At 72.4% G+C, this 105,126-nt stretch carries 85 protein-coding genes and 3 pseudogenes (1 of these 88 only partly in view); 45 read left to right on the top strand and 43 right to left on the bottom strand.

Annotated features, from left to right (window positions below; all coding sequences use genetic code 11):
* Nucleotides 1-254: 254 nt before the first annotated feature.
* The 5 genes from ACH4FX_RS31725 (at nt 255) to fes (ending at nt 4,561) form a co-directional block, all read left to right on the top strand.
* A complete protein-coding gene (locus ACH4FX_RS31725) occupies nt 255-440 on the top strand; it encodes a hypothetical protein (RefSeq protein WP_398484776.1) in 186 nt (61 codons plus the stop codon).
* Nucleotides 441-655: 215 nt separating this feature from the next.
* Complete coding sequence (locus ACH4FX_RS31720) at nt 656-1,849, top strand: TolB family protein (RefSeq protein ID WP_398484774.1); 1,194 nt, start codon at nt 656-658, stop codon at nt 1,847-1,849.
* Nucleotides 1,850-1,921: 72 nt separating this feature from the next.
* Nucleotides 1,922-2,338 carry a VOC family protein gene (locus ACH4FX_RS31715; RefSeq protein ID WP_398484772.1) on the top strand — a complete coding sequence of 139 codons (417 nt, stop codon included), beginning with the start codon at nt 1,922-1,924 and terminating at the stop codon, nt 2,336-2,338.
* A 136-nt stretch (nt 2,339-2,474) separates the two neighbouring features.
* Complete coding sequence (locus ACH4FX_RS31710) at nt 2,475-3,083, top strand: GNAT family N-acetyltransferase (RefSeq protein ID WP_398484770.1); 609 nt, start codon at nt 2,475-2,477, stop codon at nt 3,081-3,083.
* 179 nt (nt 3,084-3,262) lie between these two features.
* On the top strand, nt 3,263-4,561 hold the full coding sequence (fes, locus tag ACH4FX_RS31705; RefSeq protein WP_398484768.1) for an enterochelin esterase: 1,299 nt from the start codon (nt 3,263-3,265) through the stop codon (nt 4,559-4,561).
* 120 nt (nt 4,562-4,681) lie between these two features.
* On the opposite strand, the gene ACH4FX_RS31700 is transcribed toward fes, so the two are convergent.
* From ACH4FX_RS31700 to ACH4FX_RS31685, 4 genes are all read right to left on the bottom strand, one after another.
* Nucleotides 4,682-5,767, bottom strand: coding sequence for a YncE family protein (locus ACH4FX_RS31700; RefSeq protein ID WP_398484766.1), 1,086 nt, complete (start codon nt 5,765-5,767; stop codon nt 4,682-4,684).
* A 154-nt stretch (nt 5,768-5,921) separates the two neighbouring features.
* The gene (locus tag ACH4FX_RS31695) at nt 5,922-9,866 is read right to left on the bottom strand and encodes an amino acid adenylation domain-containing protein (protein ID WP_398484764.1); all 3,945 of its coding nucleotides are present in this window, start codon (nt 9,864-9,866) and stop codon (nt 5,922-5,924) included.
* The gene (locus ACH4FX_RS31690) at nt 9,863-10,093 is read right to left on the bottom strand and encodes a phosphopantetheine-binding protein (protein ID WP_398484762.1); all 231 of its coding nucleotides are present in this window, start codon (nt 10,091-10,093) and stop codon (nt 9,863-9,865) included. The genes ACH4FX_RS31695 and ACH4FX_RS31690 overlap by 4 nt, the downstream gene beginning before the upstream one ends.
* Before the next feature lie 139 nt (nt 10,094-10,232).
* On the bottom strand, nt 10,233-11,210 hold the full coding sequence (locus ACH4FX_RS31685; protein ID WP_398484761.1) for an ABC transporter substrate-binding protein: 978 nt from the start codon (nt 11,208-11,210) through the stop codon (nt 10,233-10,235).
* Nucleotides 11,211-11,352: 142 nt separating this feature from the next.
* On the opposite strand from ACH4FX_RS31685, the gene ACH4FX_RS31680 reads away from it, so the two are divergent.
* Entirely contained in the window at nt 11,353-12,441 is a 1,089-nt protein-coding gene (locus ACH4FX_RS31680; protein ID WP_398484759.1) for a FecCD family ABC transporter permease, read from the top strand.
* Nucleotides 12,438-13,595, top strand: a complete 1,158-nt coding sequence (locus ACH4FX_RS31675) for a FecCD family ABC transporter permease (protein WP_398484757.1) — start codon at nt 12,438-12,440, stop codon at nt 13,593-13,595. Before ACH4FX_RS31680 ends, ACH4FX_RS31675 begins: the two co-directional genes overlap by 4 nt.
* A gap of 201 nt (nt 13,596-13,796) precedes the next feature.
* On the opposite strand, the gene ACH4FX_RS31670 is transcribed toward ACH4FX_RS31675, so the two are convergent.
* From ACH4FX_RS31670 to ACH4FX_RS31650, 5 genes are all read right to left on the bottom strand, one after another.
* Nucleotides 13,797-14,222, bottom strand: coding sequence for a DUF6010 family protein (locus tag ACH4FX_RS31670; protein WP_398484755.1), 426 nt, complete (start codon nt 14,220-14,222; stop codon nt 13,797-13,799).
* 382 nt (nt 14,223-14,604) lie between these two features.
* Complete coding sequence (locus ACH4FX_RS31665; RefSeq protein ID WP_398484753.1) at nt 14,605-14,877, bottom strand: hypothetical protein; 273 nt, start codon at nt 14,875-14,877, stop codon at nt 14,605-14,607.
* A gap of 121 nt (nt 14,878-14,998) precedes the next feature.
* The gene (locus tag ACH4FX_RS31660; protein WP_398484791.1) at nt 14,999-15,808 is read right to left on the bottom strand and encodes an SAM-dependent methyltransferase; all 810 of its coding nucleotides are present in this window, start codon (nt 15,806-15,808) and stop codon (nt 14,999-15,001) included.
* 102 nt (nt 15,809-15,910) lie between these two features.
* Nucleotides 15,911-18,550, bottom strand: a complete 2,640-nt coding sequence (locus tag ACH4FX_RS31655) for a SpoIIE family protein phosphatase (RefSeq protein ID WP_398484751.1) — start codon at nt 18,548-18,550, stop codon at nt 15,911-15,913.
* A 168-nt stretch (nt 18,551-18,718) separates the two neighbouring features.
* On the bottom strand, nt 18,719-19,318 hold the full coding sequence (locus ACH4FX_RS31650; protein WP_398484749.1) for a TetR/AcrR family transcriptional regulator: 600 nt from the start codon (nt 19,316-19,318) through the stop codon (nt 18,719-18,721).
* A gap of 73 nt (nt 19,319-19,391) precedes the next feature.
* On the opposite strand from ACH4FX_RS31650, the gene ACH4FX_RS31645 reads away from it, so the two are divergent.
* On the top strand, nt 19,392-20,225 hold the full coding sequence (locus ACH4FX_RS31645) for a class I SAM-dependent methyltransferase (protein WP_398484748.1): 834 nt from the start codon (nt 19,392-19,394) through the stop codon (nt 20,223-20,225).
* 36 nt (nt 20,226-20,261) lie between these two features.
* Here the strand turns inward: ACH4FX_RS31645 and ACH4FX_RS31640 are convergent, their stop codons facing one another.
* The gene (locus tag ACH4FX_RS31640; protein ID WP_398484746.1) at nt 20,262-21,212 is read right to left on the bottom strand and encodes a GlxA family transcriptional regulator; all 951 of its coding nucleotides are present in this window, start codon (nt 21,210-21,212) and stop codon (nt 20,262-20,264) included.
* 228 nt (nt 21,213-21,440) lie between these two features.
* Here ACH4FX_RS31640 and ACH4FX_RS31635 point away from each other — a divergent pair, with 228 nt between their 5' ends.
* From ACH4FX_RS31635 to ACH4FX_RS31625, 3 genes are read left to right on the top strand one after another with little or no spacing between them, the layout of a single operon-like run.
* Nucleotides 21,441-21,593, top strand: a complete 153-nt coding sequence (locus ACH4FX_RS31635) for a hypothetical protein (RefSeq protein ID WP_398484744.1) — start codon at nt 21,441-21,443, stop codon at nt 21,591-21,593.
* On the top strand, nt 21,590-22,057 hold the full coding sequence (locus ACH4FX_RS31630) for a DUF2269 family protein (RefSeq protein ID WP_398484742.1): 468 nt from the start codon (nt 21,590-21,592) through the stop codon (nt 22,055-22,057). Before ACH4FX_RS31635 ends, ACH4FX_RS31630 begins: the two co-directional genes overlap by 4 nt.
* On the top strand, nt 22,054-22,347 hold the full coding sequence (locus ACH4FX_RS31625; protein WP_398484740.1) for a DUF3817 domain-containing protein: 294 nt from the start codon (nt 22,054-22,056) through the stop codon (nt 22,345-22,347). The genes ACH4FX_RS31630 and ACH4FX_RS31625 overlap by 4 nt, the downstream gene beginning before the upstream one ends.
* Nucleotides 22,348-22,431: 84 nt before the next feature.
* Here the strand turns inward: ACH4FX_RS31625 and ACH4FX_RS31620 are convergent, their stop codons facing one another.
* From ACH4FX_RS31620 to ACH4FX_RS31590, 7 genes are all read right to left on the bottom strand, one after another.
* On the bottom strand, nt 22,432-23,142 hold the full coding sequence (locus ACH4FX_RS31620; RefSeq protein WP_398484738.1) for a phosphoribosyltransferase: 711 nt from the start codon (nt 23,140-23,142) through the stop codon (nt 22,432-22,434).
* Nucleotides 23,143-23,202: 60 nt separating this feature from the next.
* Nucleotides 23,203-24,552 (bottom strand): erythromycin esterase family protein, encoded by a 1,350-nt coding sequence (locus ACH4FX_RS31615; RefSeq protein ID WP_398484737.1) that lies wholly within the window; start codon nt 24,550-24,552, stop codon nt 23,203-23,205.
* Complete coding sequence (locus tag ACH4FX_RS31610) at nt 24,542-25,216, bottom strand: dienelactone hydrolase family protein (RefSeq protein WP_398484735.1); 675 nt, start codon at nt 25,214-25,216, stop codon at nt 24,542-24,544. The genes ACH4FX_RS31615 and ACH4FX_RS31610 overlap by 11 nt, the downstream gene beginning before the upstream one ends.
* Before the next feature lie 283 nt (nt 25,217-25,499).
* Nucleotides 25,500-25,838, bottom strand: coding sequence for a nuclear transport factor 2 family protein (locus tag ACH4FX_RS31605; protein ID WP_398484733.1), 339 nt, complete (start codon nt 25,836-25,838; stop codon nt 25,500-25,502).
* A 15-nt stretch (nt 25,839-25,853) separates the two neighbouring features.
* Complete coding sequence (locus tag ACH4FX_RS31600; RefSeq protein ID WP_398484731.1) at nt 25,854-27,044, bottom strand: hypothetical protein; 1,191 nt, start codon at nt 27,042-27,044, stop codon at nt 25,854-25,856.
* 1 nt (nt 27,045) lies between these two features.
* Nucleotides 27,046-34,404, bottom strand: a complete 7,359-nt coding sequence (locus tag ACH4FX_RS31595; RefSeq protein WP_398484729.1) for an amino acid adenylation domain-containing protein — start codon at nt 34,402-34,404, stop codon at nt 27,046-27,048.
* Between the two features lie 9 nt (nt 34,405-34,413).
* A complete protein-coding gene (locus ACH4FX_RS31590; protein WP_398484727.1) occupies nt 34,414-37,569 on the bottom strand; it encodes an amino acid adenylation domain-containing protein in 3,156 nt (1,051 codons plus the stop codon).
* 582 nt (nt 37,570-38,151) lie between these two features.
* Here ACH4FX_RS31590 and ACH4FX_RS31585 point away from each other — a divergent pair.
* Nucleotides 38,152-38,994, top strand: a pseudogene (locus ACH4FX_RS31585) (AraC family transcriptional regulator); the annotation flags it as partial.
* Nucleotides 38,995-39,368: 374 nt separating this feature from the next.
* On the opposite strand, the gene ACH4FX_RS31580 reads toward ACH4FX_RS31585, so the two are convergent.
* The 4 genes from ACH4FX_RS31580 to ACH4FX_RS31565 form a co-directional block, all read right to left on the bottom strand.
* Nucleotides 39,369-39,608 (bottom strand): hypothetical protein, encoded by a 240-nt coding sequence (locus tag ACH4FX_RS31580; RefSeq protein WP_398484725.1) that lies wholly within the window; start codon nt 39,606-39,608, stop codon nt 39,369-39,371.
* 247 nt (nt 39,609-39,855) lie between these two features.
* Entirely contained in the window at nt 39,856-40,353 is a 498-nt protein-coding gene (locus ACH4FX_RS31575) for an SRPBCC family protein (protein WP_398484724.1), read from the bottom strand.
* Complete coding sequence (locus tag ACH4FX_RS31570) at nt 40,341-41,240, bottom strand: RNA polymerase sigma-70 factor (protein WP_398484722.1); 900 nt, start codon at nt 41,238-41,240, stop codon at nt 40,341-40,343. The genes ACH4FX_RS31575 and ACH4FX_RS31570 overlap by 13 nt, the downstream gene beginning before the upstream one ends.
* A gap of 134 nt (nt 41,241-41,374) precedes the next feature.
* Nucleotides 41,375-42,286, bottom strand: coding sequence for an ANTAR domain-containing protein (locus ACH4FX_RS31565; RefSeq protein WP_398484720.1), 912 nt, complete (start codon nt 42,284-42,286; stop codon nt 41,375-41,377).
* Between the two features lie 133 nt (nt 42,287-42,419).
* On the opposite strand from ACH4FX_RS31565, the gene ACH4FX_RS31560 reads away from it, so the two are divergent.
* Nucleotides 42,420-42,788, top strand: coding sequence for a helix-turn-helix transcriptional regulator (locus tag ACH4FX_RS31560; RefSeq protein WP_398484718.1), 369 nt, complete (start codon nt 42,420-42,422; stop codon nt 42,786-42,788).
* Between the two features lie 44 nt (nt 42,789-42,832).
* Here the strand turns inward: ACH4FX_RS31560 and ACH4FX_RS31555 are convergent, their stop codons facing one another.
* From ACH4FX_RS31555 to ACH4FX_RS31545, 3 genes are all read right to left on the bottom strand, one after another.
* Nucleotides 42,833-45,865, bottom strand: a complete 3,033-nt coding sequence (locus tag ACH4FX_RS31555; protein ID WP_398484789.1) for an FAD-binding and (Fe-S)-binding domain-containing protein — start codon at nt 45,863-45,865, stop codon at nt 42,833-42,835.
* A gap of 135 nt (nt 45,866-46,000) precedes the next feature.
* Nucleotides 46,001-46,420, bottom strand: a complete 420-nt coding sequence (locus ACH4FX_RS31550) for a CBS domain-containing protein (RefSeq protein WP_398484716.1) — start codon at nt 46,418-46,420, stop codon at nt 46,001-46,003.
* 173 nt (nt 46,421-46,593) lie between these two features.
* A complete protein-coding gene (locus ACH4FX_RS31545) occupies nt 46,594-48,348 on the bottom strand; it encodes a glycoside hydrolase family 15 protein (RefSeq protein ID WP_398484787.1) in 1,755 nt (584 codons plus the stop codon).
* 642 nt (nt 48,349-48,990) lie between these two features.
* Here ACH4FX_RS31545 and ACH4FX_RS31540 point away from each other — a divergent pair.
* Nucleotides 48,991-50,610, top strand: coding sequence for a fibronectin type III domain-containing protein (locus ACH4FX_RS31540; protein ID WP_398484714.1), 1,620 nt, complete (start codon nt 48,991-48,993; stop codon nt 50,608-50,610).
* A gap of 116 nt (nt 50,611-50,726) precedes the next feature.
* On the opposite strand, the gene ACH4FX_RS31535 is transcribed toward ACH4FX_RS31540, so the two are convergent.
* Nucleotides 50,727-51,482 carry a BTAD domain-containing putative transcriptional regulator gene (locus tag ACH4FX_RS31535; protein ID WP_398484712.1) on the bottom strand — a complete coding sequence of 252 codons (756 nt, stop codon included), beginning with the start codon at nt 51,480-51,482 and terminating at the stop codon, nt 50,727-50,729.
* Nucleotides 51,483-51,750: 268 nt separating this feature from the next.
* Entirely contained in the window at nt 51,751-53,430 is a 1,680-nt protein-coding gene (gene otr(B) / locus ACH4FX_RS31530) for an oxytetracycline resistance efflux MFS transporter OtrB (RefSeq protein WP_398484710.1), read from the bottom strand.
* Between the two features lie 144 nt (nt 53,431-53,574).
* Between otr(B) and ACH4FX_RS31525 the strand changes: the two genes are divergently transcribed.
* The 6 genes from ACH4FX_RS31525 (at nt 53,575) to ACH4FX_RS31500 (ending at nt 60,225) form a co-directional block, all read left to right on the top strand.
* A complete protein-coding gene (locus tag ACH4FX_RS31525; protein WP_398484708.1) occupies nt 53,575-54,054 on the top strand; it encodes a MarR family winged helix-turn-helix transcriptional regulator in 480 nt (159 codons plus the stop codon).
* Between the two features lie 144 nt (nt 54,055-54,198).
* Nucleotides 54,199-55,467, top strand: coding sequence for a tetracycline polyketide synthase beta-ketoacyl synthase subunit OxyA (oxyA, locus tag ACH4FX_RS31520; RefSeq protein WP_398484785.1), 1,269 nt, complete (start codon nt 54,199-54,201; stop codon nt 55,465-55,467).
* Nucleotides 55,464-56,732 carry a ketosynthase chain-length factor gene (locus ACH4FX_RS31515; RefSeq protein ID WP_398484706.1) on the top strand — a complete coding sequence of 423 codons (1,269 nt, stop codon included), beginning with the start codon at nt 55,464-55,466 and terminating at the stop codon, nt 56,730-56,732. Before oxyA ends, ACH4FX_RS31515 begins: the two co-directional genes overlap by 4 nt.
* Nucleotides 56,733-56,836: 104 nt before the next feature.
* Nucleotides 56,837-57,124, top strand: a complete 288-nt coding sequence (locus tag ACH4FX_RS31510; RefSeq protein WP_398484705.1) for an acyl carrier protein — start codon at nt 56,837-56,839, stop codon at nt 57,122-57,124.
* A 12-nt stretch (nt 57,125-57,136) separates the two neighbouring features.
* On the top strand, nt 57,137-58,975 hold the full coding sequence (asnB, locus tag ACH4FX_RS31505; RefSeq protein ID WP_398484703.1) for an asparagine synthase (glutamine-hydrolyzing): 1,839 nt from the start codon (nt 57,137-57,139) through the stop codon (nt 58,973-58,975).
* Nucleotides 58,972-60,225 (top strand): FAD-dependent monooxygenase, encoded by a 1,254-nt coding sequence (locus ACH4FX_RS31500; protein ID WP_398484701.1) that lies wholly within the window; start codon nt 58,972-58,974, stop codon nt 60,223-60,225. The genes asnB and ACH4FX_RS31500 overlap by 4 nt, the downstream gene beginning before the upstream one ends.
* A gap of 64 nt (nt 60,226-60,289) precedes the next feature.
* On the opposite strand, the gene ACH4FX_RS31495 is transcribed toward ACH4FX_RS31500, so the two are convergent.
* The 3 genes from ACH4FX_RS31495 to ACH4FX_RS31485 are packed head-to-tail and all read right to left on the bottom strand — an operon-like array spanning nt 60,290 to nt 63,838.
* Nucleotides 60,290-61,378, bottom strand: a complete 1,089-nt coding sequence (locus ACH4FX_RS31495; RefSeq protein WP_398484699.1) for a methyltransferase — start codon at nt 61,376-61,378, stop codon at nt 60,290-60,292.
* Between the two features lie 4 nt (nt 61,379-61,382).
* A complete protein-coding gene (locus tag ACH4FX_RS31490) occupies nt 61,383-63,347 on the bottom strand; it encodes an AMP-binding protein (RefSeq protein ID WP_398484697.1) in 1,965 nt (654 codons plus the stop codon).
* Nucleotides 63,348-63,385: 38 nt separating this feature from the next.
* Nucleotides 63,386-63,838: a nuclear transport factor 2 family protein gene (locus ACH4FX_RS31485; RefSeq protein ID WP_398484695.1), complete on the bottom strand. Its 453-nt coding sequence runs from the start codon at nt 63,836-63,838 to the stop codon at nt 63,386-63,388.
* A 256-nt stretch (nt 63,839-64,094) separates the two neighbouring features.
* Between ACH4FX_RS31485 and ACH4FX_RS31480 the strand changes: the two genes are divergently transcribed.
* From ACH4FX_RS31480 to ACH4FX_RS31455, 6 genes are all read left to right on the top strand, one after another.
* Nucleotides 64,095-64,886 carry an SDR family NAD(P)-dependent oxidoreductase gene (locus tag ACH4FX_RS31480; RefSeq protein WP_398484693.1) on the top strand — a complete coding sequence of 264 codons (792 nt, stop codon included), beginning with the start codon at nt 64,095-64,097 and terminating at the stop codon, nt 64,884-64,886.
* A gap of 61 nt (nt 64,887-64,947) precedes the next feature.
* Nucleotides 64,948-65,901 (top strand): aromatase/cyclase, encoded by a 954-nt coding sequence (locus tag ACH4FX_RS31475; RefSeq protein WP_398484691.1) that lies wholly within the window; start codon nt 64,948-64,950, stop codon nt 65,899-65,901.
* Nucleotides 65,891-67,561: an FAD-dependent oxidoreductase gene (locus ACH4FX_RS31470; RefSeq protein ID WP_398484689.1), complete on the top strand. Its 1,671-nt coding sequence runs from the start codon at nt 65,891-65,893 to the stop codon at nt 67,559-67,561. Before ACH4FX_RS31475 ends, ACH4FX_RS31470 begins: the two co-directional genes overlap by 11 nt.
* 17 nt (nt 67,562-67,578) lie before the next feature.
* Nucleotides 67,579-68,343 (top strand): SDR family oxidoreductase, encoded by a 765-nt coding sequence (locus tag ACH4FX_RS31465; RefSeq protein WP_398484687.1) that lies wholly within the window; start codon nt 67,579-67,581, stop codon nt 68,341-68,343.
* A gap of 20 nt (nt 68,344-68,363) precedes the next feature.
* Nucleotides 68,364-69,140: a cyclase family protein gene (locus ACH4FX_RS31460; RefSeq protein WP_398484686.1), complete on the top strand. Its 777-nt coding sequence runs from the start codon at nt 68,364-68,366 to the stop codon at nt 69,138-69,140.
* Nucleotides 69,141-69,258: 118 nt separating this feature from the next.
* Nucleotides 69,259-70,320, top strand: coding sequence for a pentapeptide repeat-containing protein (locus ACH4FX_RS31455; RefSeq protein ID WP_398484684.1), 1,062 nt, complete (start codon nt 69,259-69,261; stop codon nt 70,318-70,320).
* Nucleotides 70,321-70,348: 28 nt separating this feature from the next.
* Here ACH4FX_RS31455 and ACH4FX_RS31450 read toward each other — a convergent pair whose 3' ends face one another.
* The 3 genes from ACH4FX_RS31450 to ACH4FX_RS31440 are packed head-to-tail and all read right to left on the bottom strand — an operon-like array spanning nt 70,349 to nt 72,875.
* The gene (locus tag ACH4FX_RS31450; protein ID WP_398484682.1) at nt 70,349-71,371 is read right to left on the bottom strand and encodes an acyltransferase domain-containing protein; all 1,023 of its coding nucleotides are present in this window, start codon (nt 71,369-71,371) and stop codon (nt 70,349-70,351) included.
* Complete coding sequence (gene oxyQ, locus ACH4FX_RS31445) at nt 71,368-72,447, bottom strand: 4-dedimethylamino-4-oxo-anhydrotetracycline transaminase OxyQ (RefSeq protein WP_398484783.1); 1,080 nt, start codon at nt 72,445-72,447, stop codon at nt 71,368-71,370. Before oxyQ ends, ACH4FX_RS31450 begins: the two co-directional genes overlap by 4 nt.
* Complete coding sequence (locus tag ACH4FX_RS31440) at nt 72,447-72,875, bottom strand: PPOX class F420-dependent oxidoreductase (RefSeq protein WP_398484680.1); 429 nt, start codon at nt 72,873-72,875, stop codon at nt 72,447-72,449. Before ACH4FX_RS31440 ends, oxyQ begins: the two co-directional genes overlap by 1 nt.
* A 150-nt stretch (nt 72,876-73,025) precedes the next feature.
* Between ACH4FX_RS31440 and ACH4FX_RS31435 the strand changes: the two genes are divergently transcribed.
* The 3 genes from ACH4FX_RS31435 to otr(A) all read left to right on the top strand — a co-directional run bounded on the left by ACH4FX_RS31435 (nt 73,026) and on the right by otr(A) (nt 77,769).
* Nucleotides 73,026-74,537 (top strand): FAD-dependent monooxygenase, encoded by a 1,512-nt coding sequence (locus ACH4FX_RS31435; protein WP_398484678.1) that lies wholly within the window; start codon nt 73,026-73,028, stop codon nt 74,535-74,537.
* A gap of 53 nt (nt 74,538-74,590) precedes the next feature.
* Nucleotides 74,591-75,625, top strand: a complete 1,035-nt coding sequence (locus ACH4FX_RS31430; protein ID WP_398484676.1) for a methyltransferase — start codon at nt 74,591-74,593, stop codon at nt 75,623-75,625.
* A gap of 158 nt (nt 75,626-75,783) precedes the next feature.
* On the top strand, nt 75,784-77,769 hold the full coding sequence (gene otr(A), locus ACH4FX_RS31425) for a tetracycline resistance ribosomal protection protein Otr(A) (protein WP_398484674.1): 1,986 nt from the start codon (nt 75,784-75,786) through the stop codon (nt 77,767-77,769).
* A gap of 76 nt (nt 77,770-77,845) precedes the next feature.
* Here the strand turns inward: otr(A) and ACH4FX_RS31420 are convergent, their stop codons facing one another.
* Nucleotides 77,846-78,553 carry a LuxR C-terminal-related transcriptional regulator gene (locus tag ACH4FX_RS31420; RefSeq protein ID WP_398484672.1) on the bottom strand — a complete coding sequence of 236 codons (708 nt, stop codon included), beginning with the start codon at nt 78,551-78,553 and terminating at the stop codon, nt 77,846-77,848.
* A 654-nt stretch (nt 78,554-79,207) separates the two neighbouring features.
* Here ACH4FX_RS31420 and ACH4FX_RS31415 point away from each other — a divergent pair.
* A complete protein-coding gene (locus tag ACH4FX_RS31415; RefSeq protein WP_398484670.1) occupies nt 79,208-80,026 on the top strand; it encodes a PIG-L deacetylase family protein in 819 nt (272 codons plus the stop codon).
* An 85-nt stretch (nt 80,027-80,111) separates the two neighbouring features.
* Nucleotides 80,112-80,600, top strand: a complete 489-nt coding sequence (locus ACH4FX_RS31410; RefSeq protein ID WP_398484668.1) for a hypothetical protein — start codon at nt 80,112-80,114, stop codon at nt 80,598-80,600.
* A 32-nt stretch (nt 80,601-80,632) separates the two neighbouring features.
* Here ACH4FX_RS31410 and ACH4FX_RS31405 read toward each other — a convergent pair whose 3' ends face one another.
* Together ACH4FX_RS31405 and ACH4FX_RS31400 are read right to left on the bottom strand one after the other, a co-directional pair.
* Nucleotides 80,633-81,673, bottom strand: coding sequence for an Lrp/AsnC family transcriptional regulator (locus ACH4FX_RS31405; RefSeq protein ID WP_398484666.1), 1,041 nt, complete (start codon nt 81,671-81,673; stop codon nt 80,633-80,635).
* 141 nt (nt 81,674-81,814) lie between these two features.
* Nucleotides 81,815-81,961, bottom strand: coding sequence for a hypothetical protein (locus tag ACH4FX_RS31400; protein ID WP_398484664.1), 147 nt, complete (start codon nt 81,959-81,961; stop codon nt 81,815-81,817).
* Here ACH4FX_RS31400 and ACH4FX_RS31395 point away from each other — a divergent pair.
* Complete coding sequence (locus tag ACH4FX_RS31395; protein ID WP_398484662.1) at nt 81,960-82,910, top strand: isopenicillin N synthase family dioxygenase; 951 nt, start codon at nt 81,960-81,962, stop codon at nt 82,908-82,910. The genes ACH4FX_RS31400 and ACH4FX_RS31395 overlap by 2 nt on opposite strands.
* A 468-nt stretch (nt 82,911-83,378) precedes the next feature.
* Nucleotides 83,379-84,116: a VOC family protein gene (locus tag ACH4FX_RS31390; RefSeq protein WP_398484660.1), complete on the top strand. Its 738-nt coding sequence runs from the start codon at nt 83,379-83,381 to the stop codon at nt 84,114-84,116.
* 51 nt (nt 84,117-84,167) lie between these two features.
* On the opposite strand, the gene ACH4FX_RS31385 is transcribed toward ACH4FX_RS31390, so the two are convergent.
* Nucleotides 84,168-84,467 carry an STAS domain-containing protein gene (locus ACH4FX_RS31385; protein WP_398484658.1) on the bottom strand — a complete coding sequence of 100 codons (300 nt, stop codon included), beginning with the start codon at nt 84,465-84,467 and terminating at the stop codon, nt 84,168-84,170.
* A 348-nt stretch (nt 84,468-84,815) separates the two neighbouring features.
* Between ACH4FX_RS31385 and ACH4FX_RS31380 the strand changes: the two genes are divergently transcribed.
* The 3 genes from ACH4FX_RS31380 (at nt 84,816) to ACH4FX_RS31370 (ending at nt 87,234) form a co-directional block, all read left to right on the top strand.
* Nucleotides 84,816-85,016 (top strand): hypothetical protein, encoded by a 201-nt coding sequence (locus ACH4FX_RS31380; RefSeq protein ID WP_398484657.1) that lies wholly within the window; start codon nt 84,816-84,818, stop codon nt 85,014-85,016.
* A gap of 428 nt (nt 85,017-85,444) precedes the next feature.
* A complete protein-coding gene (locus ACH4FX_RS31375) occupies nt 85,445-85,867 on the top strand; it encodes an RHS repeat-associated core domain-containing protein (protein WP_398484655.1) in 423 nt (140 codons plus the stop codon).
* Nucleotides 85,868-86,883: 1,016 nt separating this feature from the next.
* A complete protein-coding gene (locus ACH4FX_RS31370) occupies nt 86,884-87,234 on the top strand; it encodes an STAS domain-containing protein (protein ID WP_398484653.1) in 351 nt (116 codons plus the stop codon).
* A 198-nt stretch (nt 87,235-87,432) separates the two neighbouring features.
* Here ACH4FX_RS31370 and ACH4FX_RS31365 read toward each other — a convergent pair.
* Nucleotides 87,433-87,924, bottom strand: a pseudogene (locus ACH4FX_RS31365) (transposase); the annotation flags it as partial.
* Nucleotides 87,925-88,204: 280 nt separating this feature from the next.
* Between ACH4FX_RS31365 and ACH4FX_RS31360 the strand changes: the two are divergent.
* Nucleotides 88,205-88,513: pseudogene (locus ACH4FX_RS31360) on the top strand (LysR substrate-binding domain-containing protein); the annotation flags it as partial.
* A gap of 468 nt (nt 88,514-88,981) precedes the next feature.
* Here ACH4FX_RS31360 and ACH4FX_RS31355 read toward each other — a convergent pair.
* The 5 genes from ACH4FX_RS31355 to ACH4FX_RS31335 form a co-directional block, all read right to left on the bottom strand.
* Nucleotides 88,982-89,884, bottom strand: a complete 903-nt coding sequence (locus ACH4FX_RS31355) for a ribosome-inactivating family protein (RefSeq protein WP_398484651.1) — start codon at nt 89,882-89,884, stop codon at nt 88,982-88,984.
* 126 nt (nt 89,885-90,010) lie between these two features.
* Nucleotides 90,011-90,949 (bottom strand): Crystal protein ET79, encoded by a 939-nt coding sequence (locus ACH4FX_RS31350; RefSeq protein WP_398484650.1) that lies wholly within the window; start codon nt 90,947-90,949, stop codon nt 90,011-90,013.
* A 111-nt stretch (nt 90,950-91,060) separates the two neighbouring features.
* Nucleotides 91,061-91,333 (bottom strand): hypothetical protein, encoded by a 273-nt coding sequence (locus ACH4FX_RS31345; protein ID WP_398484648.1) that lies wholly within the window; start codon nt 91,331-91,333, stop codon nt 91,061-91,063.
* 496 nt (nt 91,334-91,829) lie between these two features.
* Entirely contained in the window at nt 91,830-93,203 is a 1,374-nt protein-coding gene (locus ACH4FX_RS31340; protein WP_398484646.1) for a glycosyltransferase, read from the bottom strand.
* A complete protein-coding gene (locus tag ACH4FX_RS31335; protein WP_398484644.1) occupies nt 93,200-93,493 on the bottom strand; it encodes a hypothetical protein in 294 nt (97 codons plus the stop codon). The genes ACH4FX_RS31340 and ACH4FX_RS31335 overlap by 4 nt, the downstream gene beginning before the upstream one ends.
* 451 nt (nt 93,494-93,944) lie before the next feature.
* Between ACH4FX_RS31335 and wecB the strand changes: the two genes are divergently transcribed.
* From wecB to ACH4FX_RS31320, 3 genes are read left to right on the top strand one after another with little or no spacing between them, the layout of a single operon-like run.
* Nucleotides 93,945-95,129 (top strand): non-hydrolyzing UDP-N-acetylglucosamine 2-epimerase, encoded by a 1,185-nt coding sequence (gene wecB / locus ACH4FX_RS31330; protein ID WP_398484642.1) that lies wholly within the window; start codon nt 93,945-93,947, stop codon nt 95,127-95,129.
* Between the two features lie 2 nt (nt 95,130-95,131).
* Nucleotides 95,132-97,420 carry a hypothetical protein gene (locus ACH4FX_RS31325; protein WP_398484641.1) on the top strand — a complete coding sequence of 763 codons (2,289 nt, stop codon included), beginning with the start codon at nt 95,132-95,134 and terminating at the stop codon, nt 97,418-97,420.
* Nucleotides 97,421-97,441: 21 nt separating this feature from the next.
* A complete protein-coding gene (locus ACH4FX_RS31320) occupies nt 97,442-99,748 on the top strand; it encodes an NHL repeat-containing protein (RefSeq protein ID WP_398484639.1) in 2,307 nt (768 codons plus the stop codon).
* Nucleotides 99,749-99,943: 195 nt separating this feature from the next.
* Here the strand turns inward: ACH4FX_RS31320 and ACH4FX_RS31315 are convergent, their stop codons facing one another.
* A complete protein-coding gene (locus ACH4FX_RS31315) occupies nt 99,944-100,780 on the bottom strand; it encodes a DUF1206 domain-containing protein (RefSeq protein WP_398484637.1) in 837 nt (278 codons plus the stop codon).
* A gap of 503 nt (nt 100,781-101,283) precedes the next feature.
* On the opposite strand from ACH4FX_RS31315, the gene ACH4FX_RS31310 reads away from it, so the two are divergent.
* From ACH4FX_RS31310 to ACH4FX_RS31290, 5 genes are all read left to right on the top strand, one after another.
* Nucleotides 101,284-102,435 carry a ferredoxin reductase gene (locus ACH4FX_RS31310; protein WP_398484635.1) on the top strand — a complete coding sequence of 384 codons (1,152 nt, stop codon included), beginning with the start codon at nt 101,284-101,286 and terminating at the stop codon, nt 102,433-102,435.
* 18 nt (nt 102,436-102,453) lie between these two features.
* Nucleotides 102,454-103,596, top strand: coding sequence for a fatty acid desaturase family protein (locus ACH4FX_RS31305; protein ID WP_398484633.1), 1,143 nt, complete (start codon nt 102,454-102,456; stop codon nt 103,594-103,596).
* Nucleotides 103,597-103,715: 119 nt separating this feature from the next.
* Nucleotides 103,716-104,276 (top strand): DUF5994 family protein, encoded by a 561-nt coding sequence (locus ACH4FX_RS31300; RefSeq protein ID WP_398484631.1) that lies wholly within the window; start codon nt 103,716-103,718, stop codon nt 104,274-104,276.
* 176 nt (nt 104,277-104,452) lie between these two features.
* Nucleotides 104,453-104,836 carry a hypothetical protein gene (locus ACH4FX_RS31295; protein ID WP_398484629.1) on the top strand — a complete coding sequence of 128 codons (384 nt, stop codon included), beginning with the start codon at nt 104,453-104,455 and terminating at the stop codon, nt 104,834-104,836.
* Nucleotides 104,833-105,126, top strand: the 5' portion of a protein-coding gene (locus ACH4FX_RS31290; RefSeq protein WP_398484627.1) for a DUF5994 family protein. The gene runs 165 nt beyond the window's last position; 294 of the gene's 459 nt are visible here — the first part of the coding sequence; its start codon is at nt 104,833-104,835; its stop codon lies off the right edge, out of view. Before ACH4FX_RS31295 ends, ACH4FX_RS31290 begins: the two co-directional genes overlap by 4 nt.

Genomic DNA, 105,126 nt, shown 5'->3' with positions numbered 1-105,126 from the left:
CGCCCTGCAGGACCTCCTGCGGTGCTGGACCGGAACCTGCACCACCTGCGGCCGCCCACTGACCAAGACCAGAACCTAACGAAGCACTACTAGGCAGGGAACGGACCGCCCGGCCAGGCGTACGCCGGGGGCGCCAGGTACGAGGCGTGCGCCAAGTGGCGGTACACCGCGCCTGCTTGTGCCGTTTGCGGCCCGTCGCCGCACGGTAATCGCCGGGTACCAGGAGCGGTCCGCGGGGACCAGGAGGAGGGATCGTGTTCGATCTCAGGGCGGAAGCGGAAATGCGCCTCTACTCGGAAAAGCTGGCCAGGGAACTCGCCGGCAAGCGACTGCGCGCCGCGGGCGGCGCGGACGACGACACCCCAGGGCAGCCTTCGGCGGCCGACCGGGAGCATCCGGAATCAGCGGCCCCGGACGCCGAATTCCCCGCAGTGCAGTAACCCCCTGCCGGGGCACACCTCCGCGGGGCCATAGCGTCCGGCGGGATGGCCGGAAAAGGGAGCGGTGTCCCGGCGCCGGTGCTGCGAGGGTGGCCCGGTGGGCTCCGGTGCGGGGTCGGAGGCCGTTCGCTCTGGGGGCGCCGATGGGTGGTAACGGACGCGGCAGAGCCGCAGCCGCACTGGTTGCGGGGCTGATCGCAGGGCTGTCGGCGGTCATGGCGCCGACCACGGCGGAAGCGGCCGGTCCGCGGTCCGGCGACGGGCCGCCGCGTATCGAGCGGATCAGCGTCACCGAGGACGGCACCCAGGGAGACGGCGATTCCTCCGCCCCCTCCCTCAGCGCCGACGGCACCATCGCCGCCTTCACCTCACAGGCCGTCAACTTCGCCCCGGACAGCAGGAGATACCGGCCCCAGGCCTTCTGGAAGGACCTGCGCACCGGGGCGCTGACCCGGGTCGACGCCCGGGACGCGGGCGCGCCCGCGGACGCCTGGACGGACGATCCCGCACTGAGCGCCGACGGCCGTCACCTGGCGTTCGCGTCCCTCTCCCCCACCGACGACGGGCGCCCCGGCCCGCCGGGCGAGATCGCCGACGTGTACGTACGGGACCTGCGCACCGGCCGCACCGTCAAGGCGGACGTCGGTCTCGACGAGGGCTACGGCGTCGTCTCCCGGAGCCCGTCCCTCAGCGCCGACGGCCGCTACGTCGCCTTCGTGGCGGACGACACGCCGTGGTACCCGCTCGGCGTGCTGGGCGAAGTGCGCATCTACGTCCGGGACCTGGTCAAAGGGGTCACGCAGCGGGTGAGCGCCCCGCCGGCCGACTGGGCCCGCGCCGCCACCGCCCCGAAGATCAGCGCGGACGGCCGTTTCGTGGCCTACGGGCTGTACGTGTCGAAGGTGTCCGGGCCGCCGGTGCAGGACGTGTACGTCACCGACCGGAAGACCGGGCGGACCCGGCAGGTGGACGTACCGTACGACGGGGCGGGCCCCTCGGACCGGAAGTCCTTCCCGACCGGCATCGCCCCCGACGGCCGCCACGTCCTCTTCCAGACCTCGTCCGACAAGATCACCCCCGGTGACACCAACCGGGCGGCCAACGTCTTCGTCCGCGACCTGCGCCGCGCCGTCACCTGGCGGCTGGACGCCACCGATCCCGCCGACAGCACCTCGGAGGGCACCTTCAGCGCCGACGGCCGGCACCTCGTCTTCCACGACGGAAAGGGGCTGGGCGTACGGGACCTCGTAACCGGGCACACCCGACGGGTGCTGGCCCCGGGAGCCGGGCGGCTCGGTCCGGCCGCCCCCGACGCGCACGCCCGGCGGATCGCCTTCGCCTCGTGGTCCGCGGACCTGGTGCCCGGCGACACCAACAACGCCGGGGACGTCTTCCTGCTGCGCCGGTGACGGCACTCCGCCGCACCGGCACCCCGGCAGACGGATGGCGGCGGGCGCGGGGCACCGGGGAAGGAGCCGATCATGATGGGGAGCAAACAGCTCAAGGTGGGCCTGCGGGTCCGGGACCTCAGGGCGTCCGGCGACCTGTACCTCCGGCTGGGCTTCCGGGAACTGCCGAACCGGGAACAGCCCCACCTGCGGTATCTGACGTACGGGCACACGTGGTTGATCCTGTCGGACCTCCATGCGCACGGGTACCCGGACACGGAGCGGGAACGGGCGGTCAAGGCCGGCCCGCTGGGGCTGGGCTTCGTCCTGGCCGTACCGACGCGCGATCTGGACGGCGTGTACGCGCTGTGGCGGCGGGAGGGGCTGCCCGTGACGCTGGAGCCGGCGGACGCCGGGTGGGCGCGGGTGTTCATGGGGCTGGACCCGGACGGTTACGAGGTGCTGTTCGAGCAGTTCGAGGAGCCGGAACCGACGACCAGACCGAGGTGAGGAGGGCACCGCGCGGCCGGCCGGGGCGGCCGTCCGTCCGCGGCCCAACTTTCCCGGCGCGGCCGCTTCGTGGGCCCCGGAGGCGAACCGGGCCCCGCCCGAATGTCCAAGATCACCGGGATGCAGAATGACCCGTATGTCGATAACGAACACGCCGACGACGGCCACGCTCGACGACGCCCCCGAGATCGGGCGCACCCTGGCCCGCGCCTTCGACGACGACCCGATGATGCGCTGGTTCCTGCCCGGCGAAGCCGCGCGCGAGGACAGGCTGGACCGCTACTTCACCACGATCTTCACCAAGCAGTACGCCCACCACGGGGTGTGCGAGCGCACCGCCGCGGCGGCGGCCTTCTGGATACCGCCGCAGGCGCGGGAGAAGGCCGTTCCGGACGCGGAGACCCTCCAGGAGCTCCAGGACCTCCTCGGCGACCGGGGCCCCTTGTTCCGGGAGCTCGTCGAGGCGGCCGCCGCGCACGCGCCCAAGGAACCGCACTGGTACCTCGCGGTGATCGGCACCGACCCGGCCGGCCAGGGACAGGGGCACGGAGGCGCCCTGCTCCGCTCCGGCCTGGCCAAGGCCGACGCGGCGGGCCTCCCGGTCCACCTGGAGTCTTCCAAGTCGTCCAACCTGCCCGTCTACGAGCACTTCGGCTTCACCGTGCAGCAGGAGGTGCAGCTGCCGGACGGCGGTCCGACGCTGTGGGCGATGCGGCGCGAGGCACGCCGCCCGGCGGAGGCGTAGGTCCGGCACCGGACGGGCCGGGGCGGGCGGCGCGGTGACGTGCCGCCCCACGTCCGGACCGGTCGCCTGGTCCGGCCCCCGATGGCGCCGATCGGCGGCCCGGAACGCAACGATAAGGTAAGGCTAGCCTTATTGATCGACTGCCGACCGCCCGCGCCATGGACCCGGAGACCGCCCCGATGACCCCAGCCGCCCCGCCCGCCGACACGCCCCGCCGTCCGCCCCGGGTGCCCCGGCCCTCGCCCGTGCCGCGCGTCACCGACGAGCGCGTCGTCCGCCGGGCGGCCGGGATGTCCGGGGCGGAGTTCTGGCGGGCGGTGGAGCGGGAGGGGACGCCGCTGACCGGTCCGGACCCGTACGGCGCGGCGGACCACGCGCTCGTGACGTTCCTGTGGCGCGGCTCCCCCGCCACCCGCGCGGTCCTGGTGTCGCCCAACAAGCTCGCCGACCCGCGCGACCCGGCCGGCAACCTCATGGAGCGCGTCCCCGGCACGGATGTGTGGCACTGGTCGGTACGGATGCGCCGGGACTGGCACGCCACGTACACGCTGTGTGTGGACGAGGGCGACGGTCCCGCCGCCGACGACGAGGCGTACTGGCCGTGGCTCCGTACGCAGCGGCGCCTCGACCCGCTCAACACGCAGACTCTCGCGAGCCGTTGGGGCGGCCCCCCGGCTTCCTGCGTCACCCTGCCCGACGCGCCGCGCGGCGAGGACTGGCAGGAGCGGCCCGGCGTGCCCCGCGGCACCGTCTCCGTACACACCGTCCACAGCGCCCTGCTCGGCAACGCGCGCCGGGTGTGGCGGTACGCGCCCCCGAGCGGCGCGGAAGCGGGCGCGCAGGGCGCGGAGAGCACCGGGCTGCCCGTGCTCGTCCTGCTGGACGGGGAGATGTGGCAGCCGGGGCTCGGCGTGGCCACCCTGCTGGACAACCTCATCGCGGACGGCCGGATCCCGCCGCTGGCCGCGCTGCTGCCGGAGTCCCTGGGCGCGGACGCCCGCTGGGCCGAGATGACCTGCGACCCGCGCTTCACCGGCTTCCTCGCGGACGAACTGCTGCCGTGGGCCGCCGCGGACCTGCCGCTGACCGCCGACCCGGCCCGTACCGTGGTGGCGGGCCAGAGCCTGGGCGGTCTGACCGCCGCGTACGCCGCGGTGTCCGCGCCCGGCCGGTTCGGCGGTGTGCTGGCGCAGTCCGGCTCCTTCTGGTGGCCGAACGGTCCGGGCGCCCAGTGGCTGACCGAACGGATCGCGGCGTCCCCGCGGCTCCCGGTGCGGTTCCGCCTGTCGGCGGGCGAACAGGAGTGGGTCGCCCTGCCCGCGAACCGCCGGCTGCGCGACACCCTGGCGGCCAAGGGGTACACGGACGCGGTCTACCGCGAGTACAACGGCGGTCACGACTACCTGTGCTGGCGCACGGAGCTGGCCGACGGGCTGTGCGAGCTGCTGGGGCCGGGAGCGGCCGGGTCCAGCGCCTGACGCCCGGCCCGGGGCCGGGCCGCTGACGGGGGGCGCTCAGCAGCGTGCGGGGCGCGCCCCGAGGGCCGTTGCGGCCGGGGGCCGCCGCCCCACCGGGCAACGGCCCCCGACCGCCCGGGCTCAGTGCGAGCGCGTGAGGCTGATGCGGTGCACCGAGTCGATCCGGTCGGCGCCGGCCGCGGACTTGTCCACGACGTAGGCCGTGCCGCGGCGGACCGTGACGTGGTTCGGGTTGGGTCCGGTGGCCAGGTCGGCCAGGACGGTGCCCTTCTCCGGGTCCACGACGGTCGTGGTGCCGCTGCCCCGGTTGGCGACGAAGACCCGGCCGGAGCGGTGGTCGGCGGCGACGGAGATCGCGCCGGCGCCGGTGGCCACGGTCCGGGTGACGGCGCCCTTGCGCAGGTCGACGACCGACAGGGTGCCCGCGGCCTGGTTGGCCGTGTACGCGGTGCGGCCGTCGGCGGACAGCTCGATGCCGATCGGGGCGTCGCCGGTGGGGATGAAGCGCGGCTCGGCCTTGTACGGGCTGACCGCGATGATCCGGTCGTTGGTCAGGTCGGTGGCGTAGGCGGTGCCGGTACGGGTGTCGACGGCGAGTCCGGCGGTGCCCGCGCCCTCGACCTTGACCCGCTTCTTCTCCTTGAAGGTGCGGGTGTCGAAGGCGACCACGGAACCGTCGCCGTAGCCGCTGGCCCAGGCGAGGTCGTGGCGCTTGTCGACCACGACCTGCCGGGCGTGGGCGACACCCGGCAGGGTGGCGAGGTGCTTGCCGGTCCGCTGGCTGTAGACGGCCACCGAGTTGTTGCGGGTGTTGGTGGTCCACACGGTGTCGTGCTCGTCGTCCACGGCCACGCCGTAGACCGCCTCGACCGCGCCGGTCGCCGGGTCGGTGACCGGCGGCGCGTACGCGGCCTTGGTCTTGAGCGTCTTGGGGTCGACCTTCAGCAGTCTGGACTGGGTGACCGGCGGCCGGCCGACGGCGGTCGTCGTCCACAGGACGTGGTGCCGCTCGGAGTAGGCCGACTGGTAGAGCCCGGTGGCCAGTTGGGCGGTGTCCACCCGGTACGTCGGCTGCGGCGCGGGCCGGCCGTGGGCGACGGCGGTGCCGCTCACCGCGAGGACGCTGCCCGCGGCGACGGCGAGGGCCGTGGCGCGGCGGACGAGGCGGCGGGAAGCGGTACGGGACTGCGGCTTGGGGGCGCTCATGGTCTGGGACTCCTCCTGAAGAGGCAGGCAAGCGTGGGAAGTCGGGGGAACCCCCCCGACACGATCATAGGTTAGCTTAGCCTTACCTAAGTCACGCTGTGGGGGGTATCGCCCTCACGGGGCCGGACGTTTTCCCGCCCGGCCCCGCGGGAGTTCAGCGGTCCAGTGCGGCCAGCCGGGCCGCGACCACCGAGGCGATCCCGTCCATCCAGCGCGGCTGCGTCATCTGCGGGTGCAGGCAGTCCACGTCGTGGTTGGCCAGCTCCCCCTTCACGTACGGCGTCCAGGCCTCCCGCGTCAGCCAGTCCTCGGCCCGCGGGGCCGCGGCGGTGAAGAAGAGCACGTCGCCGGTGAACACCCGGTGCCGGTGTTCCCGCATGAGCCGGGCGTTGTTGACGACGATGTCCACGACGGCGGAGAGCGTCCGGTCGGACAGCCCGGCCAGCGCGCTGCCCTCGCGGCGCAGCGTCTCCAGAACGTCCTCGCGGGTCAGCTCGTCCGTCCGCTCGAAGCCCGCCATCCGCAGCAGGGCGGTCAGCGCGTCGGCCTCCTTGGGTACGGCCTGGTCGCGCCACTGGTCGGAGGGGTAGGCGTCCAGCAGGGCGAGGAACTCGACCTCCTCCCCCGCCTCCTGGAGCTGCACCGCCACGGTGTGCGCCAGGACGCCGCCCACGGACCAGCCGAGCAGCCGGTAGGGGCCGTGCGGCCGGACGGTGCGCAGCTGCCGTACGTAGTCGGCGGCCATCTCCTCCATCGTCGCCGGCAGGGGCTCCTCGCGGGCCAGGCCGCGGGCCTGCAGCCCGTACACCGGCTGCACGGGGTCGAGCCGGGACAGCAGGCCCGAGTAGCACCAGCTGATGCCGCCCGCCGGGTGCAGGACGAACAGCGGGGCGCGGTCGCCGGCCTGGCGCAGCGGCAGCAGGACGTCCAGCGCGTCCCCGCCGGTCCCGTCGCCGTCCAGGCGGGCGGCGAGGGCGGCCGGGGTGCGGTCCTGGAAGAGCGCGCCGATGGCCAGTTGGGCGCCGAGCGTGTCGCGGACCCGCGCCATCAGGCGGGCGGCCAGCAGCGAGGTGCCGCCCAGGTCGAAGAACGCGTCGTCCACGCCGACCCGGGGCAGGCCCAGCACCTCGGCGAACAGCCGGGTGAGGGTCTCCTCGCGGTGGGTGCGCGGGGCGCGGCCGGGGCCCGCCGTGAAGGCGGGGGCCGGGAGCTGCTTGCGGTCCAGCTTGCCGTTCGGGCTGAGCGGGAACGCGTCCAGCACGATGACGCTGTTGGGCACCATGTGCTCCGGCAGCGAGCGGGCGAGCGCGTCGCGCAGTTCCTCCGGGTCGGGCGGGGCCGCGCCGTCGCCGCTCTCGGGCGTGACGTAGCCGATCAGCCGCTGGTCGCCGGGCCGGTCCTCGCGCACCGCCGCGCAGGCCGCGCCGACGGCGGGCAGGGCGGCCAGCGCCTCCTCGATCTCGCCGAGTTCGACGCGCTGGCCGCGCAGTTTGACCTGGTGGTCGGTGCGGCCGAGGTAGAGCAGTTCGCCACGGCCGGTCCAGCGGGCCAGGTCCCCGGTGCGGTACATGCGGCTGCCGGCGGGCCCGTACGGGTCGGTGACGAAGCGGGTCGCGGTCAGGCCGGGCCGTCCCAGGTAGCCGTCGGCGAGCTGGGTCCCGGCGAGGTACAGCTCACCGGGAACGCCGGGCGGGCAGGGTTGCAGGGCCGCGTCCAGGACGTACAGGCGGGTGTTCCAGACGGGTGCCCCGATGGGCACGGGACCGTCGTCCTCGGGCGCGCACGCGTGGTGGGTGACGTCCACGGCCGCCTCGGTGGGGCCGTACAGGTTGTGCAGCTCCACACCGGGCAGCGCCCGCGCGAACTCCCGTGCCGTCTCGCGCGGCAGTGCCTCGCCGCTGCAGAAGACCCGGCGCAGCCCCGTGCAGGTCGCCGCGTCCGGCTCGGCGAGGAACACCTGGAGCATGGACGGCACGAAGTGGCAGGTGGTGACGGACTGTTCGCGGATGACCCGGGCCAGGTAGGCGGGGTCCCGGTGGCCGCCGGCGTCGGCGACGACCAGTGTGGCGCCCTGCCGCAGCGGCCAGAAGAACTCCCACACGGACACGTCGAAGCCGGAGGGCGTCTTCTGGAGCACCCGGTCGCCCGGTTCCAGACCGTACTGCCCCTGCATCCAGCGCAGCCGGTTGTCGATGGCCCGGTGGCCGACCACGACGCCCTTGGGCCGGCCGGTGGAGCCGGAGGTGTAGATGACGTAGGCGGGGTCGTCCGGGGTCAGCGGGCGGGGCGGGATGGTGGCCGGATAAGCGTCCAGGTCGAGGCCGTCGAGGACGACCACCGGGGTCCGCCCGTCGCCGGGCACCCGGTCGGCCCGGTCGGCGACCACGCACACGGGCCGGGCGTCGTCGAGCATGTACGCGAGCCGGTCGGCGGGGTAGTCGGGGTCCAGCGGCAGGTAGGCGCCGCCTGCCTTGAGGACGGCCAGCAGTGTGAGGACGAGGTCCGCGGAGCGCGGTACGGCGACGGCGGCCAGCGTGCCGGGACGTACGCCCAGGGACGCCAGGTGCCGGGCCAGCCGGTTGGCGCGGGCGTCGAGTTCGGCGTAGGTCCACGCGGTGTCCCCGTGGACCAGCGCGGTGGCGGCGGGGGTGCGGGCGGCCTGCGCCTCGATGGGCCCGATGAGGGTGGTGGGCGGCAGGGTGCGGGCCGTGGCGTTGAACTTCTCCAGCACCAGGGACCGTTCGGCCGCGGTGGCGATGCCGTGCGCCTCCAGGGGGCCGTGCGGGTCGGCGTGCGCCAGCCGTGCGAGCAGGTCGAGGAAACGTTCCTGGTGGCGGCCGAGGTCCGCCTCCTCGTACAGCGCGGGGTTGGCGTCGTAGTCGAGGCGCAGGCCGCGGCCGTCGGCGCGGTCGTAGACGTTGACGGTCAGCTCGTCGACGGGACCGGTGGACAGGTTGTGCGCGGTGGCCGGGACGCCCGCGAAGTCCAGGCCGTAGTCGAAGGGCATCACGTTGACCAGCGGTCCGACCAGCGCCCGGTCGGCGCCGAGCAGACCGAGGTCGCGGCGGATGTCCTCGTAGCGGTAGCGCTGGTGGCGGCGGGCCGACCGGATGCCGAGGACGACCTGGCGGGTCAGGTCGGCGAAGGTGGTGCCCGGGCCGGCGGTCAGCCGCAGCGGCAGCACGTTCATGACCATGCCGGGGACGCGCAGCGCCACCGAGCCCATCCGGCCCATCATCGGCAGCCCCAGGACGACCTCCGCCGCGCCGGTGGCCCGGGACAGGTACAGCGCCTGGGCGGCGAGCAGCACGTCGGGCCAGGTGGCGCGGACCGAGGAGGCCAGCTCCTTGAGCCGTTCGGTGGCCTCGGGCCCCAGGTGGGCCGTACGGCGCAGATGGGTGCGGGAGGGCAGCGCGGTGCGCCCGGCGAGGTTGACGGCCTCGGGCCGGTCCGCAAACGCCTCGTTCCAGTGCCGCCGGTCGGCTTCGTACGTCTCCCCGGCCCGGTACGCGGCGTCCTCGGCGACCAGGTCGGTCAGCCGCCCGAAGGGGCTGGGCCCGACGGGTTCGCCGGCCGCGAGCGCCGAGTAGACCTCGGCGGTGCGGCGGGCCAGCAGCGAGTAGCCGAAGCCGTCCATGACGACGTGGTGGACGCGCTGGTACCACAGCCAGCGGGTGTCGCCGACCCGGAACAGCGCGTGCGCGAACAGCGGTCCGGCGGCCAGGTCGAACGGCTCGGCCAGGTCGGCCCGCATCCAGGCGCGTGCCGCGCCGTCGGGGTCGGCCTCCGCGCGCAGGTCCGCCAGGTGGAGCGGCAGCGGTGCCGGGGAGGTGGTCAGCGGGAGCTGGCGGGGGCCGTCGGCGGTCTCGACGATGCGCACCCGCAGCGCGTCGGCCTCGGCGACCACCCGGTGCAGCGCGTCGGAGAACAGCGCCGGGTCCACCGGCCCGTGGATCTCCAGGTACTCCGCGGTGTTCTGCGCGGGGCTATCCGGGTCCAGGGCCTGCGCGTACCACAGGCCGGTCTGCGCGGCCGTCAGCGGCAGGCCCTCGGCGGTGAGGTCGCGGCCGTCCGCGCCGGTGTCGAGCAGCGCCGTCACGCGACGACGCCCAGGACGCGGGCCCACGCCTCGATGGCGGGCTGTTCGGCGAGGTCCACGAAGCCGGCCCGGATGTCGTGGTCGCGCCGCCACCGTTCCAGCAGCGCCATGATGCGGACCGAGTCCATGCCGTAGTCGACGAGGTTCTCGTCGACGGGGATGTCGGCCGGGTCCTCGCCGAGCACGTCGGCGACGTCCGCGCGCAGGTGATCGATGGTCAGTGCCATGGCAGGTCGTTCTCCTTGAACAGGTGGCCGGTGGTAGCCGGGAAAATACCGTGCGGCCGGCGCGTCGGCGGACGGCCGCGGAGCCGGGGCGGGCGCCCGGCCGGCGGGACGGGTACCCGGCCGGCCGGGGCGCCGTCCGTCACTTGGCCATGGCCTTCTGGATGTCGTCCAGGACGGACATGGCCGCCAGGCCGCCGCCGAGGCTGGTCCACTTCGAGCCGTCGATCTCGGTGGCGTGGCCCTCGCGGACGGCACCGAGCTGGTGGTAGGCGGGCTTGTTCTTCAGCTCGGCGAACAGGTCGGCGTCCTTGCCCTTGGCGGCGAGGGTGCCGATGAACAGCCAGTCGCCGTCGATCTGCTTGATGTCCTCGTCGCTGATCGGGGTGGAGTGGCCCTGGCCGCGGTCGTTCTGGATGCCGGGCCGCTTGAAGCCGAGGTCCTTCAGGACGTCGCTGATGAACACGCCCTGCTGCATCACGGCGGTGCCCTTGGCGGAGTAGCGGGCGACCGAGACGGTGGCGCCGGCCCGCGGGCCCAGCTTCTTCTTCAGCTCGGCGACCTCGGTGTCGTAGCCGGCCAGGAAGGTCTTGGCCTCGTTCTGCTTGCCGAGGGCCCGGCCGGTGAGGTCGAGCGCCTTCTTCCAGTCCTTGTCCTTGCCGACGGTGACGACGGTCGGCGCGATGGACTTCAGCTGCCGGAGCACCTTCTGGTCGGCGAGCTGCCCGGCCAGGATGACGTCCGGCTTGGCGCGCAGCACCTTCTCGATGTCGGGACCGGTGACGGCGCCGACGACCGGTATGTCCCCGGCGCGGCCGGCGAGGTACTCGGGGGCGCCCTTCTGGCCGCGGCCCGCGGTGAGACCGATCGGCTTGACGCCGAGGGCCAGCGCGGAGTCGAGGTCCATCTCGCTGAGCACGACCACCTTGGCCGGCTTGGCGGGCACCTCGACCTTGGCGCCGGTGGCGTCGGTGACGGTGACCTTGCCGGCGTCGCCGGCCTCCGCCTTCTCCGAGCCGCCGGACCCGTCCCCTCCGCAGGCGGTGAGGGCCAGCGCCAGGGCGGTGGTGACGGCGGCCGTCGCGGCCAGGCGGACGCGCGGCAAGGAGTGCGTGGTCATGTCTGTAGTCTCCGAGTGGTGAAGTCCGGCGCCGGAGCGGCGTTTGACGGAACGGTTGTTTCGGGGCGTGCCGGTGCTACCAAGGCGTCCGGGCCTGTCGGACGACAGAATCCCCGGTCAACCTTTAGGTTAGGCTAACCTTATGTTGGTTGCGCAAGAGACCGGGGCCCCCGTAGGCGGCACCGAGCCCCCTCCGTCACGGCCGCCCGGCCCCCGCCGGCGCATCCTGACCGCCGCCGTCGCGCTGACCGTGCTGCTGGCCGGCCTGATGGTGCTGTCCCTGCTCATCGGGACCGGGTCCAGCCCCGTCGCCCGCGCCTGGGACTTCCTCACCGGCGATCCGGCCGCCCGCGCCGACGCCCAACTCCGGCTCGCCGTCCTGGACGTCCGGCTGCCGCGCACCCTCGCCGCCGTCCTCGTCGGCGTCTCCCTCGGCGCCGCGGGCTGCCTCCTCCAGGCCGTCACCCGCAACCCGTTGGCCGAAACCGGGCTGCTCGGGGTCAATTCCGGCGCGGCGCTCGGCGTCGTCATCGGCCTCACCTACTTCGGGGTGCGGTCCTCGTACGCCCTGCTGGGCTGGGCGCTCGCCGGGGGGATGACCGCCAGCGCGGTCGTGCTGCTGCTGGCCGCCTCGGGCCGGGCCGCGGCCTCGCCGCTGCGGCTGGTGCTCGCCGGCTCCGCGCTCGGCGCCACCTTCCACGGCATGACCTCCTACGTCCTGCTCAGCACCCAGTCGACCTTCGACACCTTCCGCTACTGGACCATCGGCTCCCTCGCCGGCATCAAGACCTCGGACACCTACCCGCTGATCCCGCTCGTCGTGGCCGGCCTGCTGGTCGCCTTCGGCGCCGCCCGTCCGCTGGCCGCCCTGGCGCTGGGCGACGACGGCGCGCGGGCGCTGGGGCACCGCCCCGGCCTGATCCGGGTGGTGGTGGCCGGCGCGGTGACGCTGCTGGCCGGTTCGGCGGTGGCGATCGCCGGCCCCATCGCCTTCCTCGGCCTGCTGGCCCCGCACGCCGCCCGCGCCGTCGCCGGCCCGCGGATCGCCGCGCAGCTCGCCCTCTCGGCCCTGATCGCCGCCGATGTGATGATCGCGGCGGACATCTTCGCCCGCGTCGCCATCCGCCCCTGGGAGACCCCCGTGAGCGTGCTCCTCGCCTTCGTCGGCGGGCCGTTGCTGATCTGGATCGCCCGTTCCCGGCGGATGTCCACGGCGGGAGGCACGGCATGACGGACCCGACGGCCCGCGTGCCCTCCCCCGCGGACGGCGTTCCCGTACCGCGTACGGGCACGTCCCCCGCCACGGCCGCGCTCCCCGCCCAGGACCCGGCCCTGCCCCCGGACGTGACCCCGCCCGACAGCCTCGTCGTCCGCACCGGCGCCTTCTCCTGGCTCTTCCCCCGCCGCGGCTCACTGGTCGCGGTCGCGCTGGCGGCGCTGATCCTGGTCCTCGTCGCGCTGGGGACGTTCGCCAGCTCCACCGGCATGAGCTTCTCCGAGACGCTCGCCGGCCTGTTCGGTACGGGCGACTCCGCGACGGTGATGCTGGTCCAGGACTTCCGGCTGCCGCGGATCGCCGTCGGCGTCATGGTCGGAGCGGCGCTGGGCATCGCCGGCTGCCTCACCCAGACCCTGGCCGGCAACCGGCTCGCCACCCCCGACATCATCGGCGTGAACGAGGGCGCCACCGCGGCCGTCGTCGCCTCCGTCCTCGGCTCCTCCACCGGCATGATCGGTGAGTGGTGGCTCGGGCCGGTCGGCGCGGTGCTGGCCGCCGCGCTGGTCGTGCTGTGCGCGGGCGGCGCGGGCCACCGGGGCCACCGCGTCCTCGTGGTCGGCATCGGCGTCTCGACCGTCGTCGGGGCCGTCACCGACCTCGTGATGTCCCGCCAGAACGACAACACCGCCGGCGGCGTCTTCCTGTGGACGGTCGGCAGCCTCAACGGGCGTGACTGGTCGGTGGGCACGCCGCTGCTGCTGCTCCTGCTCGTCCTGCTCCCGTTCGCCCTCGCCGCCGGCAACCGGCTGCAACTGCTGCGCTTCGACGACGACACGGCCGCCGGGCTCGGCGTCCCCGTCCGCCGCGTCCGCGCCCTCGCCCTGGCCCTCGCCGTACTGCTCTCCGGAGCGGCCGCGGGCGTCGGCGGCCCGATCGCCTTCGTCGCGCTGGCCGCGCCCGTGCTCGCCGACCGCCTCGGCGGCCGGTCGCGGGTACCCGTTCTGGCCTCGGGACTGGTGGGCGGCGCGCTGATCGCCGGCGCCGACGCGCTGGGCCGGGTGATCGCCCCCGTCGAGATCCCCGTCGGTGTGGTCACCAGCGTGCTCGGCGGCCCCTTCCTCCTGTGGGTGCTCTTCCGCTCGGACCGGGGTACGGGGCGGGCCTGACACAGGGACGGACCGGCACCGGCGTGCCGGTCCGCTCAGAGCCCGAGGCCGTCCCACCACCAGGCGGCCGAGGGCAGGGGCGGGGGCTCGTCGCTGGCGGAGTGCGGCCGCATGATCGGGCGCCATGGCGTTGGGGGAATGACGGCCACCGCGCCCTTCGCCGTGTTGCAGCGACGGGCGCGGTGGCCTCCGGTCCGCCGCCTACGCCGGTGGCACTGCTTCCGCGGCGCGGCGGCGTCCCGTCCTGGCGCGCAGGAATTCGGCCACTGACGGGCCGCCCCGGAAACACCACAGGGCGATGACGGGATCGCAGATGGCGCAGCTGAGCGAGGAGTCGTGGACGAAGGGCAGGATGGGGTTGCCCTTGAGGTGGTGGAACAGGTCCCAGGCGGTGTGCAGCAGCCAGGCGATGCCGACGAAGGTCCAGGATTCCAGCCCGCGGTAGGCGACGTAGGTGATGACGGCCGTGGCGGGCAGTTCCCAGCCGCCGAAGCCCCCGCCGCTCAGATAGGCCGCGCCGGCTCCCCCGACCATCACGGCGTTGAAGCGGCGGCGGTGCGGTTCGCGGATCAGTCCCATCAACAGGGCGTAGCAGACTCCGACCAATACCGGCGAGATGAATTCCATGCGTGGTGACCTTCTGACCTTCACAGGGTGCGGATGTGCATCGCCCGTCGCCGGAATCCGCCCGGGAACCGGGGGTGTGCCTACGGGCGGCGGGCCCGGGGGATTCTCCGAGGCGCCTCGGAGAGAACGGCCCAAAAGTACGCCGCCGTGGACCCGCCTCCCAGGGGCGTTACCGCCACCTTCCAACGGGAAAGCGCCACAGGTGCACGAAGCGGGCGAAAAGGGGCTGCGGAATCCCACCCGGAGCCGCTCCGGAGGTCACCGTGAGAGAGCGCGGCCTCGGCGTTCGCCGGTCCGCCGGATGCATCGGCGGCCGTTTCGTCCCACCGACGGCCGCCGGCGCCCGGCGGGAGCGCCGGCGGCATGTGACGGGAACGGCCGCTCAGCCGAGGCCGGTCATGATCCGTCCGACCAGCTCACGGTTTCCGCCGGGAATCGCGGCGAAGCCCAGATCGGGAGCGCCGTCCTTGCTCTCGGCCTTGGTGCCGTCCTTGGCATCGGGCCTGGCATCGGCCTTGGCACCGGGCCTGGCATCGGCCTTGGCATCGGCCTTCTTCGGGACCGCGGGGCCGTCGGTCGCTCCGGCGACGGGGGCCGCGGCGATCACGGTGACCGCGGCCAGCGCCGCGCCGGCCAGGGTGAGACGTATACGCATGCAGATCGCTCCTTGGTAGGGAACCAGGTACGTCTTCAGCACACCCGTTCCCCCCGGGCCCCGCATGCCGGCCGCGGCACCCGGGTGGCCGGGGTGCCGCCGGAGCCGCGGCCGTACGGGGTCAGGCGGTCTTGCGGGCCACCGCCCCGTACATGGCGATGTCCCGGTCGTCGACCTCCTCCTGGTCGGCGTCGGGCCGCCAGTGGTGCACCTGCGTCAGCCCGGGCTCGACCAGGTCCAGCCCCGCGAAGAACGCCTCGGCCTCGGCCCGCGTCCGCAGCTTCATGGGCATGCCGCGGCGCGCGTACTCGTCGCCGACCCGGTTGACCTCGCGCGGCGCGAAGTCCGCGGTGCCGATGGTCATGGCCACGAAGCTGCCCGCGGGCAGCGGCTCCAGCAGGCGTCGCACCAGGCTGTGGTCGTCGGGCGGGAGGATGAAGTGGAGTATCCCGATGATCATCAGGCCGACCGGCTTCCGCAGGTCCAGCAGTTCCCGGAACGGTGCGGAGCCGATGATGGCCTCCGGGTCGCGCATGTCCGCGTCGATGTACGCGGTCCGGCCCTGGGCGGAGCCGGTCAGCAGGGTCCGCGCGTGGGTCAGCACGATCGGGTCGTTGTCGACGTACACCGCCCGCGCGTCCGGCCGTACCTCCTGGACCACCTCGTGCAGGTTCGGCGAGGTGGGCAGCCCGGTACCGATGTCCAGGAACTGCCCGATGCCCTCCTCCCGGGCCAGGTAACGGGCCGCGCGGTGCATGAACTCGCGGTTGGCCCGCATGTGCACGGGCAGCGCGGGCCACTCCCGGCACATCGCGTCACCGGCCTCGCGGTCCACCGCGTAATGGTCCTTGCCGCCGAGGATGTAGTCGTACACACGCGCCGAGTGCGCCGTACCGGTGTCGATACGGTCTGCCGGGTAGCCCTGGTCCAACACCCTTGCTCCTTACGGTCATACGGCACCACGACGGTCCGGTGCCAGGGGGAGTCTAGGCGGCGGCCCAACGGCGCCCGCACGGGAGGCGCCGCGGGCCCCTCAGCCCTTCGGCACCGGCCGGAGGGCGAGCAGGGCGATGTCGTCGGCGCTGTCGGCGCTCAGGCCGATGAGGAGTTCGTCGCAGAAGACGTCGAGGGGTTCGCGGGCGAGGGCGGCGGTGTGGTGGCGGAGCCGGTCCATGGCGTGGTCGAGGGATTCCTCGCGGCGTTCGATGAGGCCGTCGGTGTAGAGCAGGACGGTCGAGTGGGCCGGGAGGCTGTCGGCGGCGCTGGGGCGGGGCATGTCGGGTTCCATGCCGAGCAGCAGGCCCGAGCCCCCGTCGAGGTAGCGCGTCCCGCCGTCCTGCGTGGTCAGCAGCGGCGGCAGGTGTCCGGCGGAGGAGTGCGTCAGCTCCCAAGGGCCGCTCGCGGGGCCCTTGACGAGGGCGTAGATGCAGGTGGCGGTGGCCTCGTGGGACAGGGTGTGGTTCGCCATGTCCAGCCGGCGCAGCACCTCTTCGGGCGGCTCCTGGCGGTCGATCGCGATCCCGCGCAGCATGCTGCGCAACTGGCTCATGGCGACGGCCGCCTCCAGGTCGTGTCCGGCGACGTCACCGATGACCACGGCGGTCCGTCCGCCGGGGACGACGAAGCTGTCGTACCAGTCGCCGCCGATCTGCGCGGTCGTGGAGGAAGGCGCGTAGCGGGCGGCCATCTGGAGGTGTTCGATCTCGGGCAGTACGGGCAGCAGGGAGCGCTGGAGCCGTTCGGCGATGTGCCGGGTCTCCTGGTAGAGGCGGGCGTGCTCCACTCCCAGGGCGAGGCTGCGCACCAAGTCGTTGATCAGGGGCAGTGATTCGTCGGTGAACGGCCGGTCGCGGCCGGTGCGGATGAGGGTCAGGGCGCCGAAGACCGCGCCGCGCGTGCGGAGCGGGGCGATGACGGCACTGTCCGCCCCCACCCGCTCGAACAGCTCGGCGAGGTGGGTGTCGAACGGGCTGCGGACCTCGCTCGGCGCCGACGGCTCGGTGAGCAGCAGCGGCCCGGCGCCGCGCAGCACCCGGGCCAGCGGCCCCCGCGCGGCCCCGGTCACCGGCGGGAGCCGGCCCGCGTACGCCTCGGCCGGCAGCGGCGTGGGGCTGTGGTGCGCGACGCAGAACCGCTCCAGCTGGTCGCAGTCGTTGAGCAGGTCCACCATGCACCAGTCGGCCAGCCGCTGGGTGAGGATCTTGCAGACGCGGTGCAGTCCCTCGTCCAGGTTGGGCGTGCTGCTCAGCGACTCCCCGATGTCGGCCAGCAGCCGGCGCTCCAGGGCCGGCCCGCCGGCCGCGTCGCCGCCCGCCCTCCCCAGGTGCTCCGGGGCGTCCGGCAGGTCGGGGCCGCCGCCCGGCAGATCCGGCGTGCCGGCCCGGCTCTCCCCGGGTGCCGGTGGCGCGGGGACGGGAGGGGCGGTCCTGGGGGCGAGCTGGGCGACGAAGACCGTACGGCCGTCCGCGGTGCCCTGGGTCTGGACGAACAGCCGTACGGGCACCAGCCGGCCGTCCCGGTGCAGCGCCGGGAGCGGCGCCGAGCGGCCCAGGATGTGCGGCTGTCCGGTGAGCAGGAGCCGGGCGAACGCCGTCTTGTGGCGCTCCCGCAGGTGCTCCGGGATGAGGTCGGTGAGCCGCCGGCCGACCAGTTCGTCCGCCTGCCAGCCGAGCATGTCCGCGGCCGGCCCGTTCGCCACGATGATCCGGTTCTCGTCGTCGGCGGCGATGGTGGGCACCCGGCTGGCCCAGGCGTGGCTGGCGTCCCAGGGCACCAGCTCCGAGGGGCTGGCGCTCGGCTCCCGGGGGATCACGGTCCACGCGGTGGGCGGTCCGCCGGCGAACTGGCCGGTGATCTGGTCGAACAGCCACTGGCGGAAGACCCGGTCCTGGGGAAGCGACGGCCGGGTCAGGAGGCGTTCGTCCCGGGACAGCTCCTCCGCCACATCGAGCACATGACGGAGCGTCGTGACCCCGTGCGCGATGTCCGCCGGCAGGGCCACGTCCAGGGAGTGGATGTGGGCGACCGACGGCTGCTCCGCCAGTGCCGCCGTCATACCGTCGCTGAGCGCGTTGTTCGTGTCATGGGCGGCGGCGAGGTCCGCCGGGTGCACGCCGGTGTCCTCGCCGGCGAAGGCGGCGAGCGTCAGCTCCCGCAGCAGCGCGTGCTGGTACCGCTGCGCCGCCAGGTACAGCGCGCCCGGCAGGTCGACGAGCGTCACCGTACGGGTCGGTCCGCAGGGCGGTGCGGTGGACCGCCACTCGGACGGCGGGGGTGGCCGCTCGTCGCGCCGCAGCGCGAACCAGACCGTCTTGCGCCCTTCGCCGCTGTCGACCCCGTACCGGGAGGCCAGTTGCTCGACCACCGCCAGACCCTGCCCCGGGCCGGCGTACGGGAAGGACCGCTGCGACACCAGCCCGCGGCACGGCTGCCGGTCGCCGACCTGGACCCGGACCTCGCCGTCGAGGACGTGGACCGACACCTCGGCCTCCGTCCGCGCGTGCAGCACCGCATTGGTCACCAGCTCACTGACCAGCAGCTCGGCGGTCTCCACCGCGTCCGGGGCGGCCCTGGCGAGCGCGGTCCGCACGAAATGCCGGGCCGCGGACACACTCTCCGGCCGCGGCGGAAACCTCCGCGCCGGCGCCGTCTCCGGCTGACTGATGTGGTCCATTCCGCCAGTGTGCTGCACACGGCTGCCCGCGGCTCAGCGCTCCGGAGCGAGTCCCGCCGACGCGCTCGCGGGAATCCGCCGACCGGGTGAGGCCATCGTACGGCGCCCCACGCCGGGCCCCACGTTGTCACGTCGGCGCCCCGTGCAGGCAGGCCGACAGAGCGCGCATCACGCCGACGGTTCGCGCAGGACTCCCGCCAGCACCGCGGTCACGGCCCTGCGGACCGCCTCGGCCGTCGGCCGGTCGCCCGTGCGGTCGGCGAAGAGCAGATGGCCGCTGCCGACCAGCGTGGGGGCGAGGGTGTCGATGTCGGCGTCCGGCGCGAGACGGCCCCGTTCGCGTTCGGCGGTGAGGTAGGCGGCGACCACCGCCGCGGCCTCGGTGAGCAGCGGGATGCCGGCCGGTGTGGTCCGGCGCAGCCGTGCGCGCAGGGCGTCGCGCGAGGTGACGAGGCCGACGACGGCCACCGCGACCGGCCCGAACAGGTCCGTCAGCGCCTCGGCCAGGTGGCCGACGACGGTGCCGGTGCCGGCGGCGTCGCACAGGGCGGCGGCCCGGCCGTCCAGCCGGGCGATCCGGTCCCGTACGAGTTCGGCGAGGAAGGCGTCGAAGTCGTCGAAGTGCCGGTGCAGCACGCCTTTGGCGCAGCCTGCTTCCGCGGTGACCGCGCGGCTGGTGAGCGCGCTCGGCCCGTCCCGGAGCAGGACCCGCTCGGCGGCTTCGAAGAGCTGCTCGCGTGCGTCGCGGATGGCCACTCCGGTGGGCACCGTGGGTCTCCTTCTCCGTTCGCCGGGGCGTACCCCGTTGACGAGTGGGCGCTCGCCCACTCATAGTGGGCGCATGCCCACTATACCGTCGGAGGGATCGCGCCCTCCTGTCCGGGAACCGCACCGGCACCGTGGGGTGGCGGAGTCCTACGGCACGGACGCCGAACGCTACGACCGGGCCCGCCCCCGCTACCCCCGGGCCCTGGTGGACCGGGTCCTCGCCGCCGCGCCCGGCACCGACGTGCTCGACGCCGGCTGCGGCACGGGCATCGCGGCCCGGCAGTTCGCGGCGGCCGGGTGCCGGGTGCTGGGCGTGGACGTCGATCCGCGGATGGCCGGCCTGGCGCGGCGGCACGGTCTCGAAACCGAGGTGTCGGCGTTCGAAGCCTGGGAACCGGCCGGCCGGAAGTTCGACGCCGTCGTCTCCGGGCAGGCCTGGCACTGGGTGGACCCGGTGGCCGGGCCCGCCAAGGCGGCTCAGGCGCTGCGGCCCGGCGGCCTGCTCGCCGTGTTCTGGAACGCGGGCCGGCCCGCGCCCGGACTGGCGGCGTCCTTCGCCGAAGTCTACCGCCGTCTGATGCCCGGCTCACTCGCCGAACGCCAGTGGGCGGCCCCGGCTTCGGCCTCCGGTGCGTACGCGGCGCTGTGCGCCAAGGCGGCCGAGGGCATACGGGAGACGGGTGCGTACGGCGCTCCGGAGCGGTGGCGTTTCGACTGGGAGCACACGTACACCAGGGACGCGTGGCTGGACCAGGTCCCCACGACCGGCGACCACACCCAACTCTCCCCCGACGACCTGGAGAAGGTGCTGTCCGGCATCGGCGCCGCCATCGACGCGGTGGGCGGCAGCTTCACCATGCGGTACAGCACGCCGGTGGTCGCCGCGGCGCGCAACGACACCGTCTGACCCGGTGGCGCGCCTGCCCCCCGGGGAGCCGGGCGGTCAGGACGCCTTGGCCCGGAACGCGGAGCGGTACGACTGCGGTGTGACGCCGACGACCCGCTTGAACCGCTCCCGGAAGGCGGTGGGCGAGCCGAAACCGGCCTGGGCGGCGATGCGTTCGACGCCGTGGTCGGTGGTCTCCAGCAGGAACTGCGCCCGCCGCACCCGGGCCCGCAGCAGCCACTGCAACGGTGTGGTGCCCGTCTGCTCCCGGAACCGGCGGCTGAACGTCCGCTCGCTCAGCCCACTGCGCGCGGCCAGTTCGGCGAGGGTCATCTCCTGGGCGAGGTGGTCCTCGATCCACTTCAGCACCGGCTCCAGCAGCGAACCCCGCGGCACCGGCGGCCGGGCGTTCACGATGAACTGGGCCTGTCCGCCCTCCCGTTCCAGCGGCACCACCGACAGCCGGGCGGAGTCCGCCGCGACCGCGGAGCCGAAGTCCCGCCGGATGAGGTGCAGGCACAGGTCCAGTCCGGCGGCGGCCCCGGCCGAGGTGAGGATCTGGCCGTTGTCGACGTAGAGCACGTCCGGCTGTACGTCGACGCGCGGGAACCGTTCGGCCAGCAGGTCGGCCGCCACCCAGTGCGTGGTCGCCCGCAGCCCGTCCAGCAGCCCGGCTTCGGCGAGGGTGAAGGCGCCCGTGCAGATGGAGGCGATCCGGGTGCCCGCGGCGGCCGCCGCACGCAGCGCCTCGAAGACCTCCGGGCCGGGCGGCGCGGCGGCCTCCGAACAGCCGGGCACGACAATCGTGTCGGCGTCCCGCAGCACCTCCAGTCCGTACGGCGCGAGGACCGTGAAGGTCTCGGAAGCCACCTGGCGGCCCGGTGCGCAGACCCGGACCTGGTACGGGTTCCGCCCGTCCGCCAGCCGGGCTCGCCCGAACACGTCGATCGGACCGGCCATGTCGACCGCCACCACTTGGTCCAGCGCCAGTATCGCCACCGTATGCATGCCGCACACGGTAAGCGAGAAGCCGCCGGCCGCACACGCCCGGCCCATGGGGGTGGGCTGCGTCAACACCCCAGGCGGGGCGGTGTGGCGGGAACCCGTTGGAGATTGTCGTTTCAGCCCCTGGGACGCCGGTCCGCGAGCGGCCTAGCCTGACGCCGCAAGATCCCGGGCGGTGGCGCGGGGATACCTCGCCCACCAGCCCTCAGCGACGAGAAAGAGCACCCTTCCATGTCTGTCGACGAACACCCCCGGGCCCACAGCCGGGGTCCGGCCTCCGCCACTCCCCCGGCCGGGCCGCGCAGAGGTGCCGTACGGCTGCGCCCCGCCACCCCGGCGGACGGGCCCGTGGCCCGGGAGCAGCGGGCCGGAGCCGTCCGGTGACGAAGTTCCTCCTCGCCGTCCACGTCCTGGCCGCGATCATCGCCGTCGGGCCGGTGACCGTGGCGGCCAGCATGTTCCCGGCGGCCGCCCGCCGCGCGCAGGCGGCCGGGCCGGATGCCGCCGCCCTCTCCGGCGTCCGGCTGCTGCACCGCATCTGCCGTGTCTACGCCGCCATCGGTCTGGCCGTGCCGGTCTTCGGCTTCGCCACCGCCAGCAGCCTCGGTGTCCTCGGTGACGCCTGGCTGATCACCTCGATCGTGCTCACCGCCGCCGCGGCCGGTGTGCTGGCGCTGCTGGTCCTGCCGGGCCAGGAGCGGCTGCTCGGCCTGCTGGACGGCGCCGGGCCCCCGGTGGAGCGCAGCGCCACCGCGCGTCTCGCCATGCTGACCGGCATGTTCAACCTGATCTGGGCCGTGGTGACCGTCCTCATGATCATCCGGCCCGGCTCCACCACGGGAGCGTGACCGTGCACCGCGACCACCAGGCCCTGCGCATCGCCGCCACCGTCGAACTCGCCTCCCTCGTCGTCCTGCTGGGCAATCTCGCGACCGCCCACCTGCCCGCCATCTCCTCCCTGGCCGGTCCGCTGCACGGCTGCGCCTACCTCTTCACCGTCGTCGCCACCGCCCGCGCCCCGCAGCGCACCGCCGCGGCCGTCGTCCTGTCCCTGCTGCCGGGCATCGGCGGGCTGCTGGCCGTACGGCGCCTGACACGGGGCGCGGAGCGGGCTGCCCGGGTCCCCGTACGGGAGTGACCGCAGAGCGCCGTCGCACCCGGCCGTGGGGCGGTCCCGGCCGGGAACCGCGGCGTACCCCACGGCGCCACGGGCCCCCTCGGGTCAGCCCACGGAGGACTCCGTCCCCAGCAGGGCGATCACCTCGTCGTCACTGACCTGGCTGAAGTCGTCGTACCACTCGCCGACCGCCCGGAAGTGGTCCGGCCGGTGCAGGACGAGCACCCGGTCGGCCTCCGCGGACAGTTCGGCGACGGCGCTGCGGGAACCGACCGGGGTGGCCAGCGCCAGGTGGGCGGGCCGGCGGCGGCGCAGGTGGCGCAGTGCGGCGAGGGCGGTGAGGCCGGTGGCGAGGCCGTCGTCGACGAGGAGCACGGTCCGGTCCGTGACGCGGGGTTCGGGACGGCCCTGGCGGTAGAGGTCCTCGCGGCGGTGCAGTTCGGCACGTTCGCGGGCCACGGAAGGGGCGAGTTCGTCCTCGGCCAGGCCCAGGAACTGCAGAGCGCGCCGGTCGAAGACGGGCGGCTCCTCGGCGACGATGGCGCCGATGCCGGTCTCGGGCGAGCCGGGCACGCCGATCTTGCGGGCCACCAGTACGTCGAGGGGCGCCCGGAACTCCCGGGCGACCTCGGCGGCCACGGGAACACCGCCGCGCGGCAGGGCCAGGACGAGCGGGTCGGCCGCCCCGTACGGCCACGTCCCGGCCCCGGCGTCGTCGGTGGCGTCGTCGGTGGCGGCACCGGCCGGGACGGCTTCCGGTGAGCGCAGCCACTGGGCGAGGGACCGGCCTGCGTGCCGGCGGTCGGTGAAGCGCATGGTTGCTCCTTGCCCTCGGGCGTGAGGGGCGCTGGGAGACGGTGGCGGCGGGACGGCGGATCACTGGCCGGTCGGCCAGGTCTCGGCCTCGCCGGTGGCGGGCGGCTCGGGGTGGAGCGGGGTCAGGGCGTGGGTGCGGTCCAGGTATATGAAGGCGTCGTAGCGCTGGTCGAGCGTGGTGGACACGTAGTTGGCGTACGGCTCGCGTTCCGGCCGGTAGACGACGCCGATGGCCCGGTGGTCGCGCCGCACGCCCGCCCAGCCGGCCGGACGGGGAGCCTCCGGGTGCAGGCCGGTGGCGCTGTCCCGGGGCGGGAAGACGAACAGCGCCCGGTCCTCGGGCAGGGCCTGGTGGAGCAGTTCCTCCACACTGCCCGGGCGGGCCTCGGGCACCGGCAGGTCCTGCGGCGTCGCTCCCCAGTGGGTCCCCGCGACGACCGACCCCTGGTACGAGCCGAAGCCGACGAGCACGACGCCGTCCGCGGAGTGCCGCTCCCGTACGATCTGGCCGATGCTGACCAGTCCGGCGGCGGCCATGTCGGTGGCCCGCGCGTCACCGACGTGCGTGTTGTGGGCCCACACCACCGCCTTGGCACCCGGCCCGTGATGGGCCGTCAGCCGGTCGAGGGTGTCGGCCATGTGGTGGTCGCGGATGTTCCACGCGTCGGGCCCGCCGTGGACCACCGCCCGGTAGTACCGCTCCGCCCCGGCGAGGGTCTCGGCGTTCTGCAGCGCGGCGAGTTCCGCGACGGACGCGGTGTCCTCCGGGCTCCGGGCCCGGTCGCGCAGCGACACCAGGAGCCGGACCACCTCGGGTTCACACCCGGAGGGCAGCATCCGGGTCGCCAGGGCGTAGCTCTGCGGGTCCTGCCCGTACGGTTCGAGGCAGCGGTACGCCTCCACCGCCCGGTCCACGTGATCCGGGTGGTGCTCGCGCAGGTAGGCCAGTACGGCGTCCAGCGACTCCCACATGCTGTAGACGTCGAGGCCGTAGAAGCCGACGCGTTCTCCCGGCGGCAGGCCGGTGTTGTGCTCGCGGAGCCGGCGGGCGAAGCGGGCCACGTCGGTGTTGGCCCACATCCAGCGCGGCCAGCGGCGGAAGCCCGCCAGGGCCTCCTGCGGATCCTCGGGTGCGCCGGGCCGGGCGGTGACCGAGCAGTGCAGGTCGAGGCAGTCCGGCCAGTCGCCCTCTACGGCGACGAAGGAGAAGCCTTTCTCCGCGATCAGCCGCTGGGTGAGCCGGGCCCGCCACCAGTAGTACTCGGCGGTGCCGTGCGACGCCTCGCCCAGCAGGACGTAGCGGGCGTCGCCGATCCGGTCCAGCAGCGGGTCCAGTGCGCCGGGGTCCGGCAGCGGTACGGCGGTCCCGCGGATCAGTTCGAGGTCGGACGCCGCCGGTTCAGCGGACATCGCCGCCCCTCGCGTCCGCGGGGGCCGGCGGGTGCAGGAACCAGCCCCGGGCCGACTCGGTCACCCGCTCCAGCGTCCCGGGCTCCTCGAACAGGTGGCTCGCGCCCGGCACGACCTCCACCTCGCAGGGCGCGTGCAGCCGGTCCGCCGCCTCGCGGTTGAGCCGCAGGACGTCCGTGTCCAGCTCCCCGACCAGCAGCAGCACCGGTGCCCGTACCCGCTCCAGCGCATCCCCCGCGAGATCGGGCCGGCCGCCGCGGCTCACCACGGACCGGACCCGGGCGGGCCGCCGCTCCGCCGCCACCAGGGCCGCCGCCGCGCCCGTGCTCGCGCCGAACAGGTGCAGCGGCAGTTCCCGGGTGGCCGGGTGCTCGCTCAGCCAGTCGACCGCCGCGACCGTCCGCTCGGCCAGCAGCGGGATGTCGAAACGGTGCCGGCCGGAGGCGGTGTCCTCCTCGGCCTCCTGAGGGGTCAGCAGGTCCGGCAGCAACGAGGCCAGACCGGAATGGCGCAGCGCGAAGGCGACCGCGCGGTTGCGCGGGCTGCGCCGCGAGCTGCCGCTGCCGTGTGCGAACAGCACCACGGCACGTGGCGAGTCCGGCAGTACCAGATCGCTGTCGAGCACCACCCCGCCGGGTGCGGACACGGTTTCCTGCGTTGTCACTGCATCCTCCTTCCGGCACTCATCCGGACGGCGCCCGGCCGCACGGGAACGGCCGCCCGCGCTCGCGCGGACCGGATCACCGTTCTCCCTCGGCCCTGAGGGTTCCTCATGGCGCAGCAGGCAAACAACCGTCCGCCCGCCTTCCTCACGTACCGCGCCACGGGACTCTTATCCTGTGCGCCCCGCGTGGTTCCGCCGATCGGCCGAGCGCTCGCGGGAAAGAGACGGCCCCGTGGTTCCGGCGGTGCCGGGTCCACGGGGCCGTGTGCGACGGGCGGATGGGTCAGACCACGAACCAGACCCGCTCGATGCGCTCGGGGCCCACGTCGTAGAGGGCCACGGCGGCGCGTTCCTCGCCGCCCATGAAGCCGGTCACGCGCTCCTGGTCGATGACGATGCGGCCCTGGATGACGCGGGAGACGAGTTCGGCGTGCAGGTCGGGGCTGGAGGCGAAGAGCTTGGCGTAGCGCTCGCGGAAGGCCGGGCCCGACCGGTCGGTGAGGACCTCGCCCGACGGGAAGGCGTACACGGGTACGTCCTCGACGTAGTAGCTGAGGAACTTTTCGAGGTCACCCGCGTTGTAGGCCGCGAGCTGGCCGTCGACGATCTCTTCCGGGGACATGGAGAACTCCTTCCCTCACCCGGCCGGCACGAGCGTGCGGCGGGTGCGTGTGCGGATGACGAGCAGAGAGCCGGACAGGGCGATGCCGCCCAGGACGTGGGCCAGGCCGAGCAGCATCAGGCCGGACTTCAGGTCCAGCAGGAGGCCGACGAGCTGCTCACCGACACCGAACACCAGCCCGAGGTAGAAGATCATACTGGCTCTGATCTGGCCGATCCTGGCGGCGGGTGCCGGTTCGAGGACCCGTGCGTTGGTGAAGTGGATCCAGTAGGCGTTGACGAAGGTCAGCACCACGTAGAGGACCATGTGGACGGCGAAGGACCCGCGCCCGGCCAGCGCGCCGGCCACACCGGACACCGTGAGCACACCGGCGAAGACCAGCGCCCACCGTGCCGCCCGCTCACGGTCGCGCAGCAGCGGGGCGGTCAGCCAGAAGGCGAGTCCGTAGAAGAACCACGCCCCGGAGAAGGCCATGCCCGTCGGCATCAGGTCCTGCGCCTCGGCGATCACGCTGGCGTAGACCATCATGCCGGACAGGCTCACCAGGAAGCCGATCTGGATGAGGTTCCACGGCCACAGCTCGGGCAGCCAGTAGCTGCGGACGGCCTCGACGCCGCGGCCGATGACCTTGCGCCACTCGAAGCCGAACTCGCCCTCGCCCTCCTCCGGCCTGGCCAGCAGCAGCCCGATCACCAGCACCGCAGTGACGATGTCGAACAGCAGCGCCATCACGAGGGTGTGCGCGGTCCAGGCCGGCACCGCCGCGCAGATGACGGCGGCGAACACCATGGCGCCCTGGGGCGAGGTCACCATCTGGAGCACCGCGCCCTGGGCACTGGACCCGGAGGCGTCGGCGAGCAGCCGGTAGGCGAGCACCGAACTCGCGCCCACGAAGGTGAAGCGCAGCGCCGTCCACACCAGGACGAAGTCCGGGCCCGCCGACCCGAGCCACGTCATCGCCAGGAACGCCAGCGCCAGGACCAGTTGCGCGCCCTGCAGCAGCGCGAACTTGCGGCCGATGCGGCCGCGGTCCGCCCAGACGCCGACCAGCAGCGCGCCCACCACGCCGAGCACCTGCCGTTCCATGCCCAGCAGCCCCACCAGCCCGTCGGAGTGGGTCTGTGCCGAGAAGCTGGGCACGAGCAGCAGCCACAGGACCGTCGATCCCAGTGAGCTGAGCAGGATCGTCGAGAAGATCGCCCGCATGTCACAGCCCCAGGGTGGTCAGGCCGCCGGCGAGCAGCGCCCGCAGGGGCACGTCCACCCCGAAGCGGTCACGGACGGCGTGCGCGATCCGCAGCGTGGTCAAGGAGTCGAGGTGCACGCCGGCGGCGCCTGCGCCCAGCGGGTCCGCCCCGTCCGGGCCGGCGGTGTCCGCGAGGATGCCGGCCACCAGTTCCCGCAGGGCCGCCGTGTCGATCCGGTCGAGCCCCTCGACGTGCGCCGGGGACGGCGCGGTGCCGCGGTCGTAGCCGTCCGGTGTGCGGTCGGCCGCCGGGGGCAGCTGCGCCAGCAGGTCCGCCAGGTCGGGGCCGTCCCAGCGCTCTCCGAGGAGGTCGGCCAGCACCGCCCGGTAGACCTCGGAGACCGTGCGGACGGCGTCCTGGCCGAGCACCTGCGCGGCGGCGTTGAAGTTCACCCGCATCCGGCGCGTGAACAGGTCGGCGTTGAAGGTCACGAGCAGGGCGAAGTCGGCGTGTTCGAACCACTTCAGGTCGCCGATGACCTGGGCGCCGCCGTCCCCCAGCTGGTCGGAGTAGGCGGTGAAGTTGACGAAGTTGAACGCCGTCTCGACCAGCCGTCGCCCGCCCGTGGCCTCCTGGATCGAGGCGTAGGAGTAGCGGCGGTGCGGCAGGTGCTCGTGGCCGACCCGGTTGACCGCGCCGATCAGCTCCTCCCAGCTGCCGTCGGTGGTGGCGCGCAACGGCACGATGTTCAGGAACAGGCCCACCATGTGGTCGGCCTCCAGGTGCTCCGGGCGGCCGTGGCCGAAGACACCGGTCGTCACGTCGCGGGTGCGGGTGATGAGCGACAGGGCCCGGAAGTGCGCGGCCAGGCACAGGTCCTTGACGGACACCCGGTGGCGTGCGGCGATCTCCGCCAAGCGGTCGTAGCGGCCTTCCTCCAGCAGCAGCTCCGCCTCCGCCCAGCGGCTCCCGGGCTCGGGCAGCCGGGGCAGCTTGACGTATTCGGCACCCGCCAGCAGACCGGTCCAGTAGTCCCGGGACGCGGTGTCCTGCTGGGCCGCCAGGTCGAGCCGTACGTAGTCGCGGTAGGCGAGTGGCGCAGTGACCGGCTCGGTGCGCGGCTGCCCGGCCAGGGTCCGGCGGTAGTCCTCCAGCAGGCGGGCCATCAGGCCGGAGAAGCTCCAGCCGTCGATGATCGCGTGGTGGAAGCTGACCGACAGGTGGAAGGACGCGTCGTCCGCCCGGTGCACGAAGAAGCGCATCTGCGTGGGCGCGTCCCACACGAATCCGGTGCTCTTCTCCGCCTCGAACCACGTGTCGAGCAGCGCGGTCCGCTCCGCCTCACCGAGGTGCGACAGGTCGTGCACCGTGAGGTCGACCCGCCCCTGGGCGTGGACGAGCTGCAGCGGCCGGCTGTAGCCGCTCAGCGCGAAGGAGGTGCGCAGGATCTCGTGGCCGTCCGCGTCGACCATGGCCGTGAGCAGCCCGGCCAGGACGTCCTGGTCGAAGGGCAGGTCGATGCGGTAGCGGATCAGGTCGTGGAAGACCGCCTGGGCGGGCTCGACATCGGTGTGGAAGACCATGCCGAGCTGCAGTTGCGTGGCGGGGTAGGCGTCCACCACGTCCGCCGGCAGCAGCGCGCGGTCCGCCTCGCCCAGGAGGTCGAACGGCTCGCCCGGCAGCACGGTCCGGTCCTCGGCCGTGGTCACCAGCGCCTGGTCGGTCAGCGCGCGGATGGTCTGCACCCGGAACAGTTCGTGCAGCGGTACCTCGAAGCCGCTGCGGCGCAACGCGCCGATGAGCCGGATGCCCTGGAGCGAGTCGCCGCCCAGGTCGTAGTAGGTGTCGTCGATGCCGACCCGGTCGACGCCCAGGACCTCCTGCCAGACGGCGGCCAGCCGGGCCTCGGTGGCGTCGCGGGGCGCGGTGTACGCACGGTCGGTGCCGCCCGCGTGGTCCTCGGGGTGCGGCAGCGCCCGGCGGTCGGTCTTGCCGTTGATCGTCAGGGGCCAGCGCTCCACCTCCACCAGGAAGCTGGGCACCATGTAGCCGGGCAGCCGGTCGGCGAGGTGGGCACGCAGGGCCGTGCTGTCGATCCGCTCGCCGGCCACGGGTACGTAATAGCCGGCCAGCGCCTTGCCGCCGGTGCGGCGGGTGAACGGGACGACGAGCGCGGAGTCGATCTCCGGGTGCGCGACCAGGGCGGACTCGATGTCGCCGGTCTCGATGCGGTAGCCCTGGATCTTGACCTGGGCGTCCTGCCGGCCGAGGTACTCCACCTCGCCGCCGGGCAGGCGCCGGGCCAGATCGCCCGAGCGGTAGGCGCGCGTCGTGCCGTGGCCGAGGTCGAGCTCGACGAACCGTTTGGCGTTCTCGTCGGGCCGGTTGAGGTAACCGAGGGCGACACCGCCGCCGGTGACCGCGATCTCACCGGGGGTGCCGAGCGGCACCGGGCGGCCCAGTTCGTCGATGAGGTACAGGCCGAGGTCCGGGATCGGCTCACCGATCATGCTGCCCTTCGCCCGGACGTCGGCGGCGCGGACCGCACGGTAGGTGACGTGCACGGTGGTCTCGGTGATGCCGTACATGTTGACCAGTTGCGGGCGGGCGTCGCCGAAGTGGCCGAACCAGTCGGCGAGCGAGGCGAAGTCCAGCGCCTCGCCGCCGAAGACGACATGGCGCAGGGAGACGTCGTCCGGTCCCGTGCGGTCCATCAAAGCCTGCTTGATCTGGCCGAAGGCGGACGGCGTCTGGCTGAGCACGGTGACACGCTCGGCGACGACCAGGTCGGCGAAGTCCTCGACGGACCGGCTGACCCAGTACGGGACGACGACGAGGTGACCGCCGTACAGCAGCGCGCCCCACAGCTCCCACACGGAGAAGTCGAACGCGAAGGAGTGGAACAGGGTCCAGGTGTCCTGGTCGGAGAAGCCGTACCAGTGCTCCGTCTCGCCGAACAGCCGCAGGACGTTGCCGTGGGCCACCACGACGCCCTTGGGCTTTCCGGTGGAGCCCGAGGTGTAGATGACGTACGCCGGGGAGTCCGCCGTCAGGCCGTGGGCGGGGCCCTGGTCGGCGCCGTCGCCGACGAGGGCGTCGAGCGCCTCCCGGGTGCCGGTCAGGGTGGCCCGCTCCGGGAAGAGGGCGCACACCTCGGCGGTGGCCACGATCAGCCGGACGCCCGCGTCCTCAACGGTGGTGCGGATGCGGTCCTCGGGATAGCCCGGGTCGATCGGTACGTAGACGGCACCGGCCTTGAGGGTGGCGAGGATGCTCACGACCATCTCCACCTCGCGCTCCAGGGCGAGAGCGACGAGGTCGCCGGGGCGTACGCCGTCGGCGGCGAAGCGGTGGGCCAGGGCGTTGGCGCGGCGGTCGAGCTCGCGGTAGGTCAGGCGCCGGCCGTCGCAGGAGACGGCGATGGCGTCGCCGTGCTTCTGGGCGATGGCCTCGAAGCGGTCGACGAGGGTGTGGCTGCCGTCGAGATCCGGTGCGGTGGGACGGGCGACGGCGGGCAGCAGTGCGGCGCGTTCGCCGGCCGACAGGAGGTCGGTGTCCGCCCACGGCTGTTCACCGGCGTCGGCGAGGGCCTGGAAGCAGGCCCGGTAGTAGCCGAGGTAGCGGTCGATCTGGTCGGCGGTGAACTGGCCGGGGTCGTAGCCGATGCGGTACTCCCAGCCGCCGGCGTAGGCGTTGGAGCCCACGTAGACGACGAGCGGCGCGTTGGTCTGCTCGAAGTAGTCCACCGCGCTGACGGCGGGCTCGTCCTCCAGCGTGCCGCCCTGCTGGTGGACGTGGAAGTTCGTGAAGTTGAACAGCACGTCGAAGGCCGGGCCGCCGTGCAGCTTCTGGATGGCGGGCAGCGGATACCAGCGGTGGGGCTGGAGCCGCTGCTCCAGCTCGAAGCAGCGCTCCGCGAGCCGCCGCCAGCTCTGCTCCGGGTCCAGCTGCACCCGGAACGGCAGCGTGTTGAGGAACATGCCCAGCGCCTGGTCGGCTCCGTCCACCTCCGGCCGGCCGTTGGCGACCAGTCCGGTGACCACGTCGCGCTGGTTGGCGATCAGCGACTGTACGCGCAGGTGGGCGGCGAGGAAGACGCTCTTGAGCGGTACGGACCACTCCTGCGCCCGGCGCCGCAGCGTCTCCATCAGCTCCGGGGCCAGCTCGCGGGCGTCGACGACGACCTCGGCCGTCACCGCGTTGCCGCGGGCGCCGCCACCGAGCCGGGGGACCTCCAGGATCTGGGCCCCGTCCAGCTCGGCCGCCCAGAACTCGCGCTGCCCCGGGTCCTCCTCGGCGGCCCGCTCCAGCTCGGCGTAGAGCTGCTGGAGCGGCACGACGGGGGCGGCGGCCGGGGTACGGCCGTGCAGCAGGTCGCCGTAGGCGCGCACCCACTCCTCGACCAGGGTGGCCACGCTCCAGCCGTCGAGGATGGTGTGGTGGAAGCTCAGACCGAGGACGACGCGCCGGGGGCCGGTGACGAAGAACCGCAGGCGGTAGGCGGGTGCGACGGCCGGGTCGACGGGACGGCGCTTCTCCTGCTCGGCCCAGTCCGCGACGGCGGCGGCCGGGTCGGCCTCGGCGCGCAGGTCGACGACCTCCACGGGCAGCGCGGGGGCGCTCTCGACGACCATATGGGGCTGCTCGAAGGACTCGACGTCGAACCGTGCCCGCAGCACGGGGTGCCGCTCGGCCACCTGCCGCCAGGCGGCGACGAGGGCCTCGTGGTCGGCGCGGGGCACGTCCACGTGGTAGCGGAAGATGTCGTGGTAGACGGGTACGTCGGTGTCGACGCTGCTGTGGTAGATCATGCCCTGCTGGAGGGCCGAGGCGGGCCAGGACCGGGCGTCACCGGCCGCCGGCTGTGCGGCCGGCGGGTTCCCGGCCTCGCGCACCACCGTGGCCAGGTCGCTCAGCCGCTGGTGGGCGAAGACGTCGCCGACGGTGACCGCGTAGCCCGCCTGGCGCAGTGCGGCCACGACGCGGATGCCGATGATGGAGTCGCCGCCGAGGGCGAAGAAACTGTCGTGGGCGCCGACGCGGTCCACGCCGAGGGCGTCCTTCCACACGGCGGCGAGCAACCGCTCGACATCGGTGACGGGCTCCACGTGGGCGGGCCCGTCGTCCTGCTTCCCGGGCCGCGGCAGTGCGGACACGTCGCGCTTGCCGTTGTGGTTGGTGGGGATGGCGGGAACGGTGATGACGAACTGGGGGACCATGTACGAGGGCAGCTCGGCGGCCAGCGCGGCGCGCAGCGCCGTCTCGTCGAAGCCCGGGCCGGCCACCACGTAGGCGCACAGCGACTTCTCACCGCGGTCGCCCTCCACCGCGGCCACGGCGCACTCGGTGACACCGGTGAAGCCGCTCGCGAGGTGCTCGATCTCGCCCAGTTCGATGCGGTAGCCGCGGATCTTGACCTGGGTGTCGAGGCGGCCGAGGTATTCGATGACGCCGCCGGGCAGCCAGCGGGCCAGGTCGCCGGTGCGGTAGATGCGGCCGAAGCCCTCGGGGCCGGCCACGAACCGCTCCGCCGTGAGCTCCGGCTGGTGCAGGTAACCGCGGGCCAGGCCGACGCCGGAGATGCACAGCTCGCCCGGCACGCCGATGGGCGCGAAGCCGCCGCTGCGGGTGCGCACGATGAGCTTGATGTTGTCGATGGGACGGCCGATGGGCACGGAGCGGGTGGCGTCCACGGCGTCGCAGTCGAAGTAGCTGACGTCGACGGCGGCTTCCGTGGGGCCGTACAGGTTGACGAGCAGGGCCTGCGGCAGGGAAGCCTGGAAGAGCCCGACGTGGCTGACGGCCAGCGCCTCACCGCTGGCGAACACCCGGCGCAGCGAGCCGAGCTTGCCGGCCGTGCCGGAGGCCTCGGTGTAGGTGAGGAAGGCGTGCAGCATGCTCGGGACGAAGTGCATGGTGGTGGCCCCGCTGTCCGCCACCCGTCCGGCGATCTGCTCGGGGTCCTTCTCCGCCCCGTTGGGCAGCGTGGCGACCGACGCGCCCGCCAGGGACCACCAGAAGATCTCCCACACCGACACGTCGAAGGTGAAGGGCGTCTTGTGCAGGATGACGTCGTCCGCACCGAGGGGGTAACCGCGCTGCATCCACCACAGCCGGTTGACGATGGCGCGGTGCTCCACCACCACGCCCTTGGGGCGGCCGGTGGAACCCGAGGTGTAGATGACGTAGCAGGCGTCGTCGGGCCCGGTGACGGGGGTGAGGTCGCTGTCCTCGTCGTGCCAGTTGGCGGGGTCGTCCAGGTCGAGCACCGGGCGGTCGCCCAGGGCGGGCGCGGTCCCGGGGGTGGCGAGCACCAGCTGGGTGCCGCTGTGGTCGAGGAGGTACTCGATGCGGTTGCCGGGCAGCGTGGGGTCGATCGGCAGGTAGGCGCCGCCTGCCTTCAGCACGGCGTAGATGGCGGTGAGCATCTCCGCGGACCGGGGGACGCAGACGCCCACGATGCTGCCGGCGGTCACCCCGCGCTCGCGCAGGGTGCGGGCGAGCCGGTTGGCGTCCGCGTTGAGCCGGGCGTAGGTCGTGCCCTCGCCGTCGGCGACCGCGATGCGGTCGCCGTGCTCGCGGGCGCGTTCCTCCAGGAAGGAGTGCAGCAGCCGGCCGTCCGGGAACGCGATGTCCGTGTCGTTGAACTCGCCGGTGATCAGGGCGAGTTCGTCGGCGCCGGGAGCACGCAGGGCGTCCGTCGTCGTGGCGGGGTCCGTGGTGACGGCGTGCAGGATCGTGCGATAGGCGTCGAGGAGCCGGTCCGCGGTCGCCTCGGTGAACAGCGACGGGTCGTAACGCAGTTCGAGGCCCGGGGTGGATCCGGTGGTGAGCGAGAACAGCAGCGGGGTGCCGGCGCGGTCGGCGTCCTCGGGGCCGAGGTCACCGTCGACGGCGACCATGAAGTCCGTCGGCCGGCGGTCGGCGCGGTCGAGGAGGAACGCCACGGGCACATCGAGGTGGGCCGCCGCCCCGAGGTACGCGGCGCGGACCGCGCCGAGCAGCTGCTTGGCCTCGGTGCCGGCCGGGACGGCCACCTCGACGGGGATCGCCCGGTTGGGTGTGCCGAAGGCCTGCGGCGGGGCCGGCAGGAAGACCACGATGTCGTCCCGGTCGGTGGTCCGGGCGGCGAGCAGCGACAGCACCGTGGCGGCGACGACGCGCAGGAGCACCGGGTCGCCGGAGGTGATGCGGGCGAGTGCGGCCGTGGTGGCGTCGTCGAGGCCGGTGCGGACGGCCTGGTGGTCACCGGCGTCGGGACGCAGGTGGTCCCTGATGACCTGGACGGGCTCGGTCCAGGTCCGCTGGAGGTCGTCCCAGTACTCCTGCTGCGCCGGGTGGTCGCTGAGTGCCTGCTGGGCCTGCAGTGCGCTAGTCATCGGATCCTTCTAGAAAGAGAAATCGGCGTAAGCGGGGGTAACCGCGTTCTGGGCTGGTGAAGGGCCGGTCAAGGGGGTGTGCGGCGCCGTGTCGAGGTCGTCGATCAGCTCGGCCACACGGTGGAGCAGGTATTCCGCCGAGGATGTGGCGAAGAGGGCGGTGCTGTATTCGAGTTCGAGCACCGTTCCGTCGGGGCGCCGGTACGCCTGGAGGTTCAGGTCGAACCGGCAGGAGCCCGCGTGCAGGAGGTCCACGTCCACGCGCAGGCCGTCGCGGGTGAAGGTGTGGAAGTCGATGTTCTGGAGGGCGAAGAAGGCGTCCAGCAGGGGGAGCCGGGAGGTGTCGCGGGGCAGCCGCAGCCCGGTGACGACCCGCTCGAAGGGGCAGGCCTGGTGTTCCAGGGCCTCCTGGTGCCGCTGATGGGTGACGGCCAGCAGGTCGGCGAGCGTGGCCGGTTCCCCGACCGTCAGGCGCAGGGCCGCGGTGTTGACGAACATGCCCACGACCGACTCGAACTCGGGGTGGGTACGGCCGCTCATGGGGCTGCCGACCACGATGTCGTGCTGTCCGGAGAGCCGCATCAGGACGGCGCCGTACGCCGTGAGGAGCACGGTGAACGGGGTGACGCCCGCGCGGTCCGCGATCCGGTCGACCGCGGCGTCCCGCTCCGGCGACAGAGCGAGGCGCAGCACGTCACCCGTCTCCGCCCGGACGGCCGGGCGGGGGTGGTCGGTGGTCAGCTCCAGGCGGGGCGGGTCGGCGAGCGTGGTCAGCCAGTAGTTCTCGTCCGCCGCGAAGAAGCCGTCCGCGAGCCGGTCGGCGAACCACCGCGAGGCGTCGGCGTACCCCCACTTGGGCTCCGGCACCGGCGCGCCGGAGAGCAGGTCGGTCAGCTCCTGCGCGACGATCCGCAGGGACACCCCGTCGAAGACGATGTGGTGGATGTCGAGGTAGAGCCGGTGGCGGGTGTCGTCGTCGCGGACGAGCAGCCCGCGGATCAGCGGGGCACCGCCGAGGTCGAAGGGGCGCACGACCGCCTCCCGTACGGCCTGGTCGTCGCCGTGGGCGAGGGCGTCCGACTCGGTCAGCGGCACCGTGGCCTCGGGAAGCACTTCCTGGCGCACGCCCTCGGGGGTGGTGACGAAACGGGTGCGCAGGGCGTCGTGGCGGCGTACCAGCTCGGCCAGGGCGGCCCGGACCGCGCCGGCGGACAGGGGTCCTGAAATGTCCAGCCGGAGAGGGACGTTGTAGGCGACCGACGCCGGGGCGACCTGGGCGTGGGTGTGCAGCCCGTACTGCTGGGGGTGGAGGGCCGACGGCACACCGTCGGGCGCCGGGTCGATGGGCGGCAGGCCGAGGGAGGGGGCGTTCCCGGCGGCCCGGCGCACGGCGTCCGCCATCTGCGCCAGGGTGCGGTTCGCGAACACCTGGGAGAAGGGGAGCTGTACGCCGTCGCGTACGGCCAGCCGTCCGATCAGCGCGCCGACGGACAGGGAGTTGCCGCCGAGGGCGAAGAAGTCGTCGTCGGGCCCGAGGGCGCGGCCCTTCAGACGCAGCACCACGTCCCAGAGCTCGGCGAGTTCCCGCTGTCCGGCGGGCAGGGCCGACCGGTCCGGGGCGGCGGCGGACGACGGTCCCGCCGGGTCGGGGGCGGGCAGGGCGGCCTTGTCGACCTTTCCGTTGGCGTTGAGCGGCAGCCGGTCCAGGACGACGAGCCGTTCGGGCCGCAGGTAGTCGGGCAGCCGCCCGGCGAGCGCGGCCTCGGCGTCGGCCGCCGCGGTGCCGTCGGCGAGCACGGCGTAGCCGAGCAGGTACTTGCCCGCCTCGTCGGAGGCGACGACCACGCATCCGTCGAGGACGCCGGGGCAGGCCAGCAGGGCCGCCTCGACTTCCTTGACCTCCACCCGGTGGCCGCGGATCTTGACCTGGTCGTCCACCCTGCCGTGGAAGTGCAGCAGCCCCGCGGCGTCCTGGCTGACCCGGTCACCGGTGCGGTAGCAGCGCTCGCCGCCGACGGTGACGAAGCGTTCCTTCGTCAGCTCGGGGTTGCCCAGGTAGCCGCGGGCCAGCCCGCTGCCGCCCGTGTAGAGCTCCCCCGTGCCGCCCGCGGGCACCGGTCGCCGGTGTTCGTCCAGCACCAGGACGGTCGTGCCCGCGATGGGGCGGCCGATGGGGATGGCGCCCGGCTCGTCCCCGCGCACCTCGTGGGTGGTGGTGAAGGTGGTGTTCTCCGTCGGTCCGTAGCCGTTGATCACTCGCAGTGCGGGGTGCGCGGCACGCACCGTACGCACGTGCCGCGCCGACAGCACGTCGCCGCCGACGACCACCGCGGACAGCCGCGCGAAGACGTCCGGGTCGGCGTCGACGGTCTGGCTGAACAGCGGGGCCGTCATCCACATGACGGTGATGGCGTTGTCGTGCAGCGCCTTCTTCAGCGCCGACGGGACGAGCAGTGTCTCCTTGTCCGCCACGTACAGCGTCGCGCCGTTGAGCAGGCAGCCCCAGATCTCGAACGTCGCCGCGTCGAACTCCAGGGCACCGGTCAGCAGCAGCCGCTCCCGCTCGGAGAACCGGAAGAAGCCGTTGTCCTTGACCAGCCGTACGATCCCCGCCTGCTCCACCATGACGCCCTTGGGCCGCCCGGTGGAACCGGAGGTGAACATGACGTAGGCCAGCGGCGATCCGCCCTCGGCCACGGGGGCGGGGCCGGCCGGTGCGACGCCGGCGCGGACCCCTTCGGCCACCAGGGCGTCCGGCGTGACGACCGCCATCCCCTCGGGCAGCGCCGGCGCGATCTTCTCCTCCAGGCCGGGCGCGCACACCAGCAACGGGGCGCCGCTGTCACCGAGCATGTGGGCCAGGCGCTCGCCGGGGAATTCCGGATTCACCGGCAGGTAGGCGCCACCGGCGAGCACGACGGCCAGGGTGCAGACGATCGCGTCGGCCGACCGGGGAAAGGCCATGGCCACCAGCGTCTCCCGGCCCACGCCCCGCGCGACGAGGCCGGCCGCCAGCAGGCCCGCCCGGTTCCGGAGTTCGCGATAGGTCAATCGGGTTTCGCCGTCGACCACCGCAAGGGCATCGGGACGGAGTTCGGCCTGCTCCTCGAAAAGCTCTTCTATCAGGGGATGCTGCGGATGATGCGGCGAAAACGTCGTGGACATACGGAAGGACCTTTCCCGTCACGCGCCAGGCGAGCGCAGGCCGACGTGCCGGGGATCGCCCGGACGCCGATGCGGTGGTGCGGAGACGATGTGAGGATGTCGAGTTGGGCAGCGCAAAGACATGCCCTTCCAGTGCCCGCGGTAACGGACGAAGGACAATGTGGAAAGAAACAGTGAACGCGGCCTGAACCAATGCTTATTGGCGTTCCGCGTGTTTCGTGAAAGCGCTAGTGCTCGGTAGCCGGGCTACAGCACGGCACATCGCGTGATACGTGAATGTTTCCCCGCCGACAGAATTTCGACAACGGTTTGCGCGCCCCCCTCGGTCGCTCAGAAATCGCTATGAACCTAGCAGCCGCACAGCGTCGCGCAATGTGATCGCAACCACACGCATTGCGTGGCGGAGGGCCCGGATGCCGGTCCACCCGCCGCCCGGCCTCCACACCGCGCCCGCGATCACAACCAATACGCTTGCATCAAAGACGACTTCGGGAGGTACGTGTGCGCAGCCCCTGCCGCCACCCGCCTCCCGGCCACGCCGCCGGCAGCCGTGCCCGGCGGCCCGTCTTCCATAATGGCCGCATGACGAGGGCCGGCGGCTGGGTGCGGTACTGGCGGGACGACGAGCGCCCCGTGGAGGCCATGCACGCGCGCTTCTTCGATCACGTCTATCCGCCGCACAGCCACGACACCTACTCCTTCGGCATCACCGAGGCCGGCGCGCAGCGCTTCCGCTGCCGCGGCGCCCACCACACCAGCGGCGCGGGGATGGTGATGGCCTTCAACCCCGACGAGGTGCACGACGGGCGAGCCGCGGCGGAACCGGGGTTCCAGTACCGCATCGTGCACATCGGTCCGTCCGTGGTCCGCGACATGATCAGTGACGCCACCGACGGGCGTTCAGGCGCCCTGCCGCTCTTCGCGGACCCGGTCCTGGACGACCCCGTGCTCGCCGGTGCCCTCGCCCGGCTGCACGCCGCGCTGGCCGGCCCCGCCGATCCGCTGGTGCGCGACGAGCGGCTGACCACGGCCATCACCGCCATGGCGCGGCGGGGCGCGTCCGCCGTGGCGTCTCCCGTACGCCCCCGGACACCGGCCGGCCGCGCGCGCCGCGAGGCCGCCCGCCGGGCCCGTGCGCTCCTGGACGAGGCCTGTCTGGAACCGCTGACCGCCGAGCAGTTGGCGGAGGCCGCCGGGTGCAGCCGGTTCGCCCTCTATCGTGCCTTCCGGGCCGAATTCGGCCTGGCGCCGAGCGACTACCAGCGGCAGCTGCGCCTGCGCCACGCGCGTACCCTGCTCACGGCCGGTGCCACGCCCGCCGACGCCGCCTCGGCCGGCGGCTTCGCCGACCAGGCGCACTTCAGCCGCTGGTTCCAGCGGGTGTACGGCATCACACCCGGCGCCTTCCGCCGCGCCGGATCACCGAGACCGGCGCGGACAACGCCCGTACGGACACCACCGACCCGGCCACCGGCCGCTCAGCTCGCGGCGGACTGCCCGGCACCCGTCCACGCGGGGTCGGCGCCCGCCGACCGGAGTTCGCGGATCCGTGCCCGTACCGCCGCCGCCCCGCTCGCCTCCGGCGTGGTCACGTAACCGACACCCCGCCGGGGCGGCCGCGGCGTGAGCGGGGTGACGGTGGTGCACGGCTTCGACGGCGTGGTGGACGCCTTCCTCGGCATGCTGGGCGGCGCGAACAGCGGGAAGACGGTGGTGCGGGTGGGGGCGGAGTAGCCGTACGGAAGGCCGCGCCGGCCGGACCCGGCCCCGTCAGACGCCGGATGCGGCCGGGTCCGGCCCTACTTCACCGGGATGCCGAAGTCGCCGTCGGCGTCGGTGCTCGCCGCGCAGTCCGTGCCGCGGTACTGGTCGGCGAACGTGCCAGTGGGAAGGACGTGGGCGTCGTATCTCTGGTCCGTCGGCAGCCCTTCCCGCATCCGGAACCGCAGTTGTACGTGGACGGACTCGCGGGGCTTGAGCGTCGCGGGCGCGGGGACGCTGCCCGAGGAGAGCCGAGTCGGTCGGAAGGGGAAGGGCAACGGCACCTGTGGGCCGGTTACGCGGTGGCGTCCGTACCGCCGGAACCCGCCCCGGTCCGGCGACGGCGTACGGCGGAGACCGCGCCCGCACCCCCGCCGACCGCGGCGGCCCCCGCGAGGGCGATCGCCGGCAGCGCGGAGGAGGAGCCGGTCGCGGCGAGGCGGCCGCCGCCCTGCGGCGTGAGGCCGCCGGCCGGCCCCGAACCGCCCGCGGCGCCACCGGACGTGGCGCTCCCGCTGGGCTCGGTTACGGCTGTCGCGCCCGCACTTCGGCTCCCCCGGCCGCCCGGCCCGGCCGGGCGCCTTGCGTGAGTGCGGCGTCGGCGGCGGCGAGGATGTCGCCAAAGGTGCGGGTGAGAACCGGCCGCATGAGGAGCCTGGTCAAGGGGGCGCCGAGCAGCGGGAGGCGCACCTCGGCACGGGTGGTCCAGCGCACCAGGGTGCCGCCGTCGGCCTCGGTGAACGTCATCCGGCCGAGTTCGTGCCGGGACGGCGGCAGGCTGCGCTCGACGACGTACTCGGTGGCGTACGGCGGCTCGTACCGGGTGATCCGTTCGCGGAACCACCCGATCAGCCAGAGGTGGCTGCGCACGGCACCGACCCCGTACGGCGCGCCCTCGCCGCGCCGGGTCAGCCGGCAGCGCAGGATCAGGGACGACCGCGTGTAGTTGGTGGTCGTGGTGAGCCAGGTGAACACGGCGTCGGCCGGAGCGGCGATGACGCGTTCGACGGTCACGGTTTCCACGGCTGGGGTCCTTTCCTGTCGAGCGGGCGCACCGTCTCGGCGCGGTGCAGTTTGTCCGGGTTGCGGATGCCGTACAGGCCGGTGATCCGGCCGTCCTGGATCTCGACCGTCAGCAGCCAGTCGAGCGCGCCGTCGGTCAGGAACCGTGCGGCGGGCATGCCGTTGTAGGTGGCGGGTTCGACGCGGGTCGTCGCCGTGAAGCTGGTCCGGGCGACGCGGAGGACGAACCGGGCGACGTCGTCGCGGCCGGTGATCGGGCGGCGGGCGGCGACCACCTTGCCGCCGCCGTCGGAGATCTGGACGACATCGGGTGCCAGCAGATCCATCAGCACCTGCACGTCACCGGTCGCCGCCGCGGCCAGGAATCGCTGGACGATCTCCCGGGCGGACGCGGAGTCCGGCTCGAAACGGCGGCGCCGCGCGTGCACGTGCCGGCGTGCGCGGTGGGCGATCTGCCGGACGGTGGCCTCGCTCTTGCCGACCGACACGGCGATCTCGCCGTGGGTGTAGCCGAACACGTCGTGCAGCACGAACACCGCGCGTTCGGTCGGGTTCAGCGTCTCCAGGACGAGCAGCATGGCCATCGACACCGACTCGGCCAGGAGTACGTCGTCGCTCGCCTCGGGGGCGGTGCGGACCGGCTCGGGCAGCCACGCGCCGACGTAGTCCTCGCGCCGTGCCCTGGCCGCGCGCAGGTGGTTGAGGGCCTGCCGGGTCACCGTACGCACCAGGTAGGCGCGCGGTTGCCGGACGGTGGCCGGATCGACCGCGCTCCACCGCAGGTAGCTCTCCTGAAGGACGTCCTCGGCGTCGGCAACACTGCCCAGCATTTCGTACGCGATGGTGAACAGCAGCCCGCGGTGCTCGCTGAACACGTCCTCACCCATGCCCCGCCCCCGCCTCGCCCGCCCGCTGACACACCGGCATCGTCCGGCTCCTTTCTTCGCTTGTCCATGAAGACACCCCGCAGCGGAGAAACGTGACAGCTGCGGCCGGACAAGCGCCGGACCACCGACGACGGCTACTCCCCCGGGGAGGCGGGGCCCTGTCCGGGCACGGTGTTCCGGACGGGGCGGTGGGAGTTGCCGCGGAGGCTGCCGCGGGCGGGGGTCCTGCTCGGCTGAGCCGCCTTCGCCTTGGCCACCGCGGCCGCCAGCTGCCCCTGCACCGCCTCCGGCAACGCGCCTCCCAGCACGCTGTTCACCAGGTCCTGGGCCAGCCGGTACAGCTTGGTGTTGGTGTTCTGGGAAGCGGTGACCAGGACGGCCCAGGCGGCTTCGGGGCTGAGGGTGAAGGTGGCCATCAGGATGCCGCGGGCCAGGTCGATGGCCGGGCGGGTCTGCATGGCACGGCGCAGCTGGGCGACTTCCGTGGGCAGATCCTGCTGCTGGTCGTGGCGCAAGCCGTGGTCCTGGTGCTGGTGCTGGTCATGGCGCATGTCGTGGCTCTGGTCCTGGAGCCGGTCGTGGTGCTGCTCCGGGCGGGAGCCCTGGTGCGGGGGCGCGCCGTCGGCGGCCGGGCGCTCCTGGGCGGGCCGGTCCGGGGCGACGAACAGCTTCCGCGCGCCGGTCAGGTCCAGCAGCCGCTCGACCGCGGGGCTGCTGGAGCGGATGATGACGGTCCTGTCCTGCGCGAGAGCGTGGAAGCGCAGCCGCAGCAGCATGTTGAGACCGGCGCAGTCACAGAACGGCACCGCGTCGAGGTGGAGGTCGATGCCCCGTACCGACCGGCTCATGGCATCGCTCAGATCGTGTTCGATCCACTCGCAGGCGTCCATGTCCAGCTCCCCCTGCACCGCCACCGCCGTCCGGTCGCCGCTCCGGAAGGCGTCGATCCACAGCAGGCGCGGCGGGGACCCCGGCGTATCGCCGTCCCCGTCACCTCCGGCGGCGTCCTCGGGAGGAGGGGACGTCCAGTGCGCAGCTTCCGGCATGGTCTTCCTCTCCCGGTATCGGCTCGGCCGCCTTTTCTCCCAGACTTCTCCCCCGGTCGACACACGTCAACCAATACACGAAAAGTAGTACGTGTTTCGGGACACACGAATGTGGTGTCGGTAGAGTTGGAGTATGGATGGACTGCCCGAGTCGCATAACGGGGTGCCCGAACCGCACACCGGCTGGACGTTCGTGACCAATCATGCCCGGGTGCTGGCGGCCATCGCGGACAATCACAACGCCCGGATCCGCGACATCGCCGCGCACTGCCGGCTGACCGAACGTGCCGTTCAGAAGATCATCTCTGATCTGGAACGCGACGGTTATCTGTCCCACACCCGAGTAGGGCGCACCAACACCTACCAGATCGACCCCGGCAAGGTGCTGCGCCACCCGGCCGAAGCCGGCCTGACCGTGGCGTCACTGCTTTCCCTGCTCGTCCAGGACGAAGCGCACCGCACCGAGGTCTCCGACGACCAGCAGCGTCACCACACGGCCTGACCGCGGCGGCTCCGGGCTGCCGTGCGCCCGGGCGCCGCAGCGTACTACCGGTGGCCTCTCCCCCGGCCGCTCTTCCGGAAGCCGGCGGCTGCCGCGCCGCATGCGAGGGCCGTCACGGCAGCGGCCACCGTGGTGACCAGCCGGGTGTCCCGGACCCGCACCGTCGGCCGGGGAACCTTCCGTTCGGGGTGATGGGCGGGGGCGGGGCCGTCCATGCCGAGGGCGAGCACCTCGGCCAGGTGCAGGGCACGGCGGCCGGTGCCGGCCTGTTCGATCTGGGTACGGCAGCTGAAGCCGTCCGAGATGACCAGGGCGCTGGGGGCGGTGTCGCGCACGGCGGGCAGGACGCCGTGCTCGGCGACGGCCATGGACACGTCGTAGTGGTCCTTCTCGAAGCCGAAGTTCCCGGCCAGGCCGCAGCAGCCCTCATCCAGCACGTCGGCGTCGATCCCCGCGCGGCGCATCAGCTCGCGGTCGGGGTCGGCCTTCATGACGGCGTGCTGGTGGCAGTGCGTCTGTACGGTGGCGGTGCGGGCCAGCTGCGGCGGCTGCCACTCGGGGGCGCGCCGCACCAGCAGTTCGGCGAGGGTGTGGAACTGGCCGGCCAGGCGCTGGATGTCCGTGTCGTGCGGCAGCAGTTCGGGGGCGTCGGCCCGGAAGACCGCGGTGCACGACGGCTCCAAGCCGACGATCGGCGTACCGGCTTCGAGCCAGGGCCGCAGGACGCGGGTGGTGCGGCGCAGGGTGCTCTGCGCGGTGTCCAGTTGTCCGGTGGAGATCCAGGTCAGCCCGCAGCACACGGCCTCGGTGGGCACCGCCACCCGGAACCCGGCGTCCTCCAGGACGCGTACGGCCGAGCGGGCGACGTTGGGGTGGAAGTACGTGCTGAAGGTGTCCGGCCACAGCACGACCGTGCGGGGATCGGCCGGATCGGGCTCGGGCCGGTCCTGCGCGCGCCACCACTGGAGGAAGGACCGCTCGGCGAAGACGGGCGCGTCGCGCCGCGGGGCGACACCGGCCAGGCGCTTGCCGAGGGTGCCGAGCACCGGGGCGTGCAGGGCGGCGTTGACCAGCCGGGGCGCGGCGCGGGAGGCCAGGGCCCACAGCGGCAGCCAGCCCAGCGTGTAGTGCGCGGCCGGGCGCAGCCGCCCCTTGTAGTGGTGGGCGAGGAACTCGGCCTTGTACGTGGCCATGTCCACCCCGGTCGGGCAGTCGGACTTGCAGCCCTTGCAGGCCAGGCACAGGTCGAGGGCGTCCTTGACCTCGGTGCTGCGCCAGCCGTCGGTCACCGCCGAGTCGGCGTGGCCGCCGAGCATCTCGAACAGCAGCCGGGCGCGGCCACGGGTGGAGTGTTCCTCCTCGCCGGTGGCGCGGTAGGAGGGGCACATCACGCCGCCGCGGTGGCTGCGGCAGTTGCCGATGCCGACGCAGCGCAGGACGGCGCGGGTGAAGTCGTGGTCGTCCTCGGGGTAGCCGAAGTGGGTCGCGTCGTACGCGGGGCGCCAGTGCGCGCCCAGGCGCAGGTTCTCGTCGACGCGGTAGGGGCTGGTCACCTTGCCGGGGTTCATCCGGTTGTCCGGGTCGAAGAGGGCCTTCAGCTCGCCGAAGGCCCGTACCAGCCGCTCGCCGAACATGACCGGCAGCAGTTCGCCGCGGGCCTGCCCGTCGCCGTGCTCGCCGGAGAGCGACCCGCCGTAGGAGCCGACCAGCTCGGCGGCCCGGAAGAGGAAGTCGCGGAAGTCGCGGATGCCGTCGGCGGAGGTCAGGCCGAAGGGGATGCGGGTGTGGACGCAGCCCTGGCCGAAGTGGCCGTAGAGGGTGGCGTGTTCGTAGCCGAACTCGCGCAGGAGGGAGGTGAAGTCGCGCAGGTAGTCGCCCAGCCGCTCCGGCGGTACGGCGGAGTCCTCCCAGCCCTCCCAGGTGTCGCGTCCGTCCGGCGGGCGGGCGGTGACGCCGAGCCCTGCCTCGCGGGCCCGGAGCATCTTCCGCTCCCGCTCCGGGTCGTCGGAGAAGGCCACGCTGTCGTCGTCCTCGCCGCGCCCCATGGCCTTCAGCAGCCCGTGTGCCTGCTCGTCGACCTGTTCGCGGGAGTCGCCGGCGAACTGCACCAGCAGCCAGCTGTCCCCGGCCGGCAGGTTGTCGAGGGAGTCGGTGAAGGCGTTCTCCTCGCGCATGAGCTGGGCCATCCGGCCGTCCAGCGCTTCGAGCTGGCTGGGGTTGCAGTGTTCCAGGGCCTTCGGTACGTCGTCGGCGGCGGAGGCGATGTCCGGGTAGCCGAGGACGAGCAGGGCCTCGTACTCGGGAACCGGCACCAGCTCCAGCTCCGCGTGCAGCACGGTGACGAGGGTGCCTTCGCTGCCGACGAGGGCGCGGGCGAGGTCGAAGCCGTTCTCCGGCAGGAGCGAGTCGAGGTTGTAGCCGGAGACGCGGCGCGGGATGCGGGGGTAGCCACGGCGGATCTCGGCGAGGTGGCGGTCGGCCAGGTCGCGCAGTCCGCGGTGGATCTCGGCCCGGCGCCCGCCCTCGGCGACGATCCGCTCGTACTCCTCCTCCGAGGTCGGCCCGACCCAGAAGCGGGCGCCGTCATAGGTGAGGATCTCCAGCCGGCGGACGTTGTCGACCGTCTTCCCGTACGCCTGCGCCGACGCGCCGCAGGAGTTGTTGCCGATCATGCCGCCCAGCGAGCAGTGGCTGTGCGTCGAGGGCTTCGGGCCGAACTGGAGGCCGTGGTCGCCCAGTTGCCGGTTCAGCTCGTCCAGGACGATGCCGGGCTCGACCACGCAGGTACGCGCCTGCGGGTCGACCGAGACCAGGCCGTGGCAGTACTTGGTCCAGTCGATCACCACGGCGGCGTTGGCGCACTGCCCGGCCAGACTGGTCCCGCCGCCGCGGGAGAGCACGGGCACGCCGTGTTCGGCGCACACCGCGACGGCGGTGACGGCCGCGTCCACGGTGCGCGGCACGACCACGGCGATGGGCACCTGGCGGTAGTTCGAACCGTCGGTCGCGTACGCGCCGCGGCTGCCGGCGTCGAAGCGGACCTCCCCGTCCACGCGCCGGCGCAGCGCGGCCTCCAGGCCGGCCGGAGCCGCACCGCCGTCCCGGTGCCCCGCTCCGCACGGTGCGGGCCCGCGGCGGTCTGAGTCCGGTCCGTTGTCCACGAGGCGTCCTCCTGTTTCCTCTCGTTCTCGGCCCGCTCGGGATGTGCCCGCTCAGGAGTTGGGTTCGGCCGCGCTGATGTCCCCCAGGGTGGAGGCCGGGTCGCGTTCGAGGGCGATGTCGCCCAGCGAGACGACGCCCACCACCTGGCCGTCCTCGATGACCGGCAGGCGGCGGACGGCCTTGGTGCGCATCAGGTGGACGGCGCGGTGGACGGCGTCGTCCGGGGCCACCGAGACCAGGTCGGTGCTGCACGCCTCCCGGACGCTGCGGCCCCGGACGTCCCCGCCGTCGGCCAGGATGCGGACGGCCAGGTCCCGGTCGGTGACCAGGCCGGCCAGCCGGCCGCCCTCGGCGACCAGCACCGCCCCGATGTCCTCGTCGCGCATCCGCCGGGCCACGTCGGTCACGGGCGTGTCGGGACCGACCGTCACCGGGGCGCCCGTCATGATCTCGCGCACGTACTGGGTCATCGTTCCTCCTCGCCGTCGTGGGCCGGTGTCCCGGCAGCACCGGCTGTGCTGCCTGTTGCCCGTCGGGTACCGCGCCACGCGAGCTCTACCCTCTTTGCGGCATCTGTTCCGTATCTCGGGGCGGCCGTTCCGCCATTCGGTAGGCAGCCGCCGGCCGGCCGTCGCCGGACCCGTCAGTCCGGCTCCTGCCCGGCCAGCCGGGCCCCGGCTTCGAGGAGCAGGGCGTGCACGAACGCCTGGGGCAGGTTGCCGCGCAGCTGGCGCTGCTGTACGTCGTACTCCTCGGCGAACAGCCCCGGGGTGCCGCAGGCGCTGCGGGTGCGTTCGAACCAGCGGAAGGCCGCGACCCGGTCGCCCTCGGCGTGCGCGGCCAGCGCCATCATGAAGCCGCAGAGCAGGAACGCGCCCTCGGCCTCGCCCAGCGGCCGGTCGCCGTGGCGGAAGCGGTAGAGGTATCCGTCCTCCCCCAGGCGCTCCTCGATGAACCGCCGGGTGCGGTACGTGCTGGGGTCCCCCGGCCGCAGGCAGCCGCGGGCCATCGGCAGCAGCAGGGCGCCTTCGGCCCCCTCGTCGTCCTCCGCGCGCCGCCACACGCCGTCGGACCGCAGGCAGCGCCGCCGTGTCTCCGCCTCGACGGCGTCGGCCAGGTCGCCGCGGCTGCGCGCCGCGGGGCCCGGGAGGCTGCGGGCCAGGGCGCGCAGCCCGGCCACGATGCTCAGCCGCGAATGCGTCCACCAGCGCTCCTCCAGCTCCCAGATCCCGGCGTCCGCCTGCCGCCAGTGCCGTTCGACGCCCTGCACCGCGATCTCCGCCGCCCGTTGCCCGTCCCGGTCCAGACGGTCGTGGCGGGCCGCCGTGGCGAGGAGTTGCAGTGCTTCCCCGTACGTGTCGAGCTGGAACTGCCGGCCCGCGCGGTTGCCGACGAAGTCGCTGCCGCCCGGGTAGCCGACCAGCGGCAGCGGGCGCTCTTCGGCGACCGGCGCGCCGTCCACGGTGTAGGCGGGCCGGAACCGGTCGCCGTCCGTCAGCAGGCGCGCGCTCACGAACCGTACGGCCTGGTCCAGCAGGGGGTGCGGGCCGTGGGCGGCCACCGCGAGCCCGGCGTAACACTGGTCGCGGATCCAGGTGTAGCGGTAGTCGTAGTTGCGCCCGGCCTCGGCGCGCTCGGGCAGGGAGGTGGTGGCGGCCGCGACCATGCCGCCGGCGCTGCTGGTCAGCCCGTGCAGTACGGCGTAGGCGTGGCGGGCGTCGCGGGGCGCGGCGGTGTCCAGGCAGCGGGGTACGGCCGCGCGCCACGCCTCCTCCGTCTCCCGCCACAGCCGCCGCGGTTCGGGCGCGGTGTCCGGCGGCCGTCGGCCGATGCGCAGGACGAGGTCCCGTTCCTCTCCCTCCGGCACGGTGAAGGCGGCCTGCCAGCCGCCACCGGGTCCGCGCCGGACGGCGACCCCGCCGAACCACAGGTGCAGGCCGCCGCCCTGGGCGGTGTGGGCGTCCGTCGCGCCGCGGTCCTCGGACATGACGTCGGCGCCGAATCCGGGCCGCGGATCGAGCGCGAGGTGGACGCGGGCCTCGCCCCGCACCGCACGCACCCGGCGCAGCAGCACCAAGGTGTCCCGGGCGGCGGGCAGGGCCAGCGCCTCCCGGCATTCGATGACGGCCTCGTCGGTGACCCAGCGGCTGACGTGGATGAGCGTGCCGTCCTCGTAGTGGCCGCCGCGTACCCGCCAGGCGTTCTGCGGCCGTACGGTGTAGTGCCCCGGACCGCCGATCAGCGCGGCGAAGACCGCGTCGTCGTGCCACTGTGGCGCGCACAGCCACACCACCTCGCCTTGCGGGCCGACGACCGCTCCCCGTTCGCCGTCGCCCAGGAAGGCGTGGTCCCGCAGGACGGCAGGGGCCGGCACGGCCGCGGAGAGCAGGTCTTCCATCTGCGCCTTTCGTCGGTCCGGTACGGCCGGGTCCGGCCGGTGGTCCTCGTCCCGGAACACCGGTACCCCGTCACCCGCGCAAAATGACCATGGGCTGCCCGGCGTCGCCGTACCGGCGGCGGGCGCCCGGTTCCACGTCCCGCCTTCGTCCTCCGCAAAAGAGCCGGACGCCAAGGGAAACCGGCCCGGCGGTAGTTGAACCCAGGCATTTCCCCGTTCCGGCCGACGTCCCGCAGGACTTTCGCCGCGCCCGCGCAGATCCATCCGGGAATTCCGGCGGGCACATCGGCACCACGTTCCGCGCCCTCACCTCGGAGCTGTTACGGCTCGGTGGTGGGCGCGTTTTCCGGAGCCGGGCCGGACTGCGTACGGGCCTGCGGCGGATCCGGAGCGTCACCGGCCGGCGATCTCCTCACTGCTTGTTTTCCCAGACAGGGCGAGTGGTGGCGGGCGGACGGGCACCCACGGTATCCGTCACGGCGCCCCACGGGCGGCGTAATTCCGCTCCCCCGCCGATTCTTCCGGCCGGTTCGCCGCTGGCCGATTTCCGTGATTGACGCGGGTATGCGCCGTGCCTAGGTTCCCTGTCGCAACGGGGGGGCGGAACGTACCGGAACCGGATGTCGGAAGCGAGGGGTGGACATGGCAAAGCAGTACGTCACACCGGAATGGGAATCCCCTGGTGAGTGGTACGGCACCATGAAGGCCACGGTGTGGAATTTCGAAAGCGAACCACTCGTCGACCCGGAGATCTCCTTCCGCGTGCAGTCGGACCAGAACATCACCAACGTCTACGGGCTGGTCTGGCAGCGGTCGGGCAACCTGATCACCGGCCGTCTGGTGCCGGAGCGCCGGACCGTCCCGCCCCACCGCGGCGTCCAGGAGTTCCGGCTCGGTTTCGCCCGGTCCATGCCGGGGCCCGGCCCGCTGCCGACCGAGTTCAAGATCAACGGGCAGTCCGCCGACGTGCCCGACGACACCACGCCGCCGGGCGTGCCGGGCAACCTGCGGGTGGACACCCTCGGCCCGACGCAGGTCACGCTCTCCTGGAACCCCTCCACCGACAACATCGGCGTGCGGGGTTACGAGGTGGCCTACGGCGGCGCCCAGCCGCTGCGGGTCAAGGACGAGACGGCGGTCGTCTCCGGGCTCAGCCCGACCACCACGTACACGGTCCGCATCACGGCCGTGGACCTCGCGGGGAACCGCTCCGACCAGTCACAGCCGCTGGAGTTCACCACGTCCGACAAGCTCCCGGACGGCGGCCCCTGGGACATGCCGCGCGCGCCGTACGTGGACTACATGGCCTGGCCGAACCCCAGCCTGCCGCAGTACGCCCAGGAGTCCGGCGTGGACGGATTCATGCTGGGCTTCATCGTCGCCAACAACAGCAAGAAGCTGGCGTGGGCGGGGCAGGACGGCGCCGACTGGGAGGTCGACCGGAGCTCGTACGGGAAGAAGGACATCGAGCAGCTGGCCGCGACCGGCGGCAAGGTCGCCTTCTCCTGTGGCGGAGCCTCCGGCAGGCCCCTGGAGGCCGTCGAGACGAGCGTCCCGGCGATCGTCGAGCAGTACGAGGCGTTCCTGCGCAACTATCCGGTGGCGCGCCTCGACTTCGACTTCGAGGGCGACTTCCTGTCCGACGAGGCGGCGCATCTGCGGCACACGGCGGCGGTCTCCCAGATCCTCGTCAAGCACCCCGGCCTCAAGGTCTCCTACACCCTCCCCGCCGACGCCCAGCCCGGTGAGGGCTCGGCGGGCTTCAGCCCGGTCGGCGTGAAGTTCCTGGCCAAGGTCGCCGCCGCCGGCATCGAGCCCGGTCTGGTCAACGGCATGCTCATGGAGTTCGGGCAGAGCGCGCCGCCCGACATGTACGAGTGCTGCGTCATCGGTCTCAAGGCCATGCACGGCCAGATCGGTTCGCTGTGGCCCGCCTGGGACTCCCGGAAGGTCTGGAACCGTACGGGCGCCACCCCGATGTTCGGCTGCAACATCAACAAGCGGGTCTTCACCCTCGACAACCAGCGCAGTCTGGTCGAGTTCGCCCACGAGAACCAGCTCGGCGCGCTCTCCGGCTGGGACGCCACCCGCGACCACAACCAGGGCAACCCCGACGTCCAGCCGCCGTGCACGGTCGGCTGCGACCAGTGCGACACCTACCGCTGTACCTGTGTGGACCAGCGGCCGTTCGACTTCAGCAAGCTCATCTCCCTCTACAAGAACGGCGCCACCCCGTCCGGCGGGACGCAGTCCCGGATGTGACCGGCCCGTCCCCCCGCCGACCGGCGAACGGCCGCACTCCGCGCGGCCGTTCGTCCGTAGGGTGCGCGGGTCCGGCAGGCAGGAGGCCCCCGCACCGCGTGCGCGCGGTGCGCGCCTCACGACGCGGACCTGAGGACCTCCTCCTGCGCGCGTTGCAGGTCGTACGAGGGGTCGAGGCCGAGTTCGTCCCGCAGGAGACGGCGCACCTTGTGGTAGACGTGCAGGGCCTCGCCCCGCCGGCCCGCCTTGCCCAGGGCCAGCATGAGCTGCGCGTGGAACCATTCGTCGTACGGGTACTCCATCACCAGCGACCGCAGATCGGTGATCAGCTCCCCGTACCTGCCCAGGTCCATGGCGGCCTGGATGCGGAGCTTGCGGACGGACACGCGCCGCTCGTCGAGGTTGCTCACGTAGTCCCGCAGCGCCCTGCCGCAGGGCACGTCGGCGAGCGGGGTGCCGCGCCACAGGCCCAGCGCCGCCTCGGCCCAGCGGACCGCGCCCTCGGCGTCCCGCCCGGCGTGGCACGCCTGGGCCCGGTCGGCCAGCCGCGCGAAGTGGTGCGTGTCGAGCGACTCCTCCGGGGTGTGGAGCAGGTAGCCGGGGGGCGCCGTGACGATGACGCGCTCCTGCGGGTCCGCCCCCAGTTCTTCGACGAAGTCCTTGCGCAGCTGGTAGATGTAGGTCTGCGCGGTGGTGACCGCGGTGCGCGGAAGGGCGTCGCCCCACAGTTCGTCGAGGATGGACTCCAGGCTGACGATCTGGTTGGCCCGCATCATGAGCAGGGCGAGCACCTGCTTCACTTTCGGAGCGCTCGGGGTGTAGGCCAGTCGGCCGTTGACGGCCCGGATGGGGCCGAGTGCCGTGAAGTCCATGGTTTCTTCCGCCTCCGCTGAATCTGTGGTCACACCGTCGGCCGAACGGATCCAGACGCTAACGGCGGCGGAACGGGGGCCCAAGCGGAAGGCAACGGAAGTGCGGCCCGGCAGCCGAAACCGGACGGGAAAACTGCAACCTTGGTGGCAGATCGCCCCGTCGAGGAGCGGTCCGGTACCGGGAACCGGACGTTCCGGTGCGGGGTGCCGGAGGCGCCCCGCACCGGCCGGGGGCCGACGGGCGCGGGAGCCCGCCGCGCCCTTGTGCTCAGGCGTCCGGCGCGGGGAGCCGGCCGTCGTCCGCGTCGGCCTGCCGCCCTTGCTCCGGCACCGTCTCCTCCTGGAGTTCGCGCAGGAACCAGGTCATGACGAACCCGATCAGCAGCACCGCGCCGCCGGCGAGGAACATGACGTGGAAGCCGTGGGCGAAGGACTCGGTGACCGGCTGTGCCAGCCGGGGGTCGATGCCGTGCAGCAGGGAGGTGTCGTCCAGGTCGATCCCCGCACCGCGGCCCGACTCGACCATGCTCAGGAAGCGGTGGTTGGCGGGGTCCCCGGTGACCGACGGGTCCGTCAGGAGGCGTTCGAAGCGCGAGGTGTGCAGCAGGTCGGCGAGGCGGCCGAGCGCCACCGCGAACATGACGGAGAACAGGACCGCGATACCGGTGGAGCCGCCGATCTGCCGGCACAGGCCGGAGGCGCCGTTCGCCACCCCCAGCTGGCTCTTGGGAGCCGCGTTCTGCATGGCCAGCGTGATGACGGTCTGGGAGAGGCCGATGCCGACGCCGAGCCACAGCACGATCAGGACGATGCCCCACATCGGGGTCGCCGCGTCGGCGGTGGCCATGGTCAGCAGCGCACCGGCCATGGAGCCCAGGCCGACGACGGCCAGCTTCTTGAACCGGCCCGAGGCCGCGATGAGCTTGCCGGAGACCACCTGGGAGGCGATGGTGCCCAGCATGAACGGGATGACCACCAGCCCCGCCTGGGTCGGGGTCCGTCCCTGCACCATCTGGAGGAACAGCGGCAGGGTGGTCACCGTACCGAAGATGCCGACGCCGATCGTGAAGTTGACGGCCGAGCACAGGGCGATGCCGCCCCGCCGGAACAGCCCCAGCGGCAGGACGGCCTCCTCGCCCCGCCGCAGCTCGACGGGGACGAACAGCGCCAGCCCGGCCGCGCCCAGCGCGAAGCAGACGAGGGAGGCCGGCGAGCCCCAGCCCCAGGACCGGCCCTGCTCGGCCACGATCAGCAGGGGCACCAGGCACAGCGCCAGCGCCGCCGCCCCCAGCACGTCCATCCGGTGCTCGCGCCGTTCGTGCGGCAGGTTCAGCGCCTTGCGTACGGTGACCAGGGCCAGCAGGCCCAGCGGCACGTTGAGCAGGAACACCCAGCGCCAGCCGTCGACGCCGAACACCTGGCCGGCCTCCGCGAAGAAGCCGCCCGCCAGCGGGCCGACGACGCTCGCCACCACCCAGGCCATCTGGAGGAAGGCGAAGTACCGGCCGCGCTCGCGCACCGGGGCCAGGTCGGCGACGACCGCGGTGGGCAGGGACATCAGCCCGCCGCCGCCGAGCCCCTGGACGGCCCGGAAGAGGGCCAGTTCCGCCATCGAGCCGGCCGTGCCGCACAGCACCGAGCCGCCGATGAACACCACGATGGAGATCAGGTACATGGGCTTGCGCCCGTAGATGTCGGAGAGCTTGCCGTAGAACGGCATCGCCAGGACGGAGGCGATGAGGTAGGCGGTCGTCGCCCACGCCTGCTCGGTCTGGCCGTGGAGGTCGTCCGCGATGGTGCGCATCGCGGTGGCGATGACCGTCTGGTCCAGCGCCGCGAGGAACACCGCCAGCAGCAGTCCCGACATGGCCGTCAGGATCTGGCGGTGCGTGAACGCCCCGCCCGCCTGGTCCGCCGCGCCCGCCGGGCCCGGATTTGCGGATGACACGGTTCCTCACTCTCCAGGCCTCTTGGCCCCGTACACACGCATGGCTCACCGTCGGCACCGAGGCCGGATGCCGAGCGTAATCACCGCCGGAGCTTTTGACAAGGTCTTGTCGTTCTCCCGGGGGCGAGGACATACGCTGGGCCCATGGATTCCTCAGCCCCTGACGTGGCCGCCCTGATCGAGGTGACCGCCGAGGTCTTCGCGGTCAACGGCCGCCTGCTCCGCGAAGGCGACAGCCTCACCGCCCACGCGGGGCTCACCTCGGCCCGCTGGCAGGTGGCCGGACTGCTGCTGAACGGCCCCTCGACGGTCGCCCGCCTGGCCCGCGAACGAGGGCTGCGGCGGCAGGCGGTCCAGCAGACCGTCGAGCGGCTGCGGGCCGAGGGCGTCGTGTCGACCCGGCCCAACCCGCAGGACCAGCGCAGCCCGCTGGTCGAACTCACCGCCCGCGGCCGGCAGGCGCTGGACGACCTCCGCCCCCTGGAACGGCGGTGGCTGGAGTACCTGGCCGAGGACGTCCCGGTCGAGGACATGCGTGTCGCGATCGCGGTGCTGCGCCGGCTGCGGGAGAAGCTGGACGCCCGTCCGGCGACGGAGTTCGGGACCGGCCGGCAGCCCGCCTGAGGCACCGCCGGGCCGTCCGCGCGCATGGCCCCGGCGTCGAATCCGCCTCCAAACCGCCTTGAACTCCGAAGGTCACGCTGTGCCTCGACGCGCTCGTGCCGCCCCCGGTGGCGCGACGACGGCAGAGGAGACTCAGTGTCCAAGATCCATGACGCGCGACGCGTCGTAATCACAGGGATCGGCGTGGTGGCTCCGGGAGACGTGGGCACCAAACCGTTCTGGGAGATGCTCACGGCGGGGCGCACCGCCACCCGCCCCATCTCGTCCTTCGACGCCTCGCCCTTCCGCTCCCAGGTGGCGGCCGAGTGCGACTTCGACCCGGCCGCGGAGGGACTGAGCCAGCGGCAGGTCCGCGCCTGGGACCGCACCATGCAGTTCGCCTACGTGGCCGCGCGGGAGGCGCTGGCGGACAGCGGCGTGGCGGGCGAGGCGGACCCGCTGCGCACCGGCGTGATGGCGGGCACCGCCTGCGGCATGACGATGAGCCTGGACCGCGAGTACGCGGTGGTCAGCGACGAGGGCCGGCTGTGGCAGGTCGACGACGCCCACGGGGTGCCCTACCTCTACGACTACTTCGTGCCCTCGTCGATGGCCGCCGAGATCGCCTGGCTGGCCGAGGCGGAGGGCCCGGCCGGGGTGGTCTCGGCCGGCTGCACCTCGGGCATCGACGTGCTCACCCACGCGGCGGACCTGGTGCGCGACGGCGCGGCCGACGTGATGGTGGCCGGGGCGTCCGACGCCGCCATCTCCCCCATCACCGTGGCGTGCTTCGACGCGATCAAGGCCACCACACCGCGCAACGACGAGCCGGCGACCGCGTCCCGCCCGTTCGACCGCACCCGCAACGGCTTCGTGCTGGGCGAGGGGGCGGCCTTCTTCGTCCTGGAGGAGTACACGCACGCCAGGCGGCGGGGGGCCCGGGCGTACGCGGAGATCGCCGGATACGCCTCGCGGTGCAACGCCTACAGCATGACGGGGCTCCGCTCGGACGGGCGGGAGCTGGCCGAGGCGGTGCGCGGCGCACTCGACATCGCACGCGTCGACCCCTCGGAAGTGGACTACGTCAACGCCCACGGCTCGGCGACCAAGCAGAACGACCTCCACGAGACGGCCGCGTTCAAGCGGAGCCTGGGCCCGCACGCGTACGCCGTCCCCATCAGCTCCATCAAGTCGATGATCGGCCACTCGCTGGGGGCCATCTGCGCCCTGGAGGTGGCGGCCAGCGCGCTCACGATCGAGCACAAGGTGATCCCGCCCACCGCCAATCTGCGGGAGCCGGACCCCGAGTGCGACCTGGACTACGTGCCGCTGGTCGCCAGGGAGGCCCCGGTCTCCACCGTGGTCTCCGTGGCCAGCGGCTTCGGCGGCTTCCAGAGCGCGATCGTGCTCACCGAGCCGGGGCGGAAGCGGTGACCGGCCGGCTCGCCGCCGCCACCGCCACCGCCACCGGCCGTCCGGCGGGCGGTACCCGCCCGGTGGTCACCGGCATCGGTGTGGTCGCGCCCAACGGCCTGGGCACCGAGCGGTACTGGGCCGCGACACTGCGCGGCGACAGCGGGATCGGCCGGATCACCCGGTTCGACCCGTCCGGCTACACCTCCTCGCTGGCCGGCGAGATCGAGGACCTCGACCCGGCGCGACTGCCGGGCAGGCTGCTGCCGCAGACCGACCACATGACCAGGCTCGCGCTGGTCGCGGCCGAAGAGGCGCTGGCCGACGCGGGCGCGGACCCGCGGACGATGCCCGACTTCGCGGCCGGGGTGGTCACCGCCGCGTCGGCGGGCGGCTTCGACTTCGGCCAGCGGGAGCTGGCGGCCCTGTGGAGCAAGGGCGGCGCCCACGTCAGCGCGTACCAGTCCTTCGCCTGGTTCTATCCCGTCAACTCCGGCCAGATCTCCATCCGGCACGGCATGCGGGGCCCCGGCGGGGCGCTGGTGGCCGAGCAGGCCGGCGGGCTGGACGCGGTGGCCAAGGCGCGCCGCCACGTGCGCGACGGGACGCCGCTGATGCTCACCGGCGGCGTGGACGGCTCCCTGTGCCCGTGGGGCTGGCTGTGCATGACCCGTTCCGGCGGGCTGACCACCCGGACCGACCCGCGCCGCGCGTATCTGCCCTTCTCCCCCGATGCCTCCGGGTACGTGCCGGGTGAGGGCGGGGCGCTGCTGGTCCTGGAGGACCCCCGGGCCGCCGCGGAGCGGGGCGCACCGCAGGTCTACGGGCGGATCACCGGGTACGCGGCCACCTTCGACCCCCGCCCGGGTTCGGGCCGGGAGCCGGGGCTGCGCCGGGCGCTCCGGATGGCGCTGGACGACGCCGGGGCCGGGCCCGCGGACGTGGACGTGGTCTTCGCCGACGCGATGGGCCTCCCGGCGCTCGACGCCGTGGAAGCACAGGTGCTGGCGGACGAGTTCGGCCCGCGCGGGGTGCCGGTGACGGCGCCCAAGACGATGACGGGGCGCCTGCTGGCCGGCGGCGCCTCCCTGGACCTGGCGGCGGCGCTGCTGTCGCTGCGCGACCAGGTGATCCCGCCGACGGTGCACATGGCCGGCGGGGACGTCCCGGACACGCTGGACCTGGTCCTCGGCGCTCCCCGCCCGGCGCGCCTGCGGCACGCGCTGGTCCTCGCCCGCGGTCACGGCGGGTTCAACTCCGCGATGGTGGTGCGGAGCCGCGACTGAGCGGTCCGCTCCGCCTCCCTTCCGCTCCGGCCCGGCGAACCGCTCGGGCCCACCCCTTCTCCGTACCCCTTGCGTTCTCACCGTTTCCGAAAGGTAGGACCGTCATGACCCTGCTCACCGTCTCCGACCTGCTCATCCTGCTGCGCGAGTGCGCGGGCGAGGAGGAATCGGTCGATCTGGGAGGGGACGTCGAGGACGTCGCCTTCGACGCCCTCGGCTACGACTCGCTGGCCCTGCTGAACACCGTGGGCCGGATCGAGCGCGACTACGGCGTACAGCTCGGCGACGACGCGGTGGAGAAGGCCACCACGCCGCGCGCCCTGATCGAGATGACCAACGCGGCGCTCACCGGGGCGTCCCCGTCCGCGGGCGGCGCCGCCCGGGACAAGTGAGGGCCGGCCACGATGTGCGGAATCGCCGGCTGGATCGATTTCGAACGGGACCTGACACCGGAACGGGCGGTCGCCCGGGCCATGACGGACACCATGGCCTGCCGGGGGCCGGACGACGCGGGACTGTGGGTGGACGGCCACGCGGCGCTCGGCCACCGCAGGCTGGCGGTCATCGACCCGGAGCACGGCCGGCAGCCGATGTGCGGCACGCTGCCCGACGGCACCCGCCACGTCATCACGTTCAGCGGTGAGATCTACAACTTCCGCGAACTGCGGGCCGAGCTGGAGTCCCACGGGCACCGCTTCCGTACGCGCTGCGACACGGAGGTGGTGCTGCACGGCTACACCCGGTGGGGCCGGGGTCTGGTGGACCGGCTCAACGGCATGTACGCCTTCGCCGTGTGGGACGAGGCGCGCCGGGAACTGCTGCTGGTCCGCGACCGGATGGGCGTCAAACCGCTCTACTACCACCCCACCGCGAACGGAGTGCTGTTCGGTTCCGAGCCGAAGGCCGTCCTCGCGCACCCGTCGCTCCGGCGCCGGGTGACGGCCGAGGGGCTGTGCGAGGTGCTGGACATGGTGAAGACCCCCGGCCGGACCGTCTTCTCGGGCATGCACGAGGTGCTGCCGGGCGAGACGGTCACCGTCGGGCGCACCGGCGTGACGCGCCGGCGGTACTGGACGCTCCGGGCCCGGGAGCACACCGACGACCTGGAGACCACCGTCGCCACGGTGCGCGACCTGCTGACGGACACCGTGACCCGGCAGCTGGTCTCCGACGTGCCGCTGTGCACCCTGCTCTCCGGCGGGCTGGACTCCTCCGCGGTCACGGCGCTGGCGGCGCGTGCGGGCGAAGGGCCGGTGCGTACCTTCTCGGTGGACTTCTCCGGCGCCGGCACCCGGTTCCAGCCGGATGCCGTACGCGGCAACACGGACGCCCCGTACGTCCAGGAGATGGTCCGGCACGTGGCGGCGGACCACACCGAGGTGGTGCTGGACAGTGCGGATCTCGCGGCGCCCGCGGTGCGCGCCGCCGTGCTGGGCGCCACCGACCTGCCCCCGGCCTACTGGGGCGACATGTGGCCGTCGCTGTACCTGTTCTTCCAGCAGGTGCGGCAGCACTGCACGGTGGCGCTGTCGGGCGAGGCGGCGGACGAACTCTTCGGCGGCTACCGGTGGTTCCACCGGTCGGCGGCCGTCGACGCCGGTACGTTCCCCTGGCTGACCTCCGGCTCGGCCCGGTACTTCGGCGGCCGGGGCCTGTTCGACCGCAAGCTGCTGGACAAGCTCGACCTGCCGGGCTACCAGCGCGACCGGTACGCGGAGGCCCGCAAGGAGGTGCCCGTACTGCCCGGTGAGGACGCGCGGGAGGCGGAGCTGCGCAGGGTGACCTACCTGAACCTCACCCGCTTCGTGCAGACGCTGCTGGACCGCAAGGACCGGATGAGCATGGCGACCGGTCTGGAGGTGCGGGTGCCGTTCTGCGACCACCGGCTCGTCGACTACGTCTTCAACGTGCCGTGGGCCATGAAGTCCTTCGACGGCCGGGAGAAGAGCCTGCTGCGGGCCGCGGTGCGCGACCTGCTGCCGGAGTCGGTGCTCACCCGGGTCAAGACGCCCTACCCGGCCACCCAGGACCCGGCCTACGAGCGGCTGCTGCGCGACGCGTTGGCCGAGCTGCTCGCCGACCCCGGCGCCCCGGTCCGCGAACTGCTGGACCTCGGACGGGCGCGGGACCTGCTGCGGCGGCCGGTGGGCGCGGTCAGCCGGCCCTATGACCGGGGCAGTCTGGAGCTGGTGCTGTGGATGAACACCTGGCTGGCCGAGTACGGCGTCAGCCTGGAGCTGTGACCGGCCCCGACGGGCCGCCGCCCGGTGCGCACGCCGATGTGTGCGTCGTCGGCGGCGGCCCGGCCGGGCTGACCCTGGCGCTGCTGATGCTGCGCTCGGGGGCGCGGGTGACGCTGGTCGAGCGCAGCCGCTCGCTGGACCGCGCCTATCGCGGGGAGATCCTCCAGCCCGGCGGACAGGCCCTCCTGGACGCGCTCGGTGTCCTGGAGGGCGCCCGGCGGCGCGGCTGCCACGAGCACGACGGTTTCCGGCTGGAGGAGCACGGCAAGGTCCTGATCAACGGGGACTACCGGCGGCTTCCCGGCCCGTACAACTGCCTGCTCAGCCTGCCGCAGCGGCACCTGCTGACCGACCTGCTGGAGCGCTGCCGGGCGCACCCGCGGTTCACCTGCCTGACCGGCACCAAGGTCAACGGGCTGGTGGAGGAGGGGGGCGTGGTGCGCGGTGTGGTGTGCGGCGGCGGGCCCGACGGGTTCGAGGTCCGCGCCGACTGCGTCGTCGGTGCGGACGGGCGGTACTCCACGGTGCGCAGGCTGGCCGGCATCCCGTACGACCGGATCGAGCTGTTCGACCAGGACGTGCTGTGGTGCAAGCTCACCGCGCCCGCCACGCGCACGGTGCGCATCTTCCGGGCCGGCGGCAATCCGGTGCTGGCCTACACGTCTTTCCCCGACTGCGTACAGCTCGGCTGGACGCTGCCGCACCGCGGCTACCGAGCGCTGGCCGAGCAGGGGTTCGCCCACGTCAAGGAGCGGATCCGGGCGGCCGTGCCCGAGTACGCGGACGAGGTGGACGGGCAACTGCGCAGCTTCAGGGACGTGTCCCTGCTCGACGTGTTCGCCGGCTCCGCCCGGCGGTGGGCGCGCGACGGACTGCTGCTGATCGGGGACAGCGCGCACACCCACAGCCCGATCGGGGCCCAGGGCATCAACCTCGCCGTCCAGGACGCGGTCGCCGCGCACCCGGTCCTCTGCGCGGGCCTGCGGCGACGGGACCTGAGCGAGCGCTTCCTGAGCGCCTTCACGGCACGGCGCCGCCCGGAGACCGAGCGGGCGACGCGCGTCCAGGTGATGCAGAGCCGGATGATGCTGTCGACCGGACGCGTCTCCGCGGTGGTGCGCCCGAAGGCGGCGATGCTGGTCTCCCGCACCCCGGCCTACCGCTCCGTCCTGCGCCGCATCGCCTACGGTGACCAGGCGCTGCGGGTCCGCACCGACCTGTTCCAGGAGGGCGAGCCTGCGACCGTCTGAGATCCGTACGACGAGACCCCCGGCCGGGCGTTCCGGCCGGGGGTCTTCATCATGTGGGCGGGGACTACGCGGGAACCGTGCTCACGAACATGTGCAGGTAGGAGTTGACCGGGCGGACCTCCTCCAGCTGGAGTCCCGCCTGCTCCACCAGCGCGCTCAGCCCCGCCTTGGTGTGCTTCTTGCCGCCTACGTTGAGCAGCAGCATCAGGTCCATGGCGGTGGTGAACCGGGTTTCGGGGCTGCCGTCCACCAGGTTCTCCACCACGACGACGCGCGCCCCGGCGGGGGCCGCCTTGGCGACGTTGCGCAGGGTCCGCACCGTGCTTTCGTCGTCCCACTCCAGGATGTTCTTCAGCAGGTACAGGTCGGCGCCCTCCGGCACCGAGCGCCGGCAGTCCCCCGCCACCAGCCGGGCGCGGCCGGCGAGTTCACCGCCCTCGCGCAGCCGCGGGTCGGCGTCGGCGACGACCTTCGGCAGGTCGAAGAGGGTGCCGCGGAGCTTCGGGTACTTCTCCAGCAGGGTCGCGAGAACCATGCCCTGGCCGCCGGCGATGTCCACCATGGCGCTGACGCCGTCCAGGTCGAGCACGTCGGCGATGGACCGGGCCGACAGCACGCTGGACTGGGTCATGGCCTTGTCGAACACCTGGGCCGACTCGCGGGCCTCGGCGGTGTGCAGCCAGTCGAAGAACCCGGTGCCGTACAGCCCGGTGAACTCCTCCCGCCCGGTGCGCACCGCGTCCGCCAGGTGCGGCCACAGCGCCCAGGTCCAGGGCTCGGTCGCCCACAGCGCGGAGTAGCGCAGGCCGCGCGGGGCGTCCTCGCGCAGCAGCCGGGAGGCGTCGGTGTGCGCGAAGCGGCCGTCCGGGAGTTCGGTGAAGACGTCGTACGAGGCCAGGGCGCGCAGCAGGCGCTCCAGCGCGCCCGCGTCGGCCCGCACCGCCTTCGCGAGGGTGCCGGCGTCCGTGGGTTCGTCCCCGAGGACGTCCGCGACGCCCAGGCTCGCCGCGGCGCGGACCGCGGCGGCGCAGGCGGCGCTCAGGGCGAGTTCGCGCAGCCGCATGACGGCGGGGGGAAGCGCCGTGGGAGAGGTGCTGGTCACGGTGGACCGCCTTTCTGTGTCTGTCGGTGGGGTCGGCGCGGCTTCCGGCATGCCGCTAGGCCGTGTCTTTCGGATCAGCCTGGGCCCTGGTGTCCGCGGTGACCGGTGTGAAGGGGGCCGGGTCGGCGCTCGCGAGTTTCTGCACCTCGCGTACGGCCTGCTGGAAGGTTTCGGTGCGCACCGCGCGGCCGTGCGACGCCGCGTCGTCCCATTCCGCGATCTCGACGTAGACCTGCGGGTCCTTCGCGGAGCGGAGCAGCCGGTGGGAGCGGAAACCGGGCTGCTGCCGCATGTGGGCGGTGATCTCCGCGAGCCGCTTCTCGAACTCGGCGGCGTCACCCTGGACGGTGAACCGGTTGATGAACGTGAACATGGTGGAGGTGCCCTTCGTGTGGTGGATGCCGCTCGGGGCGTGCTGGTGGGCGCCGCCCAGGGTCCGCTCGCGCAGTTCGCGGCGCTGGATCTTCCCGGTGGGCGAGCGCGGGATGTGCCGTACCACGTCCAGGTACTTGATGTGCTGGTAGTAGGGCAGCCGGTCGTTGACGAAGCGGGTGACGGCGGCACGGTCGGTGTCCTCGCCCGCCGGGACCACCAGCGCGTGCGCGACGGCCCCGCTGAACTCGTCCGGGTGGTCGAACACCGCGCAGTCCGCCACCCCGGGGCAGCGGGCCAGCACCTGCTCGATCTCCAGGGGCGACACCAGCCAGTTGTCGCACTTGAAGACGTCCTTGACCCGGTCGACGACGAACAGCCGCCCCGCGCCGTCCGTGTGGCCGATGTCGCCGGTGGAGAACCAGCCGTCCGGGTCCACGGCGTCCGCCCGCGGCCTGCCGAGGTACCCCTTCATCAACTGGGGCCCGCGGACCTGGATCTCACCGCGCTCGCCCACCGGGAGGACGGCCCGGGTCCGCAGGTCCACGATGCGGCACGCGGTGCCGGGCACGGGCCGGCCCGACGATCCGGCCACCGGCGCGTCCAGGTCGTCGAAGTGCGTGGACGGCGCGGTCTCGGCCAGTCCGTACCCCTGGACGACCGGGACGCCGAAGTGCTCGCCCAGGACGGCCGCGGTACGGGCGGGCAGGGCCGAGCCGCCGGAGAGCACGGCCCGCAGGGCGGGTACGGACAGCTCCGGCAGCCGGTCGTCCGCGGCCAGCCGGGCCAGCCGTACGGGCAGGCTGTAGAAGTGCGTCGCACCGTGGCGGGCGCCTTCGCGCAGGGCGAGCACACTGTCCTCGCCGGGCCGCAGCAGGTGGGTGGCCCCGACGGTCACCGCGATGTTCAGGTGCATCAGGTGGAACGACGGCAGGTTGTTGAGCAGCACCGACTCGGGGGTGAGCCGGTGGGCGTACGCCGTCTGGGCCGCGTTCACCGTCAGGTTGCGGTGGGTGAGCATGACGGTCTTCGGTGCCCCGGTGGTGCCGCTGGTGAACTGGAGGTTCGCCACGGCTTCGGGGTCACGGGCGGCGTACGGCGCCGAGGGGGGCGCGGCGTCGATCAGCTCGTCCAGTGCGGGCACGTCCGCCGTGGCCTCCTGGAAACCGGGCGCGCGGTGGGTGAGCACCACGGTCCGCAGCGCCGGCAGGTCCGCGCGTACGGCCTGGATCCGCCCGTACATCTCCGGCGGGACGATGACGGTCCGCGCGCCCGCGGAACGCAGCACGTGTGTCAGGCGTTCCTCGCGCAGCAGCGGGTTGAACATCGCGCTGACGTGCTGGGCCCGGGAGGCGCCGAAGTACGCCTCGGCGAACGACGTGTCCAGTACGGCGGCGATGCCCACCACGGCGCCGGGGCCGCCGGCCAGCTCGCGCAGGGCGCCCGCGCACCGCGTCGCCCGCTCCTCCAGGGCCGCGTAGGTCAGGTCCCCGGAGGGGCCGCTGAGCGCGAGCCGCCCGGGGGCGCGCCGCGCCGCCCGCGACAGCAGGTCGTCGATCCGGGGGCCGCCCGTCAACTGGGCGAGGACGTCGAGCGGCGGCCCCTCGGCGGTGCTGTCCTCAGGGCCGTCGGGGTGGCGCTCGGCCATGGGCACGGCTCCTCTCTCGCTTGCCGGTCGGGGTCGCACTACTCGGGCCGCAGGTCGTCCCGGCGTACCTCGCGGTGCCGCACGCGCAACCGGCCGTCCTCGCGCACGAGGACGTCGTCGCAGCTGGTACTCAGGTGCACCGCCGCCTGGCCGCCGCGGGGCGTGCTGACGATCAGCGCGTAGGTACGGGCGCGCACGGTGCCGTCGTCACAGGCGTCCGCTTCGAGCATGCCGAGCCAGTGGCGGCGCTGGACGCCCTGTTCGGCCAGCAGGTCGGCGGCCTTCCGGGCCCCGGCCGCGATGGCGGCCCGCCCGTGGGACGGCTCGGGGTGGGCGTTGGCGACGAAGACCCCGTCCTCGGTGAACGTGCCGGCCCACTCCTCGACCCGGGCCTCGTCCAGGTAGCGCATCTGGCGCCCGTAGAAGTGCTGGATCTCCTGGTAGAGCGCGGTGTCCACGGGGACCCGGGACGGCTGCTGCGGGGCAGACATACGACTCTCCTCTCCGGCGGCCTCGCTGGGGACGGCCGCACGGCGTGAGCGTGGCAGCCGGTCTTCGACCGCTCTTCGAGCCGTTGCCGGGCCGTGATCGCCCGGCCGTGCCGCACCGAAACGGCCCGAACCCGGGACGGCCGAGCCTCGAACGGCCCCTTGCACGCTGTGACGCACGGGGCGGGCGGGTGAGCCGTGCCGCCGGGTGGCGCCGCGACGCGCCCACCGCAGACCACAACCACCGGAGGACAAGGCCATGACTACCAGTGCCACGCCCAGGACCGCCCTGGTGACGGGCGGCACCAGCGGCATCGGGCTCGCCGTGGTGCGCACGCTCGCCGCCCGCGGACTACGGGTGTTCCTGTGCGCCCGCAGTCCCGAGAACGTCGACGCCGTGGTCAAGGAACTACAGGACGAGGGGCTGGAGGTGGCCGGGTGCGCGGGTGACGTGCGGTCGCGGGAGTCGGTGGAGGGCGTGGTGCGCGCCGCGGTGGACCGGTTCGGGCCGCTGGGCGTCCTGGTGAACAACGCGGGGCGCAGCGGCGGCGGGGTGACCGCGCGGATACCCGACGACCTCTGGTACGACGTGATCGACACCAACCTCAACAGCGCCTTCCTCGTCACCCGTGAGGCCCTGACCACCGGCGGGCTGGAGCGGGCGGGCACCGAAGGGCGGATCATCAGCATCGCCTCCACCGGCGGCAAGCAGGGCGTTCCGCTGGGCGCCCCCTACTCGGCCTCGAAGGCGGGCCTGATCGGCTTCACCAAGGCACTGGCCAAGGAGCTGGCGCCCACCGGGGTCACCGTCAACGCCGTGTGCCCAGGCTACGTGGAGACCCCGATGGCCGTCCGCGTACGGCAGGCGTACGCGGCCACCTGGGACACCACCGAGGAGGAGGTGCTGTCCCGCTTCAACGACAAGATCCCGCTGGGGCGCTACTCCACGCCCGAGGAGGTGGCGGCCCTGGTCGGCCACCTGGTGGGCGAGGAGGCCGGATCGATCACCGCACAGGCCCTCAACGTCTGCGGGGGACTGGGCATTTACTGATCCGCCGCCCCCACACAGTCCCGCCCCGCTGCTCCGAAAATCCGAGAGGAACCGACGACGCATGCCCGCACCCACATCCCACCGCGCCGTACACCGCACGGAGATCGACGCCCCGGCCGACCGGGTGTACGCCCTCATCCGGGACGCCGCCGAGTGGCCCCGGCACTTCACCCCGACCGTCCACGTCGAGCGCGCGGAACTCGGCGCCCGCAGCGAGCGGCTGCGGATCTGGGCCACCGCCAACGGGGAGGTCAAGCACTGGACATCGCGCCGGAATCTGGACCCCGACGCGCTGCGCGTCCGGTTCCGGCAGGAGGTGTGCTCCGCTCCGGTGGCCGCGATGAGCGGCGAGTGGGTCCTCCAGGAGCGACCGGGCGGCGGCTGCGAGCTGACGCTGCACCACACGTTCGCCGCGGTGGACGACCGGCCCGAGGACGTGGACTGGATCACCACCGCGACCGACCGCAACAGCCGTACCGAACTGGCGAACATCAAAGCGCTCGCCGAGCGCCCGGACACCGATGCCGACCTGCTGTTCTCGTTCGAGGACTCCGAGGCGGTGCACGCCCCCGCGCAGGCCGTGTACGACTTCCTCGCCCAGGCGGGGAAGTGGCCCGACCGGCTGCCGCACGTCTCCCGGCTCGACCTCACCGAGCCGTCGGACGGCGTGCAGGTGATGACCATGGTCACCCGCGCCAACGACGGTTCGGAGCACACCACGGAGTCGGTGCGGGTCTGCTTCCCCGAAGAGCTGCGGGTCGTCTACAAGCAGATCGGCACTCCCCCGTTGATGACCCTGCACACCGGCGAGTGGTCGATACGGGAGGCCGGGGACGGACTGCTCGTCACCTCCCGGCACACCATCAGGCTGAACGAGGCCGCCATCCCCGGCATCCTCGGTGCGGACGCCACACCGGCCGACGCGAGGGCCCGGGTGCGCACGGCGGTCGGCGGCAACAGCGCGGCCACACTGGCGCTCGCCAAGCGCTTCGCGGAGGCCCCGCATGCCGCCTGAGGCGGACGGCCCGGACGTGCTGATCGCCGGCGCCGGGCCCGTCGGCCTGACCCTGGCGCACGAGCTGGCCCGGCGGCGCGTACGCGTCCGGGTGATCGACCGGGCCGACGGCCCGGCGACCACCAGCCGGGCGCTGGCCGTGCATCCGCGCACCCTGGAGGCGTGCCACCAGATGGGCCTGGCGGACGCCCTGGTGGCGCGCGGCCGGCCGGTGACCCACTTCACCGTGCACCTGCGCGGCCGGGAACTCATCCGTTTCGACACCAACTACGACCGGCTGCCCACGGCCTACCCCTTCAGTCTGATGCTGGACCAGGTCCGCACGGAGGAGATCCTGCGGGAGCGCCTGGCCGCCCTGGGGGCCGGGATCGAGTGGGGGGTGGAGCTGGCCGACTGCATACCCGCCGGGGAGCGGGTCACCGCCGAACTGCACCGTGCCGGGCGTACCGAACGGATCACCGTGCCCTGGCTGGTCGGCGCGGACGGCTCCCGCAGCACCGTGCGCGAGCGGCTGGGGCTGCGGCTGGTCGGCGACGCGACACGGACCTGGCTCAACGCGGACGTGGTGCTGGACGCCGGGCTGTCCCCCGACAGCAACCACCTGGTGCACACCGGCTCCGGCACCGTTCTGCTGGTGCCGTTCCCGGACCCCGGCAAGTGGCGTGCGGTGGACACCGAGTACGCCGGCCAGGGAGCCGGCCCGGAGGCGGTGCGCCGACGGCTCGCCGACGCCCTGTCGCGCGGTCTGGGGCACCCGGTGGCGGTCTCGGACCCGACCTGGGTCTCCGTCTTCCGCGTACAGCAGCGCATGATCACCGCCATGCGGTCCGGCCGCTGCTTCGTGGCCGGCGACGCCGCGCACGTCCACAGCCCGGCCTCGGGGCAGGGCATGAACACCGGCATGCAGGACGCGTACAACCTGGCCTGGAAGCTGGCGGACGTGGTGCGCGGACATGCGCGGGAGGCGCTGCTCGACAGCTACGCCGCCGAACGCCTCCCGGTGGGCGGCAGGTTGCTCTCCTCGACCCGTACGGCCACGGCCCTGGTGGCGTTGCGCAACGTCGTGGCGCCGGTGGCCATGCCCGTGGGGCTGTCCGTCCTCAAGGCGGCGCGACCGCTCAAACGACGCGTCGAGCACCGGATCATGTCCGGGATGTCCGGCCTCGCCCTGCACTACGCGGACAGCCCGCTGACGTACGGCACGGCCGGCCGGGCAGCGGGGGTACGCCCCGGACACCTGGTCGCGTGCACGGAACGGGACGCAGTCCGGCACCCCGGCCACCGGGCGCTGCGGAAGGCGCTCACCGATCCCCGGTGGCTGCTCCTGCTGTTCGCCGACGCGGGAGCCGCGGAGCTGACGCTGCGGTACGGGCGGGCCGTACAGGTACGCACCGTCGTCCCCCACGAAGGGGAAGACGGCCGCACCCTCGCCGACCCCGACGACGCGCTACGGCAGACCCTCGGCGTCCCTCCCGGCGGCTGGGCGCTGATCAGACCGGACGGCTACCTGGCCGCGAAGGGCCGGCGAGCCGGCGCCACCGCCCTGGCCGCCCGGCTGGACGCACTGCACCTGCTCCCGGAGAACACCGCGCCCGGCGCCACCGACTCCACCAGTTGGACCGCGCCGGACGACGCGCACCGGGGCGCGACAACCGAATGACCAAGGAGGACACGCGTATGACAGGGATCAACGGCGCCCCGGCGGCGAACGGCTCGGTGGCACTGGTCATCGGGGGCACCCGCGGCATCGGACTGGCCGTCGCCCGGAAGCTGGGCGCGGCGGGCTGCGAAGTACTGCTCAACTACGCGCACGACGAGGACGCCGCGCTGGCGGCCGAACGGCAACTGACCGAGGACGGCGGCAAGGTGCGGCTGATGCGCGCCGACGTCGGCCGGCCCGCCGGCGTGGTGCGGCTGCTGGAGGAGATCCGGCGCACCCACGGCCTGCTGGACGTCCTGGTGCACGCCGCCGGTGCCTTCCACCCGGCGCCGACCACGTCGCCGCACATCGGCAAGTACCTGGGCGACGGTGCCGTGGCGGTGGGGCCGCTGCTGTACGGGGCGGCGCGCCTGGGCACCCTGATGGCTCCGGGCACGGGCCGCGTCGTCGCGGTCTCCAGCACCGGCGCCCGGTCGGTCGTCCCCGGCTACGCGGGCCTGGGCATGGCCAAGGCGGCCCTGGAGACGCTGGTGCGGTATCTGGCGGTGGAACTCGCCGGGAAGGGCATCGCCGTCAACGCGGTGGCCGCCGGCAAGGTCGCCGGCCACGGGCCGGGAGCGGTCCCCGCCCATGTGCTGGAAGGGCTGCTGCGGCGGACGCCGACGGGCCGGCTGGCCACCGCAGAGGAAGTGGCCGACGTGGTGGCGCTGCTGTGCCGCCCCGAGGCCGGTGGCCTGCACGGACAGGTGCTCACCGTGGACGGCGGGGCCGGCCTGCGGTAGCGCGGGCGGAAGGGACCGACATGCGCATCATCGATCTGTCGACGACCGTGGACGCCGCCCAGTGGGAGGTGGATCCGGTCGAACACGAGATCCTGACCCCGGCCGAGGGCGGCCGGCACATGGCCGAGGGGATGCGGCGCCACCACGGCATCGACTTCGACCCGGCCGACCTCCCGGACGGCGAGCTGCTGTCCCTCGACACCCTGCGGCTGACCACCCACACCGGCACCCACGTCGACGCCCCGTCGCACTATGGGTCCCGCGCGCGCTACGGCACACCGCGGCACATCGACCAGATGCCACTGGACTGGTTTCTGCGGCCGGGCCTCAAGCTCGACCTCACCGGCGAGCCGGTGGGCGCCATCGGGGCCGGCCGGGTACGGCGGGCCCTCGACGAGGCGGGCCGCGAACCGCGGCCGTACGACATCGTGCTGCTGCACACCGGGGCGGACGAACGGGCCGGCAAGCCCGAGTACTTCACCGAATTCGCCGGTCTGGACGCCGCGGCGACCCACCTGCTGCTCGATTTCGGCGTCCGGGTCATCGGGACCGACGCCTTCAGCCTCGACGCGCCGTTCGGGCACATGATCCGGGAGTACGGGCGCACCGGTGACCGCGGTGTGCTGTGGCCCGCCCACTTCGTGGGGCGGGAGCGGGAGTACTGCCAGATCGAGCGGCTGAGCAACCTCGGCGCGCTGCCCGGACCGAGCGGCTTCCTGGTGTCCTGCTTCCCCTTCAAGATCGCGGGAGCGGGCGCCGGCTGGACGCGTGCGGTCGCCATCATCGAGGAGGAGTGAGCGCGGCGGAACCATCCGTACGGTGTGAGCGGGCGCCCCGGTAACGGCCGGAGGCCCCGTCCGCACAGCTTCTGCGGAAATCGCCGCGGCCGGGCGGCGACGGCGGTCGAATGGCGGGATGCGGCACCGGCGGAGTCGGCAGTTGCACCGCGCGGCCCGGCGGGCATCCCGGGCCGGAACCGGCCCACCGCCGGGTGGCGGTGCCCGTCGGCGCCCGGAGCTGGACTGGGCCCGCCTGGTCGAGCTGACTTCGGTACTGCTCGCCTCCGTCGTCACCGTACTGAGTCTCTGGTTCTCCGACCGCCAGGTGGGCCGCCAACTTCGGATCAGCCGGGAGGGGTTGAGCGCCACCAAGGAGGAGCAGCTCACCCAGCGGTACACCGCCGCCATGGGCCAGCTGGGCGAGGACGCGGTGGACGTGCGCCTGGGCGGCGTGTACGCCCTCCAGCGCCTGCTGGAGGACTCTTCCCGCGACCACCCCACCATCGCCGGTGTGCTGGCCGCCTACATCCGCACGCACGCCGGCACCCCGCCGAAGAACAACAAGCAGGTGCCCCCCGATGTCCTGGCCGCGCTCGACGTGCTCAGCGGCCGTGACTCCGCCCGCGACGGCTCCTTCGTTCCCGACCTCCGCTCCGTCCACCTTCCCGGCGTCGAACTGGGCCGCGACCTCGCGTCCCCCGTCGCCGCCGAACGCCGACCGGCCCAGCTGCGCAGAGCGGTCCTCCGCCGCTCCGACCTGACGGACGCACAGCTGGGCGGCGCGGACCTGCGCGGCGCGCGACTCGCGGGCGCCAAGCTGGCCGGCGCGGACCTGCGCGACGCGGACCTCCGTGAGGCGACGCCGGCGCTGGCGGATCTGCGCGGTGCGAACCTGTCCGACGCCAAGCTGCACCAGGCGGACCTGAGAGGCACGGACCTGCGCGGCGCGACCCTGACGGGCGCCGATCTGAGCGGCGCGGTGCTGTACCGGGCGAAACTGGCCGGCCTGTCGCTCAGCGACACGGACCTGGAAGGAGCCGATCTGAGCGGTGCCGATCTCACGGACGCGGCGGTGGCCCGGAGCCAGATCCTCACGGCCCGCATCGACGGGGAGACCAGGCTTCCCCCGCGCCTCGCCGACGATCCGGAGGTGCGGGCGCGGATCGCCCGGTACGAGGCGGAGGACGACGGTGTCTGACCAGTTCCCGGCCGTCGCCCCGTACCCGTCAGGGTACGCGGTGCCCCTCGGCCCGCAGGGCCTCCCGGGCCTCCGCCAGCGCCGCCCGGTCGTCCTCCGGGCCGCCCGCGCGTTTCGGTGACAGCGGCACCACCGCGCAGCCCCCACGGCGTACGGACGGGTGCCGCAGGGCCAGGCTCGACAGCGTACGGCCGGGTCCCGCCTCGATCACCACGAGTCCGCCGGGAGCCAGCAGCCCGTCCAGGGCCGGCCAGAAACGCACCTGGTCCACCGGGTGCGCCGCCCAGTACGCGGGGTCCGCGACCTGCTCCGCCGTCAGCGGCACCGCCGTGTAGCAGGAGTGGACCACGGTGTGCGGCGGGCGGCGGGCCACCGTGGCGAGCACCGCCTCGGCGCCCCTGGCGTGCGGGGCGATCGCCGGGCTGTGGAACGGGCTGAGCGCCGGGACCCGCTGGGCGGTGATCCCGCGGGACCGCAGAGTCTCCCCCACCGCGCGCAGCGCGTCCTCCGGTCCGCCGAGCACCGTCTGCCGCGGCGCGTTGACGGCGCCGACCACCACGCCGCCGCCCAGAAAGGGCTCCAGCGACGCGGCGGACTCCGCGACCGCCAGCATGCCGCCCGGAGGCGCCGCCGTCAGCCGCGTCACCCGGTCGAGCACCACCCGGGCGGCGTCGGGCACCGAGAACACACCGGCGAGCGTGGCAGCCGCCATCTCGCCGATGCTGTGGCCCAGCAGCGCCACCGGGCGGACGCCCCAGCTCGTCACCAGCCGGCCCAGCGCGTAATCGACGGCGAACAGCAGGGGCTGGGCCCGCAGCACGTGGTCCACCGGCAGGTCCGGCCGCTCGGCCAGCCAGTCGGCGTGCATACGGGCGCCCTCGGCCCCCATCGCGCCGAGGACCTCGTCGACCGCCTCGGCGAAGACCGGTTCCGTGGCGTACAGTCCCGCCGCCATCCGCCGGTACTGGGACCCCTGGCCGGGCAGCAGCAGCGCCACCGGCCGGGGCGTCCGTGCGACGGGCGCCCCGGGTTCCGCGGTGTCCGCCGTCATGTCAGCCGGGCGGCGGCCGCGGCGATCCGCTCGTCGGTCGCCGTGAACGCGATCCGTACGTGCTGCTCGCCTGCCTCGCCGTAGAAGGCGCCGGGTGCGACGAGGATGCCGAGGTCGGCCAGTTTCTGGACGGCGGGCCAGCACGGCTCGCCCCGGGTCGCCCACAGGAAGAGCCCACCCTCGGAGTGCTCGACGCGGAACCCGGCTCCCTCCAGGGCGGTACGCAGCGCCCGCCGCCGGTACGCGTACCGGTCCCGCTGCCGCTCCACGTGGGCGTCGTCCTCCAGGGCGGCCACCATGGCCGCCTGCACGGGCGCCGGCACGGCGTGCCCGGCGTGCTTGCGCACCTGGAGCAGGCGCCCGACCAGAGCCGGGTCGCCGGAGCAGAGGCCCGCTCGGTAGCCCGCGAGATTGGACCGCTTGGACAGCGAGTGCACCGCCAGCAGCCCCTCGTGGCTGTCGCCGCACACCGCCGGGTCGAGCAGCGACACCGGCCGCCGGTCCCACCCGTACTCGATGTAGCACTCGTCGTTGACGAGGACGGCGCCCCGGTCCCGTGCCCAGGCCACGATCTCGCGCAGCTCCGGTACGGACAGCACCCGGCCCTCCGGGTTGGACGGCGAGTTGAGCCAGACCACCTTCACCGGTTCGCGCCCGAGCTCCACCGGCGAGTCCACCGGCCGGCCCGCCGCGCCGGCGAGGCGCGCGCTGACGTCGAAGGTGGGAAAGGCCAGCCGGGGGAAGGCCACCGTGTCGCCCGGACCGGCGCCCAGCATCGCCGGGAGCCAGGCGATCAGCTCCTTGGTGCCGACCGCGGGCAGCACGGCCGCGGGGTCCACCGTCACTCCCAGGCGACGGCGCAGCCAGGCGGCGGCCGCTTCGCGCAGCGCGGGCGTCCCCTCCGTGGGCGGGTAGCCCGGCGCGTCCGCCGCCGCCGCGAGCGCCGTGCGCACCACCTCGGGCGTGGCGTCGACCGGTTCGCCCAGGGCCAGGTTGACCAGTCCGCCGGGATGGGCGGCGGCCCGCCGCTTGTACGGCAGCAGCACGTCCCACGGGAAGTCGGGCAGGTCCCTCATCATCGCCGTCCTCCGTTGCCGGCCGCGACGGTCCGGGCGTGCACCCCGGTGGACAGGTCGCCTTCGATGCCCCAGGTGACGATGCGCCGGGGATGGATGCGGATCATCTCGTCGGCACAGTGCGGCCGGCGCTCCCTGCCGCCGGTGGGCAGCGCCTGGGCCGTGCCATGGATGACGACGGCCCGGACCACTTCCGGATCGCGGCACGGCACGTCGTCCACGACGAAGGCGACCCGGTCGTTCTTCGCCACGTTGCGGAACTTGCGGCTGCGGCCCATGTCCCGGCCGGTGATCTCGATGGTGCCGCGCTCCTCGTCGATCTCGAACGAGACGGGGACGTTGTGCGGCTCTCCGTATGCGCCGACCGTCGCCAGCCGGCCGTAGCCCTGCGCGCGCAGGTAGCTGATTTCCTTCGGGGTGAACGGCATGGGGCGTCCTCGGTGTCCGTAGGGACCCGCCACGCTACGAAGCCCGGTTCGAGCACACTTCGAGCCACTCGCCCCGGATTCCGGCTGGACGGCGCCTTGAAGCCGCGCGGCCAGCATGCCTGGCGGAATCCACCGATGCGAGGAGCGTGTATGCGGTACGACGTGGTGGTCGCCGGCGCCGGGCCGACCGGCCTGATGCTCGCCTGCGAACTGCGCCTGGCCGGTGCCAGCACCCTGGTGCTGGAACGCCTGGACCAGCCGGTCGACTTCTCCAAGGCACTCGGCGTGCACGCGCGCACCGTCGAGCTGCTGGACATGCGCGGGCTGGGTGCGAAGTTCCAGGCCGACGCGCCCAAGCTGCGCGGCGGGAACTTCGCCAGCCTCGGGGTGCCCCTGGACTTCTCGTCGTTCGACACCCGGCACCCGTACGCGCTGTTCGTCCCCCAGGTGCGCACCGAGGAGCTGCTGACCGGACGGGCCCTGGAACTGGGCGCCGAGCTGCGCCGCGGGCACGCGCTGACGTCCCTCACCCAGGACGCCGACGGCGTGACCGTCTCCGTCACCGGTCCCGAGGGCCCGTACGAGGTCGAGTGCGCGTACCTGGTGGGGTGCGACGGCGGCGGCAGCACCGTACGCAAGCTGCTCGGCATCGACTTCCCCGGGCAGGACCCGCACATGTTCGCGGTGATCGCGGACGCGCGGTTCCGCGAGGAACTGCCGCACGGGGAGGGCATGGGCCCCATGCGGCCGTACGGCGTCATGCGGCACGACCTGCGCGCCTGGTTCGCCGCCTTCCCGCTGGAGCCGGACGTCTACCGGGCCACCGTCGCCTTCTTCGACCGGCCCTACGCCGACCGCCGGGCGCCGGTCACCGAGGAGGACGTGCGGGCCGCGCTCACCGAGGTGGCCGGCAGCGACTTCGGGATGCACGACGTGCGCTGGCTCTCCCGGCTCACCGACACCTCGCGGCAGGCCGAGCGGTACCGCGCGGGCCGGGTCCTGCTGGCCGGGGACGCCTGCCACATCCACCTGCCCGCCGGTGGCCAGGGCCTCAACCTGGGGTTCCAGGACGCGGTGAACCTGGGCTGGAAGCTGGGGGCGACGGTCGCGGGCACGGCGCCGCCGGAGCTGCTGGACAGCTACGAGGCCGAGCGCCGCCCGGTCGCCGCCGGCGTGCTGCGCAACACCCGCGCGCAGGCGGTGCTGATCGACCCGGACCCGCGCTTCGAAGGGCTGCGGGAGCTGATGATCGAGCTGCTGCACGTCCCGGAGACCAACCGCTACCTGGCCGGCCTCATCTCGGCGCTCGACGTGCGCTACCCGATGCCGGGCGAGGACCCGCTGCTGGGGCGTCGCGTCCCGGACCTGCCGCTGGTCACCGAGGACGGCACCCGCCGGCTGAGCACGTACTTCCACGCGGCGCGCGGCGTGCTGCTGACCCTCGGAGCCGGCCCGGCGCTCGTCGACGAGGCGGCGGCGTGGAAGGACCGGGTGGACCACGTCGCGGCCGAGGGCGTCGCGGAGCCGGGCTCCGCGGTCGACGGGCGGGCCGCGCTGCTGGTCCGGCCCGACGGTTACGTCTGCTGGACCACGGCCCCGGATTCGGGTGCGGACGGGCTCACCGACGCCCTGCGCACCTGGTTCGGGCCGCCCGCCGTGTGAAGCGGCTGATCGGTAGTTCCCTGCCCCGCCCCCCTTACAGGCCAAGGAGATCCATGACCACCGCACCGCTCGCACCCGTGGCCCAGGCCCGCTCGCTGCTGCGCCTGGCCACCGCGTACCACCAGGCGAAGGCCCTGCACAGCGCCGTGGAACTGGGCCTGTTCGACCTGCTGGCCGACGGCCCCGCGACCCTCGGGGACGTGAAGGACAAGCTGCGGATCGTCCATCCGCTGGCCAAGGAGTTCCTCGACGCGCTCGTGGCACTGGAGTTGCTGGAGGCCGACGGGGACCGCTACCGCAACTCCCCCGCCGCGCAGGCGTTCCTGGTGTCCGGCGCCTCCGAATACCTGGGCGGCACCGTCCTCCAGCACGCCCGCAAGCACTACCACGTGTGGGCCGGGCTGACGACGGCGCTCCAGGAGGGCGAGGCGGGGTCCGGCGCCGAGGCGCACGGGCCCGAGGCGTACCCCGAGCACTACGCGGACCCGGAGCGCGCCCGCCAGATCATGGCGCACTTCGACACCTTCAGTTCCTTCACCGCCGAGGAGCTGGCACACCGTATCGACTGGAGCGGGTACGGGTCCTTCGTCGACATCGGCGGCGCCCGGGGCAACCTGGCCACCCGGCTGGCCCTGGCCCATCCGCACCTGCGGGGCGCCGTGTTCGACCTCCCCGCCCTGGCGCCGCTGGCCGAGGAGCTGATCCGGGACCGCGGTCTGGAAGGCCGCGTCCGTTTCCACGGCGGCGACTTCCTGGCCGGGCCGCTGCCGCCCGCGGACGCCGTGGTCACCGGACACGTGCTGCCCGACTGGCCGGTGCCGCAGCGGCGCAAGCTCCTCGCTCGCATCCACGAGGCGCTGCCGCCCGGCGGCGCGCTGGTGGTCTACGACCTGATGACCGATCCGGCCACCACGACGGCGCAGGACGTGCTGCAACGGCTCAACCACGGTCTGATCCGCGGCGACAGCTCGTCCAGCAGTGTCGCGGAGTACCGCGCGGAGGTCGAGGAGGCCGGCTTCCGGGTCCGGCAGGCGGAGCGGATCGACAACCTGCTCGGCGACTGGCTGATAGTCGCCGTCAAGCCCTGACCCGCCGCGGCGGCGCTTGCTACGGTGATCACGCCCGCGGGGGTCTTCCCGCCGGGCGGCGAAAAGCAACGTCAGAGAGGGCGGAACGATGCGGCAGGCGACCACGAATCCGGCAGGAAAGGTCCGCATCACGACGCAGAGGAATCCGAACCCCCTCCATGAAGAAGCTGAATCTGGGCATCCTGGCCCACGTTGACGCCGGCAAGACCAGCCTCACCGAGCGGCTGCTGCACCGCACCGGAGTGATCGACGAGGTCGGCAGCGTGGATGCCGGCACCACACAGACCGACTCGCTGGAGCTGGAGCGGCGGCGGGGCATCACCATCCGGTCCGCCGTGGCCACCTTCGTCCTGGACGGCCTCAAGGTCAACCTCATCGACACTCCGGGGCACTCCGACTTCATCTCCGAGGTCGAGCGGGCGCTCGCGGTGCTGGACGGCGCCGTTCTGGTCGTCTCGGCCGTCGAGGGCGTGCAGCCGCAGACCCGCATCCTGATGCGGACCCTGCGCAGGCTGGAGATCCCCACCCTGGTCTTCGTCAACAAGATCGACCGGGGTGGCGCGCGCCCCGAAGGAGTGCTGCGCGAGATCCGCGACCGGCTCACGCCCGCCGCGGCGGTCCTCACCGCCGTGGCGGACGCCGGTACGCCGCGGGCCAGGGCGACCCCGCTCGGCCCGGACACCGACCCGGAGTTCGGCGTCCGGGTCGGTGAGCTGCTGGCCGACCACGACGACGACTTCCTCGCCGCGTACCTGGACGAGGAACACGTGCTGTCCGAGAAGGAGTACACCGAGGAACTGGCCGCGCAGACCGCGCGGGGCCTGGTGCACCCGGTGTTCTTCGGGTCCGCGCTGACCGGCGAGGGCCTGGACCAGCTGGTGCGCGGCATCCGGGAGTTGCTCCCGGCGGTGCACGACGCGGGGGACGCACCGCTGCGTGCCACGGTCTTCAAGGTCGACCGCGGCACACGCGGGGAGGCGGTCGCGTACCTGCGGCTGCGCTCCGGCACCCTGGGCACCCGCGACTCCGTGACGCTGCACCGCGTCGACCATACGGGCCGGGTCACCGAGCACGCCGGACGGGTCACCGCGCTGCGGGTCTTCGAGCACGGGTCGGCCACCGCCGAGATCCGGGCGACCGCCGGGGACATCGCGCAGGTCTGGGGGCTGAAGGACGTACGGGTCGGTGACCGGGCCGGCCACCTCGACGGTCCGCCGCCGCGGAACTTCTTCGCCCCGCCCAGCCTGGAGACCGTGGTCAGGCCGGAACACCCGGCGGACGCCGGACGGCTGCACGCCGCTCTGCGCATGCTGGACGAGCAGGACCCCTCGATCGACCTGCGGCAGGACGAGGAGAACGCGGCCGGCGCGGTGGTCCGCCTCTACGGGGAGGTGCAGAAGGAGATCCTCGGCAGCACGCTCGCGGAGTCCTTCGGCGTACGGGTCCGCTTCGACCCGACCCGTACGGTCTGCATCGAGAAGCCCGTCGGCACGGGCGAGGCGCTGATCGAGCTGGACACGCGGACGCACAACTACTTCTGGGCGACCGTGGGGCTGCGCGTCGGGCCGGCCGAGCCGGGCGCGGGCATCGTGTTCCGCCTGGCGGTGGAACTGGGGTCGCTCCCCCTGGCCTTCCACAAGGCCATCGAGGAGACGGTGCACGCCACCCTGCGGCACGGCCTGTACGGCTGGCAGGTCACCGACTGCGCCGTCACCCTGACGCGTACCGGATTCGCCAGTCCGGTCAGCGCGGCCGACGACTTCCGCAAGGCCACGCCGCTGGTCCTGATGGACGCGCTCCGGCAGGCCGGGACCCAGGTGTACGAGCCGGTCAGCGCCTTCGAGCTGGAGGTGCCCGCCACCCGGCTCAGCCCGGTGCTGGCGAAACTCGCGGAGCTGGGCGCCAACCCCGGCGTGCCCACGGCCGAGGGGGACGTCTTCCGTCTGGAGGGCACCATGCCGACCAGCGTGGTGCACGACTTCAACCAGCGGGTGCCCGGACTGACCCAGGGAGAAGGGGTGTTCCTGGCCGAGCACCGGGACTACCGGCCCGCCGGCGGCCGGCCGCCCGTACGGCCGAGGCCCGAAGGGCCCAATCCGCTCAACCGGGACGAGTACATCCTGCACGTGCTCAAGCGCGTCTGATCCGGGGGCCGGGCCGGGCCCCGGGGACGGGCCGGGCCCCGGGGCGGGAATCGCCGCGGGGCCCGGTCCGCGAGATTCAGGTGCCGGCCTGTACCTGGAGGCGGGCCTCCGGCCGCGGGTACGGGCCGCTGTTCCGGGTGATCCCGAGGATCAGCATGGATTTCGCCTTGTTCACGGCGTCGATCCGGGAAACGGCGCCCAGCTTTTCGAAAACATTGCTCAGATGACGTTTCACCGTCGCCTCGGTGATGGTGAGACGGGCGGCGATCTGACCGTTGCTCAGCCCCCGGGCCACGTTCTCCATGATTTGCAGCTCACGGGCGGAGAGGCGGGCCGTCGAGGTATGCGGGAGCGCCGCCATGCTTTCCTTTGGTACGGACATGAATATCTGCCCCGGATGGCTGGTGACGCTACGAATCGCGGCGAGCACCTCGGCCCGCCGTAAATTCTTGGTCAGGAATCCGCTCACCCGCAGCTGGAGCGCCTGCTGAACAAGCGCGGGATGATGGAAAGAGGTCAGTACGATGCACTGCGTACGCGGCGACACCCGGTGCATCGCCTCGACACCGGAGACGACCCCGTACGGCTCCGCCCCGTCCAGCAGGACGACGTCCGGGCGCAGCTCACCGGCCATGCGCACGGCGGCCTCCCCGTTGGCCAGGCCGCCGACCACCTTGATGTCGGGCTGGGCGGCCAGCACATCGCACAGCGTTTCCCTCAGCAGGGTCTGATCATCGACGACAAGGACGGTGATGACTTTGTTATCCATTCGCCCCTCCAGCACACAGAAACATTTCTGCATTCTTCGGTCGGACCCGCAGGAAAGCCCGGCTAAAGCCGCCCTGACAGGACAAGCGGAGAGGGAACGATCGAGGAGATGGCGAGCCGCACGGTCAATGCGAGCACCGGCACCGAAAAGGCGGGACCAAAAAGCTTCCCCCGTGTCACCAAAAACACCCCCACGCACCCTTCGGCGAGCAAAAGATTTTGCATATGCCATTTCCAACAGTACATGCTGAAGTGCACACAGAGGCAAGGATTCCGAGGTAAAAAGATCTTCCGCGCCGCATAAAGTAATGGCAAATACCGCGCATTTCGGCGGAACTCGGGGGAGACCGTGGTATAAGTTGGTTGCCTTCCCCGGCGCATCTGCTGTATGAGCCCGCGCGGTCCCATACGGCGGGGGCCGGCACCCGTCACCTCTCGGCGCCGGTCCGGCTACGAGGTGGACGCGGAACTCTCCCCGCCGCCTCACGGCCGCGTCCCGCGCCTGGCCCAGAAGCCCGGTGCCGGCCACCGCGCACAACGGTCCGACCGCGCCGAACGCCACGGGAGCGGGGGCCCCGTACGCGGCAACCGCGCCACCTCCGCTTCCCCCCTTGCAGGGATCGACGGGCTCCCGGCCCACGCCCGGCGCCGGTCCATGGAAGATGGCTGCATGGCGACTGTCGTGGCGTTCCATGCCCACCCCGACGACGAAGTGCTCATGACAGGAGGCACCCTGGCGTGCGCCGCTGCCGAAGGCCATCGCGTCGTGGTCGTCACCGCGACTGACGGCAATACGGGAGAGGCGACCGGCACGGAGCCCGTACGGATGCGCGAACTGCGGGCCAGCTGCGCCGCACTGGGCGTCCACCGGGTCCTCCACCTCGGGTACGCGGACAGCGGCAGGGACGACCCGATGCTCCCCGACCCTCCCGGCCGCGTCCGGTTCGCCAGGGCGGACACGGAAACGGCAGCAGAGCAACTCGCGGAGATCCTGCGGGCCGAGCGGGCGGACGTCCTGCTGAGTTATGACGCCACCGGCGGCTACGGCCACCCCGACCACGTGCAGGTCCACAAGGTCGGCCGTAGCGCCGCCACGCGCGCCTCCGTCGCCCTCCTGCTGGAGGCGACGCTGCCGAGAGAGCCCATCGTCCGGGCGCTGCGCCTGGCATGCCGCCTCGGCCTGCCCCTGCGCCGGACCGCCGAGGCGTTCCGCGGCGCCTACACCCCGCGCGCCGCCATCACCCACCGCGTCGACACCCGGCGCGCCGCCCGTCGCAGGCGGGCAGCGCTAGCCGCACACCGGTCACAACTCCACGGCACGGGCCAGCTGGCTCCGGTGATGCGCTTCGCCCTGCGTCTGCCGGTACCCGTCTTCGGTCTGCTGCTGGGGCGCGAGTGGTACGTGGAACCCGGTGCGACACCTGCGTACGGTCTCCGCTCCTCGATCTTCGCCGAACCATCCCGTCGAACCCGGATCCCTCCCTCGTGAACCGGGTCTACCCCACCCCCGCACGCAGAAAAGGTTCGGCGAAGGCGCGGCGGGGGATCCCCTGTGGGGACCTCCGGGAGGGGACATGCCACAGCAGCTCTCACGAGACGATCTGAAGGAACTCCTGGCCATCGCGCTCAAGGAGTACGAGTGGCTCCGCCGCGAAATAGACCAGCGCGTCGTCGCCCGCAGCCAGCTCATCAGCTTCATAGGCGCGATGGCCGTCCTGGCGTCGGCCGTGGGCACGATCCTGCTCAAGGACGAGAAACAGGGGCTGTCGGGCATCTTCATCGGGGGCATCGGCGCGTTCTTCGTACTCGCCGTCGTCTACTGGCGGACCAGCAACAAGTCCATCATCCGGCTGGGGGCCTACCTTGAGGGGCTGGAAAGCAAGATCAACACACTGACCGTGGAGTTGTACGGAGAAGTCACGGTCGAATGGGAAACCCAGCGCGAGAGCGTACGCCAGCAGTCCCCGAGCTGGCTCATCAGACTCGGCAGCTCCGTCCTCGCCCTCTACCGCAGAGAGCCGATGGCCCGCCCTACGCCGTTCAACCGGGTCGGGCGGCCCTAGAAGTCGTTCGGAGACGTTGGTGACACGCGTCCTCACGATGCGAGCGGGGCGAGGCGTTTGACCTCGCGCAGGGTGGGTGTGGTCTCGATGCTCTGAAGGCCCGGCAGTGGGCCGAGGTTGTGGTCGATGTAGTCGTACAGGTCGGCCGGCGTGCGGAAGATGCCGCTGGCGACGAGGTTGGCGGAGCCGGTGACGGCGGCGGCGAAGGCGATCTCGGGGTGGCTGGCGAGGGTTTCCCCGACGGTACGCAAATGGGCGGGGGCGACCTTCAGCCACAGCTGAGTGCTCATGTGATGGCCGAGCAGCCGCGGGTCGAAGTCGACGAAGAAGCCGAGGGCGCCCTGACCGCGCAAACGGTCGAGGCGGCGCTGGACGCTGGAGGGCGAACGGCCGGCGGCCTTGCTCAGAACGGGCAGGGTGGCACGGCCGTCGAGGGCGAGTTCGGTGAACAGGGCACGGTCGGTGGCGTCGAGGCGGAGCGGGGAGGGGCCTGGGGTGCCGGGGGCACTGGGGGTGCCGGGGGTGCCAGAGCTTCCGGAAGTACGGGGAGCGTCGAATGTGCTGGATGCACCAGACCTTCCGTCCGGGGAGGCCGCCGCAGGGTCGGGTGTCCGGAACCGGGTGGCGTGCCAGGTACTGGTGTCACCGATGAAGATCCGCATCATGCAGTGGGCGCTGATGGACACGACGTGCGGGGCGCGGGGCAATTTACGCAGCAACAGCGCGCTGCCTTCCTCCGCGGTACGCGCATCGAAGGCGCAGTAGAGCTCGGTGCCGCCGGAGGCAAGGGTGACCCAGCTGGTGTCGGGGCGGCGGGCGAGGGCGTGCGCGAGGGTACCGGCCGCCTCGGGGGCGCAGTGCAGGCGCACCAGCCAGCGGACCTGGCCCAGGCGTACGGGGTTGGGTCGGGCGACGATCCGCAGGCCGAGGGTGCGCAGACGACGGTAGCGGCGGGCGGCGGTGTGCTCGGAGACGTCCAGTGCCTGGGCGAGCCGGCTGAAAGGAGCCCGGCCGTCGAGCTGGAGGGCGCGCAGCAGACGCTGGTCGAGATCGTCCGGGCTGCCGGAATCCACCGTGATCCCCCGCTCGGTCGACGGTTCTTTGCACGTTCCAGCGTACGGCTTGGAGCTAAGGCGCAGGCGGCGGAAGGTAGCCAAGCCGGTGTCGGCAGCGGGAGGCAACTGAGCCCGGTGGCGACAGCGGGCGATAGCCAATCACCGTGCCGACAGCGGGGGTTGCCCCGCCCGGCGCCCGAACCCGTCCACTCCACCCTCCTGCATCCGCTCATGCATCGGCTCGAACGTCGGCTCGAACGTCGGCTCGTGCATCCGCTCGTGCAGGGAAAGGAGCAGTGCGCTCATGCACCGTCCGCACGTTCCCGTCATCGACCTCACCCTGTGGTCCGGCCAGGACCGCACCGCCCGGAACCGGCTCGCGGCCGACGTCGACCGCTCCTTGCAGGCCACCGGATTCCTCCTCGTCTCCGGCCACGGCATCGACCGGCAACTGCCGGCCCGGCTGCGCGCGGCAGCCCGAACGTTCTTCGCCCTCCCCACGGAGGCGAAGGCCCGCTATGCCCAACCGGGCGACGGGGGCGGTTGGTACGGCCGCGAGCAGGTCACCACGGCAGCGTCCGAGGGCACGGTGACCCCGCCCGACCTGAAGGAGTCATGGGCGGCCGCCCTGGAGTCCCGTACCGGCCGTACGGATCTGCTGCCCGCCCACTGGCCCGCGGAAGTACCGCTCCTGCGTACGTACGTGAGGGAGTTCGCCGACCGCATGCGCGCGGTGTCCGACACGCTGCTGGAGATCATGGCCACCGCGCTGGGGCAGCCCGCGGACTTCTTCACCCGGCACACCCGCCACCCGCACGGGAACGTCCTCATCAACTGGTACCCGGCCGCAGACGTCATCGGGCCTGCCGCGCCAGGTCAGTTCCGCATCGGCCCGCACACCGACTTCGGGCTCCTGACCCTCCTGGACCGGCAGGCCGGCAAGGGCGGACTCCAGATCCACGACGATACGACCGGCTGGCACGACGCTCCCTGGGCGCCGGGCGCCCTCACCCTCAACATCGGCGACCTGATGCAGCGCTGGAGCGGCGACCGCTGGCGCTCCGGACGCCACCGCGTCCTGCCGCCACCCACCGAAGCCCCGAACGAGGAACTGACCTCCCTGGTGTACTTCCACGCCTGCGCTCCCGACACCCCCATCACCTCGCTGCCCGCGCCCCTCGGCCGCAGGCAGCACGAAACGGTACGCGCCGGCACCTGGATCCGCGACAAACTCCAGGCCATCGGCCCGCAGTAGACAGCGACGCCCTCGCCCTCCACACCTGACTCCCCACATTCGGCTCCACACCCACCGAAGCAGCAACAACCACAGAACCAAACAGAACCCGCCCCGGACTCCACCATGCGATGGGTTCAGCAGACGCGAACACCCCAACCAGCGCCCCTGAACTCACCACGTCCCGGGACTCACCGTGTCCTTGATCTCACCGCGTCCGCGATCTCACCGCACCTCCCAACACGGCCCGCACCCAAGCAACTTCCCACCCATCGGTGTAGAGCGGGCCGCTCCGCCCACGCAGAGCGCTACTCTGCCACTAGAACGCTCCGATCGACTTCTTGAAGCTGTTTCCTGGCTGACAGGGCGCCGCCTTGCGAGGCAGGCGCTGCCTCGCAAGGCGGCTCACATGAAGCCGTCCGCCCTTCCTGTGATCGGCCAGGAACCGCGACAAGCCTCCCAGCCCACTTCGACCATCGAGGAGCCCGCATGGCCAACGAGGTGGCCATACCCCAACTGCCCTGCCGCTCGATCGACGATGTCATCACGTTCTACGAGGCGTTGGGTTTCTCCACGACATACCGGCAGACCCGCCCGAACCCCTACATCGCCATGCGCCGCGAAGACCTGGAGATGCACTTCTTCGCCATCGAAGGCTTCGATCCCACCGACTCCTACGGCGCTTGCGCGGTCTACGTCCCCGACACCGGCGCCCTGCACCGCTCCTTCGCGGACGGCCTGCGCGCGGCGTACGGCAAGGTGCCCGTCTCAGGAATCCCGCGGATCACCGCACCCCGCAAGCGCAAGAACGACGGTCGCCGTACGGGATTCACCATGGTCGATCCGGGCGGCAACTGGATCCGTATCTTCACCGCCAAGGAGACGCCCGAGCCGACCGCTGCGCCGCCGCCCGCGAACAAACTGGCCACAGCGCTGGAAAACGCCGTCGTCCTCGGCGATTCCAAGGGCGACACCGCCCAGGCCGTAAAGATCCTGGACGCGAACCTGGCCCGGGTACAAGAGAGCGCGCACCCCACGGACCTTGTCGAGGCCCTCGTGTACCGCGCGGAACTCGCCCTGCGCCAGGAGGACTCCGAGCAGGCCCGGACTCTGCTCACGCGCGTGCGCGCGATCGCCCTCCAGGACAGCGACCGCGAACGTCTCGCCGACTGCCTGGCCTTGGCCGAGGATATGGCGAAGGACCTCCCCGACGACGTACGGAACTGACCTTCTGCAACATTCGGGCACCGCGCTTTCCCGTGTCCCGACGCGCCGGTATCACTCCTCGATCGCGCCGATCGCGTCGATGCCGGCGTGCCGCAGGGTCCGCGCCACGGCGCGACGCGCGCCTCGGAGGGTGAGCGAGGCACCATCGGGCCGCCGTGAGAGGGCGCGCAGGAGCGCGTACGCACAGGCCAAGTCGATATGGGTCAGCTCATGCATCTCCAGCACCCATGCGTCGGCCTCGCGCAGACGCGGGTCGGCGAACCGAGCGTCGAGCGCGCGGAGCGCGTCGGCGTGCAGCTCACCGCGGAAGGTGAGCACGACTCGACGGCCGTCGACACTGGCGACGGTCACTGATTCCGGGGGTGTTGGGGTCGGGTGGGCCCCGGTTGTCATGACGACCTCCAGATGCATGTGCCCACCTGAGCGGTGCCGTGGCTCACCGGCCGTACGCACAGCGCGGCCTAGCCTCCCGCCACGGCCCTGGTTGGCTCGTTGCCGTAAGCGCTACTTTCTCGAAGACATCACCTTCTCGCCGGGTCGCGACTTCACCCCACCACCTGCCGCACTCTGCACCCGCTGCGCGCCCTCCGAGCAGTTCGGGCAATCAGGATTGCGGCAGGAGCTGAGCTTCCACCGAGGAACGACGACCCCCATGGTCTTGTACCGCGTGGGCACCGCGGACAAGGACCGATGACAGACATGACAGATGCCTCCGGCCTGCGGCGCCGTCGCATACTCATCCCTGTTCATATAAAAACAATAGCTCTTTTTGCCGCCACTTGGCATAATATTTACCAAAACCATACGGACAGGATCGCGGCCACCACGAGAACGACCACGATGACCATCAGGCTGACCGGTGACGGAATCTCCGAGACGCTGCCCCTGAACAGCTTGTGAGACACCTGAAGGAACGGCTCCCTTCCAACGAAGGCGAGGATGAACACCTTCCCCTGCTGAGGTAACAGAAGCAGCCCAGCAGCCCCCCCCCCCCCCGCGACCAGGGCCTTCATCCTGCTACCGCGGCGCTGGGCGGTGGAACAGCCCCTGGGTTGACCGATGGCAGGCCCCATGCCAGCGGCCCCGGACAGAGGGGGACGTGCCGAGGAGGTAACAACACATCTGCCCCGAGGGACCGAGCTGAGTTCCACCACCCGCACCGCTTATCGCCGTCCTGTGCATTGCCGGCGCAGCTCTGACCGCAGCCGCCAGCCTCACCCCGACTCGGCAACACCATCTTCCACCACGGCCCGCTAGCCCCGGCCGGTCAGACCACAGGTGGCACGGACACCGGAATTCGTCCGCGAACCGCGGGCACACTGGGCTCCATGAACCGCCGTGGGAGCAAGGCCTACTATCACCTCGCCGACGCCCTCGGCTCCGTCGTCGGCCTCACCGACGAGACCGGGACGAAGGTCAAGCTACGGCGACAGCCCCGCGGCGTCGCCCGAGCCACCAACACCGAACAGGCACCCCAGCCCTACCGGTTCGTCGGCGGCCACCCGAACCCCACCGGCTTCTACCACCTCGGCGCCCGCTACTACACCCTCGACCTTGGCCGCTTCACCCAGCCCGCCCCCTCCCGTCAGGAGACTAATCTCCGGCTACTGTCGGCTACGGCACCAGTGGCGCATCCGGCGAGGGCGCCGGGACCGGTCCAGGTAGTGGCCACTGCACCGCTCCCGCACCCTCCGGCGGCACCCGCGATGCCTCCGCCGCTGATCGGCACCCCGAACTCCTCCACTAGGTGAGGATGACGCAAGCATGCTGGAAATACTCATAGTGGCTGGCATCGTCGGCGCCGTACTGGGAGTGCTCGGCGTGGTTCTCATACAACGAAAAAGACGTTAAGGGGCAGCAGTCTCATCTCGAAGAGCCCGCGTAGGGAGTGAAGCCCGGCGCCGCCCGGCTCACCGCCATGCAATATTCACCGCCCCGGCGACTACTGCCAGCCTTCCCTCCGCCCGCGACGAAGACGCGTCCCGACCTGGATCGCTTGAAAACCGATCACCACAAAGCCCCACTTCCGGCCATCCGCCGGAAGCAGGGCTTTTCGCGGCGAAGCAATGGCTGCAGCGCTTTCTTCGCAATCCGACTGGATTCCTTGAGCGACCGCCCGACTGCCTGAACGGAAGCGCGGCGGTGTGACCCGGGAAGCGGCTGGAGCCAGGGCGCGGGGAGCCCTGGGAGGGGCGATGTTGGGCTTGTCGTTCCGTCTGGGGTGAGCGCCGGGAACTGCCTGACACCGTTGCGCGGGCAGGACGAGGTCGGTGAAGCGACGCAGCCGGATGATTTGTTCGGCAAGGGCGACGGTTGTGGACCTCTCGACCAGCAGGGCCCCGAGCGCTTCCTCGCCCGGAGTGGCGCGCACCAGGTCTCAGCCCCCGGATTCACCTGTACGTGAGCACCGGCCCCCGCCCCCACGTCGCGCCAGCTTACGAGGAGCGCAACGCAGCGGCGCAGCCGCGCAAGGAGAAGAGCTGGCCCTCACCTAGATACCCAGTTCCCTTCACGCGATGCTGTTCGAATTTTGTCAACAAAAGGCGTCACAAGTTGAAGTGCAGTGGTCAGCAAGATGTCAGGGAGGCGAGGATTCGCACATTCCGTTGATGAACAGACTTTCCGCTGCAGGACGCGGACAACGTCCGTAAGCTGACGTCCCACCGCCAGCGACAAGAACTGGTGCCGGACGTCACCCCCATCAGTCTGCGAGGAGTTGGCAATCTTGAGCGCTTGCTGCCATGTGCCCTGGGAACACTGCCGTGTGGTGGCCCCGGCCGGCGAGTTCGACGTGGCGACAGCACCCGCCTTGCGGGAGCAGCTCGAACAAAGCGATGCTGCGTCTCAGATCTTCCTCATCGCCGACCTGAGCCATGTGACCTTCATGGACAGCAGCGCCCTCACCGAGCTGGAAACCGCCCAGGCCCGCAACGAGGCCGACGGGGGCTGGCTGCGCCTGGTCTATCGCCAACGGGCCATCGGCCAGCTGCTTCGCCTGACGGGGCTGGCTTCGCGTTTCCCCCGCTACGCCACCGTCGAAGACGCTTGGAACAACCGCCCGCTGTCACATACGCACCTTGAGGCCCAACTCACGGCACCGTCAAAGCCTGCCCCGTAACCGCCCTCGCCGACGGGCTTGGTAGAGGCCCGAACACCTAAACCGTTACGCCCAGCTTGCCGTCCACCAGTACGGGCAACTGTCACTACTCTCCCGGTCGGCGATACTCACAGCGGTAACGGACGCCTGTTGTCCCGCCCTCAACAGCACACAGCCGAGGCAAACAGCTGGAGCAAACACGCCTGAAACGTTGTTCCAGTTGGTGGGTTCGCGGTAACTGATGAGCGCTGCGACTATGCCGGCGAAGGCGAGGAAGCGCGCGGCCTTGCGCTCGTAACGGCGGTGCAGACGGCGGCAATCGGCCAACCACGACACGGTTGTCTCGGCCACCCAACGGCGGCGGCCCAGCAGCTGTGAAGACTCGGTGCCCTTGGGTCGGCGATGAGCAGGCGGTTCTTCGACCCCCTCTTGCCGCGGTCGGTCAGGTTCTGTCCGGACAGCAGCGCCTTTTGCCGCCCTCAGGCTGACGGAATCGATCGCGCACCGCGACCAGTCCAGCTCCCCGCAAGCACCAAGCTCGTCGAGGAGGCCCCGGTGGAGCCTGGCCCAGACACGGTCTCGGCTCCAGTGGGCGAAGCGCCGGTAGGCAGTGGGCCGTGCAGGGCCGCAGACCGGCGGCAATTGCCGCCAGGCGCAGCCCAAGGTGGCCATGGTGTTAATCGCAACCAACGCCTCCCGGCCCATCGCCAGCCGGCGCCGGGTGGGTGTCCGGCGTTACCCAGCCCCGGTTATCACGAGGCAGAGCTGGGTAACACGACTTTCCCCCTTGCTGGTCAAAGACGGGCTCTATTCGAGCAAGAGGAGAAGCAGGCTGATCACCCCCACTCCTACCAGTATCGCCGCACTCAACACGGGGTTGACGTAGGGAATATAAGTCGTGATCCCGCCTAGGAGGTCGTTTCATCTGTTGTTTCATTCTGATATGCGGCTTTGATGCGCTGGTGACGGATTGCGCCAGGAGATGGTGTGCCGCGTCTGCCACGACTGGCTCGTACGGACGCTGCGCGCGGCCGGTCACAAGCTCTACGTCGTCCACCAGGCCGACGAGAACCCCACCCTGGTCGCCCTCGTCGCCGCCGGCCTCGGTGTTGCCCTCATCCCCCGGCTGGGACGAGGGCCGCTGCCGGAGGGGGTGGCGGAGGTCCCACTCGATCCGATGCCGGTACGGCGACTGTACGCACTGTGGCGGACGGGGGCGGCCCGGCGACCGGCGATCACGGAGACGGTACGGACGCTGCAGGAACACTGGCCGGCGGTGTCCCAGACGCCCAGGCGATAGGCCGCGGCGGGCTCCCGGGCTCCTCGGCCTCTCCTCCGAGCTTCTCGCCTCCGGCCTACCCGGGCTCGCCGGAAGGAACGACCGACACGGCCGTCGCCGGTAACACCTGATGCACAGTCGGGGAAATGCGGCATCGGTACGACCGAGATAGCCGGAGGTGATCGAACCTGCCCCCCACCTTGACCGGTTCCGGAGGACAAGCCGGAAGGCTGGGACCTGCTGAAGCAGGTTTCCAACCTGCCTCCCGAGTGGCGATGAACCGAATCTTCGGCAGTTCTAGAACGGCCTTTCCCAAGGCGTCCGGAATTCGTCTGCCGTTCGAGATCGGGTCTCTATGGGCGGAGCCTGTTGAAAAACCGCCGCGCCCGGTTCGGGTGCGGCGGAGGCCCACCGGCTGCGAGGTCGGACCGCGGACCGCGAGGAAGCCGGGCGTGGCGCGGTGGCGCCGCGCCCGGCCGTACGGGGGGCCTACTTCTGGGTGATCAACAGCATGGCCAAGTAGCGCGCGCCGTCGCCCCAGTTGTTCAGGTGGGCGTTGCCGAGGGTGGTCGGAGTCGGGTCGGGGACCCTGTTGGCCTCGAACATGAAGTGGGAGCCCTGCCCCCAGTCGTTCTCCTCTTCGACCGCCTGGTCGTTCAACGTGGCCGAACCGCCCAGGCCCTCGCGCACCGTCTCCTCGATGTCGCGGAAGCGGGCAGCTTCGGACGTCACGCCGATCGCCGTGACCAGAGCGGATTGGATGTCGTTCGCCACACCCCCCTGGCGGGCGTAACGGGCAAGGATTGCCAGGCGGCCCGTGAGCCCGGGCTGATTGATCTCAAGGTGCCGTGCCCCGGCATCGCTGTTTCCCAGACCGGGGATGCCGTTCTCATGGCCGCCGTAGTGGCCGGAGTAGGGAAGAGTGGTGCCATGGCGGTTGAGCTGCTGTGCGAGGCTGAACCCGGGGTCCCTGAACTGGACCACGTTCCCCGCGGCGCCGGTGGAGAAGCCGCGCAGGTAGAGATTGCGGACGGACAGGTAGAGCGTGACGCTCTGGTTCTGCGGAAGGCTGACGTTCACGGCGACGATATCGTCGGAGTCCCTCGTCTCCCAGACCGTTCTGTCGCCGGTACCGCGTATCACGACACCCGCAGCGTTGCGCAGTGACCTCATGAACGCCGTGTAGGAATCACGCAGTTGCCTGGGGCTGGTCGAGGTGAGGTCCCACGAGACGTTGAGGGTGCGGACCTGAAGGACGGTGGCCCGGGCAGTATCCGGCAGGGAGACGGCGGCCTGGGCGACGGCCGGCCGGGGCTCGGCAGCCTGGACGGCGGGCGCCGCCGCGGAGAGCAGGGGCAGGCACAGGAGTGCCGCGACGAGGGGCTTGCGCATGGCGGGTGTTCCTCTCAGATGGCTGCGGTGGGGTTCGGTGGGTTGCGGTGGAGCTCGGTGCGGGCGGGAGGAACGGCGGACCGGTGGAGCCGTGGAGCCGTGGACGCGTAGAGCCGTGGAGCGTGCTCAGTTGATCGTGAAGACGACCGTGGCGTTGTTGCCGCCGCCGCCCGACCGGGCGCAGGAGTGCCCCGGAGGCGCCTCACAGCTGTAGGAGTTGCTGCCCGCGAAGGGGTTGTTCCAGCGCAGAATGACCTTGCTGCCGCCCGACATGAGGTACTCGACCCAGCCCTCCGTCCCGGTGGCGAAGCCCTCCGACTCGCTCTTCCACGACGCCCTCTCGCCGGGCTTGATGAGCGAGGGCGGCAGGTTGTTGCCGCTCCAGATCCCGTGCGACAGACCCGCACCGGACCGGACCAGCAGCGTTCCCGTCTCGTTCACGACCTTGACCTGGGTACTGCGCACGGGGGTGACGTCGACGGCTCTCCCGCGCACCTGGTTCGCCGCCAGTGAGGCGGGGCCGCCCGTCAGGCTGAAGGTCACGGTGGCGTTGTTCCCCCCGCCGCCCGACCAGGTGCACTGGTAGCCGCCGGGGGCCTGGCAGCTGTAGGAGTTGCTGCCCGCGTAGGGGTTGTTCCAGCGGATCGTCACGTCCTGGTCCCACGTTCCGGTGATCCGGTACGTCGTGTAGCCCTCGGTGCCGGTGGCGAACCCGCAGGACTCGCTCTTCCAGGTCGCGGTGACGGACCGGGCGACGTAGTCCTGCGGCAGCCCGTTGTCGGACCAGCATCCGTGGGGCAGACCGGACGAGATACGGGTCAGGTGCTGGGAGGTGTTGTTGGTGAAGGCGACACCCACACTGCGGGCGGCTTTGGCGGCGGCACCGGCGGGCTTGGCGGCTGCGTCGGCGGACTTGGCAGTGGCATCGGCGGGCTTGGCAGCAGCCGGTGCGGCCTGCGCGGCGGGGGCGAGGCCCGCCGCGCCGCCGGCGAGTGCGGCCAGGGCGGCGGCCGTGGTGGCCCAGCGGGCCACGGAGCGGGAGCGCCCAGGGGAAGCTATCGACATGACAACACGGTCCTTCTGTGTCGAGGGGCGCGGAGCGGCTCGGTGAACCGCCGCGGTGGATCAGGAGACGACCGGCCGTCCGGCGAGGGTCCGGCCCGGGGCATACGGGGCTCAGTCCACGTACCAGAGGTAATAGGGGCTGCTACTGCTGGAGCCGTCGGCTACCTCGCACTCGTAGCGGCTGTAGAGGCCGAGTCCGATGCTGAGCGACCCCGCCGCGACGCACTGCGAATATCCGGGGTAGGTGCCGCCGAAGACCCGGTAGCCGTTCGACTGGGCGTTCGCGGTGCCCGCGGCGCCTGCGGAGAGCGCCATGACGGCGGCTGCCGTGCACAGACCGGCGGCCAGCTTCCGGGGACGGGTTCCGAGCTTGCGGAAACTCATGGGGCTTCCCTTTCTGCACGCACCGCGACGGGCAGGGGGCCGCCGGAGGTGCCGAGGTGGACGAGAACGGCGCCGAAGGGCGCTGGTCGGGCGCAAGTCGCCGCCGCACCAGCAGCCACCGCATCAGCAGCCGCCGGTCCTGCGGACCGCTTGTACTGCTGCGACCTGTGCTACTGGACGAGCGGGCTCCAGCTTCCCGGGGCCCGCTAACGGCGATCTAACGGTCCACCCGTTAGGCGGCGGTTAGGGCTTTCTCCGAACTAGAGCCGCCCCGTCCGCCGTGTGCGGCGCCCTCGCCGCGATTACGCCTCTTCCCTGCGCAAGCTCCTCGCCGGATGGCGGAAGCTCGGGGCCGGCTCTTGGTCACCGAGGAGACACGCATCAATTCACGGGACCCGCACACCCACCGTGCTCCTGAGCCCGACCGATCGGAAGGCACAACGGAGTCCTATCCGACACCCCGGGCTCTCCCCTGGCCGGCGCCGGAGCGGCAAGGTCAAGCCGCCACCGCGACCGCCCCCTCCGCCTCGCGGGTGGTCTTGGTCCAGCCCGTCTGTCCGCGCACCATGCGAAACAGAGCCCGCCAGGCACACAGGAACGACATGTAGTTCATGACGACGAAGGAGTGGCCCAGCAGTAGCGCCCGTGCCACGCCCACATCCCTGTCCCGGCGCAGGTATGCCCAGGAGGTGACAAGCGCGGGCGCGAAAGTGAGCAAGTACCAGGCAGTGAGGTTGGCCGGCCACTTCAGGCGGGTGGCGTTGACCGCGTCCGCACGCCGGCCGTGCAGCACCAGCACGTTGGGGCTGCGGACGAACCAGATCAGGCAGTACTGAAAGAGCAGCGACCAGGGCAGATCCAGCACCCATGGGACCAGGAGGTAGGCGAACATCTCCAGGGCGGCCAGGTGCCGCATCCGGGGTGCCCGCCAGATCTCTCTCATTCGCCGGATCGCTGTCATGTGGCCCTGGTACCAGCGGGTGCGCTGCCGGATGAGCCGCCGCAGGTCGCTCACGCCTTGCTGGTCGACGGAGGCGTGGGCGGTGGTGCGCAGCCGCCAGCCGCGCACGGCCAGGCTGATGGCCAGGTCCAGGTCCTCGGTCAGCGACTGCGACCAGGGACGTTCGCCCAGTGCGTCGAGCGCGGAGAGGCGGGTGAACTGACCGTTGCCGCCGAGGCTGACGGTGGAGGTCAGGTTGCGGCCGAACTGGGTGACGGCGGCCATCGCCCAGAACTGGTAGTCCTGGAACCAGGTGAGGAAGTTGCCGCGGCGGTTGCGGATGCGTACCCCGAGCTGTACGCCGCCCACCCGGAGGTCGTCGAAGAGCGGCAGGACGTGGCGCAGCGCCCCGTCCGAGAGACGGCCGTCGGCGTCCATGACACAGACGATCGCCCCGGCGGGGTCCTGGCCGCGGGCCGCGACCCGCTCGCGGACCAGCCGGATGCCGTGGTTCAGCGCCTCGCCCTTGCCCTGGCGGGCGTCGGGGGGCTCCCGGCGCAGCACGGCCACCTCTCCTTCGCTCCCGTCCGCCCGTGCTCGCGCTCCCGCACGTTCGGCGGCCTCTCCGGTGCCGTCGTCCGAGCCGTCGTCGATGACCACGACGGTGGTGCGGGGCCCGAGCAGCCCGGTCACCGTGGTGCTGATCACCGACTCCTCGTCGAGGCAGGGGACGAGGACGTAGAGGTGGTGGCGATCGCGGCGGCCGAGGTGCGGGCGGCCGTACGCAGCGTCTCCCTGGACGCGTAAGGCGGCTCTCTGACGGCGCAGTTCGAGGAGCCCGGCCCCCATGGCGAGGGCGAGATAGCTCGCGGACAGGCCGATGACGGTGCAGCCGATGGTGTCGACGGCCTTGAGGAGGACGCGCTTCAACGGTGGCTCTCCAGTTTCGAACGGTCCGCCGAGGACGCTCCCGCAGGGGCGGCAGGAGCCCGGTGCGGACGGCGGGGCGCGGGCAGGCGCGGCTCTCCATTCCCGGGGGCCGGTGCCGCCTGTTCCTTTCCGGTCAGCCGGCGCTGTATCTCCCGCCCCAGGACGAACCCGGCGGGCAGCGCCGCCGCGCCGATCGCCGCGAGCAGGGCGCCGCGCCCGGGCCCCGCTCCCGCCCCGGCCCGGGCCGCCGCCATGCTGCCCACCAGCGGCCAGGTGAATCCCATGTACATGGCGGGGCCGTACCTCCGGGCAGGGATGGGCACGATGCTGTGCGGGGAACGAGGGCCCGACCACTGTCACCCAGAAATCCACTGCTGGCCAGACCCCGAGGCGGCGTGAACGAGGCGGCCGGAGGCTGTTTCGCGCCGACCCGGCACCAAGCGGATTCCCTTACTCTCCAAGCGCACCTGGCCATTTCCGCTTTCCCGCCGCGAATGCTGCACCGATTCGGCCATTCACTCCCGATCCCGGCCGTTGCGCACTGCCCGGCCTGGAGTTAGCTTCAGCGGCGGGCTGAAATCGACGACGTGAGCGACCGGAACGCCTTTCAACTTCCGCGCTTAGACATGATCATTTGTTCTGCTGAGCAACAGGCGGTGATCCAGTGCGCCATTCTTCATTTCGCGCTGCCGTCGGGACGACGGTCAAACTTACCCCGCGACGGACGGAGACCATAGCGCGTTGAGCGACCGACAGCGCATCGCCATAATTGTGGGAACCCGCCCCGAGGCCATCAAACTCGCCCCCGTCGCGCAGGCGTTGAAGCGACAGCGCTGGGCGCAGCCGGTCGTCGTCACCACCGGCCAGCACGGCACGGTGGTCCGCGACACCCTCGCCTGTTTCGGGCTGCGAGCGCAGACGGAGCTGACCCTGCCACCCGGTACGCACTCCGTCACCGAGCTGACGGCCGGCCTGCTGAGCGGGCTGGGCAAAGGGCTGAGCGCGCCCGCGGCCCACGCGGTCATGGTCCAGGGCGACACCTCGTCCGCCCTGGCCGGGGCGATGGCCGGGTTCTTCTCCTCGATTCCCGTGGTGCACGTGGAGGCGGGACTGCGCTCCGGGGATCTGCGCAGCCCGTTCCCCGAGGAGGCGCACCGCCGCATGATCGCCGAGGTGAGCGATCTCCACTTGGCGCCCACCCACGCCGCCCACCGCAATCTCCTGGCCCAGGGATTGGCGGCCGAACGGATCGTGGTGACCGGCAACACCGTGATCGACGCGGTGGTGTCGGCGAGCCGCCGCCCGGCCGTGGAGCATGATTCGGCGTCACCGTTCCATCGCATCGAACGGGATCCCGCTCCGCTGGTTCTGGTGACCGCGCACCGCAGGGAGAACTGGGGCGCGCCGATCCGGCGCATCGGGCGGGCGGTGGCGACTCTCAGCCATCAATACCCGGACGTCAGTTTTGTGGTGGCGGCGCACATGAATCCAATGGTCCGTACCGCGATCGAGGATTCCTTGCGTGATCGCCCCAATGTGTATCTGCCGGGCCCTGTTCCGTACGACGCTTTCGCCCGGATACTGGCTCGTTCCATCCTGGCCATCACGGATTCGGGTGGAATCCAGGAAGAGGCGGCGGCTTTCGGACTGCCGGTTCTGGTGACCCGTGACAACACCGAACGGACCGAGGGGATCAATTCCGGCCTCGCCCGGCTGGTCGGCACCCAGGAGTCGGAGATCGTCACCGCCGCGGAAAAGGAATTCGCCCGCGAGGGCGCCCTGTCGGGTGACGTGAACCGGCCCTTTCCGCAACGCAATCCGTACGGCGACGGGCAGGCGGCCCGGCGCTGTGCGGCCGCCTGCGGCTGGCTCCTCGGCCTGGCGTCCAGGCCGCCCGACATCCCGATGGACCTCCCGAAGGAGTAGTGATGGCGACACCGACTGCCGTGGCCGATGGCACGATCACGACGGTGGCGGGTACCGGCGTGTCCGGTTACGACCAGGACGGCATCCCCGCAACCGAGGCCGCGCTCAACGGCTCCAGGGTCGCCACCGACGGGGCCGGCACGCTCTGCATCGCCGACACGAACAACCATCGGATACGCCAAGTCACCACCGACGGCATCATCCGTACGATCGCCGGCACCGGCACGTCCGGGTTCAGCGGTGACGGCGGGCAGGCCGGCGCGGCACAGATCGCTCAGCCGGTGTCGGTGGCGGTGGGCGGCGACGGAAGCGTGTACTTCGCGACGTGGGGTTCGAGTCGCGTACGCAGGGTGGCGCCCGACGGGGTCATCACCACCTTCGCGGGCGGCGGTAAGGAGACCGGGGACGGCGGCCGGGCCGTCGATGCCGACCTGCGCAACGTCTTCGCGATCGCGCTCGACGGGGCCGGGAACCTGTATCTCACCGAACGGTTCGGCCACAGGGTGCGCAAGGTCGACGCCGACGGCGTCATCCGTACGGTCGCGGGCACCGGCCGAGCCGGTTACGACAAGGACGGTGTCCCCGCCACCACCGCCACACTCGACGGCCCCAAGGGGCTGGCGGTGGACGGGGCGGGAAACCTCTACATCGCCGACACGGGCAACCACCGGGTCCGCATGGTCGCGCCGAACGGCACCATCACCACCGTCGCAGGCACCGGTGACCCCGGGTACATCGCGGACGGCGGGCCCGCGGCCAAGACCCGGCTCAACGCCCCCGAAGGGCTGGCGGTGGACGGCGACGGCAATCTCTACATCGCCGACAGCGCCAATCACCGGGTGCGCCGGGTGGACCGGGACGGTGTCATCACCACGCTCGCCGGCACCGGCACCGGCGGTTACCACGCCGACGGCGGTCCGGCCGACGCCGCGCATCTCTACTTCCCCAACACCGTGGCACTGGACGGAGTCGGCAACCTCTACATCGGCGACGGCGGCAACAACCGCGTGCGGAAGGTCGCCGGGGCGACCCGCTTCGACCCGGCCAGGTTTCCGATCGCCGACCTGTACGGCGCGGCGCTCGCCCCGCACACCGTGCAGCGCGGCCAGGAATTCGACCTCGGAGCCCGGATCAGGAACCGCGGCCCGAACACCGTCGGCGGGGAGAACATCACCGTCGTTCTCACGCTGGCCGACGGCCTGGCCGGCGGCCCGGGCACCAGTGGGCGGCGGCTGACCCGCACCTTCCCCGGCGTGAAGATCATCCCCTACGCCCAGGCTCTGCCCAATGGTTGGGACCACCTCGACGCGCTGTTCCGCGTCAGCGCGCCCGAGACCACTCCCGCAGGCACCTATGAGTGCACCCTGGAGATCCAGTACAGCGGCGAGCTCAGCCTCAAGGACAACACCTTCACCCTCCCTGTGACGGTTGTCGTCCCCCAGGACGTCAGTGACGAGACCGCGCTGGAGATCCGCCAGGAGACCGTGCCCGAGACGCCCCCCGGGCAGCAGACCAAGTTCAACGTCCGGTTCAACTCGCCCACCGGGCAGCCGGTCAATCCCGGTGACATCACCCAGCGCTTCACCGCGCCCACCGGCTTCGTCTTCACCGGCCAGCCGTCGTTCGGTTACTACGCCACCATCCACGGTGTGATCACCGGAAACCTGGACTACCGGATCGAGGGCGCCGGACGGATCCTGATCATCACGGCCAACCCGCACGTCAACACCACCACCAGTGATACGGGGCCGCTCGTCTACACCATCGGTGTCAAAGCCCTCCCCGGCGCCCGGCCCGGCGTATCGGCCGACGGCAGCGCCAGTGTCGGCAAACACGTCCCCATCCAGATCGCCGCCAAGGTCACCGGATCGGCGCAGGACGAGACGGCGCTGCGGCTCACCCAGGAGAGCGTCCCCCAGGCGGCACCGGGCGCGACGGCCACGTTCAACGTGGAGATCCGGTCCCTGAACAACGTGCCGGTCAACCCGGGCACGGTCGTCCAGACGTTCACCGCGCCCACCGGCTTCGCCTTCACCGGAGGCGCCTCCTACGGCTACTACTACGTCAAGCCGGCCGTCACCGGGAACCTGACCACCCGGCTCGAAGACAACGGCAGGACCCTCGTCATCGAGTCCAATCCGCATGTCAACACCGGCAGTACGGACCCGACGGCGCTGCTCTACACGCTCTCGGTGCGCGCGCTGTCCGACGCCAGGGCCGGTACGTACGACGACGGCAAGGCCGTCATCGGCCGCCTGGCGCCCGTACCGCTGGCCGGTCACATCCTCTGACTCCGACAGGAGCGGCAAACCATGACAACCGCAACCAGCACAGGAACCGGTCCGCAGCCCGCGGGCCTGCTCGAAGGCGCCATCGCCACGGTCGCCGGCAACGGCGCGGCCGGCTTCATCTCGGACGGCGGACCGGGCGCGCTGACCCGCCTCTACCACCCCACCAGCGTGGCCGTGGGCAAGGACGGCACGCTCTACATCGCCGACCGGTACAACCACCGGATCCGCAAGGTCACGCCCAACGGCATCATCACCACCGTCGCGGGTGACGGCATCGCCGGATACATCTCGGACGGCGGCCCCGCCGTCGCCACCCGGCTCCACTACCCGGCGGACGTCGCCGTGGACGACGCGGGCAATCTCTACATCGCCGACACCAACAACCACCGCGTCCGCAAGGTCACACCGGGCGGCATCATCACCACCGTCGCGGGCAACGGAGAGGCCGGATACGTCTCCGACGGCGGACCCGCCATCGCCACGAAGCTGCACTACCCCCACGCGCTGACGGTGGACCGCGGCGGAAACCTGTACATCGCGGACCACCACAACCACCGCGTCCGCAAGGTCACCCCCAACGGCAACATCACCACCGTCGCGGGCAACGGCACCGCCGGATACGTCTCCGACGGCGGGCCCGCGATCTCAACCCGGCTCTACCACCCCATGGGGCTGGCCGTGGACGCCGAAGGAAACCTGTACATCGCCGACCGGTACAACCACCGGATCCGCAAGGTCACGCCCAACGGCATCATCACCACGGTCGCGGGCAACGGCACCGCCGGGTACGTCTCCGACGGCGGACCCGCCATCGGCACCCGCCTCCACTACCCCTGGGGGGTGACGCTGGACGAAGCCGGCAACCTGTACATCGGCGACGGACACAACCACCGGGTCCGCAAGGTCACTTCGGACGGGATCATCACCACGGTGGCGGGCAACGGAACCGCCGGATACGTGGACGACGGCGGGCCCGCCGCGGGCACCCGCCTCTACTACCCCTCGGGGCTGGCGCTCGACCGGGCCGGCAACCTCTACGTCGCCGACCTCCACAACCACCGGGTCCGCGGCGTCACGGCCGTCGCCCAGATGACCCCGCCGCCCCCGCCCACCGCCGACCTGTACGGCGAGGTCGTCAGCCCGTACCGGGTGCAGCGCGGCCAGGAGTTCGACCTCGGCGCGCGGATCCGCAACCGCGGGCCCAACCCGGCCGACGGCCAGTCGGTGACCGTGGTACTGAGTCTGGCCGACGGCCTGGCCGGCGGCCCCGGCGCCGAGGGCCGGCGGCTGACCCGTACGTTCTCCGGGCAGCAGCTGCTCCCCCACCAGGGCGTCCTGGACGGGGTGTTCCGGGTCAGCGCGCCCGAGAGCACTCCCGCGGGCACGTACACCTGCACTCTGGAGATCCAGTACGGCGGCGAGCTCAACCTCAAGGACAACGCCTACACGCTCCCCGTCACGGTCGTCGTGCCCGCCCCCGTGGCGGACGAGACGGCACTGACGATCTACCAGGACACCGTGCCCGAGGCGGCTCCGGGCCAGCGCACCGCGTTCAACCTCCGCTATCTGTCACCAGCGGGGCAGCCGGTCAACCCCGGTACGATCACGCAGCGTTTCGCCGCCCCGTCCGGCTTCCTCTTCACAGGCCAGCCCACGTACGCGTACTACGAGACCATCCACGGCGTCATCTCCGGGAATCTGTCCCACCGGGTCGAGGACGGCGGCCGCACGCTCCTCATCACGGCCAACCCGCATGTCAACACCACGACCAGCGACGCCGGATCGGTGATCTACACCATCCCGGTACAGGTCCGCGCCGACGCCCTGCCGGGGCGGTACGACAACGGCTCGGCCAGCATCGGGCGGCACACGCCGGTGCAGCTCTCCGGCACGGTCACGGGGAGCGCCCAGAACGAGACCGCGCTACGGGTGGTGCAGGAGTCGATCCCCGCAGCCGCCCCGGGCCAGAACACCACCTTCAACCTGGAGATCCGCTCACTGGGCAACCAGCCGGTCAACCCCGGCACCATCGAGCAACACTTCACCGCCCCCACCGGCTTCGCCTTCACCGGAGGCGCCTCCTACGGCTACTACTTCGTCCAGCCGTACGTCACCGGCAACCTCGAAGGCCGGCTGGAGGACGACGGGCGGACGCTGGTGGTGACCTCCAACCCGCATCTGAACACCGGGGCCACGGACAAGACCGCACTGATCTACACCCTGGGCATCCGGGCCCTGCCGGACGCCCGACCGGGCACACAGTCCGACGACGGCCAAGCCGCCATCGGCCGCCTCACGCCCATACCGCTGACGGCCCGGGTGCTCTGACCTGCCGCATACGGACACCAGGCGTCCGCGCCGGGTGATTCGGACGACTGCCGCTCCGGCCCGGTTCCGCACCGGGCCGGAGCGGCGGCATGCCCACCGGCCCATGCCCGGCGGACGTTCGCGGTCCGGGCCCCCGCCGGATGGGCCGGTACCCCCACTGTGACCTGTCGGGATTCTGCACACACGGCGCCGCCGCTACAGACGGCGCCAGCGGGCCGAAGCGAACGAGAAGCCGCCGAAGAGGACCAGTCCGGCCGCGACGACCACCAGGAGCCACGGGCCCGCCGGAGTCTGCGTGAAACTGCGCAGCGTCGCGTCCAGGCCCTTGGCCCGATGCGGATCGAAGGTGACCGCGGCGATCAGGACGAAGCTTCCCGCCGCGGCGAACACCAGGCCACGCGCCACACCGCCGCCCACGCCCATGCCGGTGACGGCCTGCCGCGTGCGGTGGCTCATCGCGCCGTTGTCCAGCTTCCGCAAGAAGCGCCGCATGCCCGCCCTTACGGCGAGCACCACGCCGACACCGATCAGGACGGCGCCGGCCAGGGCCACGAGCACCCGGCCGTACGGCAGCTTGAGGGCCGCTGCCGTCCAGTCCTGCGACTGCGCGTTGCCGCTGCCGCCTCCACCGCTCCCGGCGGCGTAGGCCGCGGTCGCCCAGCAGACCACGGCGTAGAAGACCGCACGGCCGCCGTTCAGCAACCGCTCCGGGACCTTCCGCGCGGATCCCCTGGCCAGCACGGCACCGGCACCCCGCCAGATCGCCATGCACCCGAAACCGGCGGCCAGGGCCCACAGCAGCACAACCCCGAAGGGCTGGGCCGCAACCTGGCCCAGGGCTCCCTGCCGGTCCGCCGACTCGCCTCCTTCTCCGAGGGCGACCTGGACGGCGAGCACGCCGACGAGTACGTACACGACGCCCCGTGCGACGAAACCCGCCCGGCCCGCGAGGATCAGCGACTCCTTGTCGGCGGTGCGCCGGCCCGAAGCGCCCGCGGCGCTGCCGTGCCCACGTGCGTGTGACGACGTCACAGTGCCCTCCCCGGAGAGTGGCGCGCGGTGCGCGTCCTTGAGTCACCCGTGTGCCCCTGAAGCTGCTCTCGAAGCACGCCGCCCCGAACGCGTCCGCGCGGTCCCGCGACCGATGGGAGAGAACCGTTTACGGGCATCTTGTGCAGGGCGGCCGGCCAGTGCTCCGGGTCCGCAGCGATGTGGGAGATCTGCCTTCGCAAGGGCCCCAGCGCTTCGGCGAGAGCGGAAGGTTCTCACAGCTGGTCGCGGGGGTGAAGCCAACAGACTCCGTCCATGAACTGCCAGGTGGGACCGGCCCTTTGTGAGGGAACGCCGCACCGACGGGAGCAGGCTTGGAAACGGCGGGACCACTGGCGGAATTGTTTCCTCGATGCCGGGCGCCTGTGCTTCTCTGGCGGTGGCCGGCTCCGGGCTCGGCCGCCGCCAGAGACGCACGCACGTGAGTGCCACGTTCTGCCCTGCTCGCGCGCCATCGCCTACGGCACGAGAAGAGGGATTCGTAGATGCCTCCGTCCGCGCCTTCGCTCTTCGCCGTCCGGCTCACCGACCGGATCCTGTCGGCCGCGGCCTTGCTGACCACCCCGCTGGCACCGGACGACTACCTCGGTCTGATCGATCCACTGCTGTCGGCGCGCCATCCGGCGGGCCGGATCGTCGCCGTGCGGCCGGCGGGGCCCGGCGCCGCCACACTGGTGATCAGGCCGGGGCGCGGGTGGGCCGGGCACCGGGCCGGGCAGTACCTGCCCGTCGGTGTCGAACTGGACGGCGTGCGGCACTGGCGCACCTATTCACTGACCTCCCCACCCGGCGGGCCCGGTACGCCGCTGACCATCACGGTCAAAGCGGACCCGCGGGGCCGGGTCTCCCCGCGCCTGGTCCACCACATCCCGCCCGGCACCGTACTGCGACTCGGCCCGGCCCAGGGTGACTTCGTACTCCCCGATCCGCCGCCACGCCGGATGCTGATGGTGTCGGCGGGCAGCGGCATCACGCCGCTCATGGGGATGCTGCGTACGCTGGTGGGGCGCCACTCCCGACAGCCCGGCCGCCCGGACGTCGTACTCCTGCACAGCGCTCCCACCCCGCAGGAGTGCCTGTTCCGCGCCGAACTGCGGGACATGGCGGCCCGGCTGCCGTGGTTCCGTTTCCGCGAACGGCACACCCGAACCCGCGCTCCCCACGCCGGGGCTGCGGAAGAGGCCCCACCGGCACGCCGGCTGACCGCCACCGACATCACCGGGCTCTGCCCGGACTGGCAGGCCCGCGAGACCTGGGCCTGTGGTCCGCCCGGCCTGCTGGCCGCGATCGAGGAGCACTGGGCGTCAGCCGGTCTCACCGCACGGCTGCACACCGAGCGCTTCCGCCTCGCCCCCTTCCACCCGCCGGGACCCGGCGCCCCCGGAGGCCGCGTCCGGTTCGCCAGGAGCGGCATCGAGGCGGAGTCCGACCCGGCTGTCCCCTTGCTGGTGACCGGCGAACAGGCGGGCGTGCCCATGCCATACGGCTGTCGGCGCGGCGTCTGCTTCGGCTGCCTTCTGCCGCTTCTGCACGGCCGGGTGCGCGACCTGCGGACCGGCGAGGTGCACGGCGAGCCGGGGACGCCGGTCCAGAGCTGTGTGAACACCGCGGCAAGTCCGCTCGTCCTCGACATCTAGACATGTGAAGGAGCCACCATGGCGACCACCGTCCCCGACCTGACTCCCGAGCGGATCGAAGCATTCGGAGCGGAGCTGGACCGGATCCGCGCCGACGTCGTCGCCGGCCGCGGCGCCGCCGATGCCCGCTACATCCACACCGTGATCACCGTGCAGCGCGGGCTGGAGGCAGGGGGCCGGGCCGCTCTCGCCGTCTCCCTGCTGCCGCCCGCCTGGCTCGCGGGCACCGGGATGCTGACCACTGCCAAGGTCCTGGAGAACATGGAGCTGGGCCACAACATCCTGCACGGGCAGTGGGACTGGATGGGCGACCCGGCCGTCCACTCCACGACCTGGGAGTGGGACTTCCCCTCCCCCGCCGAAGCCTGGAAGCACACCCACAACCACCTGCACCACACCTACACCAACGTGGTCGGACGCGACCGCGACCTCGGCTACACGATCCTGCGCATGAGCGCCGGCCAGCGCTGGCACCCGGTCCACCTCCTCCAGCCGCTCTACGCCGCCCTCCTCGCGCCGGTCTTCGAGTGGGGCATCGCGCTGTACGACCTGGAGGCGGACGCCGCCGTCGCAGGCCGCAAGAGTGCCCGGCGCCTCGTCACCGACGCCGCGGGGCTGGCCCGCAAGGTCCTGCGCCAGTTCGCCAAGGACTACGTGTTCTTCCCGCTGCTCGCGGGCCCGTCCGCGGTGCCGTGCCTGCTCGCCAACCTCACCGCCAACACCCTGCGCAACATCTGGGCGCACACCGTCATCTTCTGCGGCCACTTCCCCGGCGACGTGGAGACCTTCACGGAGGAGGAGATCGAGGGCGAGAGCCGGGGCGAGTGGTACCTCCGGCAGATCCAGGGCTCGGCGAACCTCCAGGGCAGTTCCCTCTTCCACATCCTCAGCGGCAACCTCAGCCACCAGATCGAGCACCACCTCTTCCCCGACCTGCCCAGCAACCGTTACGCCGAGATCGCCCACCGGGTGCGCAGGACCTGCGCGGCGTACGGAATCCCGTACGTCACCGGCCCGCTGCACCGGCAGTACGCCTCCACCTGGGGCCGCATCCTGCGTTATGCGCTCCCCGCGCGCGCCGAGCAGGGGCATCGGTCAAGCAGGCCCGTTGTGAGCAAGCCGGTACGTCCAACCAGGCCGATCACTCGCCGGGCACGGTAGGCTGGGTGTCACCGAGAGCATTTCGCACACTGGCTCAGAGCTGGAGTCGTTCTCGGAGAACGACGACCCCCAGGCAGACGACGTCGCCCGTCGTGGTGCCTCTCAGGTGGGACCGAGCCATGACCGTGCTCGACGAATCAACGACTGCTTCCACCAGCCCCCGGGCAGCCAGGCTCCGCCTGACACCGACGAACCGTCGCAGTGGCCCGCTGGACGGCGCCTGGTGGCCCCGCTCCCGCGACCTGGTACGCGAACTGCCAGCTCTCACCGTCGCCTTGGACCCCCTGTGGGGCCGCATCACCAGCGTCACGGTGAACCCGGCCTACTGGCCGGTGACCCCGCGCAAGGTGCCCGTCAACGGCCACGTGGTGCGGGTGGGAGCGTTCGGGGCCGAACAGGACCCGCACGAGCTGTTCCTCGCCTCGTACACCGTGGGCCGCTGGGACCTGCTGATCGTGCCGCCCGAAACCGCCCCGGACCGTGCGGCGGCCCTCATGCTCGCTGCCGCCGATCCGCACAACACCCTTACGGCAAGCGGCCTGTTGAAGACCTTCGGTGCGCCGACCGTTGCGTGTAGCCGCCGGACGGTGGGTACCCGCAACGTGCCGCCCGGCGCAGCCGAATGGGAGAGCGAGGGCGGAGCCGTCCGCACGGCCCCGGCCCCGGCCCCGACCAGGTAGGTCCGCCCAGCCGCGCATGCCGCGGGTCACCTTGGTGGCTGCGGCGTCCCAGCAACGTTCTGTTCGGCACCGGCCTCGCGACCGCACCGCACCGCACCGGAGGTTTCCTCTCCGGCCGCCCCTACGGACCACCGCGTCCCCGACGCCGCCTCCGTGCGGCCCGGAAGGAGATACTCATGACCCACCGCCCACTGACCGACCACCCCGAGCGCACCACTGCCCGTCCGCAACCCGCCGGGGCCACCCAGGGGCCCACGGCGGCACCCGGTCACGTCGATGTCCGCATCGAGGCGGCGACCCCCGAAGCGGCCCGCCTGGTCGCCCAGACGCTGCGCGACCACTACGCCGGCGCCGAGCAGCGCAGCTACCCCGACGCGCCCGACGGCGGCACCAGACTCCACCTCACGGTCGACACCACCCGCACCCCCGGCGCCACGGAGCCGCCACGGCCGTGGCCGGTCGCAGGCCGGCCCCACCACGACGAACTCGCGAACGCCGTCCCGCGGCCGTCCGCACCCACCACCCCGGACGAACCGTCCGGAGAGAGGCTGACGCCATGACCACCACCAGCGTGCCCCCGACCGCCCCTCAACGGTCCCTTCCCGCCCGGCTAGCCGTTCTCCCCCAGGGCACCGGCTTGCACCGCATCGACGGCGCGTGGTGGCCGCGCACCCGGCAACTCGCCACCGAACTGCCGCCCCTGCTCGATGCGCTGGCCCCCCGCTGGGGCCGTATCACCCGGGTCACCGTCGACAACTCGATGTGGGACACCGGCCCCCACCGCCTGGTGCTCGGCCGACGGGTGATCCACATCAGCCGGTCCATCGGCATGGGACACCGCCACAGCGTC

Source organism: Streptomyces sp. NPDC018019 (assembly GCF_044327805.1).
Classification (GTDB): domain Bacteria; phylum Actinomycetota; class Actinomycetes; order Streptomycetales; family Streptomycetaceae; genus Streptomyces.
This window is presented reverse-complemented; position numbering and strand designations above follow the sequence as displayed.

What these genes read in the sequence shown, in the direction of transcription:
- ACH4FX_RS31720 (WP_398484774.1), top strand. Translation starts at nt 656, where the DNA reads ATGGCGCCGACCACGGCGGAAGCGGCCGGTCCGCGGTCCGGCGACGGG.
- ACH4FX_RS31715 (WP_398484772.1), top strand. Translation starts at nt 1,922, where the DNA reads ATGATGGGGAGCAAACAGCTCAAGGTGGGCCTGCGGGTCCGGGACCTC.
- ACH4FX_RS31710 (WP_398484770.1), top strand. Translation starts at nt 2,475, where the DNA reads ATGTCGATAACGAACACGCCGACGACGGCCACGCTCGACGACGCCCCC.
- fes (WP_398484768.1), top strand. Translation starts at nt 3,263, where the DNA reads ATGACCCCAGCCGCCCCGCCCGCCGACACGCCCCGCCGTCCGCCCCGG.
- ACH4FX_RS31700 (WP_398484766.1), bottom strand. Translation starts at nt 5,767, where the DNA reads ATGAGCGCCCCCAAGCCGCAGTCCCGTACCGCTTCCCGCCGCCTCGTC.
- ACH4FX_RS31690 (WP_398484762.1), bottom strand. Translation starts at nt 10,093, where the DNA reads ATGGCACTGACCATCGATCACCTGCGCGCGGACGTCGCCGACGTGCTC.
- ACH4FX_RS31685 (WP_398484761.1), bottom strand. Translation starts at nt 11,210, where the DNA reads ATGACCACGCACTCCTTGCCGCGCGTCCGCCTGGCCGCGACGGCCGCC.
- ACH4FX_RS31680 (WP_398484759.1), top strand. Translation starts at nt 11,353, where the DNA reads ATGTTGGTTGCGCAAGAGACCGGGGCCCCCGTAGGCGGCACCGAGCCC.
- ACH4FX_RS31675 (WP_398484757.1), top strand. Translation starts at nt 12,438, where the DNA reads ATGACGGACCCGACGGCCCGCGTGCCCTCCCCCGCGGACGGCGTTCCC.
- ACH4FX_RS31670 (WP_398484755.1), bottom strand. Translation starts at nt 14,222, where the DNA reads ATGGAATTCATCTCGCCGGTATTGGTCGGAGTCTGCTACGCCCTGTTG.
- ACH4FX_RS31665 (WP_398484753.1), bottom strand. Translation starts at nt 14,877, where the DNA reads ATGCGTATACGTCTCACCCTGGCCGGCGCGGCGCTGGCCGCGGTCACC.
- ACH4FX_RS31655 (WP_398484751.1), bottom strand. Translation starts at nt 18,550, where the DNA reads ATGGACCACATCAGTCAGCCGGAGACGGCGCCGGCGCGGAGGTTTCCG.
- ACH4FX_RS31645 (WP_398484748.1), top strand. Translation starts at nt 19,392, where the DNA reads ATGCCCACTATACCGTCGGAGGGATCGCGCCCTCCTGTCCGGGAACCG.
- ACH4FX_RS31640 (WP_398484746.1), bottom strand. Translation starts at nt 21,212, where the DNA reads ATGCATACGGTGGCGATACTGGCGCTGGACCAAGTGGTGGCGGTCGAC.
- ACH4FX_RS31635 (WP_398484744.1), top strand. Translation starts at nt 21,441, where the DNA reads ATGTCTGTCGACGAACACCCCCGGGCCCACAGCCGGGGTCCGGCCTCC.
- ACH4FX_RS31620 (WP_398484738.1), bottom strand. Translation starts at nt 23,142, where the DNA reads ATGCGCTTCACCGACCGCCGGCACGCAGGCCGGTCCCTCGCCCAGTGG.
- ACH4FX_RS31615 (WP_398484737.1), bottom strand. Translation starts at nt 24,552, where the DNA reads ATGTCCGCTGAACCGGCGGCGTCCGACCTCGAACTGATCCGCGGGACC.
- ACH4FX_RS31605 (WP_398484733.1), bottom strand. Translation starts at nt 25,838, where the DNA reads ATGTCCCCGGAAGAGATCGTCGACGGCCAGCTCGCGGCCTACAACGCG.
- ACH4FX_RS31600 (WP_398484731.1), bottom strand. Translation starts at nt 27,044, where the DNA reads ATGCGGGCGATCTTCTCGACGATCCTGCTCAGCTCACTGGGATCGACG.
- ACH4FX_RS31595 (WP_398484729.1), bottom strand. Translation starts at nt 34,404, where the DNA reads ATGACTAGCGCACTGCAGGCCCAGCAGGCACTCAGCGACCACCCGGCG.
- ACH4FX_RS31590 (WP_398484727.1), bottom strand. Translation starts at nt 37,569, where the DNA reads ATGTCCACGACGTTTTCGCCGCATCATCCGCAGCATCCCCTGATAGAA.
- ACH4FX_RS31570 (WP_398484722.1), bottom strand. Translation starts at nt 41,240, where the DNA reads ATGGGTGAGGACGTGTTCAGCGAGCACCGCGGGCTGCTGTTCACCATC.
- ACH4FX_RS31565 (WP_398484720.1), bottom strand. Translation starts at nt 42,286, where the DNA reads ATGCCGGAAGCTGCGCACTGGACGTCCCCTCCTCCCGAGGACGCCGCC.
- ACH4FX_RS31560 (WP_398484718.1), top strand. Translation starts at nt 42,420, where the DNA reads ATGGATGGACTGCCCGAGTCGCATAACGGGGTGCCCGAACCGCACACC.
- ACH4FX_RS31550 (WP_398484716.1), bottom strand. Translation starts at nt 46,420, where the DNA reads ATGACCCAGTACGTGCGCGAGATCATGACGGGCGCCCCGGTGACGGTC.
- ACH4FX_RS31545 (WP_398484787.1), bottom strand. Translation starts at nt 48,348, where the DNA reads ATGGAAGACCTGCTCTCCGCGGCCGTGCCGGCCCCTGCCGTCCTGCGG.
- ACH4FX_RS31540 (WP_398484714.1), top strand. Translation starts at nt 48,991, where the DNA reads ATGGCAAAGCAGTACGTCACACCGGAATGGGAATCCCCTGGTGAGTGG.
- ACH4FX_RS31535 (WP_398484712.1), bottom strand. Translation starts at nt 51,482, where the DNA reads ATGGACTTCACGGCACTCGGCCCCATCCGGGCCGTCAACGGCCGACTG.
- ACH4FX_RS31525 (WP_398484708.1), top strand. Translation starts at nt 53,575, where the DNA reads ATGGATTCCTCAGCCCCTGACGTGGCCGCCCTGATCGAGGTGACCGCC.
- ACH4FX_RS31510 (WP_398484705.1), top strand. Translation starts at nt 56,837, where the DNA reads ATGACCCTGCTCACCGTCTCCGACCTGCTCATCCTGCTGCGCGAGTGC.
- asnB (WP_398484703.1), top strand. Translation starts at nt 57,137, where the DNA reads ATGTGCGGAATCGCCGGCTGGATCGATTTCGAACGGGACCTGACACCG.
- ACH4FX_RS31495 (WP_398484699.1), bottom strand. Translation starts at nt 61,378, where the DNA reads ATGCCGGAAGCCGCGCCGACCCCACCGACAGACACAGAAAGGCGGTCC.
- ACH4FX_RS31490 (WP_398484697.1), bottom strand. Translation starts at nt 63,347, where the DNA reads ATGGCCGAGCGCCACCCCGACGGCCCTGAGGACAGCACCGCCGAGGGG.
- ACH4FX_RS31485 (WP_398484695.1), bottom strand. Translation starts at nt 63,838, where the DNA reads ATGTCTGCCCCGCAGCAGCCGTCCCGGGTCCCCGTGGACACCGCGCTC.
- ACH4FX_RS31480 (WP_398484693.1), top strand. Translation starts at nt 64,095, where the DNA reads ATGACTACCAGTGCCACGCCCAGGACCGCCCTGGTGACGGGCGGCACC.
- ACH4FX_RS31475 (WP_398484691.1), top strand. Translation starts at nt 64,948, where the DNA reads ATGCCCGCACCCACATCCCACCGCGCCGTACACCGCACGGAGATCGAC.
- ACH4FX_RS31470 (WP_398484689.1), top strand. Translation starts at nt 65,891, where the DNA reads ATGCCGCCTGAGGCGGACGGCCCGGACGTGCTGATCGCCGGCGCCGGG.
- ACH4FX_RS31465 (WP_398484687.1), top strand. Translation starts at nt 67,579, where the DNA reads ATGACAGGGATCAACGGCGCCCCGGCGGCGAACGGCTCGGTGGCACTG.
- ACH4FX_RS31460 (WP_398484686.1), top strand. Translation starts at nt 68,364, where the DNA reads ATGCGCATCATCGATCTGTCGACGACCGTGGACGCCGCCCAGTGGGAG.
- ACH4FX_RS31455 (WP_398484684.1), top strand. Translation starts at nt 69,259, where the DNA reads ATGCGGCACCGGCGGAGTCGGCAGTTGCACCGCGCGGCCCGGCGGGCA.
- ACH4FX_RS31450 (WP_398484682.1), bottom strand. Translation starts at nt 71,371, where the DNA reads ATGACGGCGGACACCGCGGAACCCGGGGCGCCCGTCGCACGGACGCCC.
- oxyQ (WP_398484783.1), bottom strand. Translation starts at nt 72,447, where the DNA reads ATGAGGGACCTGCCCGACTTCCCGTGGGACGTGCTGCTGCCGTACAAG.
- ACH4FX_RS31440 (WP_398484680.1), bottom strand. Translation starts at nt 72,875, where the DNA reads ATGCCGTTCACCCCGAAGGAAATCAGCTACCTGCGCGCGCAGGGCTAC.
- ACH4FX_RS31435 (WP_398484678.1), top strand. Translation starts at nt 73,026, where the DNA reads ATGCGGTACGACGTGGTGGTCGCCGGCGCCGGGCCGACCGGCCTGATG.
- ACH4FX_RS31430 (WP_398484676.1), top strand. Translation starts at nt 74,591, where the DNA reads ATGACCACCGCACCGCTCGCACCCGTGGCCCAGGCCCGCTCGCTGCTG.
- ACH4FX_RS31415 (WP_398484670.1), top strand. Translation starts at nt 79,208, where the DNA reads ATGGCGACTGTCGTGGCGTTCCATGCCCACCCCGACGACGAAGTGCTC.
- ACH4FX_RS31410 (WP_398484668.1), top strand. Translation starts at nt 80,112, where the DNA reads ATGCCACAGCAGCTCTCACGAGACGATCTGAAGGAACTCCTGGCCATC.
- ACH4FX_RS31395 (WP_398484662.1), top strand. Translation starts at nt 81,960, where the DNA reads ATGCACCGTCCGCACGTTCCCGTCATCGACCTCACCCTGTGGTCCGGC.
- ACH4FX_RS31400 (WP_398484664.1), bottom strand. Translation starts at nt 81,961, where the DNA reads ATGAGCGCACTGCTCCTTTCCCTGCACGAGCGGATGCACGAGCCGACG.
- ACH4FX_RS31390 (WP_398484660.1), top strand. Translation starts at nt 83,379, where the DNA reads ATGGCCAACGAGGTGGCCATACCCCAACTGCCCTGCCGCTCGATCGAC.
- ACH4FX_RS31380 (WP_398484657.1), top strand. Translation starts at nt 84,816, where the DNA reads ATGACAGATGCCTCCGGCCTGCGGCGCCGTCGCATACTCATCCCTGTT.
- ACH4FX_RS31375 (WP_398484655.1), top strand. Translation starts at nt 85,445, where the DNA reads ATGAACCGCCGTGGGAGCAAGGCCTACTATCACCTCGCCGACGCCCTC.
- ACH4FX_RS31355 (WP_398484651.1), bottom strand. Translation starts at nt 89,884, where the DNA reads ATGCGCAAGCCCCTCGTCGCGGCACTCCTGTGCCTGCCCCTGCTCTCC.
- ACH4FX_RS31350 (WP_398484650.1), bottom strand. Translation starts at nt 90,949, where the DNA reads ATGTCGATAGCTTCCCCTGGGCGCTCCCGCTCCGTGGCCCGCTGGGCC.
- ACH4FX_RS31345 (WP_398484648.1), bottom strand. Translation starts at nt 91,333, where the DNA reads ATGAGTTTCCGCAAGCTCGGAACCCGTCCCCGGAAGCTGGCCGCCGGT.
- ACH4FX_RS31335 (WP_398484644.1), bottom strand. Translation starts at nt 93,493, where the DNA reads ATGTACATGGGATTCACCTGGCCGCTGGTGGGCAGCATGGCGGCGGCC.
- ACH4FX_RS31325 (WP_398484641.1), top strand. Translation starts at nt 95,132, where the DNA reads ATGGCGACACCGACTGCCGTGGCCGATGGCACGATCACGACGGTGGCG.
- ACH4FX_RS31320 (WP_398484639.1), top strand. Translation starts at nt 97,442, where the DNA reads ATGACAACCGCAACCAGCACAGGAACCGGTCCGCAGCCCGCGGGCCTG.
- ACH4FX_RS31310 (WP_398484635.1), top strand. Translation starts at nt 101,284, where the DNA reads ATGCCTCCGTCCGCGCCTTCGCTCTTCGCCGTCCGGCTCACCGACCGG.
- ACH4FX_RS31305 (WP_398484633.1), top strand. Translation starts at nt 102,454, where the DNA reads ATGGCGACCACCGTCCCCGACCTGACTCCCGAGCGGATCGAAGCATTC.
- ACH4FX_RS31300 (WP_398484631.1), top strand. Translation starts at nt 103,716, where the DNA reads ATGACCGTGCTCGACGAATCAACGACTGCTTCCACCAGCCCCCGGGCA.
- ACH4FX_RS31295 (WP_398484629.1), top strand. Translation starts at nt 104,453, where the DNA reads ATGACCCACCGCCCACTGACCGACCACCCCGAGCGCACCACTGCCCGT.